The organism is Cellulosimicrobium sp. GQ32, assembly GCF_059758455.1.
This window is the reverse complement of record NZ_JCAXEP010000002.1, coordinates 396,008-510,504: the sequence shown is the minus strand read 5'-3', so window position 1 is coordinate 510,504 and position 114,497 is coordinate 396,008. Positions and strand designations below refer to the sequence as shown.

At 74.1% G+C, this 114,497-nt stretch carries 102 protein-coding genes, 7 tRNA genes and 1 pseudogene (1 of these 110 cut by a window edge); 71 read left to right on the top strand and 39 right to left on the bottom strand.

From position 1 onward, the window contains the following. The first annotated feature begins 229 nt into the window (after positions 1–229). The 14 genes from AC6CH9_RS06065 to AC6CH9_RS06000 all read left to right on the top strand — a co-directional run bounded on the left by AC6CH9_RS06065 (position 230) and on the right by AC6CH9_RS06000 (position 14,995). Complete coding sequence (locus AC6CH9_RS06065) at positions 230–970, top strand: helix-turn-helix transcriptional regulator (protein ID WP_498154092.1); 741 nt, start codon at positions 230–232, stop codon at positions 968–970. Positions 971–1,073: 103 nt separating this feature from the next. Further along, on the top strand, positions 1,074–2,534 hold the full coding sequence (sufB, locus tag AC6CH9_RS06060; protein WP_047234318.1) for a Fe-S cluster assembly protein SufB: 1,461 nt from the start codon (positions 1,074–1,076) through the stop codon (positions 2,532–2,534). Position 2,535: 1 nt separating this feature from the next. After that, the gene (sufD, locus tag AC6CH9_RS06055; protein ID WP_498154091.1) at positions 2,536–3,789 is read left to right on the top strand and encodes a Fe-S cluster assembly protein SufD; all 1,254 of its coding nucleotides are present in this window, start codon (positions 2,536–2,538) and stop codon (positions 3,787–3,789) included. Continuing rightward, entirely contained in the window at positions 3,786–4,130 is a 345-nt protein-coding gene (locus tag AC6CH9_RS06050) for a non-heme iron oxygenase ferredoxin subunit (RefSeq protein ID WP_047234320.1), read from the top strand. Before sufD ends, AC6CH9_RS06050 begins: the two co-directional genes overlap by 4 nt. Positions 4,131–4,197: 67 nt before the next feature. Beyond that, positions 4,198–4,980, top strand: coding sequence for a Fe-S cluster assembly ATPase SufC (gene sufC, locus AC6CH9_RS06045; RefSeq protein ID WP_498154090.1), 783 nt, complete (start codon positions 4,198–4,200; stop codon positions 4,978–4,980). A 29-nt stretch (positions 4,981–5,009) separates the two neighbouring features. Further along, on the top strand, positions 5,010–6,305 hold the full coding sequence (locus AC6CH9_RS06040) for a cysteine desulfurase (RefSeq protein ID WP_498154089.1): 1,296 nt from the start codon (positions 5,010–5,012) through the stop codon (positions 6,303–6,305). Between the two features lie 11 nt (positions 6,306–6,316). Then, complete coding sequence (gene sufU / locus AC6CH9_RS06035; RefSeq protein WP_498154088.1) at positions 6,317–6,853, top strand: Fe-S cluster assembly sulfur transfer protein SufU; 537 nt, start codon at positions 6,317–6,319, stop codon at positions 6,851–6,853. After that, a complete protein-coding gene (locus AC6CH9_RS06030; protein ID WP_498154087.1) occupies positions 6,850–7,203 on the top strand; it encodes a metal-sulfur cluster assembly factor in 354 nt (117 codons plus the stop codon). Before sufU ends, AC6CH9_RS06030 begins: the two co-directional genes overlap by 4 nt. Before the next feature lie 207 nt (positions 7,204–7,410). Further along, complete coding sequence (locus AC6CH9_RS06025) at positions 7,411–8,862, top strand: helix-turn-helix domain-containing protein (RefSeq protein WP_498154086.1); 1,452 nt, start codon at positions 7,411–7,413, stop codon at positions 8,860–8,862. 268 nt (positions 8,863–9,130) lie between these two features. Next, on the top strand, positions 9,131–11,779 hold the full coding sequence (gene nirB / locus AC6CH9_RS06020; protein ID WP_498154085.1) for a nitrite reductase large subunit NirB: 2,649 nt from the start codon (positions 9,131–9,133) through the stop codon (positions 11,777–11,779). Then, positions 11,776–12,168 (top strand): nitrite reductase (NAD(P)H) small subunit, encoded by a 393-nt coding sequence (locus tag AC6CH9_RS06015; RefSeq protein ID WP_498154084.1) that lies wholly within the window; start codon positions 11,776–11,778, stop codon positions 12,166–12,168. The genes nirB and AC6CH9_RS06015 overlap by 4 nt, the downstream gene beginning before the upstream one ends. 157 nt (positions 12,169–12,325) lie before the next feature. Continuing rightward, complete coding sequence (locus AC6CH9_RS06010; protein ID WP_498154083.1) at positions 12,326–13,558, top strand: glycosyltransferase; 1,233 nt, start codon at positions 12,326–12,328, stop codon at positions 13,556–13,558. A 64-nt stretch (positions 13,559–13,622) separates the two neighbouring features. Continuing rightward, on the top strand, positions 13,623–14,219 hold the full coding sequence (locus tag AC6CH9_RS06005; RefSeq protein ID WP_498154082.1) for a lysophospholipid acyltransferase family protein: 597 nt from the start codon (positions 13,623–13,625) through the stop codon (positions 14,217–14,219). 71 nt (positions 14,220–14,290) lie between these two features. Next, entirely contained in the window at positions 14,291–14,995 is a 705-nt protein-coding gene (locus tag AC6CH9_RS06000; protein WP_498154081.1) for a lysoplasmalogenase, read from the top strand. Here AC6CH9_RS06000 and AC6CH9_RS05995 read toward each other — a convergent pair. The 4 genes and pseudogenes from AC6CH9_RS05995 to AC6CH9_RS05980 all read right to left on the bottom strand — a co-directional run bounded on the left by AC6CH9_RS05995 (position 14,886) and on the right by AC6CH9_RS05980 (position 19,804). Beyond that, complete coding sequence (locus AC6CH9_RS05995) at positions 14,886–15,398, bottom strand: DapH/DapD/GlmU-related protein (protein WP_498154080.1); 513 nt, start codon at positions 15,396–15,398, stop codon at positions 14,886–14,888. The genes AC6CH9_RS06000 and AC6CH9_RS05995 overlap by 110 nt on opposite strands. A 341-nt stretch (positions 15,399–15,739) precedes the next feature. Next, positions 15,740–16,576: pseudogene (locus AC6CH9_RS05990) on the bottom strand (alcohol dehydrogenase catalytic domain-containing protein); the annotation flags it as partial. A gap of 166 nt (positions 16,577–16,742) precedes the next feature. Then, complete coding sequence (locus tag AC6CH9_RS05985; RefSeq protein WP_498154079.1) at positions 16,743–17,345, bottom strand: endonuclease V; 603 nt, start codon at positions 17,343–17,345, stop codon at positions 16,743–16,745. Between the two features lie 8 nt (positions 17,346–17,353). Then, positions 17,354–19,804 carry a DNA gyrase/topoisomerase IV subunit A gene (locus AC6CH9_RS05980; RefSeq protein WP_498154078.1) on the bottom strand — a complete coding sequence of 817 codons (2,451 nt, stop codon included), beginning with the start codon at positions 19,802–19,804 and terminating at the stop codon, positions 17,354–17,356. 211 nt (positions 19,805–20,015) lie between these two features. On the opposite strand from AC6CH9_RS05980, the gene AC6CH9_RS05975 reads away from it, so the two are divergent. The 4 genes from AC6CH9_RS05975 (at position 20,016) to AC6CH9_RS05960 (ending at position 25,408) form a co-directional block, all read left to right on the top strand. After that, entirely contained in the window at positions 20,016–22,820 is a 2,805-nt protein-coding gene (locus AC6CH9_RS05975; protein ID WP_498154077.1) for a bifunctional acetate--CoA ligase family protein/GNAT family N-acetyltransferase, read from the top strand. Positions 22,821–22,891: 71 nt separating this feature from the next. Then, positions 22,892–23,485: a DUF5998 family protein gene (locus AC6CH9_RS05970; protein WP_498154076.1), complete on the top strand. Its 594-nt coding sequence runs from the start codon at positions 22,892–22,894 to the stop codon at positions 23,483–23,485. Continuing rightward, positions 23,482–24,678 carry an alkaline phosphatase family protein gene (locus AC6CH9_RS05965; protein ID WP_498154075.1) on the top strand — a complete coding sequence of 399 codons (1,197 nt, stop codon included), beginning with the start codon at positions 23,482–23,484 and terminating at the stop codon, positions 24,676–24,678. Before AC6CH9_RS05970 ends, AC6CH9_RS05965 begins: the two co-directional genes overlap by 4 nt. Positions 24,679–24,766: 88 nt before the next feature. Continuing rightward, positions 24,767–25,408, top strand: a complete 642-nt coding sequence (locus AC6CH9_RS05960) for a thymidine kinase (RefSeq protein ID WP_498154074.1) — start codon at positions 24,767–24,769, stop codon at positions 25,406–25,408. A gap of 52 nt (positions 25,409–25,460) precedes the next feature. Here the strand turns inward: AC6CH9_RS05960 and sepH are convergent, their stop codons facing one another. Beyond that, on the bottom strand, positions 25,461–26,618 hold the full coding sequence (sepH, locus tag AC6CH9_RS05955; protein ID WP_498154073.1) for a septation protein SepH: 1,158 nt from the start codon (positions 26,616–26,618) through the stop codon (positions 25,461–25,463). Between the two features lie 252 nt (positions 26,619–26,870). Here sepH and AC6CH9_RS05950 point away from each other — a divergent pair, with 252 nt between their 5' ends. The 3 genes from AC6CH9_RS05950 (at position 26,871) to AC6CH9_RS05940 (ending at position 29,002) form a co-directional block, all read left to right on the top strand. Further along, on the top strand, positions 26,871–27,524 hold the full coding sequence (locus tag AC6CH9_RS05950) for a trimeric intracellular cation channel family protein (RefSeq protein ID WP_498154072.1): 654 nt from the start codon (positions 26,871–26,873) through the stop codon (positions 27,522–27,524). A gap of 3 nt (positions 27,525–27,527) precedes the next feature. Continuing rightward, positions 27,528–28,379: an inositol monophosphatase family protein gene (locus AC6CH9_RS05945; RefSeq protein ID WP_498154071.1), complete on the top strand. Its 852-nt coding sequence runs from the start codon at positions 27,528–27,530 to the stop codon at positions 28,377–28,379. Between the two features lie 323 nt (positions 28,380–28,702). Continuing rightward, positions 28,703–29,002 (top strand): DUF4193 domain-containing protein, encoded by a 300-nt coding sequence (locus AC6CH9_RS05940; RefSeq protein WP_047234722.1) that lies wholly within the window; start codon positions 28,703–28,705, stop codon positions 29,000–29,002. A gap of 149 nt (positions 29,003–29,151) precedes the next feature. Here AC6CH9_RS05940 and AC6CH9_RS05935 read toward each other — a convergent pair whose 3' ends face one another. Further along, the gene (locus tag AC6CH9_RS05935) at positions 29,152–29,667 is read right to left on the bottom strand and encodes a DUF3093 domain-containing protein (protein ID WP_498154070.1); all 516 of its coding nucleotides are present in this window, start codon (positions 29,665–29,667) and stop codon (positions 29,152–29,154) included. Between the two features lie 76 nt (positions 29,668–29,743). Here AC6CH9_RS05935 and dut point away from each other — a divergent pair, with 76 nt between their 5' ends. The 4 genes from dut to AC6CH9_RS05915 all read left to right on the top strand — a co-directional run bounded on the left by dut (position 29,744) and on the right by AC6CH9_RS05915 (position 32,545). After that, positions 29,744–30,220, top strand: a complete 477-nt coding sequence (gene dut, locus AC6CH9_RS05930) for a dUTP diphosphatase (protein ID WP_498154069.1) — start codon at positions 29,744–29,746, stop codon at positions 30,218–30,220. Between the two features lie 161 nt (positions 30,221–30,381). Next, complete coding sequence (locus AC6CH9_RS05925) at positions 30,382–31,122, top strand: DUF3710 domain-containing protein (RefSeq protein ID WP_498154068.1); 741 nt, start codon at positions 30,382–30,384, stop codon at positions 31,120–31,122. Between the two features lies 1 nt (position 31,123). Then, complete coding sequence (locus AC6CH9_RS05920) at positions 31,124–31,498, top strand: OB-fold nucleic acid binding domain-containing protein (RefSeq protein WP_047234725.1); 375 nt, start codon at positions 31,124–31,126, stop codon at positions 31,496–31,498. Between the two features lie 117 nt (positions 31,499–31,615). Continuing rightward, on the top strand, positions 31,616–32,545 hold the full coding sequence (locus AC6CH9_RS05915; RefSeq protein ID WP_498154067.1) for a DUF3159 domain-containing protein: 930 nt from the start codon (positions 31,616–31,618) through the stop codon (positions 32,543–32,545). Positions 32,546–32,571: 26 nt separating this feature from the next. On the opposite strand, the gene AC6CH9_RS05910 is transcribed toward AC6CH9_RS05915, so the two are convergent. Both AC6CH9_RS05910 and AC6CH9_RS05905 read right to left on the bottom strand, forming a co-directional pair. Continuing rightward, positions 32,572–33,309, bottom strand: coding sequence for a potassium channel family protein (locus AC6CH9_RS05910; protein ID WP_498154066.1), 738 nt, complete (start codon positions 33,307–33,309; stop codon positions 32,572–32,574). Continuing rightward, a complete protein-coding gene (locus AC6CH9_RS05905) occupies positions 33,309–33,962 on the bottom strand; it encodes a potassium channel family protein (RefSeq protein ID WP_498154132.1) in 654 nt (217 codons plus the stop codon). The genes AC6CH9_RS05910 and AC6CH9_RS05905 overlap by 1 nt, the downstream gene beginning before the upstream one ends. Positions 33,963–34,056: 94 nt before the next feature. Here AC6CH9_RS05905 and AC6CH9_RS05900 point away from each other — a divergent pair, with 94 nt between their 5' ends. The 5 genes from AC6CH9_RS05900 to AC6CH9_RS05880 all read left to right on the top strand — a co-directional run bounded on the left by AC6CH9_RS05900 (position 34,057) and on the right by AC6CH9_RS05880 (position 41,572). Beyond that, positions 34,057–36,060, top strand: coding sequence for an APC family permease (locus AC6CH9_RS05900; protein WP_498154065.1), 2,004 nt, complete (start codon positions 34,057–34,059; stop codon positions 36,058–36,060). A 297-nt stretch (positions 36,061–36,357) separates the two neighbouring features. Continuing rightward, on the top strand, positions 36,358–37,566 hold the full coding sequence (locus tag AC6CH9_RS05895) for a class I SAM-dependent RNA methyltransferase (protein WP_498154064.1): 1,209 nt from the start codon (positions 36,358–36,360) through the stop codon (positions 37,564–37,566). A 99-nt stretch (positions 37,567–37,665) separates the two neighbouring features. Further along, positions 37,666–37,896, top strand: coding sequence for a hypothetical protein (locus tag AC6CH9_RS05890; RefSeq protein ID WP_498154063.1), 231 nt, complete (start codon positions 37,666–37,668; stop codon positions 37,894–37,896). A 228-nt stretch (positions 37,897–38,124) separates the two neighbouring features. Further along, a complete protein-coding gene (locus AC6CH9_RS05885) occupies positions 38,125–40,944 on the top strand; it encodes an aconitate hydratase (protein ID WP_498154062.1) in 2,820 nt (939 codons plus the stop codon). Between the two features lie 166 nt (positions 40,945–41,110). Beyond that, complete coding sequence (locus tag AC6CH9_RS05880) at positions 41,111–41,572, top strand: DUF1801 domain-containing protein (protein WP_498154061.1); 462 nt, start codon at positions 41,111–41,113, stop codon at positions 41,570–41,572. A 17-nt stretch (positions 41,573–41,589) separates the two neighbouring features. On the opposite strand, the gene AC6CH9_RS05875 is transcribed toward AC6CH9_RS05880, so the two are convergent. Together AC6CH9_RS05875 and AC6CH9_RS05870 are read right to left on the bottom strand one after the other, a co-directional pair. Next, on the bottom strand, positions 41,590–42,297 hold the full coding sequence (locus tag AC6CH9_RS05875; RefSeq protein WP_498154060.1) for an NUDIX hydrolase: 708 nt from the start codon (positions 42,295–42,297) through the stop codon (positions 41,590–41,592). Beyond that, on the bottom strand, positions 42,294–43,745 hold the full coding sequence (locus tag AC6CH9_RS05870; protein ID WP_498154059.1) for a GuaB1 family IMP dehydrogenase-related protein: 1,452 nt from the start codon (positions 43,743–43,745) through the stop codon (positions 42,294–42,296). Before AC6CH9_RS05870 ends, AC6CH9_RS05875 begins: the two co-directional genes overlap by 4 nt. A gap of 203 nt (positions 43,746–43,948) precedes the next feature. Here AC6CH9_RS05870 and dxs point away from each other — a divergent pair, with 203 nt between their 5' ends. Both dxs and AC6CH9_RS05860 read left to right on the top strand, forming a co-directional pair. Beyond that, the gene (dxs, locus tag AC6CH9_RS05865) at positions 43,949–45,862 is read left to right on the top strand and encodes a 1-deoxy-D-xylulose-5-phosphate synthase (protein ID WP_498154058.1); all 1,914 of its coding nucleotides are present in this window, start codon (positions 43,949–43,951) and stop codon (positions 45,860–45,862) included. Between the two features lie 70 nt (positions 45,863–45,932). Next, positions 45,933–46,595 (top strand): HAD family hydrolase, encoded by a 663-nt coding sequence (locus AC6CH9_RS05860; protein WP_498154057.1) that lies wholly within the window; start codon positions 45,933–45,935, stop codon positions 46,593–46,595. A gap of 43 nt (positions 46,596–46,638) precedes the next feature. Here the strand turns inward: AC6CH9_RS05860 and AC6CH9_RS05855 are convergent, their stop codons facing one another. Continuing rightward, positions 46,639–47,736: a carboxylate-amine ligase gene (locus AC6CH9_RS05855; protein ID WP_498154056.1), complete on the bottom strand. Its 1,098-nt coding sequence runs from the start codon at positions 47,734–47,736 to the stop codon at positions 46,639–46,641. Between the two features lie 379 nt (positions 47,737–48,115). On the opposite strand from AC6CH9_RS05855, the gene pflB reads away from it, so the two are divergent. From pflB to AC6CH9_RS05830, 5 genes are all read left to right on the top strand, one after another. Beyond that, positions 48,116–50,428 carry a formate C-acetyltransferase gene (pflB, locus tag AC6CH9_RS05850; protein ID WP_498154055.1) on the top strand — a complete coding sequence of 771 codons (2,313 nt, stop codon included), beginning with the start codon at positions 48,116–48,118 and terminating at the stop codon, positions 50,426–50,428. A 20-nt stretch (positions 50,429–50,448) separates the two neighbouring features. After that, entirely contained in the window at positions 50,449–51,441 is a 993-nt protein-coding gene (pflA, locus tag AC6CH9_RS05845; protein WP_498154054.1) for a pyruvate formate-lyase-activating protein, read from the top strand. A gap of 132 nt (positions 51,442–51,573) precedes the next feature. After that, positions 51,574–52,203: a GrpB family protein gene (locus AC6CH9_RS05840; RefSeq protein ID WP_498154053.1), complete on the top strand. Its 630-nt coding sequence runs from the start codon at positions 51,574–51,576 to the stop codon at positions 52,201–52,203. Between the two features lie 94 nt (positions 52,204–52,297). After that, entirely contained in the window at positions 52,298–54,538 is a 2,241-nt protein-coding gene (locus AC6CH9_RS05835; RefSeq protein WP_498154052.1) for a DEAD/DEAH box helicase, read from the top strand. A 63-nt stretch (positions 54,539–54,601) separates the two neighbouring features. Next, positions 54,602–55,357: a PIG-L deacetylase family protein gene (locus AC6CH9_RS05830; RefSeq protein WP_498154051.1), complete on the top strand. Its 756-nt coding sequence runs from the start codon at positions 54,602–54,604 to the stop codon at positions 55,355–55,357. 1 nt (position 55,358) lies between these two features. Here AC6CH9_RS05830 and AC6CH9_RS05825 read toward each other — a convergent pair whose 3' ends face one another. The 6 genes from AC6CH9_RS05825 to AC6CH9_RS05800 all read right to left on the bottom strand — a co-directional run bounded on the left by AC6CH9_RS05825 (position 55,359) and on the right by AC6CH9_RS05800 (position 62,638). Beyond that, complete coding sequence (locus AC6CH9_RS05825) at positions 55,359–55,709, bottom strand: hypothetical protein (RefSeq protein WP_498154050.1); 351 nt, start codon at positions 55,707–55,709, stop codon at positions 55,359–55,361. A gap of 326 nt (positions 55,710–56,035) precedes the next feature. Continuing rightward, entirely contained in the window at positions 56,036–58,201 is a 2,166-nt protein-coding gene (locus AC6CH9_RS05820) for a 3-hydroxyacyl-CoA dehydrogenase NAD-binding domain-containing protein (protein WP_498154049.1), read from the bottom strand. 2 nt (positions 58,202–58,203) lie between these two features. Beyond that, positions 58,204–59,487: a thiolase family protein gene (locus AC6CH9_RS05815; RefSeq protein ID WP_498154048.1), complete on the bottom strand. Its 1,284-nt coding sequence runs from the start codon at positions 59,485–59,487 to the stop codon at positions 58,204–58,206. Positions 59,488–59,678: 191 nt separating this feature from the next. Further along, entirely contained in the window at positions 59,679–60,722 is a 1,044-nt protein-coding gene (locus AC6CH9_RS05810) for a lipid II:glycine glycyltransferase FemX (RefSeq protein WP_498154047.1), read from the bottom strand. 21 nt (positions 60,723–60,743) lie between these two features. Then, positions 60,744–62,018 carry an HRDC domain-containing protein gene (locus AC6CH9_RS05805; RefSeq protein WP_498154046.1) on the bottom strand — a complete coding sequence of 425 codons (1,275 nt, stop codon included), beginning with the start codon at positions 62,016–62,018 and terminating at the stop codon, positions 60,744–60,746. Next, positions 62,015–62,638, bottom strand: coding sequence for a DUF3000 domain-containing protein (locus AC6CH9_RS05800; RefSeq protein ID WP_498154045.1), 624 nt, complete (start codon positions 62,636–62,638; stop codon positions 62,015–62,017). The genes AC6CH9_RS05805 and AC6CH9_RS05800 overlap by 4 nt, the downstream gene beginning before the upstream one ends. A 261-nt stretch (positions 62,639–62,899) precedes the next feature. Here AC6CH9_RS05800 and gnd point away from each other — a divergent pair, with 261 nt between their 5' ends. After that, a complete protein-coding gene (gene gnd, locus AC6CH9_RS05795; RefSeq protein WP_498154044.1) occupies positions 62,900–64,336 on the top strand; it encodes an NADP-dependent phosphogluconate dehydrogenase in 1,437 nt (478 codons plus the stop codon). 194 nt (positions 64,337–64,530) lie between these two features. Then, the gene (locus tag AC6CH9_RS05790) at positions 64,531–65,700 is read left to right on the top strand and encodes a DegT/DnrJ/EryC1/StrS family aminotransferase (protein ID WP_498154043.1); all 1,170 of its coding nucleotides are present in this window, start codon (positions 64,531–64,533) and stop codon (positions 65,698–65,700) included. A gap of 85 nt (positions 65,701–65,785) precedes the next feature. On the opposite strand, the gene AC6CH9_RS05785 is transcribed toward AC6CH9_RS05790, so the two are convergent. After that, positions 65,786–67,018, bottom strand: coding sequence for a carboxylate--amine ligase (locus AC6CH9_RS05785; protein ID WP_336726468.1), 1,233 nt, complete (start codon positions 67,016–67,018; stop codon positions 65,786–65,788). A gap of 48 nt (positions 67,019–67,066) precedes the next feature. After that, the gene (locus AC6CH9_RS05780; RefSeq protein ID WP_498154042.1) at positions 67,067–67,753 is read right to left on the bottom strand and encodes an HAD family hydrolase; all 687 of its coding nucleotides are present in this window, start codon (positions 67,751–67,753) and stop codon (positions 67,067–67,069) included. A gap of 83 nt (positions 67,754–67,836) precedes the next feature. Between AC6CH9_RS05780 and cuyB the strand changes: the two genes are divergently transcribed. Further along, positions 67,837–68,577: a cysteate racemase gene (gene cuyB, locus AC6CH9_RS05775; RefSeq protein ID WP_498154041.1), complete on the top strand. Its 741-nt coding sequence runs from the start codon at positions 67,837–67,839 to the stop codon at positions 68,575–68,577. A gap of 31 nt (positions 68,578–68,608) precedes the next feature. Here cuyB and AC6CH9_RS05770 read toward each other — a convergent pair whose 3' ends face one another. Then, positions 68,609–69,094 (bottom strand): hypothetical protein, encoded by a 486-nt coding sequence (locus AC6CH9_RS05770; RefSeq protein WP_336726476.1) that lies wholly within the window; start codon positions 69,092–69,094, stop codon positions 68,609–68,611. Positions 69,095–69,099: 5 nt separating this feature from the next. Then, positions 69,100–69,990 carry a dihydrofolate reductase family protein gene (locus tag AC6CH9_RS05765; protein WP_498154040.1) on the bottom strand — a complete coding sequence of 297 codons (891 nt, stop codon included), beginning with the start codon at positions 69,988–69,990 and terminating at the stop codon, positions 69,100–69,102. A gap of 124 nt (positions 69,991–70,114) precedes the next feature. Here AC6CH9_RS05765 and zapE point away from each other — a divergent pair, with 124 nt between their 5' ends. Beyond that, entirely contained in the window at positions 70,115–71,155 is a 1,041-nt protein-coding gene (zapE, locus tag AC6CH9_RS05760; RefSeq protein WP_498154131.1) for a cell division protein ZapE, read from the top strand. A gap of 24 nt (positions 71,156–71,179) precedes the next feature. Here zapE and AC6CH9_RS05755 read toward each other — a convergent pair whose 3' ends face one another. The 4 genes from AC6CH9_RS05755 to glgX form a co-directional block, all read right to left on the bottom strand. Continuing rightward, positions 71,180–72,124 carry a PPK2 family polyphosphate kinase gene (locus tag AC6CH9_RS05755; protein ID WP_498154039.1) on the bottom strand — a complete coding sequence of 315 codons (945 nt, stop codon included), beginning with the start codon at positions 72,122–72,124 and terminating at the stop codon, positions 71,180–71,182. 14 nt (positions 72,125–72,138) lie between these two features. Continuing rightward, a complete protein-coding gene (gene treZ / locus AC6CH9_RS05750) occupies positions 72,139–73,977 on the bottom strand; it encodes a malto-oligosyltrehalose trehalohydrolase (RefSeq protein WP_498154130.1) in 1,839 nt (612 codons plus the stop codon). A 68-nt stretch (positions 73,978–74,045) separates the two neighbouring features. Beyond that, positions 74,046–76,706 carry a malto-oligosyltrehalose synthase gene (treY, locus tag AC6CH9_RS05745; RefSeq protein ID WP_498154038.1) on the bottom strand — a complete coding sequence of 887 codons (2,661 nt, stop codon included), beginning with the start codon at positions 76,704–76,706 and terminating at the stop codon, positions 74,046–74,048. Continuing rightward, on the bottom strand, positions 76,703–78,892 hold the full coding sequence (gene glgX, locus AC6CH9_RS05740) for a glycogen debranching protein GlgX (protein WP_498154037.1): 2,190 nt from the start codon (positions 78,890–78,892) through the stop codon (positions 76,703–76,705). Before glgX ends, treY begins: the two co-directional genes overlap by 4 nt. A 206-nt stretch (positions 78,893–79,098) precedes the next feature. Here glgX and AC6CH9_RS05735 point away from each other — a divergent pair, with 206 nt between their 5' ends. Next, complete coding sequence (locus tag AC6CH9_RS05735; RefSeq protein ID WP_087471935.1) at positions 79,099–79,314, top strand: hypothetical protein; 216 nt, start codon at positions 79,099–79,101, stop codon at positions 79,312–79,314. A gap of 3 nt (positions 79,315–79,317) precedes the next feature. Here AC6CH9_RS05735 and AC6CH9_RS05730 read toward each other — a convergent pair whose 3' ends face one another. The 9 genes from AC6CH9_RS05730 to AC6CH9_RS05690 all read right to left on the bottom strand — a co-directional run bounded on the left by AC6CH9_RS05730 (position 79,318) and on the right by AC6CH9_RS05690 (position 81,779). Then, on the bottom strand, positions 79,318–79,635 hold the full coding sequence (locus AC6CH9_RS05730; RefSeq protein WP_498154036.1) for a hypothetical protein: 318 nt from the start codon (positions 79,633–79,635) through the stop codon (positions 79,318–79,320). Between the two features lie 85 nt (positions 79,636–79,720). Further along, a complete protein-coding gene (locus tag AC6CH9_RS05725; RefSeq protein WP_498154035.1) occupies positions 79,721–80,044 on the bottom strand; it encodes a DUF2277 domain-containing protein in 324 nt (107 codons plus the stop codon). Between the two features lie 51 nt (positions 80,045–80,095). Beyond that, the gene (locus tag AC6CH9_RS05720) at positions 80,096–80,986 is read right to left on the bottom strand and encodes a hypothetical protein (RefSeq protein ID WP_498154034.1); all 891 of its coding nucleotides are present in this window, start codon (positions 80,984–80,986) and stop codon (positions 80,096–80,098) included. Positions 80,987–81,044: 58 nt separating this feature from the next. Continuing rightward, a tRNA-Val gene (locus AC6CH9_RS05715) sits at positions 81,045–81,119 on the bottom strand. Positions 81,120–81,141: 22 nt separating this feature from the next. Continuing rightward, positions 81,142–81,212 (bottom strand) — tRNA-Cys (locus AC6CH9_RS05710). Positions 81,213–81,268: 56 nt separating this feature from the next. After that, a tRNA-Gly gene (locus AC6CH9_RS05705) sits at positions 81,269–81,341 on the bottom strand. 156 nt (positions 81,342–81,497) lie between these two features. Further along, positions 81,498–81,569, bottom strand: a tRNA-Val gene (locus tag AC6CH9_RS05700). 19 nt (positions 81,570–81,588) lie between these two features. After that, positions 81,589–81,659, bottom strand: a tRNA-Cys gene (locus tag AC6CH9_RS05695). A 47-nt stretch (positions 81,660–81,706) separates the two neighbouring features. Then, positions 81,707–81,779 (bottom strand) — tRNA-Gly (locus AC6CH9_RS05690). Positions 81,780–81,955: 176 nt separating this feature from the next. Between AC6CH9_RS05690 and AC6CH9_RS05685 the strand changes: the two genes are divergently transcribed. The 6 genes from AC6CH9_RS05685 (at position 81,956) to AC6CH9_RS05660 (ending at position 85,239) form a co-directional block, all read left to right on the top strand. After that, on the top strand, positions 81,956–83,059 hold the full coding sequence (locus AC6CH9_RS05685) for a chorismate-binding protein (protein ID WP_498154033.1): 1,104 nt from the start codon (positions 81,956–81,958) through the stop codon (positions 83,057–83,059). Further along, positions 83,056–83,976 carry an aminotransferase class IV gene (locus AC6CH9_RS05680; protein WP_498154032.1) on the top strand — a complete coding sequence of 307 codons (921 nt, stop codon included), beginning with the start codon at positions 83,056–83,058 and terminating at the stop codon, positions 83,974–83,976. The genes AC6CH9_RS05685 and AC6CH9_RS05680 overlap by 4 nt, the downstream gene beginning before the upstream one ends. Before the next feature lie 54 nt (positions 83,977–84,030). After that, positions 84,031–84,102, top strand: a tRNA-Val gene (locus AC6CH9_RS05675). A 24-nt stretch (positions 84,103–84,126) separates the two neighbouring features. Next, positions 84,127–84,534 carry a TrmH family RNA methyltransferase gene (locus tag AC6CH9_RS05670; RefSeq protein WP_498154031.1) on the top strand — a complete coding sequence of 136 codons (408 nt, stop codon included), beginning with the start codon at positions 84,127–84,129 and terminating at the stop codon, positions 84,532–84,534. Positions 84,535–84,622: 88 nt separating this feature from the next. Next, positions 84,623–84,886: a helix-turn-helix domain-containing protein gene (locus AC6CH9_RS05665; RefSeq protein WP_197088828.1), complete on the top strand. Its 264-nt coding sequence runs from the start codon at positions 84,623–84,625 to the stop codon at positions 84,884–84,886. Between the two features lie 167 nt (positions 84,887–85,053). Further along, positions 85,054–85,239 carry a hypothetical protein gene (locus AC6CH9_RS05660; protein WP_498154030.1) on the top strand — a complete coding sequence of 62 codons (186 nt, stop codon included), beginning with the start codon at positions 85,054–85,056 and terminating at the stop codon, positions 85,237–85,239. 47 nt (positions 85,240–85,286) lie between these two features. Here the strand turns inward: AC6CH9_RS05660 and AC6CH9_RS05655 are convergent, their stop codons facing one another. Next, entirely contained in the window at positions 85,287–85,832 is a 546-nt protein-coding gene (locus AC6CH9_RS05655; protein ID WP_498154029.1) for an arsenate reductase/protein-tyrosine-phosphatase family protein, read from the bottom strand. 244 nt (positions 85,833–86,076) lie between these two features. On the opposite strand from AC6CH9_RS05655, the gene AC6CH9_RS05650 reads away from it, so the two are divergent. The 8 genes from AC6CH9_RS05650 to AC6CH9_RS05615 all read left to right on the top strand — a co-directional run bounded on the left by AC6CH9_RS05650 (position 86,077) and on the right by AC6CH9_RS05615 (position 95,656). Further along, on the top strand, positions 86,077–87,837 hold the full coding sequence (locus AC6CH9_RS05650) for a DUF4012 domain-containing protein (RefSeq protein WP_498154028.1): 1,761 nt from the start codon (positions 86,077–86,079) through the stop codon (positions 87,835–87,837). A gap of 91 nt (positions 87,838–87,928) precedes the next feature. Further along, positions 87,929–88,495: a peptidase gene (locus AC6CH9_RS05645; RefSeq protein WP_498154027.1), complete on the top strand. Its 567-nt coding sequence runs from the start codon at positions 87,929–87,931 to the stop codon at positions 88,493–88,495. A gap of 194 nt (positions 88,496–88,689) precedes the next feature. Beyond that, positions 88,690–90,213, top strand: coding sequence for a sugar transferase (locus AC6CH9_RS05640; protein ID WP_498154026.1), 1,524 nt, complete (start codon positions 88,690–88,692; stop codon positions 90,211–90,213). A 12-nt stretch (positions 90,214–90,225) separates the two neighbouring features. After that, positions 90,226–91,482: a lipopolysaccharide biosynthesis protein gene (locus AC6CH9_RS05635; protein ID WP_498154025.1), complete on the top strand. Its 1,257-nt coding sequence runs from the start codon at positions 90,226–90,228 to the stop codon at positions 91,480–91,482. Further along, complete coding sequence (locus tag AC6CH9_RS05630; protein ID WP_498154024.1) at positions 91,479–92,519, top strand: polysaccharide pyruvyl transferase family protein; 1,041 nt, start codon at positions 91,479–91,481, stop codon at positions 92,517–92,519. Before AC6CH9_RS05635 ends, AC6CH9_RS05630 begins: the two co-directional genes overlap by 4 nt. 19 nt (positions 92,520–92,538) lie before the next feature. After that, on the top strand, positions 92,539–93,978 hold the full coding sequence (locus AC6CH9_RS05625; protein WP_498154023.1) for a hypothetical protein: 1,440 nt from the start codon (positions 92,539–92,541) through the stop codon (positions 93,976–93,978). Next, positions 93,975–95,072, top strand: a complete 1,098-nt coding sequence (locus AC6CH9_RS05620) for a glycosyltransferase family 4 protein (RefSeq protein ID WP_498154022.1) — start codon at positions 93,975–93,977, stop codon at positions 95,070–95,072. Before AC6CH9_RS05625 ends, AC6CH9_RS05620 begins: the two co-directional genes overlap by 4 nt. Further along, on the top strand, positions 95,069–95,656 hold the full coding sequence (locus AC6CH9_RS05615) for an acyltransferase (RefSeq protein ID WP_498154021.1): 588 nt from the start codon (positions 95,069–95,071) through the stop codon (positions 95,654–95,656). Before AC6CH9_RS05620 ends, AC6CH9_RS05615 begins: the two co-directional genes overlap by 4 nt. A 17-nt stretch (positions 95,657–95,673) precedes the next feature. Here AC6CH9_RS05615 and AC6CH9_RS05610 read toward each other — a convergent pair whose 3' ends face one another. Next, on the bottom strand, positions 95,674–96,213 hold the full coding sequence (locus tag AC6CH9_RS05610) for an LbetaH domain-containing protein (RefSeq protein WP_498154020.1): 540 nt from the start codon (positions 96,211–96,213) through the stop codon (positions 95,674–95,676). Between the two features lie 84 nt (positions 96,214–96,297). Here AC6CH9_RS05610 and AC6CH9_RS05605 point away from each other — a divergent pair, with 84 nt between their 5' ends. From AC6CH9_RS05605 to AC6CH9_RS05565, 9 genes are all read left to right on the top strand, one after another. Then, positions 96,298–97,623: a glycosyltransferase gene (locus AC6CH9_RS05605; RefSeq protein WP_498154019.1), complete on the top strand. Its 1,326-nt coding sequence runs from the start codon at positions 96,298–96,300 to the stop codon at positions 97,621–97,623. Then, positions 97,620–98,651: a GDP-mannose 4,6-dehydratase gene (gene gmd / locus AC6CH9_RS05600; protein WP_498154018.1), complete on the top strand. Its 1,032-nt coding sequence runs from the start codon at positions 97,620–97,622 to the stop codon at positions 98,649–98,651. The genes AC6CH9_RS05605 and gmd overlap by 4 nt, the downstream gene beginning before the upstream one ends. After that, on the top strand, positions 98,648–99,637 hold the full coding sequence (locus AC6CH9_RS05595; protein ID WP_498154017.1) for a GDP-L-fucose synthase family protein: 990 nt from the start codon (positions 98,648–98,650) through the stop codon (positions 99,635–99,637). The genes gmd and AC6CH9_RS05595 overlap by 4 nt, the downstream gene beginning before the upstream one ends. 112 nt (positions 99,638–99,749) lie before the next feature. Further along, complete coding sequence (locus tag AC6CH9_RS05590) at positions 99,750–101,321, top strand: tyrosine-protein kinase domain-containing protein (RefSeq protein WP_498154016.1); 1,572 nt, start codon at positions 99,750–99,752, stop codon at positions 101,319–101,321. An 82-nt stretch (positions 101,322–101,403) separates the two neighbouring features. After that, a complete protein-coding gene (locus AC6CH9_RS05585) occupies positions 101,404–102,720 on the top strand; it encodes a UDP-glucose dehydrogenase family protein (protein ID WP_498154015.1) in 1,317 nt (438 codons plus the stop codon). Between the two features lie 5 nt (positions 102,721–102,725). Further along, entirely contained in the window at positions 102,726–103,265 is a 540-nt protein-coding gene (locus AC6CH9_RS05580; RefSeq protein ID WP_498154014.1) for a CAP domain-containing protein, read from the top strand. Between the two features lie 123 nt (positions 103,266–103,388). Next, positions 103,389–104,483: an ABC transporter permease gene (locus tag AC6CH9_RS05575; RefSeq protein WP_498154129.1), complete on the top strand. Its 1,095-nt coding sequence runs from the start codon at positions 103,389–103,391 to the stop codon at positions 104,481–104,483. Beyond that, on the top strand, positions 104,480–106,273 hold the full coding sequence (locus AC6CH9_RS05570) for an ATP-binding cassette domain-containing protein (protein WP_498154013.1): 1,794 nt from the start codon (positions 104,480–104,482) through the stop codon (positions 106,271–106,273). Before AC6CH9_RS05575 ends, AC6CH9_RS05570 begins: the two co-directional genes overlap by 4 nt. Beyond that, complete coding sequence (locus tag AC6CH9_RS05565; protein ID WP_498154012.1) at positions 106,270–106,932, top strand: TetR/AcrR family transcriptional regulator; 663 nt, start codon at positions 106,270–106,272, stop codon at positions 106,930–106,932. Before AC6CH9_RS05570 ends, AC6CH9_RS05565 begins: the two co-directional genes overlap by 4 nt. Before the next feature lie 93 nt (positions 106,933–107,025). Here AC6CH9_RS05565 and AC6CH9_RS05560 read toward each other — a convergent pair whose 3' ends face one another. The 3 genes from AC6CH9_RS05560 to AC6CH9_RS05550 are packed head-to-tail and all read right to left on the bottom strand — an operon-like array spanning position 107,026 to position 108,951. Then, positions 107,026–108,114 carry a hypothetical protein gene (locus AC6CH9_RS05560; protein WP_498154011.1) on the bottom strand — a complete coding sequence of 363 codons (1,089 nt, stop codon included), beginning with the start codon at positions 108,112–108,114 and terminating at the stop codon, positions 107,026–107,028. Further along, positions 108,111–108,515 (bottom strand): hypothetical protein, encoded by a 405-nt coding sequence (locus AC6CH9_RS05555; protein ID WP_498154010.1) that lies wholly within the window; start codon positions 108,513–108,515, stop codon positions 108,111–108,113. Before AC6CH9_RS05555 ends, AC6CH9_RS05560 begins: the two co-directional genes overlap by 4 nt. Beyond that, a complete protein-coding gene (locus tag AC6CH9_RS05550; protein ID WP_498154009.1) occupies positions 108,508–108,951 on the bottom strand; it encodes a hypothetical protein in 444 nt (147 codons plus the stop codon). The genes AC6CH9_RS05555 and AC6CH9_RS05550 overlap by 8 nt, the downstream gene beginning before the upstream one ends. 195 nt (positions 108,952–109,146) lie before the next feature. Here AC6CH9_RS05550 and AC6CH9_RS05545 point away from each other — a divergent pair, with 195 nt between their 5' ends. From AC6CH9_RS05545 to AC6CH9_RS05520, 6 genes are all read left to right on the top strand, one after another. Continuing rightward, positions 109,147–109,326, top strand: coding sequence for a hypothetical protein (locus AC6CH9_RS05545; protein ID WP_087471974.1), 180 nt, complete (start codon positions 109,147–109,149; stop codon positions 109,324–109,326). A 131-nt stretch (positions 109,327–109,457) separates the two neighbouring features. Then, the gene (thrS, locus tag AC6CH9_RS05540; RefSeq protein WP_498154008.1) at positions 109,458–111,485 is read left to right on the top strand and encodes a threonine--tRNA ligase; all 2,028 of its coding nucleotides are present in this window, start codon (positions 109,458–109,460) and stop codon (positions 111,483–111,485) included. A gap of 6 nt (positions 111,486–111,491) precedes the next feature. Beyond that, positions 111,492–112,142: an HIT family protein gene (locus AC6CH9_RS05535; RefSeq protein WP_498154007.1), complete on the top strand. Its 651-nt coding sequence runs from the start codon at positions 111,492–111,494 to the stop codon at positions 112,140–112,142. Continuing rightward, positions 112,142–112,804 carry a phosphatidylinositol phosphate synthase gene (gene pgsA / locus AC6CH9_RS05530; RefSeq protein WP_498154006.1) on the top strand — a complete coding sequence of 221 codons (663 nt, stop codon included), beginning with the start codon at positions 112,142–112,144 and terminating at the stop codon, positions 112,802–112,804. The genes AC6CH9_RS05535 and pgsA overlap by 1 nt, the downstream gene beginning before the upstream one ends. Further along, positions 112,804–113,778 carry a phosphatidylinositol mannoside acyltransferase gene (locus tag AC6CH9_RS05525; RefSeq protein ID WP_498154005.1) on the top strand — a complete coding sequence of 325 codons (975 nt, stop codon included), beginning with the start codon at positions 112,804–112,806 and terminating at the stop codon, positions 113,776–113,778. The genes pgsA and AC6CH9_RS05525 overlap by 1 nt, the downstream gene beginning before the upstream one ends. A gap of 2 nt (positions 113,779–113,780) precedes the next feature. After that, positions 113,781–114,497, top strand: the 5' portion of a protein-coding gene (locus tag AC6CH9_RS05520) for a glycosyltransferase family 4 protein (protein ID WP_498154128.1). It continues 489 nt past the right edge of the window; 717 of the gene's 1,206 nt are visible here — the first part of the coding sequence; it begins with the start codon at positions 113,781–113,783; its stop codon lies beyond the right edge, outside the window.

Genomic DNA, 114,497 nt, shown 5'->3' with positions numbered 1-114,497 from the left:
CCGATTCTAGGGGGCGGGCCTGCCGCGCACGGCTCCCGCCCGGCCCGGACCGCACGGGTGTCGCGTACGCCACATCTCGAGGCCCCAGGGGGTGGTCTGAGGGTCGCCTTGCTTGCGTTCGGGCAATTAGGGAACAACCATGTTGTCTATATCGGTTCCAGATCTGTCACCCCGTGTCAGGCCGCGCCATGCGTACGCGCGCCCACGGGACGAACCACGGGAGGTGAGCATGGCCGCAGGATCCGTCCGACCGGGTGCGCTGCGCCCCGCCACCCCCGCAGGCGGGCAGCCGGTCGTGCCTGCCGCCGACGTCGACCGCCGCACGCGCGAGCGCGTGCTCGAGCTCGTCGCGTCTGCCGGTCCCGTGAGCGCCGCCGACCTCGCCGCCACGCTCGGGCTCACCCCTGCGGCCGTCCGCCGCCACCTCGCGCTCCTCGAGGAGGACGACCTCGTCGCCGTGCACGACGCCGGGCACCCCACCGGGATGCGCGGCCGCCCCGCGCGGCGGTACGTGACGACGTCGGCCGGGCAGGGCGAGCTGAGCGGCACCTACGCCGACCTCGCGACGCAGGCGCTGCGGTACCTGCGCGACGTCGCCGGGCCGGGCGCCGTCGAGCGCTTCGCCCAGGACCGGCTCGCCGAGCTCGCCGACCGCTACGCGGGCCGGCTCGACGCGGACGACGTCGAGGGCCGCGCGGCCCAGCTCGCGGCGGCGCTCGCGGACGACGGGTACGCGGCGAGCGTGCGCCCCGTCCCCGGCACGTCCGCGGTGCAGCTGTGCCAGGGCCACTGCCCGGTGCAGCACGTCGCCGAGGAGTTCCCGCAGCTGTGCGAGGCGGAGGCGCAGGTCTTCGCCAAGCTGCTCGGCTCGCACGTGCAGCGCCTCGCGACCCTCGCGACGGGCGCGCACGCCTGCACGACCAACGTCCCCGTCCGGGCGCGCGGCCGCCCGACGTCGGGCGAGACCTGACCCGAGGGGCGCACCTTCGCCCCGAGGCACGCACGACATCCCCCGCAAGGACCTTTGTACCGACTGCCCCCGCCCGCACACGACGGACAGTGGAAGGACGACCATGAGCGCTCCCACCCAGGACGCCACCGGCACGGCCCAGCCGACCGGTGAGAAGCAGACCGACGACGAGATCATCGCCTCGATCGGTGCCTACGGATACGGCTGGCACGACAGCGACGCCGCCGGCGAGGCCGCGCAGCGCGGCCTGTCCGAGGACGTCGTGCGCAACATCTCGGCGCTGAAGAACGAGCCCGAGTGGATGCTCAAGACGCGGCTCAAGGCCTTGCGCCTCTTCGACAAGAAGCCGATGCCGAGCTGGGGCTCCGACCTCACGGGCATCGACTTCGACAACATCAAGTACTTCGTGCGCTCCACGGAGAAGCAGGCCGCCTCGTGGGACGACCTGCCCGAGGACATCAAGGAGACGTACGACAAGCTCGGCATCCCCGAGGCGGAGAAGCAGCGCCTCGTCGCGGGCGTCGCCGCGCAGTACGAGTCCGAGGTGGTCTACCACCAGATCAACGAGGAGCTCGAGCGTCAGGGCGTCATCTTCCTCGACACGGACACCGCGCTGCGCGAGCACCCGGAGCTCTTCCAGGAGTACTTCGGCACCGTCATCCCGTCGGGCGACAACAAGTTCGCCGCGCTCAACTCCGCCGTGTGGTCGGGCGGGTCGTTCGTCTACGTGCCGCCGGGCGTGCACGTCGAGATCCCGCTGCAGGCCTACTTCCGCATCAACACGGAGAACATGGGCCAGTTCGAGCGGACGCTGATCATCGCGGACGAGGGCTCGTACGTGCACTACGTCGAGGGCTGCACCGCGCCGATCTACTCGTCCGACTCGCTGCACTCGGCGGTCGTCGAGATCATCGTCAAGAAGAACGCGCGCGTGCGCTACACGACCATCCAGAACTGGTCGAACAACGTGTACAACCTCGTGACCAAGCGGGCGACCGCGGCCGAGGGCGCGACGATGGAGTGGGTCGACGGCAACATCGGCTCCAAGGTCACCATGAAGTACCCGGCGATCTACCTGCTCGGCGAGCACGCGCGCGGCGAGACGCTCTCGATCGCGTTCGCGGGCGAGGGCCAGCACCAGGACGCCGGGGCGAAGATGGTCCACGCGGCGCCGCACACGTCGTCGTCCATCGTGTCGAAGTCGGTCGCGCGCGGGGGTGGCCGCACGTCGTACCGCGGCCTGGTCCAGGTCCTCGAGGGCGCCTCGCACTCGGCCTCGACCGTGCTGTGCGACGCGCTGCTCGTCGACCAGATCTCCCGGTCCGACACCTACCCGTACGTCGACGTCCGCGAGGACGACGTGTCCATGGGGCACGAGGCGACGGTCTCGCGGGTGAGCGAGGACCAGCTGTTCTACCTCATGTCCCGAGGCATGGAGGAGACCGAGGCGATGGCCATGATCGTGCGTGGGTTCGTCGAGCCCATCGCGCGCGAGCTGCCCATGGAGTACGCGCTCGAGCTCAACCGCCTCATCGAGCTGCAGATGGAAGGGTCCGTCGGCTGATATGACCACCACCACCATTCCCGAAGAGGCCGGTCTGACGACCGACCACTCGCGCGCGCAGGCCGACGGGGCGCACTCCCACGGCGTCGTGCCCCAGGGCTCGCGCGCCGAGCGGCTCACGTCGTTCGACCTCGCCGACATCCCCGTGCCCTCGGGGCGCGAGGAGGAGTGGCGCTTCTCGCCCGTCGCACACCTCGCGCCGCTGTTCGACGACAAGCTCGTCGGGCAGAGCGGCGGCGGCGACGTGCGCGTCACGGTCGTCGAGGCCCCCGAGGTCGAGGTCGCCATCGTCGGTCGCGACGACGAGCGGCTCGGCACCGCCGGCAAGCCGGGCGACCGCACCGCCGTCACCGCGTGGAACGCGTTCGAGCAGGCCACGGTCGTCACGGTGCCCAAGGAGGCCGTCGCGTCCGACGTGACGTCCGTGCGCGTCGAGGGTCACGGCTCGACGCCGACCGCGAGCCACGTGCTCGTGCGCGCCGAGCGCCACTCGGAGGCCGTCGTCGTGCTCGACCACGTGGGGACCGCGACGCTCAACGAGACGGTCGAGATCGTCGTCGAGGACGGCGCGCACCTCACGGTCGTGTCGGTCCAGGACTGGGCCGACGGCGCCGTGCACGCGTCGTCGCACCGCGCCCGCATCGGGCGCGACGCGCGGCTCAAGCACGTGGTCGTGACCCTCGGCGGCGACGTCGTGCGCATCACCCCGGACGCGACGTTCACGGCCGAGGGCGGCGACGTCGAGATGGTCGGCCTCTACTTCGCGGACGCGGACCAGCACCAGGAGCACCGCCTGTTCGTCGACCACGCCGTGCCGCGCTGCAAGTCGCGCGTCACGTACAAGGGCGCCCTCCAGGGCGAGGGCGCGCACGCGGTGTGGGTCGGCGACGTGCTCATCCAGGCCGAGGCCGAGGGCACGGACACCTACGAGCTCAACCGCAACCTCGTCCTCACGGACGGCGCGCGCGCGGACTCCGTGCCGAACCTCGAGATCGAGACGGGCGAGATCGAGGGCGCGGGTCACGCGTCCGCGACCGGCCGGTTCGACGACGAGCAGCTCTTCTACCTCCAGGCCCGCGGCATCCCGGAGGCCGAGGCGCGCCGCCTCGTCGTCCGCGGCTTCTTCGCGGAGCTCATCCAGGAGATCGGCGTCGCGTCGGTCGAGGAGCGACTGCTCGAGGCGATCGAGCGCGAGCTGAGCAAGTCCATGTCGATCATCGACGGGAGCGCCGAGCCCGCCGAGGCGACGGCGTGACCGCACAGCCCGCCTGCACGACGTCCGACCTCGGCCCGGAGGAGGCCCTCCGCGTCGAGCTCCCGGCCGAGGACGGGCGGGTCGTCGAGGTCGCCGTCATCCGTGACGGCGACGGCGACTGGCACGCGATCTCGGACATCTGCTCCCACGGGGCGGTGTCCCTGTCGGACGGCGAGGTCGAGGGCTGCTTCGTCGAGTGCTGGCTGCACGGCTCGCAGTTCGACGTACGGACCGGCATGCCGACCGCGCTGCCCGCGATGCGGCCGGTGCCCGTGTACCCGGTGACGGTCGACGGCGAGCAGGTGCTCGTCGACGTCGACCGCGTCGTCGCTCCCACCTGACCCACATCCTGAACCGGCGCGCCGAGCGCGCCCCACGGCTCACCAGAACCTCTTGGAGAAGAACCAGATGTCCACTCTCGAGATCCGCGACCTGCACGTCAGCGTCGACACCAAGGAAGGGCCGAAGCCGATCCTGCGCGGCGTCGACCTGACGATCGGCAGCGGCGAGGTCCACGCCATCATGGGCCCCAACGGCTCGGGCAAGTCCACGCTCGCCTACTCGATCGCGGGCCACCCCAAGTACCAGGTCACCGGCGGCACCGTGACGCTCGACGGCGAGGACGTCCTCGCGATGAGCGTCGACGAGCGCGCCCGCGCGGGCCTGTTCCTCGCGATGCAGTACCCGGTCGAGGTCCCCGGCGTCTCCGTGTCCAACTTCCTGCGCACCGCGAAGACCGCGATCGACGGCGAGGCCCCCGCGCTGCGCCACTGGGTCAAGGACGTCAAGGGCGCCATGGAGCGCCTGCGCATGGACGACTCCTTCGCCGAGCGCTCGGTCAACGAGGGCTTCTCCGGTGGCGAGAAGAAGCGCCACGAGATCCTCCAGATGGAGCTCCTCAAGCCGAAGTTCGCCGTCCTCGACGAGACCGACTCGGGCCTCGACGTCGACGCGCTGCGCATCGTCTCCGAGGGCGTCAACCGCGTCCACGGCGCGACCGACGCGGGCATCCTGCTCATCACGCACTACACGCGCATCCTGCGCTACATCAAGCCGGACTTCGTCCACGTCTTCGTCGACGGCAAGGTCGCCGAGGAGGGTGGCCCGGAGCTGGCCGACCGCCTGGAGGAGGAGGGCTACGACCGCTACCTCTCCGGCGCCGTCGAGTCCGCCTCGGCCGCCTCGGCCTGAGCGGTCGCACCACCTCTGAGGAGACGACCATGACGACCACCGCGCACAGCTCCCCCCTGACGGCGACCGAGCTCGCCGCAGTGCGGGCGGACTTCCCGCTGCTCGAGCGCACCGTGCGCGGTGGTCGTCCGCTCGTCTACCTCGACTCCGCGGCGACGTCGCAGAAGCCGCAGGTCGTCCTCGACACCGAGGTCGACTTCTACGAGGAGCGCAACGCGGCCGTGCACCGCGGCGCGCACCAGCTCGCCGAGGAGGCGACCGAGGCGTTCGAGGACGCCCGTGCCGACGTCGCGGCGTTCGTCGGGGCGCGCCCGGGCGAGATCGTCTGGACGTCCGGCGCGACGGCCGCGATCAACCTCGTCGCGTACGGGATCTCGAACGCGACGCTCGGCCGCGGGGGTGAGGCGGCCCGCCGCTTCGCGCTCGCGCCGGGCGACGAGATCGTCATCACCGAGGCGGAGCACCACGCGAACATCGTGCCGTGGCAGGAGCTCGCCGCCCGTACAGGCGCGGTCCTGCGCTGGTTCGAGGTGGACGACGACGGGCGCGTGCGCGTCGAGGACGCGCCGACCGTCATCACGGAGCGGACCAAGATCGTCGCGTTCGCGCACGTGTCGAACGTGACGGGCGCGATCACGCCCGTCGAGCCGATCGTGGCCCGGGCGCGCGAGGTCGGGGCACTCACCGTGCTGGACGCGTGCCAGTCCGTGCCGCACCTGCCGGTCGACCTGCCCGCGCTCGGCGTCGACTTCGCCGCGTTCTCGGCGCACAAGATGCTCGGGCCCACGGGCGTGGGCGTGCTCTACGGGCGGCGCGAGCTGCTCGAGGCGCTGCCGCCCGTGACGACCGGCGGGTCGATGATCGAGGTCGTCACGATGACCGAGTCGTCGTACATGGCGCCGCCGCAGCGGTTCGAGGCGGGCACGCAGGCCGTCGCGCAGGTCGTCGGGTTCGGCGCCGCGGCGAAGTACCTGCACGAGCTGGGCATGGACGGCGTCGCGGCGCACGAGCACGAGCTCGCGGCCGAGCTGCTGCGCATCGCGGAGATCCCCGGCGTGCGGATCATCGGCCCGCGCGAGCCGGCTGACCGGCTCGCGGTCGTGTCGTTCGTCGTGGACGGCGTGCACGCGCACGACGTCGGCCAGGTGCTCGACGACGCGGGCATCGCCGTGCGCGTCGGTCACCACTGCGCCCAGCCCCTGCACCGCCGCTTCGGGATCGCCGCGACCGCGCGCGCGTCGGCGTCGGTGTACACCACGCGCGAGGACGTCGACGCGTTCCGGGAAGCACTGGCCGGGGTCCGCGCGTTCTTCTCGGTGGACTGAGAGAGGACCCGATGAGCTCGATCGAGCAGATGTACCAGCAGGTCATCCTCGACCACGCGAAGACCCCGCACGGCCGGGGCCTGGTCGAGGTGGCGGACGGCGCGGCGAGCGGCCAGTCGCACCAGGTGAACCCCACGTGCGGCGACGAGGTGACGCTCCGCGTCGAGCTCGCCGACGGCACCATCGACCGCGTGAGCTGGGAGGGGCAGGGCTGCAGCATCTCGCAGGCGTCCCTGTCCGTGCTCACCGACCTCGTGACGGGGCGCCCCGCCGCGGAGGCCGAGCACCTCGGCGACGTGTTCCGCGAGCTCATGGGCTCGCGGGGCAAGGGCCTCGACGACGCCGCGGAGGACGAGCTCGGTGACGCCACGGTGTTCACGGGCGTCTCGCGCTACCCTGCACGGATCAAGTGCGCCCTGCTCGGCTGGGCCGCGCTGCGCGACTCGCTCGTCACCTCGGGCGCCCTGAACCCGCTGGGCGACGCATCGACCGCACTGGCTTCCGACGCGGCGCTCGCCGCGCGGGGAACGACGGAGGAGAACCGATGACCACCGAGACCGGCGCGCCCGCCGAGGGCGCCACGCCGAGCCCGCCGAACGTCGCGGACGTCGAGGAGGCGATGCGCGACGTCATCGACCCCGAGCTCGGCATCAACGTCGTCGACCTCGGCCTCGTCTACGGCATCCAGATCGACCAGAACAACCACGCCGTCATCGACATGACGCTCACGTCCGCGGCGTGCCCGCTGACCGACGTCATCGAGGACCAGTCCGCGCAGGCCCTGGAGGGCCTCGTCGACGGCTTCCGCGTCAACTGGGTCTGGATGCCGCCGTGGGGCCCGGAGAAGATCACGCCCGACGGCAAGGAACAGCTCCGCGCGCTGGGGTTCAACGTCTGACGACCCGCCCCCTGCCGACCGACGCCGCGTCCCCTCCGGGGCGCGGCGTCGTGCTGTTCGGAGCGGTGCGGCGGGCGTTCACGGCCCGAGGGCGCTCCGTCCGGGGGCGCCGCTGCTCACGATCCGATTGCGATCCTTCCGGTGCGTTGACGAGGAAGGTCCTGAGTGTTGGGATATGTGCGCCCACACCACTTTTCGGAGGATGACGTGACACAGCAGGACCAGACCGGCGCGGGCGGTTCCCCGCGGCAGGTGCGCTATCGCGGCCGGCACCTCCCGATGGTCGCCGTGGTCATCGCGGCGACGATCGCCACCGCGCTGGCGTACAGCGGCATGGTCCTGTTCGGGCTCGAGGTGGCGCACATGTCGCCGCTCGAGGCGTACGGGCTGGCGGGCTTCCTCGAGATCAGCCTCGTCGCCGTGGCGCTCATGGCGCGCAACGCGGCGCTGGAGGGGCGCCCCTACGGCGTCCTCCTCGCGCTGACGTGGGTTCTCTCGGGGACGTCGGGCCTGTTCGCGGCGCTGCACGAGATCGCCGTCCCGACGGCGAGCACCCCGTACATGGTGGTGTTCCGGTTCGTGCCACCGCTGGTGGCCGCGCTCATGTGGCACCTCGCCCTCGTGGGGGAGCGGCACATGGTGACGGGCCACACGCTCGAGGAACGTCGTCGTGAGCTGCGCGTCCACGGCTACGTCTCCGCGCTGGAGCAGTGGCGCGACGCACGGGCCGACAGCGCGGGCTCGCCGGCAGACCTGCGCAAGGTCCGCGCCGCGCACGAGCGGCAGCGATCCGCCCGTGACGCCGCCCTCAAGCTGCTGACGGTCGAGGACTTCGAGCGCCGTATGCAGGTCTGGGTCGACCGCCTGGAGGCCGCGGAGCGCCACGGCAACCGGCTCGACCTCATCGGTGCGAGCTCCGTGAAGCGGGGCACCGCGCGAGGGTCGGCCGACGCCGCGGGGCCGACCGAGGTGACGGCGGTCGTCGTCCCCCGGACCACCACGGCCGCCGCGACGCTCGTCGAGACGCACCGCCAGGAGACCCTCGCGGTGGAGTCGGCGCGCGACGCCGAGGACCGCACGGAGACCCCGACGCCCGTCGAGCGGGCCCGCGAGCTTCCCGCCGCCGAGCAGAGCCAGGAGAGCGCGGCCGCCGTCGCGTCGGCTGAGGCGCCCTCCGTCGAGCGGGACGTCGAGCCGGAGCTGGAGCCCGAGACCGAGCCTGTGCGCGAGGCGAACGACGAGAAGCCGTACGTGCCCGAGACGGCGTTCGAGGCGCTCCCCGATCTCGAGGCGCGGGTGAAGGAGCTGTTCGGGCGTCCGCTCCCCTGGGACCAGCCGGCTCCGGAGGAGGGCAGCGCGGCACCGGTCGTCGAGCCCCCCGCCGTGACGGGCCACACGCGGCGCGTCGAGGTCTTCGACCTCGTGGGCGGCACGAACGGCGCGCAGGCCGCGGCGACCGAGGCGGACGACGCCTCCCTCGGCGAGGACCCGACCGCGGAGCGCGACCGTCGCATCGTCGAGCTCGCCCGCCAGGGCATGAACCAGCGCGAGATCGCCCAGAGGGTCTCGGCGTCGCGCTCCACCGTGAGCCGCGTCGTGCGCCGCTACGAGGACCAGCGGCCCGTGGCGGACGAGGACCGCGAGCTCGCGAACGCCTGACGCACGGGGTCGCGCACGGCCGCCCGGCCACCGTGGCCGACGTCCGACGCGCCCACCTCACGACGTCGCGTCCCTGTCCCGGGGGCGCGACGTCGTGCCGTCCTCACCGCGCTGGAGCGCGCACGTGATGGCCTTCGATGGGGGTACTGGGGACCTTGGTCCCAGACGGCTGATGTGGTCAGACCACCTCCCCTAGGGTCGGGAGCAGGGCACCGGTCGCACCCGGACCGGGGCCTCGACGCAGCCCCGCCTCTCGAAAGTGCTCCCCGTGGCCTCCCTCACTCACTCCCCGTCGGACGCGGTCGCTCACGCCGCCGGTGGTCCCCTGGACGGCGACCGGATCGTCGTCGTCGGTGCCGGCATGACGGCGCACCGCCTGGTCGCGGGCCTGCGCTCGCGCGACCCCGAGGGCGGCTGGTCGCTCACGGTGATCGGCGACGAGCCGCACGAGCCGTACGACCGCGTGCACCTGTCGGAGTGGTTCGACGCGCGCGACGTGCAGGCGCTCACGCTTGACCGCGGCGTGTGGGACGACCCGCGTGTCACCCTCGTCACCGGCGACGCGGTCGCGTCGCTCGACCGCACGGCGAGCGTCGTGACCACGCGGTCGGGCCGCCAGGTGCACTACGACCGCGCGGTGCTCGCGACGGGCTCGTGGGCATGGACCCCGCGCGCGGAGGGCACGGACCTGCCGGGCCTGTTCACCTACCGCACGCTGGACGACGTCGAGCGGCTGGCCGAGTGGGTGCGCCTGCGCGAGCGGACGCTGGGCCGGGCGGTGCGCGGCGTCGTCGTGGGCGGTGGCGTGCTGGGCCTCGAAGCCGCGGCGGCGCTCCAGCGCCTGGGCGCCGAGGCCACGGTCGTCGAGTTCGCCGACCGGCTCATGAGCGTCCAGCTCGACCAGGGCGGCGGCGAGATGCTGCGCCTGCTCATCGAGGATCTCGGGGTGACGGTCCGCACGGGCGCGGGCGCGCACCGGTTCCTGCCCGCAGGCGACGGGTCCGTGGGCTCGGTCGAGCTCACCGACGGGTCCGCGCTGCCGACCGACGTCGTCGTCTTCTCCGTGGGCATCCGCCCGCGCGACCGCGTGGCGCGCGAGGCGGGACTGGCCATCGGCGAGCGCGGCGGCGTCGTCGTCGGCGAGGCGTGCCAGACCTCCGACCCGGGCGTGTGGGCGATCGGCGAGTGCGCGTCGGTCGACGGCGTGTGCGCGGGCCTGGTCGCGCCGGGGAACGACATGGCGGACGTCGTCGTCGACCGCTTCCTCGGTGGCGAGCGCGTGCACCGCCGCGCCGACGACGGTACGAAGCTCAAGGGCGTGGGCGTCGAGGCGGCGTCGTTCGGCGACGTCAACGCGGTGAGCGCGGGCGCGCTCGAGGTCTCGTTCGTCGATCCGATCCACCGCCGCTACCGCAAGCTCGTGCTCTCCGACGACGCGACGACGCTGCTCGGCGGCGTGTTCGTCGGCGACATCGAGCTCTACTCCGCGCTGCGGCCCCTGCTCGGCCGCCCGCTCGGCGCCGATCCCGCCGCCGTCATCGCGCCCGACGGCGAGGGGCTGGCGGACACCGAGCTGCCCGACGAGGCCGTGGTGTGCTCGTGCAACAACGTCGACGCCGGGACGGTCCGCTCGGCGGTGACCGAGCACGGGTGCCGGACGATCGGGCAGGTCAAGGACTGCACGACGGCCGGCACGGTGTGCGGGTCGTGCGTGCCCGCGCTCACCAAGCTGCTCAACACGGAGCTGTCCCGGGCGGGCGTGACGGTCTCGGACGCGCTGTGCGAGCACTTCGCGATGTCCCGAGCGACGCTGTACCGGATCGTCCGCGAGGAAGGGCTGCGCACGTTCTCCGAGGTCGTCGCGGCGCACGGGACGGGCCGCGGCTGCGCCGTCTGCCGCCCGACGGTCGCGTCGATCCTCTCGACGCTGCGCCGCGGCCACGTCCTGGAGGGCGAGCACGCGGCGCTGCAGGACACCAACGACCACGTCATGGCGAACCTCCAGAAGAACGGCACGTACTCGGTGATCCCGCGGATGCCCGGGGGAGAGGTGCGCGCGGACCAGCTCCTGGAGTTCGCGAGGGTCGCGGACGACTTCGGGCTCTACGTGCGCGTGACCGGCGGCCAGCGGCTGGCGATGTTCGGCGCGCGGCTCGACCAGCTCCCGGAGATCTGGCGGCGCCTGACGGCCGTGGGCTTCGAGTCCGGGCACGCGTACGGGAAGTCGCTGCGCACGGTGAAGACGTGCGTCGGGCGCACCTGGTGCCGGTTCGGCGTGCAGGACTCGTCGGCCATGGCGGTCCGGCTCGAGCTGCGATACCGCGGGCTGCGCTCGCCGCACAAGATCAAGTTCGGCGTCTCCGGCTGCGCGCGCGAGTGCGCCGAGGCGCGTGGCAAGGACGTCGGCATCATCGCGACCCACAAGGGCTGGAACCTCTACGTCGGCGGGAACGGCGGCGCGCAGCCCGCGCACGCCCAGCTCCTCGCCGAGGACCTCGACGACGAGACCCTGGTCCGCTACGTCGACCGGTTCCTCATGCTCTACGTCCAGGAGGCCGACCGCCTGCAGCGCACGGCGCCGTGGGTCGCGGAGCGCGCGGGCGGGCTGGACGAGCTGCGGCGCGTCGTCGTCGAGGACTCGCTCGGGATCGCGGACCAGCTCGAGGCCGCGATGGCAGAGCACGTGCGCGACTACGAGGACGAGTGGGGCGCGACGCTCGCCGACCCGGCCAAGCTGCGCAAGTTCACGCCGTTCGTCAACGCGCCCGAGGCGGTCGACGGCGACCTCGCGTTCGTCCCCGAGCGCGGCCAGGTCCGTCCCGCCGACGAGGGCGATACCGTCGCCTACCCCGACCCGCGCGCCGCCCGAGACGTCGCGCTCGTCGCGGCGCGTGCCGAGCTGGAGGACGCCCGATGAGCACGTTCGTCGACATCTGCGCGCTCGACGACCTCGACCCCGAGCGCGGGGCCGGCGCGCTCCTGGGCGACACCCAGATCGCGGTCTTCCGGCTCGCCGACGGCACCGTGCGCGCCGTCCAGCAGCGGGACCCGTACTCGGGCGCCAACGTCATGTCGCGCGGCCTCGTCGGCACGCATCGCGTCACCGGCGACGACGGCGCGGAGCGTGACGTCGACACGGTCACCACCCCCATGCTCAAGCAGGTGTGGGACGTCGACACCGGCGAGGTGCTCGACGCCGGGGGCAAGGACCGCAGGCCGCTGGCGGTCTTCGCGGCGCAGGTGCGCGACGGGCGCGTCCTGGTCGCCGGCACGCCCACGGAGCGCGCACCCGCACCGGCGCGCTGACCGGCAACCCCGCGTGCGGGCACCGCTCCGGCGGCAAGCGCTGGGCGCGACGACACGCCCCCGGCGGTTCCGCGCCCGGTCCGCGGCGGTCGCCTAACCTGGCGCCATCCCGTCAGCAGGCGCGGACCACGCGCCGCGCGTCGCAAGGGAGCCGCGGGTGCGCGTCCTGCTCGTCATCGACCAGTTCGAGGATCCCACCAACGGGACTACCGTCTCCGCGCGTCGCTTCGCCGTCGCCCTGCGCGAGCGCGGCCACGAGGTGCGCGTCGCGTGCTGCCGAGGCGCGGCCCGCGCGGGTGACGCCGACCCTGGGGCATCCACGGACGACGTCGTGCACTACCGGCTCGAACCGCTCGGCGTCCCGGGCTTCGACCGGGTGATCGCGGGCCAGGGCTGGGTCCTCGCCAAGCCCGACGACGACGTGCTGCGCGACGCCCTGGGCTGGGCCGACGTCGCGCACGTCATGTCGCCGTTCTGGCTCGGCTCCCGGGCCAAGCGGCTCGCGGACGAGCTCGGCGTCCCGTCCACCGCCGCGTTCCACGTGCAGCCCGAGAACGTGACGTACAGCCTCGGCGTGGGACGGGTCGGTCCGCTGAACGACCTCGTGTACGCGGTGTTCCGGCTGTTCTACGACCGGTTCGGGCACGTCCACTGCCCCAGCCGGTTCATCGCCGGGGAGCTGCGCGACCACGGCTACCGGGCGGCCCTGCACGTCGTGTCGAACGGCGTCGACCCGGGGTTCGTCCCCCGCACGCTGCCGAAGAGCGCCGACCTGGCCGGACGGTTCGTCATCACCATGACGGGACGGCTGTCGCGCGAGAAGCGGCAGGACGTGCTCCTCGACGCGGTACGGCGATCCCGGCACGCCGACCGCATCCAGGTCGTGCTCGCCGGTCGCGGGCCGCTCTCCGAGCGGTACGCCCAGCAGGGCGCGACGCTGCCGCACCCGCCGCGGATCGGCTTCCTCACCCAGGACGAGCTCTGGGACGTGCTCGCGACGAGCGACCTCTACGTGCACGCCGCCGACGCGGAGATCGAGGCGCTCGGCTGTCTCGAGGCCGTCGCGACCGGCCTCGTCCCGGTGATCTCCGACTCCCGCGCGTCGGCGACCGGACAGTTCGCGCTCGACGAGCGCAGCCTCTTCCGCGCCGGGGACGCCGCAGACCTCGCGCGCGCGATCGACTACTGGATCGAGCACGACGACGAGCGCCTCCGTATGGGTCCGGCCTACGCCGAGGTCGGCCGGGAGCACGCGCTCGACGTGTGCGTCCCGCAGATCGAGGAGATGCTGCGCCAGGCGGTCGTCGAGGGAGGCGGCTCGGCGGACCCCGCGCCGGTCGACCGGGACGACGCCGCGGGCCGGGAGCCGGGGCGCTCGCATGAGCGCTGACAGCGCTCGGCCCGCGACGCCGCGGCTCTGGAGCCGTTTCGACGCGGGGTTCTTCGATGTCGCCATGGCCGTCGTGCGGTGGTACGGGTGCGTCGTCCACGGGTTGCGGGTCACGGGTCGCGAGCACCTCACCGGCGAGCGTGGTGGGGTCGTCACGGTCGCCAACCACGTGCACTACCTGGACGGCCCGTGGGTCGCCGGCCAGTTCCGCGGCCGGCGCGTCGCCGTCGTCTCGCAGCCCTCGAACTTCCACCTGCCCGTGGCGGGTGTCCTGGTCAGCCACCTGCTCGCGGTCCCGCTGCCCCGCGGGCCGGGAGAGCTCTCCGCCTTCGAGGGACGGGTGCGGCGGACCGTCGACGCCGGTCAGGGCGTCCACTTCTTCCCCGAGGGCGAGCTGATCATGTACGACACGACGCTGCGGCCGTTCCGGCGCGGCGCGTTCGTGTACGCCTGCCGGCTCGGGGTGCCGGTCGTGCCGATGGTCTTCACGTACGGCCGACGGCCCTGGTGGCGCCCGCGGCCGCCGATCCGGCTGGCGATCCTGCCCGCCGAGCGTCCCCGCGGCGCCGCTCCGGCCGACGTCGGCGAGCTCCTCGCGCGCTGCCGGACGGCGATGGAGTCGGTCGCCGCAGGGGCTCCCGACGACGCGGTCCGGCGGTGACGACGTCCGGGCCTACAATCGCTCGTCCCGGCAACGACGCCGGCAGCACCACCGAAGGAGTCCCGACACCCATGCTCGCCGCGTGGGGCGCGCTCGCCCTGCTCACCCTCGTCCACCTCGCCGCGCAGCTCGCGGGCGCCTCGACGCTCGCCGACACGTCGCAGTGGTTCCTCATGCCCCTCGTCGCGGTCTGCCTGTGGCTCGCGACGCGACGCGACGGCGACGGACCGGCCCGGCGCTCGCGGCTGGTCCGCCTCACGCTCGTCGCGCTGGGCTTCTCGTGGCTCGGTGACACGGCGCCCGATCTCGCCGACGGGGACGCCGCGTTCCTCGTCATGGTGGGGTTCTTCCTCTGTGCCCAAGTGACGTACGCCGTCGCGTTCTGGCCCTACTGCGCGGGGTCCGTCCTGCGCCGTCCGCTCGCCCTCGCGCCGTACCTGCTCGCGTTCCTCGTCCTCGTCGCGGCATGCGCTCCGGGCGCCGGGTCGCTCCTCGTCCCGGTCGTCGTCTACGGCGCGTGCCTCGTGCTGATGGCCGTGACGGCGACGGGTGTCGACCGCCTCGCGGCGGTCGGCGGCGCGGTGTTCCTCGTGTCCGACGCGCTCATCGCGCTGAACGCGTTCGCGCCCTGGTACGCCCTGCCCGCCCACGGCTTCTGGGTGATGCTCACCTACGTCGTCGGGCAGGTGCTCCTCGTCCTCGGCGTGCTCCGGCGGGAGCATGCCGCAGCGGTGCCTGCGGAGGAGAAGGGCGGCGCCGCGTGGGCGTCGACGTGACGCCCGACGGTCGTCGCTGAGCGGGTCCTCGTGCCTCGAGCGAGCGGACGACGTGCGCGGGCGTGCCGACGACGACGGTGCGTGCGGGGACGTCCCGGGTGACGACGGAGCCGGCCCCGACGACGGCGTCGTCCCCGAAGGTGACGCCCGGGAGGACGGTCACGTTCGCGCCGAGCCACACGTTGCGGCCGAGGACGACGCTCGCGGGGTGCAGGTCGGCGCGTCGGGCGGGGTCGAGGTCGTGGTTGAGCGTCGTGAGGACGGCGTTGTGCCCGATGAGGCAGCCGTCCCCGACGACGATGCCGCCCTGGTCCTGGAACCGGCAGCCGGAGTTGATGAAGACGTCCCGGCCGAGGGCGAGGTTCTTGCCGAAGTCGGCCGTGAAGGGCGGGAAGAGGGTCACGGACTCGTGCACGGGCCGGCCCGTCAGCTCTGCGAGGAGCTCGGCGACGCGTTCCGGCGCGTGGTAGGCACCGTTGAGCTCGCCGACGACCGCCGAACGTCTCGATGCCCGCCTGCTCGGGCGTCACCCGGGCCCGGCGGCTCATGAGGAACTCGCGCACCTCGGAACGGTTGTCCATGGCCTCCACGTCTTTCACGGTACGTCGGGACGACGGCGCGCGGCGCGGGCGGGCGGCACCCCCACGCCGCGCACGCCCGGTCCGAGCGTCCCGCCGGGCAGAACGTGACGATCGTCTTGAGGGACTCGCGGCGGTCCATCGCGGCGTAGCCGTCGGACCCGAAGCCGACCGGCGTGTCGTCGTACTGCGGGACGCCGACCCGGCTGATCACGCCCCCGGCACGCACGACGCCGTAGGACTGCTCGTAGGCGGGCATGTGCCCGACGGCCTCCAGCACGACGTGGCTGCCCAGGCCGCCGGTGAGGTCCAGGACCTGCTGGATCCCCTCTGCGCCGCGCTCGGCGACGACGTCGGTCGCTCCCCACTCACGCCCCAGGTCGGTCCGTGCCGTGTGGCGACCCATGAGGATGATGCGCTCGGCGACCATCTGCCGTGCGGCGAGCACGGCGGACAGCCCGACCGCGCCGTCGCCGATCACGGTGACGGTCGTCCGCGCGGACACGCGCGCCATGTGCGCCGCGTGGTACCCGGTGAGGTACACGTCCGAGAGGGTGAGCAGCGACGGCAGGAGCGGGCTCGCCTCGTCGACGTCCGGCACGGCGACGAGGCTGCCGTCCGCGAGCGGGATGCGCGCGAGCTCGGCCTGCTGGCCGCCCACGTCGCCGGGGTTGCCGTAGAAGCCGCCGTGCGGGCACGCGGTCTGGAAACCGTCGCGGCACACGGCGCACGTGTTGTCCGACCACGCGAACGGCGCGATGACGAGGTCGCCCGGGCGGACGGTCGTGACGGCCGACCCGGTCTCCTCGACGACGCCGAGGAGCTCGTGGCCGATCGGGACGCCCTGGTCGGTGTGCGCCAGGGAGCGGTACGGGTGCAGGTCGGAGCCGCAGACGCACGCGCGCACTGCGCGCACGATCGCGTCGGTCGGCTCGACGAGCGTCGGGTCGGGGCGGGTCTCGACGCGGACGTCGCCCGCGCGGTAGATGACGGTGGCCTTCAAGGAGCTCTCCGTTACCGGTGGGAATCTGGTGCGCTCACCATTCGACACCGGGCTCGCAGCCTCCTGGGAGTCCCGCTCCAACAGGGTTCTGGCAGTACTTGGTTCGCAGGTGGTGACGAGGATCCGCGAGCGGGAGCCTCGGCCGGCGTCTGGACGCCGGACGGGCTCAGCGCGAGGTCGCCGGATCTCCACGGCCGACACGCCCGGCGAGACGCGGCGGGCTGTCGGGGACCGAGCGCGCGATCCGGTCGACGCGCCGCAGCGGGTCAGGGATGCGCCCGTCGCCGGGAAGGTCCGTGACCAGCCGTGCGGCGGAGCCCAGGTCGATCCCTGCCGCCGTGACGTGCAGTGGACGGGCACTCGCGCCCCGCAGGACCTCGGCGGCGTGCGTCGCGGACCGGAACGGCGTCTTGGCGACACCGACGACCGTCGGAACGGTGCCCGACCGCACCACGTGCGCGCCCAGACCCGGTGTCCCGTCCGGGTCGAGCGTCACGTAGCCGTCGATGATCAGCAGGTCGAGCGCGGGTACCTGCGTGAGGACCTCGAGCAGCGGCGGGAGCTCGCGCTCGAAGAACCGTCCGGGCACGTAGGGCTCGACGGTCGGGACCCAGACCGTCCGCTCGTCCAGGACGTCCCGGAAGGTCGGGTCTGCCGCGACCACCACCGCGGCGTTCGCTCCGCCGTCCGGCGGGTAGTGGACGTCCACCGCAGCCGAGAGGCCGAGACCGGCGTAGGGGTTGTCCGATCGTGTCGCTGGGGCGTCCACCGCGGGACTCAGCCCACCGCCGTGATCGGCGACGCGAGCGGCGTGCCCGAGCCGTCGCGGCGCTGGTCGACCTCCGGCAGGTCGACGGCCTGGCCGCCGGAACCGGTCGCACGCGCGGGACCCTGCCCGACCCACGCGAGGATCAGCGCGTCCTCGCCCTTGAGGAACCGCTGCGCCCGGACGCCGCCGGTGCCGCGACCCTTGCCGGGGTAGAGCTCGTACGGCGTGACCTTGCCGGCCCCGGTCTGGGTGCCCGCGAGGGCGTCCGACGACCCGGCGACGGTGACGACGACCCCCAGGTCGCGCACGTCGGCCGGTACGACGCCGAAGAACGCGACACGGTGGCCGACCGCGAGCCGGATCCCGGCCATGCCGCCGGCCGCGCGCCCCTGGGGCCGCACGGCGGACGCGTCGAAGTGCAGGAGCGACGCGTCGGTGCTGACGAACACGACCTCGTCCGCGTCGGTCGCGGGGGCCGCGCCGACGACGGTGTCGCCGTCCTTGAGGCCGATGACCTCCCAGTCGTCGCGGTTGTTCGGCACGTCGCCCGGGATGACGCGCTTGACGACGCCCTGCGCGGTGCCGAGCGCGAGCGGGGGAGCGTCGGCGTCGAGCGACGCGATCGTCACGGCCTCCTCGCCGGGCTCGAGTCCGACGACCTCGCTGAGCGGCACGCCGCCTGACAGGCTCGGCGCGTTGTCGGTCGGCGGCAGCGCGGGCAGGTCGAGCACGGACACGCGGACCATGCGCCCGCGGCTCGTCACGAGGCCGACCTCGCCGCGCGCCGTCGTGCGCACGACGGCGCGCAGCACGTCGTGGGCCGCGCGGGGCCCGGTGCGCGCGGGCTCGGTCTCGTCGCTCGTGCGCGCGAGCAGGCCCGTCGCGGAGAACAGCGCCCAGCAGGGCGTGTCCGCCACCTCGAGCGGCACGGCCGCGGTCGTGGTCGGCGCGGCACCGGCGGACTCCAGGAGGATGGTGCGGCGCGGGGTGCCGTACGTCTTGGCGACGTCCGCCATCTCGCCCGAGACCACGGCCCGGAGCCTCGCGTCGCTGCCGAGGATCTCCTGAAGCTCCTCGATCTCGCGGCGCAGGGTCTCCTGCTCCTTCTCGAGCTCGATGCGGGAGAACTTGGTGAGGCGGCGCAGCTGGAGCTCGAGGATGTACTCCGCCTGCGGCTCGGACAGGTCGAACACCGTCTGGAGGCGCCCGCGTGCCGTCGCGGTGTCGTCCGAGGACCGGATCACCTGGATGACCTCGTCGATGTCGACGATCGCGATGAGGAGGCCGTCCACGAGGTGGAGCCGCTCGGACCGCTTGCGCAACCGGTAGGCCGAGCGTCGGCGGACCACGTCGATCCGGTGGTTCACCCAGACCGTGAGCATCTCGCGCAGGCCGAGCGTGCGCGGCTGACCGTCGACGAGAGCGACGTTGTTCATGCCGAACGAGTCCTCGAGCGGCGTGAACTTGTAGAGCTGCTCCAGCACCGCCTCGGGGTTGAAGCCCGTCTTCACCTCGACGACGATCCGCAGCCCGTGCTCGCGGTCCGTGAGGTCGGTCGCGGCCGTGATGCCCTGGATCTTCTTCGTCTTGACGCCCTCGGCGATCTTCTCGATCACCTTCTCCGGCCCGACGAGGTAGGGAAGCTCGGTGATGACGATGCCCTTGCGGCGCGGCGTGAGGTTCTCGACGCGAGCCGTGGCGCGCGTGCGGAACGTGCCGCGGCCGGTGCGGTAGGCGTCGCGGACGCCGTCGAGCCCGACGATCTTGCCGCCCGTCGGAAGGTCGGGACCGGGGACGAACCGCATGAGCGCGTCGAGGTCGGCGTCCGGGTGCGCGACCAGGTGGCGCGCCGCGGCGACGACCTCGACGAGGTTGTGCGGGGCCATGTTGGTCGCCATGCCGACCGCGATGCCCGACGCGCCGTTGACCAGCAGGTTGGGGATCGCCGCCGGCAGCACGTCGGGCTGCTGGAGCTTGTTGTCGTAGTTCGGCACGAAGTCGACGACGTCCTCGTCGAGACCTGCCGTCATCGCGAGCGACGGGGGAGCGAGGCGCGCCTCGGTGTACCGGGAGGCGGCGGGGCCGTCGTCGAGCGTGCCGAAGTTGCCGTGCCCGTCGACGAGCGGGAGCCGCAGCGAGAAGTCCTGCGCGAGACGCACGAGCGCGTCGTAGATCGCCGCGTCGCCGTGCGGGTGCAGCTTGCCCATGACCTCGCCGACGACGCGCGCCGACTTCACGTGCGCGCGGTCGGGGCGCAGCCCCATGTCGGCCATCATGTAGAGGATGCGGCGCTGCACGGGCTTGAGGCCGTCGCGCGCGTCGGGCAGGGCGCGGGAGTAGATGACGGAGTAGGCGTACTCGAGGAACGACGTCTCCATCTCCGCCTGGACGTCGACGTCGACGATCTTCTCGTTCACCTCGGCCGGGTCGAGCGAGGGGGTCGAGGACTTGCGCGCCATGGGCCTGCGGGCTCCTGCCGTTCGGTGCGCCGCGAGGGCGCGGGATCTGTGCCGACGTGCGCCGGCGGGACGTGCTGCGGTTGCGTGCCGCACGCGAGGGTACGCCAACCGTCCGACACGCCGGTCACGATGCCGTCGAGGACCATTGTCCTCCCCGGTGGGGCCGGGGTGGCGCAGGCGCACCGCGCTCGTGACCGCATAGCCTGAGGGCGTGAGTGACGGCGGCGCAGCCGGGCAGGGCCCGGACCGGTACCCGGTGGAGTGGGAGGCGGACGTCGTCCTGCGCGACGGGACGACGACGCACGTGCGCCCCATCCGCCCCGAGGACGCCGACGCGCTGCAGAGGTTCCACGTGGGCCAGTCCGAGCGCTCGACCTACCTGCGCTTCTTCGCCCCCATGGAGCGGCTCTCGGAGCGCGACCTGGAGCGGTTCACGCGCGTGGACCACGTCGACCGCGTCGCGCTCGTCGCGGTCCGCCCGCGCGACGGTGCGGACGTCGCGACGCAGGACGCGGAGGCGGGGGAGGCCCAGGAGGACATCATCGGCGTCGCGCGCTTCGACCGTACGGGCGCGAGCGAGGCGGAGGTCGCCTTCAACATCGCCGACTCGGCGCAGGGTCGGGGGCTGGGCTCCGTGCTCCTCGAGCACGTCGCCGCGGCGGCGCGCGAGCGCGGCGTGCGACGCTTCACCGCCGAGGTCCTGCCGCAGAACGGCAAGATGCTCGCCGTCTTCCGCGAGGCCGGTTACGACGTGCGCCAGCAGATGGACGACGGGTTCGTCCAGGTGAGCGTCGACCTCGACCCCACCGAGCGGTCGCGGGCCGTCATGGCCGACCGCGAGCACCGCGCGGAGGCGCGGAGCATGCAGGGGCTGCTCGGCGCGACGAGCGTCGTGCTCGTGGGACCGGGAGCGCCGGTCGGCGACGGCGTAGAGCCTGACGGCGCCCCCCTCGACCGCGTCCTCGCGCACCGCGCCCTGGCCGCGCTCGTGCGCAGCCCGGACGTGACCGTCCACGTCGTGGGTGCCGGCGGGGACCTGCCCGACGGCGGGGCGGCGCCCCTCGTGCACACGACCCTCGCCGACGTCCCCGGCCCGGTGGACCTCGCGGTCGTCGCCCTGCCGCCGCCCGACGCGATCGAGACGGTCCGCCAGCTCGCGCGCCTCGAGGTGCGCGGCGTCGTCGTGCTCTCCGCGGGGTTCGCCGAGACCGGACCCGAGGGACTCGCGCTCCAGCGCGAGCTCCTGCGCGTCGCGCACACGGCGGGCCTGCGGGTCGTCGGGCCGGCGAGCTACGGCCTGCTGCGTACGGGCGAGACCCGCGAGCGGCCCGCGCTCGCGGCGACGCTCGCCGAGGACCTGCCGCTGCCCGGCGTCGTGGGGCTGTTCAGCCAGTCGGCGCCCATGGCCGTCACGCTGCTCGCCACGACGGCGCGGCGCGGGCTGGGCGTGTCGTCGTTCCTCTCCGCCGGCCACCGGGCCGACGTGTCGGGCAACGACCTCATGCAGTACTGGCAGGACGACGCCGCGACGCAGGTGGTCTGCCTGTACCTCGAGTCGATCGGCAACCCGCGCAAGTTCTCGCGCATCGCGCGGCGCCTCGCGTCGGTCAAGCCCGTCGTGGTCGTCACGGCCGGGCGCTCCGGGCAGGTCGTGCCGCCGGGCCACGCCGTGCGCTCGACGCGCGCACCGCGGCGCACGCTCGAGGAGATGCTGCGCCAGTCGGGCGTGATCCGGGCCGAGAACACGCACCACATGATCGACATCGCCCAGCTCCTCGCGCACCAGCCGCTCCCGCGCGGGCGCCGCGTCGGCATCCTCGCCAGCTCGGCGTCGCTCGCCGCGCTCGTCGCGGAGGCGTCGTCGTCGGCCGGTCTCGTCGTCGCGCGGTCGGACTTCCTGCCCGAGGACGCGTCGTCGGCCGAGCTGGCCGCCACGGTCGACGCGCTCTACGCGCCCGACGCGTGCGACGTCGTCGTGGTGGTCCAGGTCCCCGTGGTGCACCCCCGCCGCGAGGACCTCTCTCGAGCCGTCGCGCGTGCGGCGGCCCGGACGGGTCGCACGACCGTCGCGAGCATGCTGGGGCTCCACGGCCTCACCGACGAGCTCTCGGCCCCGGCCCCGGACACGCCCGGCGGCGGGGCGCCCGACGCCCTCCTGCGCGTCCCTGCCTACTCGACCCCCGAGGACGCCGTCGCGGCGCTCGGCGCCGTCGTGCGCTACGCCCGCTGGCGCGAGGCGGACCACGGGACGCCGGTGCGCCCCGCGGGCGTCGACGCGGGCCGCGCCCGCGCCCTCGTCGAGGGCGCACTGGCGGGCCGGGACGCCGTCGACCTCGAGCCCGCGACGACCGCCGACCTGCTCGCGTGCTACGGCGTCCGCCTGTGGCCCGCACGCCGGGTCCGCACGGCCGACGAGGCGGTCGAGGCGGCGCGCGAGGTCGGCTGGCCCGTGGCGCTCAAGAGCACGGCGGCCGGGCTCCGCCACCGCGCGGACCTCGGGGGCGTGCGCCTCGACATCGCGGACGAGGCGGAGCTGCGGTCCGACGTCGCGCAGATGCGCGAGGCGCTCGCGGCCGTGCTGCCGGGCGCGGCCGACCAGCCGTTCGAGGTGCAGGCGATGGCCGACGCGGGCGTGGCGTGCGTGGTCCGCTCGACCGAGGACCAGCTCTTCGGCCCCGTCGTGTCGTTCGGTCTCGCGGGAGACGCCGTCGACCTCCTGGGCGACGTCGCGTACGGGGTGCCGCCGCTCACCGACGTCGACGTCGCGGCCATGGTGCGCTCGGTGCGCGCCGCCCCGCGGCTCTTCGGGTACATGGGCACGCACGTCGTGGCCACCGCCGCGCTCGAGGACGTCCTGGCGCGGGTGTCCGTGCTCGCGGACGACCTGCCGGAGGTGCGCAGCCTCGAGCTGTACCCCGTCGTGGTCTCCGAGCACGAGGCCGCGGTCCTCAGCGCGCGCGTGACCCTCGCGGACGCCCAGCGCGCCGACGCGCTGCGGCGCGCCCTGCCCGGCTGAGGGCCGGCCGTCCGTCCACAGGCGGCGGGGGCGGGTGGCCGCGCCCGGTCGCCGGATGGGAGAATGCGCGGGTGCCCTCAGCAACCTCGAACGCCTGGACCGACCTGACGACCCAGCTCCACCGCGCCGGCTACTACCCGGAGCTCGTCGCGGACGTCCTCGACCTCGCGGTCGCGGGGGAGGAGATCGTCTCGCACCTCGTCCTCCCGGAGACGACGTTCGACGCGTCGGAGGTGCGCCGGCACCTCACGGTGCTCGTGCTGACCCCCACGCGGCTCGTCACGGCGCACGTCGACGACCACCCCGCCGACAGCGAGAACCCGTCCGCGTCCGCGGCCGCCACGACCGAGTCGGTGCCGCTGGCCGAGGTCCGGTCCGTCTCGCTCACGCACGTCGTGGCCGAGCCGCACGAGCACCGGGCGGGCGCCGCGCCGCTCGAGGTGACGCTCGCCCTCGGCTGGGGCGCGGTCTCGCGCGTCGACCTCGAGCCCGCGGGCTGCGCGGACCCGAGCTGCGACGCCGACCACGGGCTCACGGGGCAGATCACGCCCGACGACGTCGTGGTCCGCGTGAGCGCCGAGGCGGAGGGCCGTGACGCCGTGCGCGCTGCGGTCGACTTCGCGCGCGCCCTCTCGCGCGCCACCGCGAGGCACAGCGCCCGGTGAGCGGGGCACGCACGGACGAGGCACCTGCCACCCCGGCGCTCCCGGCGGGCTTCCTCGCACCCGACCTCGGGCTCGGCGGCCTCGCTGCGGTGCTCCCGGCGGCCGCGGGCGCGCTCGGCGTCCGGTTCACGACCGCCACGGGGATCGGGAGCGAGGCGGCGCGCGCGGCTCTCGACCTGCCGCGCGCCGAGCGCGTGTGCGTCGTCCTCGTCGACGGCCTGGGGTACGCCAACCTCGCGGAGCGCGCCGGGCACGCGCCGTTCCTGCGCTCGCTCCTGCCCGACGCGCGGGCGCTCACCTCGACCTTCCCCAGCACGACGGCCGCCGCGATCGGCGCGTTCGGCACCGGCACGGCCCCTGGTCGCACCGGCATGCTGGGGTACACGCAGCGCAACCCCGCGACGGGCGGGCTCGCCAACATGGTGTCGTGGGAGGGCGCGCCGGCCCCGGCGGAGCTCCAGCGCGAGACGCCGGTGCTCGAGCGGCTCGCCGCGGCGGACGTCGCCGTGACCTCGACCGGACCGGCGCGGTTCGCCGGGTCCGGCATGACGGTCGCCGCCCTGCGCGGAGGGTCGTACGCGGCGGCGGAGGGCCTCGGGGCGCGCGTCGACGCTGCGGTGCGGGCCCTGTCCCGGCCCGGCCTCGTCTACCTGTACTGGGGCGAGGTGGACAAGGCGGGCCACCACCACGGCAGCACGTCCTGGCAGTGGGGCGACGAGCTCGAGGCGCTCGACCGCGAGCTCGCCCGCCTCGCCCGGTCGGTCCCGCGGGGCACGCTCGTGCTCGTCACCGCGGACCACGGCATGGTCGACGTCGACCCGGCGCTGCGCCGCGACGTGGCCACGGACCCGGGGCTCGCGCGCGGCGTCGCGCTCGTCGGCGGCGAGCCGCGCGCGGTGCACGTCTACACGGAGCCGGGGGAGACGACCGCCGTCGCCGCGCGCTGGCGCGACGTCCTGGGCGACGACGCGCTCGTCCTGGAGCGCGAGGAGGTGCTCGCGCGCGGCCTCCTCGGACCGGACCCCCGACTGGAGGCGGTCGCCGCCGCCGGCGACGTGATCGTCGCGCTGCGCGGGCGGGCGACCGTCGTCGACTCGCGCACCCAGACGCCCGCGTCGCTCGCGCTCGTCGGCGTGCACGGCTCGCTCACCGAGCGGGAGATGCGCGTCCCGCTGCTCGTCGCCGGGACCTGACCGCCCGCGACGCGCGGCGCGAGACCACCCCACGCCGCGACCCCGACCGACCGACCGCGCACCGACCGACCTCGCGAAGGAACGCCCGATGGCCGAGCTCGTCTTCTTCTCCGGGACCATGGACTGCGGCAAGTCCACCCTCGCCCTCCAGCTCGACCACAACCACGCCGCACGCGGCCGACGCGGGCTGATCTTCTCCCGCAACGACCGGGCCGGGACCGACCGGCTCTCGTCCCGGCTCGGGCTCGAGGTGGTGGCACGCGAGGTCCGGGACGACACCGACTTCTGGACGCTCGTCACGGCCGAGCCGGACCCGGTCGACTACCTCGTCTGCGACGAGGCGCAGTTCTACTCGCCGGCGCAGGTGGAGCAGCTCGCACGGCTCGTCGACGAGACGGAGATGGACGTCTTCGCCTTCGGCATCACCGCAGACTTCCGCACCCGGCTCTTCCCCGGCTCGGCCCGGCTCATCGAGCTCGCCGACCGGGTCGAGGTGCTCCAGGTCGAGTCGCTGTGCTGGTGCGGCCGACGCGCGACGCACAACGCCCGCACGGTCGACGGAAGCATGGTCGTCGAGGGCGACCAGGTCGTCGTCGGGGACGTCGGGGCGGGCTCGGGCGAGGTCGGCTACGAGGTGCTGTGCCGCCGCCACCACATGCGCCGCATGACCACGGCCCTCGCGCGCCGCCAGGCGGCGTCCGACGGCCTGCCGCTCGACCTGCCGCACTGACCCGGTGCGCTGACCCTCGTCCCGTCCCGGCGTGCCCGTCGGCGCGCGGAGCCTACTCCGGGCGCGCCCCGAACACGATCTCGTCCCAGCTCGGGACCTTCGCACGCGAGCGGTTCTTCCCCTTGCGCGGCTCGCGCGCCGACTGGGGCCGCGCCGCCGGAGGGGGGTCGTCAGTGTCCGCCGGGGCGCCGCCGCCCGAGCGCTCGTCGCGCGAGGGACGGTCGGCCGCGCCGTCTTCCGGCTCCGGGTCGTCCCGGCCGCCCTCGGACGTCGGCTCCGGCAGGCGCATCGCGTCGAGCGGACGGATCGTCGGGAGGTGGACGACGGTCGCCCCGGCGGACGTGGCCGCGTCGTCCCGAGTGTTCTCCCGAGAGCCGTCCCGAGACTCGTCCTGCGACCTGCCCCGGTCCGGACCGGGGCCGACCTGCGGGCCGAACCCCTCGAACGGTTCTTGTCCGTCGACCTCGACCGGCCCCGCGGGGGCCTTGCGCGGGCGCACCCCCCGGCGCTGGCTCAGGTCGTCGAGGAGCTCGGCCGTACCGTCGTCGGCGGGCGGAGCGGCCGGGGGAGCGGCGCGGAGCCCCCGGCCACGCCCCGTCGCGTCGACGTCGAACACCGCGACGGCCCCGGGCGTCGGGTCGCGCGGCGCGTCCGTCCCCGAGAGCCAGCGAGCCTCGTCGTCGAGCGCCTGGAGCGCGCGCGTCGCCGCGTCGTACTCCCAGCGGGCGGTCCGGCTGCCCGTCCCGACCTCGAACGCCGCCGTCACGACCCACGACGCCCCGGGCCGGCGCGCGGCGCTCCACTCCACGGTGTCGGGCTCGACATCGCGCGCGGCGAGCCGCTGTGCGACGAGGTCCCCGACGGTCGGCGAGTCCTCGTCGTGCCCCTGGCGAGAGGCGCGGACCCGGTCGACGACGTACTCCTGCTCGGCGACCACGGGGCCCGCGAAGCGGCGCACGTTCTCGACGCCGAGGCCCGCGGCCTCGGCGACCGTCTCCACGGACTCCCCGGCACGCAGCCGGGCCTGGATCTCGCGCGGCGCGAGGTTGCGTTCGCCCTCCGCGCGCAGGTGCTCCAGGTGCGGGCGGTCGCGTCGCACGGCCGCCCGCAGCGACTCGGTGATCGGCAGCGTGAACTGCGTGCCGCCCGTCGCGCGCAGGACGAGGTGCTCCCCGTCCTCGTGCAGTCTCACCAGCTCCAGCTCGTCCATGGACCCTCCCGTGTCGCCGCGCCCGGTGGCGCTCGCGGTGCCGCTCCGGGTGCCTGTCCGGTCGCTCGCCCAGCCGCCCGGTGCCGGGCCGCGAGCCAGTCTCCCCGGCTCGGCGGACCGCGACGCCCGCGTCACCGCTCCCTCGAGGGTGCCATCGTCCCACCCGCGAGCCGCGCAGCACGCGCGGTGTGCCGCGGACTCGGCGCGCGCTCGTCCGCGCCCCGGGTGCGGACGGCTGGGATGATGCCGGGTGTGATCCTCGACCTCGTGCCCGGCGACGCCCTCGAGCTCGGCGGCGTGTTCTTCGCGGCGCTCTCGGGCGGGCTCGCCGCCGTGCGCAAGCGGTTCGACCTCGTGGGTGTCCTGGTGCTCGCCTGGGTCGCGGGACTCGGCGGCGGTCTGCTGCGCGACGTCCTCATCGGCGCGATCCCCCCGGTCGGCATCTCCGACTGGCGGCTCGTCGCCGTCGCGGTGCTCGCGGGTGTCGTGACCTTCTTCTGGCACCCGCGCCTCGAGCGGCTCCGGAGGAGCATCATCGTCCTCGACGCGGGCGCGCTCGCCCTCTTCGTGCTCTCCGGCACGATGAAGGGGCTCGACTACGGCGTGGGCCCGCTCGCCGCGATCTTTGCGGGCGTCATCACGGGCGTCGGTGGCGGCATCCTGCGCGACCTGCTGACCAACGAGGCGCCGCTGCTGTTCCAGGACAAGCAGCTCTACGCGATCCCGGCGCTCGCGGGCGCCGCGCTGACGGCCGGGCTCGCGGAGGCCGGTGCGCTCGGCCTGCTGTCGCAGGCGGCGGTCCTCGCGCTCGTGTTCGGCTTCCGCCTGGTCTCCCTGCGCCTCGGCTGGTCCGCGCCCGGCCCGTGGGAGGGTCGCACCGCACGCCGCGGGTCGGGCAGGATGTGAGCCGTGCGCCTCTTCATCGACGACCCCCGACAGCCCGACGACGTGACCGTAGCCGACCTGCGCGACCTCGCGGAGCGTCTCGCCCGCGAGGCGGGCGACCTCGTCCGATCCGGTCGCCCTGACCGCGTCGAGGTGGCCGCCACCAAGTCGACGGCCACGGACGTCGTGACGCGCATGGACGCCGACTCCGAGGCGCTCCTACGCCGCGGCATCGCCGCGGCCCGCCCGGACGACGCGATCCTCGGCGAGGAGGAGGGCGCGTCGTCCGGCACGTCCGGCATCACGTGGGTGATCGACCCTGTCGACGGCACGGTCAACTACCTCTACGGGATCGCCTCGTACGCGGTGTCCGTCGCCGCGGTCGTCGGCCCGCCGGACCCGCTCGAGTGGACGGTCCTCGCCGGCGCGGTGCACTCCGTCGTCGACGGGCGCACCTGGACGGCAGGCCTCGGGGCGGGCGCGACGGTGGACGGACGGCCGGTCCGCGTGAACGCCGAGACGGACCTGGGCCAGTGCCTCGTGGGCACGGGCTTCGGGTACGACGCCGACCGCCGGCGCGCGCAGGCCCGCGTGCTGGTCGACGTGCTGCCCCGGGTCCGGGACATCCGCCGCCTCGGCTCGGCGGCGATCGACCTGTGCCTCGTCGCCTCGGGCGAGCTCGACCTCTACTACGAGCGCGGCCTCAACCCCTGGGACATGGCCGCGGGCGCCCTCGTGGCGCACGAGGCGGGGGCTCGCGTCACGGGCCTGCGGGGCCGCGCCGCGGACCGCGAGATGACCGTCGCGGGTCCGCCCGAGGCCGTCGCGCTGCTCGTCCGGATCCTCGAAGAGGCCGACGCCGACGCGGACTCCTGAGCGCGCCCCGGCGGGCTGGGAGCGTTCCCGCCGGGCCGGGCCGCACGACCCCGTGTTCGCCCGTGACGAACGACACCGGGCGGGCGGGCCGTCACAGGGTGCATCCCTCCCGGAAATGGTGCAGAATCCGGTGGCCCGCCGGGAACAATTCCGGTGCGCCGTGCATTGATCAGCGTGCACGTGCCACGACGACCTCGGGGCACGACACGTCACGGGGTGCCCCCGCGCCCCGCACCTGTGCCGCCCGGCACGACCGGCCATCGCCGGTGGTCCCGGACGGGCACTGTCGCGATCGACGAATACTCCGGAGAGTGACCCCACAGATGGCAACAGACTACGACGCCCCCCGCAAGAGTGAAGAGGAGCTCAGCGAGGACTCGCTCCAGGAGCTCCAGGCTCGTCGCTCCGACAAGAGCTCGGGCGTCGTTGACGAGGACGAGACCGAGGCGGCGGAAGGTTTCGAGCTGCCCGGTGCCGACCTGTCCGGCGAGGAGCTCTCCGTCCGGGTCCTGCCTCGTCAGGCCGACGAGTTCACGTGCTCGAGCTGCTTCCTCGTGCACCACCGCAGCCAGCTCGCGTACGAGAAGAACGGGCAGCAGATCTGCTCGGAGTGCGCCGCCTGACCTGCACGACGCCCGAAGGCCGTCGCCCCTTCCCGGGGCGGCGGCCTTCGTCGTTCGCGGTGCTCGACGCCGAGCCCGACGTCCGCGCCGAGCTCGCCCGGCCGCTCGCCGACCGCACCCGGCGGGCCGTCCTCTCAGGTCGTGCCCCCTCAGGCCGCGTGCGCGGCCCGGATCGCGTCCGCGAGGCGCTGCGGGTGCCGCGTGGAGACGAGCCAGTACGGCGTCGGGTCCTGCGGGTCGTCGAGCACGACGTGCACACCGGTGCGGGCCCAGGCGCGCAGGCACACGTACGCGCGGGCGTCGAGGCGCGGGCCGAGCTGGACGCGCATCGCCTCCGCGTCGAGGGTCGTGACCTGACCGAGCAGGGACACGGGGATGTGCGCCCGCCCGGCCCGGAGCTCGCCCTCCGCCACCGCGACGACCGGCGAGGTCCACCAGAGACCGGCGACGCCCGCCACCGCGGCGAGCGCGCCCACGCCGAGCGCGATGGCGTGGCTCGCGGGCCACAGCGCGATCCCGAGGACCAGGGCGAACCCGAGCGCGGCGGCCCAGCCGCCGACGCCCGGGACGAGTCGCTCGCGGTACGGCGTCGTGCCCCCGGCACCGGGTGCCCCGGCGGATCCCGGGGTCGAGGAGGGCGTGCTGCGGTCGGCGCGGTCCGTCATGGGTCCATCATCCCAGCAGTCGGGTCGACGCCCGACGAGCTCGCTCGGCCCGCCCTCGACCACTAGGCTCTGCCGGGTGCCGAACCACCACCAGCCCGAGACCGGGGACGTCGACGTCCTCCTCACGCTCATCGACGACGTCCCCGTGCCGTCCTACGCCCACCCGGGCGACGCCGGCGCCGACCTCGTGACGACCGTCGACGTCGAGCTGGCGCCGGGGGAGCGCGTCGTCGTCCCGACCGGGGTGTCCATCGCGCTCCCTGACGGCTACGCGGCGTTCGTGCACCCACGCTCCGGCCTCGCTGCGAAGCACGGACTCACGGTCGTCAACGCGCCAGGCACCGTGGACGCCGGCTACCGCGGCGAGATCAAGGTGACGCTGCTCAACACCGACGCCCGCGAGGCCGTCGTCCTGCACCGCGGCGACCGCGTCGCGCAGCTCGTCGTGCAGAAGGTCGAGCGTGCGCGCTTCGTGCAGGCCGAGCGGCTGCCCGGGTCGCACCGCGGCGAGGGCGGCTTCGGGTCGAGCGGCGGGTGGGCTGCGGCGACCTGACCGGTCGCGGACGGGCGGTCGGCGCGGGAGCCGCGTGCCCGTCGTCGCGCAGCGAACGTCGCACCATGATCGTCGCCGCGCGGGCTAGTGTGGAAGCAGTGCGGGGCGAGCGCCCCGTGAGGAGTCCCGGCCGAGGGCCGGGCAGGTGAAGGAGTTCCTCCGTGGGTCTGTTCCGTCGCTCCAGGTCGTCCGAGCCGACCGAGTCGGCCGAGCCGTCGGGCACGACGTCCGCGCCGGTCGACGACGGCGCGCCCGTCGAGGCGGCGAGCGAGGAGAAGCCCGCCCGCGGGCCGTTCGACTCCTCCCAGGTCCCCGAGCGCGGGCCCCGGCTCGACCTCGGTGCCGTGTGGCTGCCCGGCGTGCCCGGCATGGAGCTGCGCATGGAGGTCGACAAGAAGACCCAGCGCATCACCGGCGTCGCGTGCGCCGTCGCCGGCTCCGGGCTCCAGGTGCAGGCGTTCGCCGCGCCCCGCACGGACGGCATCTGGGACGAGATCCGCGGGGAGATCGCCGCGTCGGTGACCAAGCAGGGCGGCACGGTCGACGACCTCCCCGGCCCGTTCGGCCGCGAGCTGCTCGCCCGCATCCCCGCGCAGACGCCGGACGGGCGCCCCGGCGTGCGGCCCGCCCGCTTCGTGGGCGTCGACGGCCCGCGCTGGTTCCTCCGCGGCGTGCTCACCGGCAAGGCGGCGGTCGACCCGGCCGAGGCGCGGCTGCTCGAGTCCGTGTTCGCCAACATCGTCGTCGTGCGCGACCAGAGCCCGCGCCCGCCGCGCGACCTCCTCGCCCTGCACCTGCCGGGCAAGGGCCCGGCTGCCGCGGCGCCGGCGCCCGCCGGCGCGCCCGAGACACCCTCGTTCGACCCGCTGACCCGTGGGCCGGAGATCACGGAGATCCGCTGACATGGCCCCCACGCTGCGGGAAGCCTGGCGCACCGCCCTCGCCTCCCAGGAGGAGCTCGCCGCCGACGAGGAGCGCTCCGAGGCGGCACGGCAGAAGGGCTGCCGCGCCGTGTCCGAGCTGCCCAACCGCCGTCGGGCCAAGATCTCCGGCGTCCTGCGGTCCGTGGTGCTGCGTCCGCGCGAGGGCGTCCCGACGGTCGAGGTCGAGCTGTTCGACGGTTCCGGCGTCGTGGACCTCGTGTGGCTCGGCCGGCGACGCATCGCGGGGATCGAGCCCGGTCGCCGCGCCCTCGTCGAGGGCCTGGTGTGCGACGTCGACGGGCGTCGCACCATCTTCAACCCGCGCTACGAGCTCCTCGCCAAGCCGGGGGAGTGACCTCACGCCCGCCGACGCGCGGCGGTGCCGTACGATCCTGCGGACGTGCAGCGGACGACCCGGGCCACGCGCCCGGACCGTAGCCGACCGACCCCGAGCCACCGAGGACGCCACGACATGACGAGCAGCAGCGACGCGAGCGGCGGCCCCGCGGACGGGCGTCCGGGCCCCGGGCACGTGCCGGACGGTCTCGCGCACGAAGCCGACGTCGCCGAGACGGTCGTCGACGACGTCGCCGCGCCCGAGGACGGTCGCGCCCGCGGGGTCCGCGCGCTCGCCGGGCAGGAGTTCTCCGTGGCCGACGCGATCGGGGGCGTGCGCGGGCTCGTGGAGTCCGTCGCTCCGGGCCTCGTCTTCGTGGTCGTCTACGTCGCCACGACGAACCTCCGATGGGCGCTCGTGACGTCGGTCGCGGCGGCACTCGTCGCGGTCGCCGTGCGGCTGGTTCAGCGCACGCCCGTGACCCAGGCGTTCGGGGGTCTCCTGGGCGTCGGCATCGGCGTGATCTGGGCGTGGCGGTCGGGCGAGGCGCAGGACTACTTCGCGTGGGGCCTGTGGACGAACGCCGCCTACCTCGTCGCGCTCCTCGTCTCGGTCCTGGCCCGCTGGCCGCTCGTCGGCCTCGTGGTCGAGGGCTTCCGCAGCGGATTCGGCGCGGGAGCCGCGACGGGGTCTGCCGGGACGACGGCCGACCCGTCCCCGGACGCGCTCGACGCCTCGGCAGAGCGGCCTGCGGCAGCAGCGACGCCTGCCGGCGCCCCCGTCGACGCGGACGCCGCAGAGCCCGGCGCGTTCACCCGCTGGGCCCGGACCTGGCGGTCCGACCGTGCGCTGATGCGTCGGTACACCGCCGCGACGTGGCTCTGGATCGGGTTGTTCGCCGTCCGCCTCGCGGTGCAGGTCCCGCTCTACCTCGACGGTGACGTCGGCTGGCTGGGCACCGCACGCCTCGTCATGGGCATCCCCCTGTGGGCGCTCGTCCTCTGGCTCACGTGGATCCTGGTGCGGCGACCCCACGCCGCGGCGCCCTCACGGCCGACCGCGTAGGCCCGGCGAGCGCGGGGAGGAGCCCCTCAGAGGACGCCCCCGCCCGCCTCGGGATCCTCGGGCGCCTCGACGGGCTCGTCCGGTGGCGTCGGCTCTGCCTCCGGCTCGCCCGCGAGCAACCGGCCGAGAGCGCCCTCGTCCGCCTCGTCGCCCGTGACGAGCAGGAGCTCGTCCCCGGCTTCGAGCGTGTCGTCCTGACTGGGCGCGATCGGGCGAGCTCCGCGGACGATCGCCGCGAGCACCGTGTCCGCGGGCCAGCCCACCTCGCCGACGCGGTGACCGACGAGCGGGGACGTCGGCGGCAGGGTGACCTCGAGGATGTCCGCGCCGGACTGGTGGAACGTGAAGATGCGGACGAGGTCGCCGACGGCGACCGCCTCCTCGACCATGGCGGTCATGATGCGCGGCGTCGAGACGGCGACGTCCACGCCCCACGACTCGTCGAACATCCACTCGTTCTTCGGGTTGTTCACGCGCGCGACGGTGCGAGGCACCCCGAACTCGGTCTTGGCGAGCAGCGACACGACGAGGTTCACCTTGTCGTCACCCGTCGCGGCGACGATGACGTCGCACTCCTCGACCTTGGCCTCCGCGAGGGTCGAGAGCTCGCACGCGTCGGCGAGCAGCCAGTCCGCCTCCGCCACCTGGGCGACCCGCATGGCTGCCGGCTGCTTGTCGATGAGCATGACCTCGTGGTCGTGGCTGAGGAGCTCGCGAGCGATCGAGCGGCCGACCGAACCTGCTCCTGCGATGACGACGCGCATCACTCGGCCTCGACCTTCGGTGCGTGGGTGAGCTTGCGTTCGACGACGGCGGCCCGCTCGTCGTCCATGAGCACGTGCAGCACGTCGTTCTCCTGGAGGACGGTGCGGTCGGTGACGAGGACCCCGTCGCCGAAGCGGCTGACGAACGCCACGCGCGCGCCCGTGGCGTCCTCGATGGCGCGGACGGTGCGCCCGACCCAGCCGGGGTGGAAGTCGACCTGTGCGAGCCGCACGCGGCCGGACGGGTCACGGTACTCGTCGGTCGCGCCGAACGGGAGCATGCGACGCAGCACCTGGTCCGCGGTCCAGCGCACGGTCGCGACCGTGGGGATGCCGAGGCGCTGGTAGATCTCTGCGCGCTGAGGGTCGTAGATGCGTGCCACGACCTTCTCCACGCCGAACGTCTCCCGCACGACGCGCGCGGAGAGGATGTTCGAGTTGTCGCCGTCGGAGACCGCGGCGAACGCGTACGCCTCCTCGATGCCTGCCTGCACGAGGGTGTCGCGGTCGAAGCCGACCCCGGTCACCTTCTTGCCCGTGAACTCGGCCGGGAGACGCCGGAACGCGTCAGGGTTCTGGTCGACGACGGCGACCGAGTGGCCGCTCGACTCGAGCGACTGGGCGAGCGTCGCCCCGACGCGGCCGCAGCCCATGATGACGAAGTGCACGCACCGAACGCTACCGCTCGCCGGGCCGCCGGGCGCGCACCAGCGCGACCGGGCGCCGTCGGGCATAGCATGAGGCCTCGTGTCGGAGATCGCTGATGCCGCGAAGCGGCTGTTGCTCGGGCGGCCTGTCCGCAGCGAGCACCTGGGGCACACGCTGCTCCCCAAGCGTGTAGCCCTGCCCGTGTTCGCGTCCGACGCCCTGTCGTCGGTCGCGTACGCCCCGGACGAGATCCTCCTGACGCTCGCGCTCGCGGGCCTCAGCGCGACGATGATCTCGCCGTGGGTGGGTCTCGCCGTCGTGGTCGTGCTGCTGACGGTCGTCGCGTCGTACCGCCAGAACGTGCGCGCCTACCCGTCGGGCGGCGGCGACTACGAGGTCGCCACGGTCAACCTCGGCCCGACCGCGGGCGTCGGCGTGGCGTCGGCGCTCATGGTCGACTACGTGCTCACGGTCGCGGTCTCGATCTCCTCGGGGGCGCAGTACGCGGCCAGCGCGATCCCGGCGCTGCGTGACCACGAGGCGGCGTTCGCGATCGGGCTCGTCGTCGTCCTCACGCTCGTCAACCTGCGGGGGGTCAAGGAGTCGGGGACGTTCTTCGCGATCCCCGTCTACCTCTTCATGCTGGCCATCGGCACGACGGCGGTCGTCGGGTTCTTCCAGTACGTCACCGGCAACCTCGGCCCGGCGGAGAGCGCGGAGTTCGAGCTCACGGCGCAGAGCGGGTTCGACCAGGGACTCATCGGCATCGCGGGCGCCTTCCTCGTGGCCCGGGCGTTCGCGTCCGGGTGCGCCGCCCTCACGGGCGTCGAGGCCATCAGCAACGGCGTCCCGGCGTTCCGCAAGCCCAAGTCGCGCAACGCCGCCACGACGCTCGCCCTGCTGGGCGGCATCTCCGCCGTGATGATGATGTCGATCCTCTTCCTCGCGCGCGCGACCGGCGTCCACTACGCCGAGGACCCGCACACGCAGCTCTCGCTGAACGGGGAGCCGCTGCCCGCGGACTACGTGCAGCACCCGGTGATCGGGCAGCTCGCCGAGACCGTGTTCAGCGGAGCACCCGTGCTCTTCTACGTCGTGTCCGCCGTGACGGGGCTCATCCTCGTGCTCGCCGCGAACACGGCGTTCAACGGCTTCCCGGTCCTGGGCTCGATCCTCGCGAAGGACGGCTACCTGCCGCGCCAGCTCCACACGCGCGGCGACCGGCTCGCGTTCTCCAACGGCATCATCACGCTGGCCGTGGCGGCGATCGTGCTCATCTGGGCGTTCGACGCGGAGGTCACGCGCCTCATCCAGCTCTACATCGTCGGCGTGTTCGTGTCGTTCACGTTGTCCCAGCTCGGCATGGTGCGGCACTGGACGCGGGCGCTGCGCACCGAGCACCAGCCCCGCGAGCGGTCGCGCATGCGGCGCTCGCGCGTGGTCAACACGGTGGGTCTGGCGATGACCGGCACGGTGCTCGTCATCGTCCTCATCACGAAGTTCACGCACGGCGCCTGGATCGCGATCCTCGCGATGGCGCTCGTCTTCGTGCTCATGAAGTCGATCCGCAAGCACTACGACAGGGTGCGGGACGAGCTCGCGCTCGGCGACGAGGCCGCGGCGGCACGCGCCCTGCCCAGCCGGGTGCACGCGATCGTCCTCGTCTCCAAGATCCACCGGCCGACGATGCGGGCGCTCGCGTACGCGAGGGCGTCACGCCCGTCCGTCCTGGAAGCGGTCACCGTCGGCGTGGACTCCGAGGACGTCGAGGACCTCATGCGGCAGTGGGAGGCGCTCGACCTGCCCGTCCCGTTGCGGGTCCTGGACTCGCCCTTCCGCGAGATCACGCGCCCGGTGCTGTCGTACGTACGGTCGGTGCGGCGCGAGTCCCCGCGCGACCTCGTCGTCGTCTACATCCCCGAGTACGTCGTGGGCCACTGGTGGGAGCAGCTCCTGCACAACCAGAGCGCGCTGCGCCTCAAGGGCCGTCTGCTCTTCACGCCGGGCGTCGTCGTGGCGTCCGTGCCGTGGCAGCTCTCCTCGACAGAGGGGCAGACCGGGCTCGAGGGCGAGGGGTTCCGCCAGCGCTTCACCGGGTACTGATCCCCCGACGGCGACGGTCGTGACCTGGGCCCGCTCCCGAGAGGAGCGGGCCTTCGTCGTGCGCGGGGCGGCGCCCGGGCGGGTGGGTCGGGCCGTGTCCGGGATACTGGGTGCATGCCGTCCTCCTCGCGTGGTCCCGCCGTGCCCTCCGACCGTCCGTCCGACCCCTTCGCGGACCGCCACGCCGCGCGCGGCGCGGGGCGCCGTACGACCCGCCGTCAGGGTGGTCGCGCGACACGTCGGTCGGCCCGCATCGACCCTCGACCTGAGGTCGAGGTCGAGCTCGAGGTAGGCCCGGTGGCCCACGGCGGCCACTGCGTGGCGCGGTACGACGGGCGTGTCGTCTTCGTCCGCCACGCCCTGCCCGGAGAGCGGGTGCGCGCCCGCGTCACGGAGGGCGGGGAGGCCGCGAAGTTCTGGCGCGCCGACGCCGTCGAGGTCCTCGAGGCGTCGCCGGACCGGGTTCCGTCGGTGTGGCCGGAGGCCGGTCCGGGGGGTGTCGGCGGCGGCGAGCTCGCGCACGTCGCGCTCGACGCGCAGCGCCGCTGGAAGCGGGACGTGCTGGCCGAGCAGCTGCGCCGGCTCGGGAAGGTCGACCTCGACGAGACTGACCTTCAGGTAGAGGTCGAGGGTCTGCCGGGCGACGGCGAGCGCGGCGGGCTCGGCTACCGGACGCGCGTGGACCTCGTCGCCGACGGCACGGGCCGTGCGGGCATGCACCGCTTCCGGTCCCACGACGTCGTCGCGCTCGAGGGCATGCCGCTCGCCACCGAGGACGTCGCGGAGCTCGCGGCGCGCGAGAAGGTCTTCACGCGCACCTGGCGGCCGGGCACGCGGATCGAGCTCGTCGCGCCCGTCGGCTCGGCTCCGGTCCTCCTCGTGGACGGCGAGCCGTGGCGGTCGGGCTCGCCCGACCAGCGCCCCAACGCGCGCCGCAGCGTGACCGAGCGCGTCGTCCTCGGCGACCAGCAGCACGAGTACCGCGTCGCGGCGGGCGGGTTCTGGCAGGTGCACCGCGAGGCGCCGGCCACGCTGACGCGCGCGGTGCTCGACGGCGTGGGGGACGTCGACGGCGCGCGCGTGCTCGACCTCTACTCGGGCGCCGGGCTGTTCACCACGCCCCTGGCTGCTGCCGTCGGGGCGACGGGCTCCGTGGTCGCCGTCGAGGGAGACGAGCGCGCCGTGCGCGACGCGCGCCGCAACGCGCACGGGCTCGACCGGGTCGAGCTGCACCACGGACCTGTCGAGCAGGTGCTCGCCGACGACCCGACCGGCGCAGACGTCGTCGTGCTCGACCCGCCGCGCGTCGGTGCGGGCCGCGCCGTGGTCGAGGCGATCGCGTCCCGGCAGCCCGCCCGGGTCGTGTACGTCGCGTGCGACCCCGCCGCGCTCGCGCGCGACGTCTCCTACCTGGCCGGCCACGGCTACGGGCTCGCGTCCCTGCGCGCGTTCGATCTCTTCCCGCACACGCACCACGTCGAGGCGGTCGCCGTCCTGACGCGCTGAAGCGGCAGGGCGTTCGGCGCTGTGTGAACCCGGGTGCGTCCCGGCGCGTCGCGGGAGGACGATGGGGGAGACGGTCGGACGAGCAGGACGGTGACGGACATGACGAGCACGGGTGCGGCGAGCGGCTCGACGGTGGCCGGTCCGGGCGAGCACCAGGCGTTCCCCGCCTCGGACGACGTGCGCGACGTCGTCGGCGTGGGCGTGCTGCTGCCCAACGGCCGGCTGGCGGGGCGGAGCTTCACCTCGCGCGCGGAGGCGGAGGCCTGGGCGCGGCCCGACGAGGGGGAGCAGGTCGTCGAGCTCAACCTGCTGTGCGACTGCGACCTCTGAGCCGTGAGGCGCGTGCGGCGCAGGCGCGCCCGGCATATATCTTGACGTCAAGATATATGGGGTATGCTGGTCGCGGTGCAGGTCGCAGCGGGTCGTGGACGAGCCGCCGACCACCGCCAGGGCGGTCCTCCGGACCATGCCTGAGCGGCGCGCCGGCCCGGCGTAGGCTGGGCGAAGCCCCCTGAACCATGGCATCCGTGCCACCGTCTCGCCACGAAGGAGCTACGAGTGAGCAGCGTCGACACGTTCGGGTCGAAGGGAACGCTGGAGGTCGGTGAGAACTCGTACGAGATCTTCCGCCTGTCCGCCGTCGAGGGTGTCGAGCGCCTCCCGTACAGCCTGAAGATCCTCGCCGAGAACCTCCTGCGCACGGAGGACGGCGCCAACATCACCGCGGACCACGTCCGTGCGCTCGCGTCCTGGGACCCGGACGCGCAGCCCGACACCGAGATCCAGTTCACGCCCGCGCGCGTGATCATGCAGGACTTCACCGGTGTGCCGTGCGTCGTCGACCTCGCCACCATGCGTGAGGCCGTCGCGGAGCTCGGCGGCGACCCGTCGCGCATCAACCCGCTCGCGCCGGCCGAGATGGTCATCGACCACTCGGTGCAGATCGACGTCGCGGGCCGCTCGGACGCGTTCGAGCGCAACGTCGAGTTCGAGTACCAGCGCAACCACGAGCGCTACCAGTTCCTGCGCTGGGGCCAGACGGCGTTCGACGACTTCAAGGTCGTCCCCCCGGGCACCGGCATCGTGCACCAGGTGAACATCGAGTTCCTGGCGCGCACGATCATGACGCGTGAGGTGGGTGGCACCCTGCGCGCGTACCCCGACACGTGCGTCGGCACCGACTCGCACACGACGATGGTCAACGGCCTCGGCGTGCTGGGCTGGGGCGTCGGCGGCATCGAGGCCGAGGCGGCCATGCTCGGCCAGCCCGTCTCGATGCTCATCCCGCGCGTCGTGGGCTTCAAGCTCAACGGCTCCATCCCTGCGGGCGTGACCGCGACGGACGTCGTGCTCACCATCACGCAGATGCTGCGCCAGCACGGCGTCGTCGGGAAGTTCGTCGAGTTCTACGGCGCGGGCGTGGCCCAGGTGCCGCTCGCGAACCGCGCGACCATCGGCAACATGAGCCCCGAGTTCGGCTCGACGGCAGCGATCTTCCCGATCGACGACGTGACGATCGACTACCTGCGCCTCACGGGCCGCAGCGACGAGCAGCTCGCGCTCGTCGAGGCGTACGCCAAGGAGCAGGGCCTGTGGCTCGACCCGGAGTCCGACAGCTACGTCGAGCCGGTGTTCTCGGAGTACCTCGAGCTCGACCTCTCGACGGTCGTCCCGTCGATCGCCGGGCCGAAGCGCCCGCAGGACCGCATCGAGCTCGGCGAGGCGAAGGAGTCGTTCGCCTCCGCGATCCTCGACTACGTCGACGCCGGCGAGGCCGCGCCGTTCACGGGCCTCGACGAGTCGGTCGAGGAGACCTTCCCCGCGTCCGACCCGATCGCTGCCGGTGCGCACGACAACGAGTCGGACCACCCGGTCGCGCCGGGCCACGCCGACAGCGCGAAGCGCCCGCACAAGGTCGTCCCGGTGACGCTCGAGGACGGCACGTCGACCGAGCTCGACCACGGCCACGTGGTCATCGCGTCGATCACCTCGTGCACCAACACGTCGAACCCGTCGGTCATGCTCGCGGCGGCGCTGCTCGCGAAGAACGCGGTGGACCGTGGCCTCGCGTCCAAGCCGTGGGTCAAGACCTCGATGGCCCCCGGGTCGCAGGTCGTGACGAACTACTACGAGAAGTCGGGCCTCTGGCCGTACCTGGAGAAGCTCGGCTTCCACCTGGTCGGCTACGGCTGCGCGACCTGCATCGGCAACTCGGGCCCCCTGGCGGACGAGATCTCCGCGACGGTGAACGAGCACGACCTGTCGGTCGTCTCGGTGCTGTCCGGGAACCGCAACTTCGAGGGGCGCATCAACCCCGACGTGAAGATGAACTACCTCGCGTCGCCGCCCCTGGTCATCGCCTATGCCCTCGCCGGCACGATGGACTTCGACTTCGACGGGGAGCCCCTGGGTACGGACCCGCACGGCGAGCCCGTCTTCCTCAAGGACATCTGGCCGTCGCCCGAGGACGTCCAGGCGACGATCGACGCGTCGATCGACCGCGACATGTTCACCAAGGACTACGCGGACGTCTTCACCGGCGACGACCGGTGGCGCGCGCTCGAGACGCCCGAGGGCGACACCTTCGCGTGGGACGCGGAGTCGACCTACGTGCGCAAGCCCCCGTACTTCGAGGGCATGGGCATGGAGCCGTCGCCCGTCACCGACATCTCCGGCGCGCGCGTGCTCGCGAAGCTCGGAGACTCGGTGACGACCGACCACATCAGCCCCGCCGGTGCCATCAAGGTGGACTCGCCGGCCGGAAAGTACCTCGCCGAGCACGGCGTCGCGCGTCGCGACTTCAACTCCTACGGCTCGCGTCGTGGGAACCACGAGGTCATGATCCGCGGCACGTTCGCGAACATCCGCCTGCGCAACCAGCTCCTGGAGAACGTCGAGGGTGGCTACACCTTCAACTTCGTCAAGGGCGCGCAGGACACGATCTACGACGCCGCGCAGGACTACGCCGCGCAGGGCACGCCGCTCGTCATCCTGGGCGGCAAGGAGTACGGCTCCGGCTCGTCGCGCGACTGGGCGGCCAAGGGCACGGCGCTCCTGGGCGTCAAGGCGGTCATCACGGAGAGCTTCGAGCGCATCCACCGCTCGAACCTCATCGGCATGGGTGTCCTGCCGCTGCAGTTCCCGGCGGGCGAGAACGCCGGGTCGCTCGGCCTCGACGGCACCGAGACGTTCGACATCGCCGGAATCACGGCGCTGAACGACGGCTCGACGCCCTCGACGGTGAAGGTCACCGCGACCAAGGGCGACGGCACGAGCGTCGAGTTCGACGCGGTCGTGCGCATCGACACCCCGGGCGAGGCGGACTACTACCGCAACGGCGGGATCCTCCAGTACGTGCTGCGCTCCCTGGTGGCGTGAGCCACCGCTAGCGCTGCGGGCCTGCCCGACGGCGCAGACGCACCCCGGCGGGGCGCTCACCTCTCGAGGTGAGCGCCCCGTCGTCGTCGGCGGGCGGTCGTGGTTGCCGAATCTGCGCGGGAGCGCCGACCTCGCACGCCACCGCCGTGCCGCGAGAGACTGGGGCATGGCGAGCGAGAGCACGACCCAGCCCACGGACGCCGACGTCGAGGCATTCCTCGCGGCGGTGGAGCACCCCGTCCGGCGCCGCGACGCGCACCGGCTCGTCGAGCTCCTGTCCCACGTCACGGGGGAGCCGCCGCGCATGTGGGGCTCGTCGATCGTCGGGTTCGGCACGTACCACTACCGCTACGCGAGCGGTCGCGAGGGCGACATGGCCACGGCGGGGTTCTCGCCGCGGAAGGCGGCGACGACCGTCTACCTCATGGACGGCGTCGACGCCCACGCCGCGTTGCTGGAGCGCCTGGGCCCGCACACCGTCGGCAAGGGCTGCGTCTACGTGAAGGACCTCGACGCCGTCGACCTCGGTGTCCTGGAGGAGGTCGTGCGGCGCTCCCACGCGACGCTCACGGGCGACCCCGAGCTCGGACGCCGGCTCTCCGGGCCGTCGGCGGGCGAGCCCTCCTGACCCGACCGCGTCGTCGGTCAGAGCGGAGCGTCCAGCGTACGGGTCCGGTCCCAGGGCTCCGTCCAGCCGAGCCGGTCGAACAGGGCGTCGAGGATCCCGCCCGTGAACCCCCAGACGAGGTGCTCGCGGCCGTCCGCCTCGACGAGGAACCCAGGACTCTTGTGCACGCGGCGGTCGCGCCGGACCGTGACCGTGCGCCGACGCTCGGGGTCGAGCAGGTCGGCGACGGAGACGCGGAAGACGTGCGCGGACTCGGCGGCGTCGACCGCGCGGACCGGCGTGGGGCGCGACCACCACGCGAGGACCGGCGTCACGAGGTGGTTGCTCACCGGCACGGGCAGCTCGCCGAGCGTGCCGAGCACGTCGACGCCGTCGGGCTCGAGGCCCGTCTCCTCCTCGGCCTCGCGCAGCGCGGCGCCGACCGGGCCGTCGTCCTCGGGCTCGAGCCGTCCTCCGGGGAAGGCGACCTGGCCGGGGTGGTGGCCGAGCGTCGCGGCGCGAGCGAGGAGGAGCACGTCGAGGTCGCGCGGCACCGAGGCCGCGGCGTGCTCGGCGGGAATCCGGTCGAGCGCGCCGAACAGCAGGAGCACGGCGGCGCCGCGGGCGTCGTCGCGCAGGGCGCCGACGGCGTGGAGCCACGGCTCGGGCCAGGCGCCGCCGTCGCGCGCGAGGGCGGCGAGCTGCTCGCGCGCGGCCGGGCGCGCGCCCGTCGTGCCGGTGGTCACCAGCTCACCGGGAGCGGGCGGCCCTCCTCGTAGCCCGCGGCGGACTGGATCCCGACGACGGCACGGTCGGCGAACTCCGCGAGGCTGGACGCCCCGGCGTAGGTCGCGGAGCTCCGCAGCCCCGACGTGATCTGGTCGAGGAGGTCCTCGACGCCCGGACGCTGCGGGTCGAGGAACATGCGCCCCGAGCTGATGCCCTCCTCGTAGAGGGCCTTGCGCGCGCGGTCGAACGGCGAGCCGCCCGCGGTGCGCGCGGCCACGGCGCGTGCGGACGCCATGCCGAAGCTCTCCTTGTAGAGCCGGCCGGTGCCGTCGTCGCGCAGGTCGCCGGGGGACTCGTACGTCCCCGCGAACCACGAGCCGATCATCACCTGCGAGGCGCCCGCGGCGAGCGCGAGGGCGACGTCGCGCGGGTGGCGGACGCCGCCGTCGGCCCAGACGTGCTTGCCGAGCTCGCGCGCCGCGGCGGCGCACTCGAGGACGGCGGAGAACTGCGGGCGCCCGACGGCGGTCATCATGCGCGTCGTGCACATCGCGCCCGGGCCGACGCCCACCTTGACGATGTCGGCGCCCGCGGCGACGAGGTCACGCACTCCGTCCGCCGTGACGACGTTGCCCGCGACGACGGGGACGTCCGGACCGACCGAGCGCACGGCGTCGAGCGCCTGGAGCATCTTGGCCTGGTGCCCGTGCGCCGTGTCGACGACGAGCACGTCGACGCCGGCCGCCAGGAGCTCCTTGGCCTTGCCGGCGACGTCGCCGTTGATCCCGACGGCGGCGCCGACGCGCAGGCGGCCCGCTGCGTCGAGCGCGGGCGGGTAGACGGACGAGCGCAGCGCGCCCTTGCGCGTGAGGACGCCGACGAGCGCACCGTCGCGCGTCACGGGCGCCACCTTGAGGCGCGCGGTGTGGAGCTGGTCGTATGCGGCTTCCAGCCCCGCGCGGCCTCCGTCGAGGACGGAGGCGTCGAGGACCAGGGGATCGGTGGTCATCACCTGGTGGACCTGGGTGAAGCGGTCGACGTCGGCGCAGTCGGCCTCCGTGACCACGCCGACCGGGCGCCCGCCGTCCACGACGACCGCGGCGCCGTGCGCGCGCTTGCCGATGAGGGTCAGGGCCGTGTGGACGGTGTCGTGCGGGCCGACGACCACGGGGGTCTCGATGACGGGGTCCTTGGACTTGACGTCGGCGACCACGTCGGCGACGACGTCGGTCGGTACGTCCTGCGGGATGATCGCGACGCCGCCACGGCGCGAGACCGTCTCCGCCATGCGACGGCCCGCCACGGCGGTCATGTTCGCGACGACGACCGGGATCGTGGTCCCCGTCCCGTCGGCGGAGGAGAGGTCGACGTCGAAGCGCGAGGTGACCTCGGAGCGCGACGGGACGAGGAACACGTCGCCGTACGTGAGGTCGGTCGCGGGGGACTGGCCGGGCAGGAAGCGCATGCACCCATCCTACGAGGTCGGGACTCGCCGTTGTCCGCAGTGCGGAAGTGAGATTCCACCATTGCGCGGTCCGTGCGTCGGGCGCCGGAGTGTGGGTCAATGGCGTGAAGGTCCCGTCGCCCCGCGCACCGCTGCGCAGGTCACCCGCCCGGACGGCCTAGAGTTGTCGGGCTGGTCGCACGGGAACGGAACGGAGCATCTGCATGAGCCTGCTTGGCACGATCACCTCGCCCGAGGACGTGCAACGGCTGACCCTCGAGCAGACGCAGGAGCTCGCCGGCGAGATCCGTGCGTTCCTCGTCGACTCCGTCTCCCGCACCGGGGGACACCTCGGCCCGAACCTCGGGGTCGTCGAGCTCACGATCGCCATGCACCGCGTCTTCTCGTCACCGACGGACACGTTCGTGTTCGACACGGGGCACCAGTCCTACGTGCACAAGCTCCTCACCGGACGCCAGGACTTCTCGGCGCTGCGCAAGCAGGGCGGCCTGTCCGGCTACCCGTCGCGTGCCGAGTCCGACCACGACGTCGTCGAGAACTCGCACGCGTCGACCGCGCTCTCGTGGGGCGACGGCATCGCGAAGGCGAACGTCGTGCGGGGTCTCACCGACCGGCACGTCGTGGCGGTCATCGGCGACGGCGCCCTCACCGGCGGCATGGCCTGGGAGGCGCTGAACAACATCGCCGAGGGCCAGGACCGGCGCCTCGTGGTCGTCGTCAACGACAACGGCCGCTCCTACTCGCCGACCATCGGCGGGCTCGCGCACCACCTGTCGACGCTGCGCACCACGCACGGCTACGAGAACTTCCTCCAGTGGGGCAAGCGCACGCTCAACCGGTCCGGCGCGCCGGGTCGGTTCGCCTACGAGTGGCTGCACGGCCTGAAGAAGGGCCTCAAGGACGTCGTCGCCCCGCAGGGGATGTTCGAGGACCTCGGCATCAAGTACGTCGGCCCCGTCGACGGCCACGACGTCGAGGCCATGGAGCACGCGCTGCGCCGGGCCAAGGCGTACGGGGCGCCCGTGATCGTGCACGCGATCACCGAGAAGGGGCGCGGGTACACGCCCGCCGAGCAGGACGTCGCCGACCGCTTCCACGCCGTCGGGAAGATCCATCCCGAGACCGGCCTCCCCGTCGCGCCGTCCCGTTTCGGCTGGACGAGCGTCTTCGCGGACGAGATCGTGCAGATCGGACGCCGCCGGTCCGACGTGGTCGCGATCACCGCGGCCATGCTCGAGCCGGTCGGCCTCAAGCCGTTCGCCCAGGCGTTCCCGGAGCGCACGTTCGACGTCGGGATCGCCGAGCAGCACGCGGCCACCTCCGCGGCGGGCATGGCGTTCGCGGGGCTGCACCCCGTCGTCGCCGTGTACGCGACGTTCCTCAACCGCGCGTTCGACCAGGTCCTCATGGACGTGGCGCTGCACAAGGCCGGCGTGACGTTCGTCCTCGACCGCGCGGGCATCACGGGCGACGACGGCGCGAGCCACAACGGCATGTGGGACATGGCGATGCTGCGCGTCGTGCCCGGTCTGCGGCTCGCCGCGCCGCGCGACGAGGAGACGCTGCGGACGGCGCTGCGCGAGGCCGTGGACGTGGACGACGCCCCCACGGTCGTGCGCTACCCCAAGGGGGCGCTCGGGGACCCGCTGCCCGCCGTCGACACGGTGGACGGCGTGGACCTGCTCGCGGTGCCGGGCGAGGCGCCGGCGACCGCTCCGCAGGCCTCCGGCCCCCGCGCTCGGGTCCTGCTCGTCGGCCCCGGATCCATGGCGCGGGTCGTGCTCGACGCGGCGGAGTCGCTCACGGCCCACGGGGTCGACGTCACCGTCGCGTCCCCGACCTGGGTCCTGCCGATGCCGAGCGCGCTCGTCAAGCTCGCCGGCGAGCACGACCTCGTCGTGAGCGTCGAGGACGGCGTCGCCGACGGCGGCGTGGGCGCCCTCCTCGCCCAGCGCTCGCTCGAGGGCGGCGTCCGCACGCCGGTGCACGCGCTCGGGCTGCCCGCCCAGTTCTTGGACCACGCGACCCGGGACCAGGTCGCGTCGGCCAACCGGCTCACGTCGGCCGACGTCGCGCGCGACGTCCTGGACGCGCTCGCCGCGCTCACGCGCGGCTGAGCCGTCGGCGTCGGGGCGCCCGCCGCGGACGTCCGGGCGGCGCCCGGGTCGTCCGCGCTAGGGTCCGGGCGTGATCTGGCTCCTGGACCTCGACAACACGCTCGTCGGCCGCGACGACGCGTTCGCCGCCTGGGCGGCCGACGCCGTCGCGCGCGCCGGACGCGCCGCCTCCGACCTCGCCGCGATCGTCGCCGCCGACCAGGGAGGCTTCGCGGTCAAGACCGACGTGGCGCGCGTGATCGTCGACCGCCTCGGCTGGGACGAGGACCTGCTCGCCGCGGTCGACCGCTTCCGCGCCGGGATCCTCGACCACGTCCGCGCGTACGACGGCGTGCTCGCCCTGCTCGACGCGCTGCGCGCCGACGGCGACGCGGTCGTCGTGGTGACGAACGGGACGTCCGCGCAGCAGCGCGGCAAGCTGGCCCGCTGCGGGATCGAGGCGCACGTCGACGCCGTCGTCGTGTCGGGCGAGGAGGGCGTGGACAAGCCGGACCCGCGGCTCCTGGAGGTCGCGCTCGAACGGGTCGGCGCGGCCGACGCCGACCGTGCGCAGGTCTGGATGGTCGGGGACGCGGCGCACGCCGACGTCGCCGCCGGCCGGGCCGCCGGCACGCGCACCGGCTGGGTCTCCCACGGGCGCGCGTGGACGGGCGGGCCGCTGCCCGACGTCCTGGGGGCGACGGTGCACGACGTCGTCGCCTGCGCCCGGGAGGCGGCGCTCACCGCGCCGTAGTGCGCGCCGGCGCACGGCCGCCGGCTCACCGCCGGGCCGGGCGTCAGGAGTGCGTGACCTCGACGGCCTGCTCGACGACCGCACGCAGGTCGCCGCCGGACGCGGCGTGCCACGCGCGCTGGCGCTGGGCACCGTTCCCGCCCGCCCAGAGGCGCCCGAGGAGCTCCGTCACGGCGTCGAGGTCGCCCGCGTCGACGAGCGCGTCCCGCACGTGCGCGACGAGCAGCCCGACGACGTCGTGCGCCGGAGCGGGGCGCCACGTGAGCGGGGAGACCAGGTCCTCCTCGAGGCCCGAACGCCCGGCGCGCCACGACGCGGTCCGCAGGATCTCGGGGCGCAGCTCCGGAGGCGCGACGCCGTCCGCGGCCTCGCGCGCCGCCGTCTCGACGAGGCCGCGGCTGAGGGCTGCCAGGAGCGTCGCCGTGTCGGGGTCGAGGCACACGTCGGCGACGCGGATCTCGACCGTCGGGTAGCGCGAGGACAGCCGCGCGTCGAAGTAGACCATGTTCTCGTCGAGGATCGTGCCGGTCGCGACGAGCCCGTCGACGGCCGCCCGGTATGCCTCGGGCGTGCCGAACGCCCGGGTCGGGCCCGAGGTGGGCCAGCGGGACCAGACCTGGGACCGGAAGCTCGCGTACCCGCTGTCCTGGCCCTGCCAGAACGGGGAGTTGGTGCTCAGCGCGAGGAGCGTGGAGAGCCACGGCCCGATGCGGTCGAGGACGGCGACGCCCTCGGTGTCGTCCGCGACGGCGACGTGCACGTGGCACCCGCTCGTGAGCTGCTCGCGCGCCGTGAGGCCGAACGCGGCGCGCGCCTCGAGGTAGCGCAGGCGGGACACCGTCGTGCCCTCGAACGGGAGGGGAGACGTCGAGAGCGCGGCGACCCGGGCGCCGACGCGGTCCGCGGCCTCCTGGGCGCGGCGACGGCCCTCGCGGATCTCCGTCGCGAGGTCGTCGAGCTCGCGACGCGGGTGCGTCGCGGTCTCGAGCTGCTCCTCCATGAACTCCGACTCGAGCGAGCCGGTCCCGCCGCCCTTGTCGTCGGTGCCGGACGCCTCGAGGGCCTCCGCGGCCCGGGCTACCGGATGCCCGTCGTCGCCGACGAGCAGGAACTCTTCCTCGACCCCTACGGTGCGCTTCACCCGGGCAGTCTCACACGGAAGCCGGGAGCACGTCGGGCGAGGGTGTGACGCGCGTCCGTGTCGTACGTCACGGGCGCGTGCTGCCGCGGTCGTCGCGGGGTTCCCAGCCCTTGTGAAGGTCATCACAAGGGCTGGTCGCGAGGGGATGTCGATGGGGCGGGAACCGCGAGATATCAACGATCTTGCGGGGTCCCGCCCGGCTCGGGACCTAGGTCCCCGGACACCCCGAAACTCCTCCGCGGGGAGCGTCGTGAACCTAGCCTGGAGGTGGCGAAGGAGCCCGTCGGAACCTCGGTCGAGGGCCTCCACCCGAGGCCTCGCGAGACCGGCGGGTCCGGCCGGCGCGCGGACCCGCGCGTCAGGCACGAGGGAGGTCCAGATGACCAGCGTTTCCGAGGCACCCGGCACGACGAGCGGCGGCCGTGCGGTGGAGAGCAGCGTCGACCCGCAGCACGACACCGCGCACGTCCCCGCGTGGGAGGGCTTCACCGACGGCCCGTGGCGCGACACGGTCGACGTGCGCGACTTCATCCAGCGCAACTACCGCCCGTACACGGGCGACGCGTCGTTCCTCGCCGGCCCCACGGAGCGCACGACGGGCATCTGGAGCACGCTGTCCGCCATGTTCCCGGAGGAGCGGGAGATGGGGATCTACGACGTCGACACCCACACGCCCGCCGGCATCACGGCGCACGCGCCGGGCTACATCGACAAGGCGCACGAGGTGATCGTCGGTCTCCAGACCGACGCCCCGCTCAAGCGCGCGATCATGCCGAACGGCGGCTGGCGCATGGTCGAGGGCGCGCTCCAGACCTACGGCTACGAGGTCGACGAGACCCTGCGCAAGGTCTTCACCGAGTACCGCAAGACGCACAACCAGGGCGTGTTCGACGTCTACCCGCCGAACGTGCGCGCAGCCCGCAGCTCGCACATCATCACGGGCCTGCCCGACGCCTACGGCCGCGGCCGGATCATCGGCGACTACCGCCGCGTCGCGCTCTACGGCGTGGACGCGCTGATCGCCGCGAAGAAGCTCGACAAGCTCGGGCTCGACACGCAGCCCTTCAGCGAGAAGGTCGTGCGCGAGCGCGAGGAGCACGCGGAGCAGATCCGCGCGCTGGGCGAGCTCAAGGAGATGGCCGCCTCGTACGGCTACGACATCTCCGGGCCCGCGACGTCGGCCCGCGAGGCCGTGCAGTGGCTCTACTTCGCCTACCTCGCCGCGGTGAAGGAGCAGAACGGCGCCGCGATGTCGCTCGGCCGCACGTCGACGTTCCTCGACGTGTTCATCGACCGTGACCTCGAGGCCGGCCGCATCACGGAGTCCGAGGCGCAGGAGATCATCGACGACTTCGTCATCAAGCTGCGCATCGTGCGGTTCCTGCGCACGCCCGAGTACGACGCCCTGTTCTCCGGCGACCCGACATGGGTCACCGAGACGATCGGCGGCATGGGCGAGGACGGGCGCCCGCTCGTCACGAAGAACTCGTTCCGGTTCCTCCAGACGCTCTACAACCTCGGCCCGGCACCCGAGCCGAACATGACGGTCTTCTGGAGCCCGGAGCTGCCGCAGGGCTTCAAGGACTACTGCGCGCAGGTCTCGATCGACACCTCGGCCGTGCAGTACGAGTCGGACGAGCTCATCCGCCAGCACTGGGGCGACGACGCGGCGATCGCGTGCTGCGTGTCCCCGATGCGGGTCGGCAAGCAGATGCAGTTCTTCGGCGCTCGCGTGAACCTCGCCAAGACGCTGCTCTACGCGATCAACGGCGGCCGCGACGAGATCTCCGGCAAGCAGGTCTCGCCCGTGGCGGCGCCCGTCGAGGGCGACGTGCTCGACTTCGACGACGTCATGGCGAAGTTCGACGCGACGATGGACTGGCTCGCCGAGACCTACGTCGAGGCGCTCAACTGCATCCACTGGTCGCACGACAAGTACGCGTACGAGCGCATCGAGATGGCGCTGCACGACAAGGACGTGCTGCGGACCATGGCGTGCGGCATCGCGGGCCTGTCCGTCGCGGCGGACTCGCTGTCGGCGATCAAGCACGCGAAGGTCTCCGTCGTCCGCGACGAGCGCGGGATCGTCGTCGACTACGTGACGGAGGGCGAGTACCCGACCTTCGGCAACGACGACGACCGGGCCGACGCGATCGCCGTCGACCTCGTCGAGCGGTTCATGGCGAAGGTGCGCACGCACCCGACCTACCGCGACGCGGTGCCGACGCAGTCGGTGCTGACCATCACGTCGAACGTCGTGTACGGCAAGGCGACGGGCAACACGCCCGACGGTCGTCGCGCCGGCGAGCCGTTCGCCCCCGGCGCCAACCCCATGAACGGGCGCGACACGCACGGCATGCTCGCGTCGGCGTTGTCGGTGGCCAAGCTGCCGTACGACGAGGCGCAGGACGGCATCTCGCTGACCAACACGGTCGTGCCGAGCGGCCTCGGGCGCACCAAGGAGGAGCAGGTCACCAACCTCGCCGGCCTCCTGGACGCCTACATCGGGTCCGAGGGGTACCACATGAACGTCAACGTGCTGAACCGCGAGACGCTCCTGGACGCCATGGACCACCCGGAGAACTACCCGCAGCTGACGATCCGCGTGTCCGGTTACGCGGTGAACTTCGTCCGCCTCACGCGCGAGCAGCAGCTGGACGTGCTCTCGCGCACCTTCCACGGCGCGCTCTGACGAACGCTGAGGAGCCGACCATGACCGTCATCCTTCCCGGCCCCGCCGTCCGCACGTCGCGCGGGTGCGGCGTCGCCGGGGGCACCCTGCCCGACGACGCCACGCGCCTCGACGTGCCGGGCGCCCCGACCTCGGCGGCCGAGCCCGCGGCGTCGGGCACGCCTGTGGGCCACGCCCGCCGGGCGGGCGCGGGCCTGGACGGGCTGACGGTCGTGGACGTGGACCGGGTCGACAAGCTCGCGGCGATGCGCGCGGGCGAGCTCGGCTCGGTCCACTCCTGGGAGCTCGTCACCGCCGTGGACGGGCCGGGGACCCGGCTCACCGTGTTCCTCAACGGGTGCCCGTTGCGGTGCCTGTACTGCCACAACCCCGACACGTTCGCGATGAAGGACGGTCGGCCGGTCACGGCAGACGAGCTCCTGGGGCGGGTCAAGCGCTACCTGCCCGTCTTCCGGGCCACCCACGGCGGGCTCACGCTCTCCGGCGGCGAGGTGCTCATGCAGCCCGCGTTCGCGGCGCGCGTCCTGCGCGGTGCGAAGGCGATGGGCGTGCACACCGCGCTCGACACGTCGGGATTCCTCGGCGCGAACGCGACCGACGCGATGCTCGACGACACCGACCTCGTGCTGCTCGACGTGAAGTCCGGCGACCCGGAGACCTACAAGAGGGTCACGAGCCGCGACCTCGAGCCGACCCTGCGGTTCGGGCGGCGGATCGCCGAGCGCGGGCTCACCGGCCACGCGCCCGAGGTGTGGGTGCGCTTCGTGCTCGTCCCGGGCCTCACCGACGACCCGGACAACGTCGAGAAGGTCGCCGCGTACACGGCGTCGCTCAACGCGATCCGGCCCGGCACGGTGACGCGCGTCGAGGTGCTGCCCTTCCACCAGATGGGCCGCGACAAGTGGGACGCGCTCGGGCGCACGTACGAGCTCGACGACACGCCCGCCCCCTCGGCCGAGCTCACCGAGCGCGTGCGCGACCAGTTCCGCGCCCACGGTTTGACGACGTACTGACCCGACCTGCCGACGAGCGCCCGCTCGCCGAGACATGAGAAGTGGCCCCGGACCGCGAAGATCCCGGGGCCACTTCTCACGTCTCGGCGGGTTCGCGCCCCCCGGGGCGGGGTCGGGTCGTAGGGTGCGCGGGTGCCTGCAGCGACCGTCGACGCCCACGACCCCCGATGGACCGACTGCGGGAGGCGGTGGACCGAGCGCGTCGCCGACGCGTTCGCCGACCTCGCGAGCCCGAACGGCGCGGGCCGGGTCGTCGTCGAGCACGTCGGGTCGACGGCCGTCCCCGGGCTCGCGGCGAAGCCGATCATCGACCTCCAGGTGCGCGTCGCGCCGCTGCCCTCCGAGGCGGAGCTCGACGCCGCGCTCGGGCCGCTCGGGTTCTCGATCGAGCGCGGCGCGCGCCCCGACTCGCCCGGCGTGTACCGGGACGTACCGCGGCCGGGCGCCGACCCCGCCCCGGAGCTCTACGCCAAGCGCCTGCTCACCCGCCCCGGTGGCGAGGGCGATCTGCCCGTCATCCTGCACGTCCGACGCCTCGACTCGCCGTTCGCCGCGTACGTCGTCGCGTTCCGTGACTGGCTGCGTGCCGTCCCCGCCGAGGCCGCGGCGTACGAGGCGACGAAGCGCAGCCTCGCCGCGCGCCACGCGGACGCCGACGACTACGACGACTACACGCGCGACAAGACGGCGTTCCTCGACGCGGCGCAGGGCCGGATGGAGCGCTGGCTCGCCGCGCGCGCCGACGCGGAGGCCCTCCCGTGAGCGGCCCGGTTCTTTGCGGCCTCGTCTCGCTCTCGCGCCACGGCGTGCTCGTCGACGACGTCGACCATGCCGCCAGCGTCGTCGTCCTGCTGGGATGACGGCTCCTGACGCGCGGCCCGACGTCGCCACCGCACGGGCGGTCGTCGCGGAGGCGGACGCCCTCGCCGCGCTGCTCGCGGGGCTCTCCGCCGCGCCGGGGACGGCTCGTGACCAGGTGCGCGCGGCGTTCGGCGACAGTCGCGAGGAGAAGGTCCTCGCGCGCCTCGACACCGTGGACGTCGCGTCGTTGCGCGACGTCACGCGCGAGCGGCTGCGGCTCGGGGCGCTCGCGGGCGCGGGCGTGCGGACGGTCGGCGAGGTCGCGCGGCTCGGGCGCGACGGGCTGGAGAAGCTCGCCGAGATCGGCCCGCAGACGGCGACGCACCTGCTCGCCGCAGCGGAGCAGGTCGCGCGCGCGGTGCGCGAGAGCCTGCGCTTCCGCATCGACCTGACGCCGACGGACCCGGTCGCCACGGCGCTCGTCCAGGCGTTGCACACGCTCGACCAGGCGGACGCCGCCGTCGCTCGGTACGGCGACCAGGTGCGCGCCGCGCTCGCCGAGCACGAGCGCGTGCGCGCCGACGCGCTCGTCGCCGTGAGCGGGCCGCGCCGGCTGATCGCGTGGGGCGAGCGGCGCCGTCGGGCGTTCGCGGCAGTGGCGACGCTCGCCGGGGTCGCGAAGCGGGCACAGGAGACGGGGCTGGCCGAGGAGGCCGGTCGTGTCGTCGCGCTGCTCACCGAGCCCGCACGCCCCTACGACGCCTGGGAGGACTTCCGCCGCCGGTCCGCGGCCTACTACGCGCTGCTCGACGGCGTCGCCCCCACCGGGCGCGACGTCGCCGCCGCGGCGGGCCACCTGCCCGCCGAGCTCGTGGACCGCGTGCGGACGCAGGCGCTCGACGAGTCTCTCCTGCGGGTCTCGCTGCGCGGGTACCAGGCGTTCGGGGCGCGCTTCGCGCTCGCCCAGCGGCGGGTCGTCCTGGGCGACGAGATGGGCCTGGGCAAGACGGTGCAGGCCGTCGCCGTGGTCGCGCACCTGGTCGCCGGCGGTGCGACCCACGCGCTCGTCGTGTGCCCGGCGAGCGTGCTGGAGAACTGGGTGCGCGAGCTGCGCGCGCACGCGGACCTCCCGGTGCACGCCGTCCACGGCGAGGACCGCGACGACGCGGCGGAGGCGTGGCGTGCGTCCGGCGGCGTCGCCGTCGTGACCTTCGCGGGCCTGCGCCGCGCCGGGACCGAGCCGTTCGCGACGGCTGACCTCGCCGTGCTGGTCGTGGACGAGGCGCACTACGTGAAGAACCCGCTCGCGAAGCGCTCGGTCGCCGTCGCGGCGCTCGCGCGAGCGACCGAGCACGTGCTCCTCCTCACCGGCACGCCCATGGAGAACCGGGTCGAGGAGTTCCGCACCCTGCTCGGCTACCTCCGGCCCGAGCTCGCCGGACGTCTCGACGCCGCGCACGGCGCGGCCGGGCCCGACGCGTTCCGGCGCGCCGTCGCGCCCGCCTACCTGCGGCGCAACGCCGACGACGTGCTCGAGGAGCTGCCCGAGCTCGTGCAGGTCGACGAGTGGGAGTGGCTCGGGGCCGTCGACGGCGCCGCGTACCGGGAGGCCGTGGCGGCGGGGTCGTTCATGGCGATGCGCCGCGCGGCGTTCGCCGTCGACCATCCGGAGGACTCGGCGAAGCTGCGTCGGCTCGTCGAGATCGCGCGCGAGGCGGCCGACAACGGGCGCAAGGTCGTGGTGTTCTCGTACTTCCGGGACGTCGTCGACGTCGTCGTGCGCGCGCTCGGCGGCCTCGCCCTCGCCCCGCTGACCGGTTCGGTCCCGGCGCGCACGCGCCAGACCATCGTCGACGACTTCACGGCGGCCGAGACGCCGCGCGTGCTCGTGAGCCAGATCGACGTCGGGGGAGTGGGCCTCAACCTCCAGGCCGCGTCCGTGGTGATCCTGTGCGAACCCCAGACCAAGCCCACGACGGAGGCGCAGGCGGTCGCCCGTGCCCATCGCATGGGGCAGGTCGAGACCGTCCAGGTGCACCGCCTGCTCACGGTCGACAGCGTCGACGAGCACCTCGTGCGCCTGCTCGGGACGAAGGCCCGGCTGTTCGACGCGTACGCGCGCCGCAGCGCGCTCGCCGAGGAGGTCGCGGGCGCGGTCGACGTGTCCGAGGCGTCGCTCGCGCGCGCCGTGGTCGACGCCGAGCAGGCCCGGTTGTTCGTCGACCCGACGGTCACGTCCGTCGAGGATGCGCCCGTCGTCGACGCCGTCGTGGAGGACGGACCGGTCGATCGCTGACACGGCGGCGCCCTGGCACGCGGTCGGCGCGCCCGCAGGCGCGGCGCGGCATAGCGTGGCGTCATGACCGCGACGGACGCATTTCCCCCGCTCACCCCGCTGCCCGAGGACTGGTCCACGGCGCTCGCCGTCGTCGCCCATCCCGACGACATGGAGTTCGGCGCCGCCGCGGCGGTCGCGCGGTGGACGGGCCAGGGCAAGCGGGTCGTGTACTGCATGGTGACGAGCGGCGAGGCCGGCATCGACGGCATGGACCCGGACGAGGCGCGACGTGTGCGGGAGGCGGAGGAGATCGAGTCCGGGCGGATCGTCGGCGTCGAGGAGGTCGAGTTCCTCGGGCTGCCGGACGGCGTGCTCGAGTACGGGCTGCCGCTGCGGCGGGCGATCGCGGCGGCGATCCGGCGCCACCGGCCCGACGTCGTGATCACCGGGAACTACCGCGAGACGTTCCCGGGCGGGATGCTCAACCAGGCCGACCACGTCGCGACCGGGCGGGCCGTCGTGGACGCCGTGCGCGACGCGGGGAACCGGTGGGTGTTCCGCGAGCAGGTCGAGACGGACGGGGTCGAGCCCTGGGGTGGCGTGCGCCAGGTCTGGGTCGCGGCCTCGCCCGACGCCCGGCACGGCGTGGACGTCAGCGCGACCTTCGACGCGGGCGTCGCGTCCCTGCGCGCGCACGCCGCCTACCTCGACGGCCTCGGCTGGGCGGACTTCGACCCGGCGGCGTTCCTCGCGTCGATGAGCGCGCCCACCGGCGAGCGCATGGGCGTCACGCACGCGGTCGCGTTCGAGGTGCTGCGCATGGGCTGGGAGGACTGAGTCAGGCGGGGTCGGGCTGGTCCTCGATCTCCACGACCTTGAGCTCGGGCGCGAACCCGTAGAGCCTGCCGTCCTGCGCGCCGACCCACCACGTCCCGCACATCGCGGTGGCGCCCTGCTCCGTGCCCTCCTCCCACCACGACGCCCTGAGCGTCGCCGTCGTGCGGTAGTCGGCGGCGGTCAGGCCGCCGCGCTCGGGTCGAGGCTCCAGGGGGTGCTGCGCCGAGACGGGTGTGCAGCTCGCGGGCAGCGCGCCGAGGTCGGCCGTCATCGTGAGGATCCGCTCGTCGCCCGTCGTGCGGACCACCTCGCGCACGTCGGTGGCGGAGTCGGGGACCCAGTCGGGGAGCACGGCATCGGCCTTGCCGGCCTTCCCGGTCGCGAACTCGTAGGTCTTGGTGTGACCCGCGCGGTTCTCGGCGGCCGCCTCGCCGATGCTCCCGCACGCGGACAGGAGGAGCGCGGCGCCGGCGGGCGCCGAGCATCCGGCGCTCGGTCGTGCCGCGCGGGGTCGTGGTCAGGGGGAGGTCGGTCGCGGGCAGGGTGGGGGTGCGGTTCGTCATGCCCCGACGCTACGGAGCGCGCGACGGCGACGGATCGGGCCGCGAGCGGAACCTCCGCGCGGTCGTCGTACGACCATGGGAGGGCGCTCGCGGCCCGGCGTCCGACCGCGGTCGGTCAGACGCGCGACCCCGCGGGGACGTTCGCGACGCCGTCGGGCAGGAAGCGCCGGCCCAGGACCCTCTCGCTGTACCCCGTGCGGTCGAGGTACGGCGTGATCCCGCCGAGGTGGAAGCCCCACCCGGCGCCGAGGATCATGCACAGGTCGATCTGCGACGGGCTCGCGACCACGCCCTCGTCGAGCATGAGCCCGATCTCCTGCGTGAGCGCGGTGAGCACGGAGTCGAGGACGCCGGCCTCGTCCAGCGCTCCCGGGCCGCCCGCCTCACCCGTGCCGAACACGGCTTGGATCGCCGGGTCGACGGGCTTGGGCAGGCCCTTCGGGGCGTCGAGGACGACGGGGATCTGCTCGTCGACGATGCGCTGGAGACCGGGGGACTCGGGGAACCGCTCGCCCAGGTCCTCGCGCAGCGACGTGAGGACGTGCAGGCCGACGGCCGGGCCGACGAGGTCGAACAGCGCGAACGGCGGCATCGGCAGCCCGAGCGGCGCGACCGCGCGGTCCGCGACCTCGACCGACGTGCCGTTCTCGACCGCCTCGACGATCTTGCCCATGAGCAGGATGAGCAGGCGGTTGACGACGAAGCCGGGGCGGTCGGCGACGAGCACCGCCGTCTTGCGGAGCTTCTTCGTCATGGCGAACGCCGTGGCGAGCGCGGCGTCGTCGGTCTTCGCCGCCTGGATGATCTCCACGAGCGGCATCTGGGCGACCGGGTTGAAGAAGTGCATCCCGACGACGCGCTCGGGGTGCTGGAGGTCGGCCGCCATCTCCGTGATCGAGAGCGCGGACGTGTTGGTCAGCAGCACGGCCTCGGGCGAGAGGACGCCCTCGAGCTCGGCGAAGACCTTCTTCTTGAGCCCCAGGATCTCCGTGACCGCCTCGATGACGACGTCGCAGCCCGCGAAGTCGCCGAGCTCGGTCGTGCCGTGCACGGAGCCGACGATGCGCGCGCCGGTGTCCGCGGACATGCGGCCCGAGCCGACGAGCTTCTCGACCGTCGCGCGCACGTAGCCGAGGCCCTTGTCGACGCGCTCCTGGTCGAGGTCCCGCATGACGACCGGCACCTGGAGGCGCTGGGCGAACAGCAGCGCGATCTGCGCGGCCATGAGCCCCGCGCCCACGATCCCGACACGGGTGACGGGGCGGGCGAGCTTCGCGTCGGGCGCGCCCTGGGGCCGCTTGCCCTTCGAGACGAGCTGGAACGCGTAGACGCTCGCGCGCATCTCGTCGCTCATGATGAGGTCCGCGAGGGCCTCGTCCTCGGCGGCGAACGCCTCCTCGCGCGACGCGGTGCGCGCGGCCGCGACGAGGTCGAGCGCGCGGTACGGGGCGGGGCGCGAGCCGGCGACGACCGCGTCGAGCCGCTGGCGCGTGCCGGCGACGACGGCGTCCCACACGGGCTGCGGGTCGAGCTGGCGCCGCTCGACGACGATCTCCCCGCGCAGCACGGCCTCGGCCCAGCGCAGCGAGGACTCGAGGAAGTCGGGCGCCTCGAAGAGCGCGTCGACGAGCCCGATCTCGTACGCCTCCTGGGCCTTGAACGGCTTGTTCGCGGCCGGGCGGGCGAGGATGACGTCCATCGCCTTCTCGACCCCCAGCAGGCGCGGCACGAGGTAGGCGCCGCCCCAGCCGGGGACCAGGCCCAGGCCGACCTCGGGCAGCGCGAGCGCACCGGCGTCGGACGCGACGGTCCGGTACGTGCAGTTCAGCGCGACCTCCAGGCCGCCGCCGAGCGCGACGCCGTTGACGAACGCGAACGTCGGCACGCCCATGTCCTGGAGGAGCGAGTACGCGGCGTGCCCGGCCCGCCCGAGGGCGAGCGCGTCGTCGCGCACCTGGACGGCCGCGGCCTGCGTGAGGTCCGCGCCCGCGGCGAGGAAGTACGGCTTGCCCGTGATCGCGACGGCGACGATCTCGCCGTCCGCGGCCCGGCGCCGCAGTGTCTCGAGGGCCGCGTGCAGCTCCGCGAGGCCCTCGGGGCCGAGCGTCGTCGGCTTGGTGTGGTCGAGCCCGTTGTCGAGCGTGAGCAGGGCGAGCGTGCCCGTCCCGCCGGGGAGCGCGACGTCGCGCACGAGCGAGTGCGTGACGCGCTCGCCGCGGGGGGCGTCCTGCGTCGCGTCCTGCGAGGCCGCGGGGGTCTGGGTGTCGGTGGGTGCGCTCATCGTCAGTTCTCCGCGGTCTCGAGGGTGTGGCCGGAGTAGTCGGCGTGGTGCGGGTTCTCCCAGATCACGGTGCCGCCCATGCCGAGCCCGACGCACATGGTGGTCAGGCCGTAGCGCACCTCGGGGTGCTGCTCGAACTGGCGCGCGAGCTGCGTCATGAGGCGCACGCCCGACGACGCGAGCGGGTGACCCATGGCGATGGCGCCGCCGTACTGGTTGACGCGCTCGTCGTCGTCCGCGATGCCGAAGTGGTCGAGGAACGCGAGCACCTGGACCGCGAACGCCTCGTTGATCTCGAACAGGCCGATGTCGTCGATCGTCAGGCCCGCGGACGCGAGCGCGCGCTCGGTCGCGGGGACCGGCCCGATGCCCATGACCTCGGGGTCGACGCCCGCGTACGCGTAGGCGACGAGGCGCATGCGCGCCGGCAGGCCGAGCTCGTCGGCGACGTCGCCCGCGGCGAGCAGGCACGCCGTCGCGCCGTCGGTCAGCGGCGAGGCGTTGCCCGCGGTGACCTTGCCGCCGGGGCGGAACGGGGTCTTGAGGTCGCGGATCGAGTCGACCGTGGTGCCGGGGCGGGGCAGCTCGTCGGCCGTGGCCAGGCCCCACCCGAGCTCGGTCGACCGGGTCGCGACCGGCACGAGGTCGGGGGAGATGTCGCCGTTCGCGAGGGCCTTCGCGTACTTGGCCTGGCTCGCGACGGCGTACGCGTCGGCGCGCTCCTTGGTGAGGTGCGGGTACCGGTCGTGCAGGTTCTCGGCCGTCGCGCCCATGACGAGCGCGGAGGAGTCGACGAGGCGCTCGGCGACGAACCGCGGGTTCGGGTCCGACCCCTCGCCCATGGGGTGGTGGCCCATGTGCTCGACGCCGCCCGCGACGACGACGTCCTGCGCGCCCACGGCGACGTTCGCCGCCGTCGTCGTGACGGCGGTCATCGCGCCCGCGCACATCCGGTCGATCGCGAAGCCGGGCACCGACTTGGGCAGCCCCGCGAGCACGGCGACGCTGCGGCCGAGGGTGAGGCCCTGGTCACCGGTCTGCGTGGTCGCGGCGAGCGCGAGCTCGTCGATGCGCTCGGCGGGCAGCTCGGGGCGGCGGCGCAGGAGCTCGCGGACCGTCTTCACGGCGAGGTCGTCCGCGCGGGTCTCGGCGTAGATCCCGTCGGGGCGCGCCTTGCCGAACGGGCTGCGGACGCCCTCGACGAAGACGACGTCGCGCACGGGGCGGCGGCGCGCGGCCTGGGTGGGTGCCGAGGTGGGAGAGGGGGCCTCGTTGGCCACGGTCATGGCATCTCCATCCGATGCAGATGGTCGGGACGGCGGTGTCCGGGAGCGGCACCGCTCGGGGGTCGTACGTGCGATACACGCTACCGCGGGTATCGGGAAAGCACGAGACCGATGCTACGACATGAAGAGACCCGGTATCGCATCGCGCGATACCGGGTCTCTTCGGCGTTCGGGGTGCTCGGGAGCCCGCGTCAGCGGCTCCCGCGGAGCTTGCGCACGACCTTCTTCGCGGTCGGCAGGCCCTTGTTCCACGCGGAGTACCACATCGAGAACGGCACGTCGACGCTGTGCACGAGCTCGTCGTCGTGCTGGGCGAAGCTGCGCTTGAACTCGCTGATCCCGTCGTTGAGCAGCCCGTTCATGTCGTACCGGACCAGCCCCGCCTGCTGCGCGAGCGTGATCGCGTGCCACTTCACCGGCGCGTTCGCGCGCAGCTTGCGCCCCGCGTCGTTGATGCCGCCGTAGAGCTCGAACGACGTCGTCGCCGACGACACGCACCACACGAACGACACCGGCGCGCCCTCGGAGAACGCCGCGACGAGCACCGAGTGCTCGCCGAGCTCGCGGTGGATCGCGAGGTAGTACTCGTCGTCGTGCAGCGCGAAGCCCGCGCGCTCGGCGGTCTCGTGGTAGACGTCGAGGACCTGGCGGACCTCGGCCTCGTCCGTCACGCGGCGCACCTCGAGGCCCGTGCGGGCGGCCTTGCGGATGTCGTACCGCGTCGACTTGCCCATGGCCTTCGTCAGCTCGTCCTCGGACTTCGTCAGGTCGAGGATCAGCGTCACCGGGTAGAGGATCGGGTTCGCCGCGGGGCGGGCGTCGGGCAGCGCGAGGTGCGTCCCGACCGGCCAGTCGGGCTCGATCGTGACGCCCACGCCGCCCACCGTCGTCTTGCACCACGCGACGACCGCACGGGTCACGGCGTCGCGCGTCGCGTCGTCGCCCACGCCCGGGCCGGCGCCCCAGCCGTCTCCGGTCGGCGCGATCACGGGCCCGCGGGGCACGTGGCACAGCGCCTTGAACTGCGCCGGGAGCGACCGCACGAGGACCTGCGCCAGGCCGCGGACGCGGCCGTCGCCGTCCACCGCCTCCACGCGGTGCGGGGTCCACGCTCCCGTGGCCTTGACCTCGCCCCAGCCCCAGAGCTGGAGGGGGTGGCCGCCGAGCTCGTTCACCCGGGCGTCCCAGGAGGCGCGGTCGGTGACTGTCCGGATCGTCAGGTTCGCGTCGTGCACGCGGACGACCCTACCCGCTCGCTACGCCCTGCCGATGCTCGCGAACGCCTCCGCGAGGGGTTCGGCGACGAGCGCCACCTGCCAGTCGCGCGCGCCGCGCCCGTGCAGGAACGCGGCGATCCCTGCCGCGTCGAGCGGGTCCGGCGGCGTCCAGCACAGGCGACGCAGCGCGTCGGGCTGGAGCACGTTCTCCACAGGGACCGTGAACCGCTCCGAGATCCCCTGGACGACGCCGCGCGCCGCCTCCAGGCGGGCCGCGGCGCCGGGGTCGCGGTCGGCCCACGCGCGCGGCGGCGGCGGGGCGTCGGTACGCGGTCCCCGCGTCGTGGGGAGGGCGCTCGCTGGCAGCGCGAGCGCGGCGTCGATCGCGCGCTGCCAGTACGCTGCCCGGCGGCGCGTGCCCTTGCCCGCGAACGGGGGGAGCTCGACGAGCTGGCCGGCCGTTCGGGGCAGCGCCTCCGCCGCGGCGACGATCGCGCGGTCGGGCAGCACCCGGCCCGGGGCGATGTCGCGCGCGCGGGCGGTCGCGTCCCGGGCCTCCCACAGGCTCCGCACGACCGCCAGGCGGCGCGGGTCGCGCAGCGTGTGCGTGCCGGACGTGCGCCGCCACGGCTCGGGACGAGGTGCGGGCGGTCCGGCGGTGCGCACCGCCTCGAACTCCTGCGCCGCCCAGCCGGCCTTGCCCGCCTCCTCGAGCCGCTCGCCGAGGGCACGGCGCAGCGGGACGAGCACCTCGACGTCGAGCGCGGCGTACCGCAGCCAGTCGTCCGGGAGCGGGCGGGTCGACCAGTCGACCGCCGAGTGCTCCTTCGCGAGGCCCAGGCCGAGCACGTCCGCCACCACGGCGGCGAGGCCGACGCGCTCCATCCCCAGCAGGCGGGCCGCGAGCTCGGTGTCGAACACGCTCGCGGGGACCACGCCGTGCTCGGCGAGGCCCGGCAGGTCCTGCGACGCGGCGTGCAGCACCCACTCGGCGTCGCCGACCGCTTCCCGCAGCGGCGACAGGTCGGGCACCGCGACCGGGTCGACGAGCGCCGTCCCCGCGCCCTCGCGGCGCACCTGGACGAGGTAGGTGCGCTGACCGTAGCGATAGCCCGACGCGCGCTCCGCGTCGGCCGCGACCGGGCCGCTCGCGGCGGCGAACGCGTCGACGACGCGGGCGAAGGCCGCCTGCGTGTCGACGACGCGGCCGAGCCCGTCGGACGGCTCGGTGAGCGGCGTGACGACCGTCTGGTGCGTGCCGGTCGCGGGGGTCGGGTCGAGCGGTGGGGGTGCGGGTGCTGCGGTCGAGCTCATGGGTTCACGGTATTGCGTCGGGCAGGGGGTCGAGCACCGAGGGGCGTCACGCCGTCGGGCAGGGGAGGCAGCCCGGCGGCCGTGCACAACAGCTGCGCCCACGCCGCGAGATGGTCACCGAGGTCCGCCGCACCGGCGCTCCCCGCGGGCACCGGGGTCCACGACGCGCGCATCTCCAGCTCCACGTCGTTGTGCTTGCCGGCGAGCGCGCCGAAGCTCTGCGACAGGACGCGCGTCACCGTGCCGCCCTCCGCGCGCACGGCGGCGCCGGTGTCGTGGAGGGCGTCCTCGAGCCACGTCCACGCGACCTCGGCGAGCATCTCCTCCGACGCCATCTCCGGCTCGAGCGTGGCGCGCACCATCGTCACCACGCGGAAGGTGCCCTGCCACGCCTCCTGGCCGTCAGGGTCGTGGAGCACGATGAACCGGCCCGACGCGAGGTCGGGGTCCTCGGAGCGTGCGGCCTCCACCTCGCCCGTCAGAGCGACCGACCACGGCGCGATCCGGCGGGGGGCGGGGACCTCGCGCAGCGTCACCTCGGGTCGCAGCCGCCGCGCGCCGAGGGCGTCGAGGACGGCACGGAACTCCGGGGGAGCGTCGGTCCCGTGAGCGGTGATCACCCTCGGCACACTACGAGCCGACCGGACGAACCGGACGCGCGCCGCGCGGGTGTCATCGAATCGTGATCCCGACTTCGTCAAGAACGCTTCCGGTGACCGGATCGTGGCCGCTCGGGAGCGGTGCGGCGCACGAGGACTAGGCTGGCCGGGTATCCATCACCGGTGCACCCGGCCGCGCTCCCGCCCGGCCCGGTCCGGTTCCGCGCCCTCCCCGCGCGGCCGTCGTGCGCCGGGACCGACCCTCGAGGAGCAGGGAAGCAGATGTCAGCACGCGCACAGATCGGTGTGACCGGACTCGCCGTCATGGGTCGCAACCTGGCCCGGAACTTCGCCCGGCACGGCTACACGGTCGCGGTGCACAACCGCTCGTATGCCAAGACCGAGTCCCTGATCGCCGAGGCGGGCACCGAGGGCGACTTCGTCCCGTCCGAGTCGATGGCCGACTTCGTCGCGTCGCTCGAGCGCCCGCGCAAGGTCGTCATCATGGTCAAGGCCGGCGCGGCGACCGACGCCGTCATCGACGAGCTCGTGCCGCTGCTGGAGGAGGGCGACATCGTCGTCGACGCCGGCAACGCGCACTTCCCGGACACGATCCGCCGGGAGAAGGCGCTCGCGGCCCAGGGCCTGCACTTCGTGGGCACCGGTGTCTCGGGCGGCGAGGAGGGCGCGCTCAACGGCCCGTCGATCATGCCCGGCGGTACCCGCGAGTCCTACCAGAGCCTCGGCCCGATCCTCGAGGACATCTCGGCGAAGGTCGACGGCGTGCCGTGCTGCACCTACGTCGGGCCCGACGGCGCCGGCCACTTCGTCAAGATGGTGCACAACGGCATCGAGTACGCCGACATGCAGCTCATCGCCGAGGCGTACGACCTGCTCAAGCAGGGGCTCGGCGCGTCCGCGCAGGAGATCGGCGAGATCTTCGCGCAGTGGAACACGGGGGACCTCGAGTCGTTCCTCATCGAGATCACCGCCGACGTGCTCCAGCACGTGGACGCGGAGACCGGCAAGGCGTTCGTCGACGTCGTGCTCGACCAGGCGGAGCAGAAGGGCACCGGCCGCTGGACGGTGCAGAACGGCCTCGACCTCGGCGTGCCGATCACGGGCATCGCCGAGGCGACGTTCGCCCGCGCGCTGTCGGGGTCCGTCCCGCAGCGCGAAGCCGGCCGCGCGGCGCTGCCCGCCGACGCTGCGGCGTGGGACGTGCAGGACCGCGACGCGTTCGTCGAGGACGTGCGCCTCGCGCTCTACGCGTCCAAGGTCGTCGCGTACTCGCAGGGCTTCGACCAGATCGCGGCGGCGTCCGCCGAGTACGGCTGGGACATCGACCGCGGGGCCATGGCGCGCATCTGGCGTGGCGGGTGCATCATCCGCGCGCGGTTCCTCAACCGCATCACCGAGGCGTACGAGCGTGACGCGCAGCTCCCGCTGCTCCTCGCCGACGAGTACTTCACCGGCGCGGTGGGCAACGGCCTCGCCGCGTGGCGTCGCGTCGTCGCGCAGGCTGCCCTCAACGGCGTCCCGACGCCCGCGTTCTCGTCGTCGCTCGCCTACTACGACGGCGTCCGGGCCGAGCGTCTGCCGGCGGCCCTCATCCAGGCCCAGCGCGACTTCTTCGGCGCGCACACCTACCGCCGCGTCGACAAGGCGGGCACGTTCCACACCGAGTGGTCGGGCGACCGGACCGAGTCCGACGCCTGACGGCTCACCACCGCACGCCCCGACGGCGGTCGTCGCGCTCCGGCGCGGCGGCCGCCGTCGGCGCGTGCGGCCTAGGCTCGACCCGGCACGACGGCGCGCGTGAGGCCCGGGCCGTACGCGCCTCCGACGTGGCAGGCTAGTCCCGGCCGGCCGCCGCGTCGGCCCCACCCTGACGCCGGACGACACGGAGAACGATGAGCCGCCACCCGCAGGACGCGACCGCGACGAGGATGCTCGCCGACCGGACGGGCACCGACCCGGCCGACTGGTTCCTCGTCTTCAAGGCCCGCTACGGGATGGAGGTCGTGTTCCGCGCGCTCGCCGCGGCGCGCGGGGCGGGCGAGGTGGTCACCCAGGTGTTCACGTGCTCGACGGCGGTCGATCCCGTCCTCGTCGCCGGGCTGCGGCCCGTCTACGCCGAGGTCTCCCCGGCGACGGTCGCCATCGACCCCGACCGGCTCGCCGTCGGGCCGGCCACGCGCGCCGTCGTGCTCCAGAACACGTTCGGCATCGTCGACGACGCGACCGCGCTCCGGCTGCGCGCCGCGGCGCGCTCCGTCGGCGCGCTGCTCGTCGAGGACAGCGCGCACTGCGTGACGCGCCTCGCGCGCGACGCCGACGGGTCGCCCGTCGCGGACGTGTCGTTCCACTCGTTCGGTGTCGAGAAGATGCTCCCCACGCGGTTCGGGGGCGCCGTCTGGGTGAACCCCGCGCTCGAGCCCGCGCTGCGCGCCGCGGTCGTCTCCGCGCTCGACGCGCTGCCGGTCGTGGGCGCGCGGCTCGACCTCGCCGCGCGCAGCTTCCGCACGCAGGTCCGCGTGCTCAACCGGCTCCCGGGCGGGGCGGCGGGGAAGGTGCGCGGCGCGCTCACCGCCGTCGGCGCGTACGAGCCGGCGATCGCCCCCGTCGAGAACCGGGGCGGGCTCGCGCACCCGCCGCAGCGGCCGTCGTCGTGGGTCACCGGCCGGATGGTCGACGCGCTGCGGTCGAGCGGCGACGTCGAGGCGCGCCGCGCGGACACCGTCGCGGAGTACGTGCGCGGGCTGTCCGACGTCGTCGAGGTGCCGGCGGGCATCGGCGAGCGCGCGCCGCTGGTCCGGTTCCCCTTCTTCGCGCCCGACGCGCCGACCGCCGACCGGCTCGTGCGGGAGCTCACGGCCGCCGGGTTCTACGTCGGCAAGTGGTACCGGCCCGCGCTGTTCCCCGGCCCGGACGACCCGACGGTCTACGGGTACACGCCCGGCGACCCCGCGCTCGCGACGACCGAGGACCTCGTGGCGCGCGTCGTCAACCTGCCGACCACGGTCGGGGTCGCGACGGCGCGCCGGATCGTCGAGGCAGTGCGGTCCGCGCTGAGCTCCTGACCCCGGACGGCCGAGCAGGCGGTCCTGGTGCGTCCGTGACACGGGACCGACCGAGACCGCCTGCTCGGCGCGGCGCCTCCCGGGGTCACGCAGACGGACGCGAGCGCGCGAACTTCACGTAGTCGAGCGTGTGGCGCAGGTCGACGCGCCACACGTCGACCCGACGGCGCAGGCTCCTGTCCGGTGCGTAACGCAACGTGTGCCAGACGCCGTGCTTGCGGGCCTTCTTCACCCGGTGGCGCAGCGACACCGGCACGAGGGCCCGGACGACCGGGTAGGGCACGTTGACCCACAGCCGCGCCTCCGACGTGACCTGCTCGGGCAGCTCGCGCCCGTGCACCAGGTCCTCGACGTAGCAGCGCGCGAGGTTGCCGCCCGCGGCCATCGTGTAGAAGCTCGCGGCACCCTGGCGCAGGTTGACCTCGAGGATCTTGCTCGTGCCGGTGCGGCGGTCGTACATGACGTCGAGGTTCGCGGCGCCCACGTAGCCGAGGCTGTCGAGCAGGTGCCGGATCGACTCGGTGAGCTTGTCGTCCTTCATCGTCACGACGGCGTTGTAGTTGCCCACGAGCTTCGGGTCGTACTCGCCGAGCACGATCTGGGCGGCGGACAGGAACCGCAGCCGGCCGTGCCGGTCGGAGTACGTGTTGACCACGCGCATGACCGACTCGTCGCCCGCGAGGTACTCCTGCACGATGAGGTCGTCCGTGTAGCCCGCGGCGTAGATGCGGCGCGCGACGTCGCGCAGCTCCGCCGCGTCCTGGACGAGGTAGACCTTCTTCTTGCCCTCGAACTGGAGGCGCGGGTAGGTGTCCGTGTCCGACGGCTTGAGGATGAGCGGGTAGGGGAACGGCAGGTCCTCCCCGAAGCCCGGGGCGTCGACGTGCGCAGCCGTGGCGATCACCGTCTCCGGGTGCGGCACGCCCAGCTCGGCGCACGTGCGGTAGAAGTCGGTCTTGTTCATGAGCCGCGCCGCCAGCTCCTGGCCGACGAGCGGGATGAGGTAGAGGTCCTCGAGCTCGGCGCGGTGCGCGATCACGACGTTCGTGTAGAACTCGATGTTCGCGATGAGCAGGCGCTTGCGGCCCGGGAACTCCTGGGCCAGCTCGCGCAGGACCGCGACGATGCGCTCCGGGTCGTCGAAGTCGCGGTAGGTGCGCACGTCGACGATGCGGGAGTCCGCCGTCTCCCGCAGGGGGAATCGGCCCAGGGCCAGCGTGCGGACGCCGTACGCCTCGTGCAACGATCTCGCGATGTTGTAGGTGTTGAGGTTGGTCCCCAGGACGATGGGGAGGAACTCGGCGTTGCCGTACGTCATCGCGAAGAGTCGTCCGTTTCTCTGTGTGGTCGGCGGGCGTCCGCCATCCTACGGGCCGGGTACGGCCGGGCCCGGGCCGGGGCCCTCGCCCACGACACCCACACCCGTGGGGTCCTGACCGGCGCGGACGACGACGCCGTGCCCGGCGAGCACGCGCACGAGCTCGTCGTGGCCGCGCGAGACGTCCCAGTGCACCCCGACCATGCCGGCGACGCGCGCACCCTCGACGTTGCGCACGGTGTCGTCGACGAAGAGCACCTCGCCCGGGTCCGCGCCGATCCGCGCCGCAGCCTCGCGGAAGAACCGCGGGTCCGGCTTGGCGAGCCCGAGCTCGCACGAGTACCAGCTCGTGTCGAACTCGGCGTCGTAACCGAGGGTCCGGCGCATGAACGGCACGCGCCGGCTCTCCTGGTTGGTGCCCAGGTGCACGCCGTAGCCGCTCGCGCGCAGCGCCCGCACGAGGTCGAACGACGTGTCCACGACCTCGAGCGCGTCGAACCAGATCGCGCGGTACACGTCCTCCGCCGGCTCCGTCACGCCGTACCGCTCCAGTCCGGCGGCGAGCACGGGGAGGTAGTCGCCGTCGCCCACGAGCATGGGCAGCTCCTCGCTCCAGGTCTCGAGCAGGAACTCCCGGGTCCGGTCACCGAGGTAGCGCTCGACCGCCGCGTACCAGCCGTCGGGGATGTGCTGGAGCACGCCGTCGGCGTCGAACAGGACGTGGCGCAGTGTCATGGCCGTCACCCTAGCGGCGGGGTCGTCGGGCCGGGACCGGTGGCCGTGGCGATGGGCGGGGCGGGCCGCCGTAGGATCCACGGGTGACGTCGCGACCGGACCAGGACCACGCCCAGCCCCTCGTCGGAGTGCTCGGAGGTGTCGGGCCGCTCGCCACGGCGTACTTCCTCCAGCTCCTCGTCGAGCTCACGGAGGCCGAGCGTGACCAGGACCACGTGGACGCCGTCGTGCTCAACCACGCGACGATCCCGGACCGCACGGCGTTCATCCTCGGGCGCTCGGACGCCGACCCCGGCCCGGTGCTGGCGCTCGACGCGGGACGGCTCGAGCGCTTCGGGGCGGACTTCCTCGTCATGCCGTGCAACACGGCCCACTACTTCACCCAGCAGGTGCTCGACGCGATCAGCGTCCCGTTCGTGTCCATCATCGACACGACGGTCGACGCCGCCCGGACGCGCGTCGCCGACCTGCGCGCGGTGGGCCTGCTCGCGACGGCGGGCACCGCGGCGTCGGGCGTCTACCAGGACGCCTTCGCGCGCCACGGCGTCGACGCGCTCGTCCCGGACGACGCCGACCAGGCGCTCGTGTCGCAGATCATCTACGAGCAGGTCAAGGCCGGACGGCCCGTCGACATCGAGACGTTCCGCGCCGTCGCGGGTCGGCTCGTCGAGCGCGGTGCCCAGGTGATCGTGCTGGGCTGCACGGAGCTGTCGGTGGTCGCGGTCGACCACGACCTGCTCGCCGACCCGCTCTACCTCGATTCGACCGACCAGCTCGCCCGCGCGACCATCCGCCGCGCGGGGCACCGCGTCCGCGGGGAGTGACCAGGCCGCAGGTGCGGCGCGAGGGGCCGGGTCAGCCGAGCTCGCTCGTGCCCGAGTACAGGTGCAGCACCGGGACGTGGAGCTCCTCGCGCGCGCGGGACGCCCAGTCGGTGTGGAACGTGTCCTCGACCGCGTGCGGGTACGTCACGACGACGATCTCGCGCGCACCCCCGGCCGCCACGGCCGTGCGCAGCGCCGGCAGAGGGTCGTCGTCGACCACGACCCCGTCCGCCTCGCGACCCGCCGCGCGCAGCTCGGCCACGCTGCGCTCGAGCTGCTCGCTCGCCTCCGCCTTGGCCGTCGCGGGCGAGGGCTCGCGCCCCAGGACCTCGTCCCACGCCTCCTTGAGCTCGCCCACGCTCAGGTGGTCGATGATCCCGGAGATCACGTTGCGCTCCGTGTCCGCGGGCACGAGGACCCGGTAGGCGAGCTGCTCGTCCTCGTGCAGCGACAGGATGTGCTGCACGTCGGCCGGGTTCAGCGTGTCTTCGGTCAGGACGAGGATCGTGTCGGTCACGCGGGTCAGCCTATCGGCAGGAGCCAGCGCGCGGCGGTCGTACCGGCGGGGGAGCCCGGCCGGTCCTCGGGGCTGTGCAGCAGGTGGGCGAGGCGCGCGCCCCGGGGCGGGAGCGCCGTCGTGCCGGACGGCGCCGTCCCGGCCACGATGCGGCCGGGACCGCGTCCGACGACGGTCGGGGTCGTGGTGACGCACAGCTCGTCGACGAGGTCCGCCGCGAGCAGGTCGCCCAGGAGGGTCGGCCCGCCCTCGGTGAGCACGCGGGCCAGGCCGCGGTCGGCGAGCGCGGCGAGCCCCGCGGCCAGGTCCACGCCGACGCCCGGCTCGGGCTCGTCCTGCACGCCCGCGGCGTCCTGCCCGACGACGAGCACCCGGTCCGCGGGCACGTCGCCTCTCGCCGTGGCGGCCCCGGCAGGCCCGGTGAGCACGTACGGCGGCCGGTCACCGTGCGCGAGCGGCTCGGGCACACGACCCGTCCGGGTCACGATCGCGAGCTCGAGCGGGGCGTCGTGCAGGTGCCGCAGGCCGCGCGGCCGGTCGAGCGCGGTGTAGCCCTCGGCACGGGCGGTCCCCGCGCCGACGAGCACGACGTCGGCGAGCGCGCGCAGGACCCGGAAGACCCGCCAGTCGGCGTCGTCGTTGATGGACCCCGAGCGGTGGTCCGGGCCCCACGCCGCGCCGTCGGCGCTCGCGACCATGTTGGCGCGCACCACGTGGGCGGCGCGCGACGGCGGCCCGTACGCGTAGAGGACCGCGAGACGTTCCTCCCGCGGGTCGGGAAGCAGGTGCTCCGCGGCGGGCAGGAGCACGTCGAGCGGGGGAAGGTCCGTGCGTCCCGCGGGCGGCTCGGTGGGCGCCGCAGCGGGCTCGTCGGAGGGTGCCGTGGTGGAGGTCACAGCGGCCAGGCTAGCCGCAGGCGTAGGCTGGATCCTCGTGACTGCGCCCGTCGCCGGTGGCGCCTCGGCCCCGGCAGCCCTCCCCGGCACCGCCCGCGCGTCGGCCTCCGACGCGGCTCCCGCCGTGCCCGGACGCGCGCGCGCCCTTGCGGACGTCCGCCCGTCCGTCCCGCCCGCACGGCTCCTGGCCGACCTCCTGCCGCCGCGGCACTTCGCCGACGCCCGCTTCTCGACCTACCGCGCGAACCCCGCGTACCCGAGCCAGGCGCGCACCGTCGCGCGGCTCGAGGAGGTCGCGGCCGCCGTCGTGAAGCCCGCGCGCAAGGGACTCTTCGGCGGCCGCAAGCAGACCGCGCCCGCGGTGTACATGGACGGCGGGTTCGGCGTCGGCAAGACCCACCTCCTCACGTCCCTCGCGCACGCCGTGGGCCTCGACGTGAGCGCCTACGGCACGTTCGTCGAGTACACGAACCTCGTGGGCGCGCTCGGCTTCCAGGCGACCGTGGACGCGCTCGCCACGAAGAAGCTCGTGTGCATCGACGAGTTCGAGCTCGACGACCCGGGCGACACCGTGCTCATGTCCCGGCTCCTGCGCGAGCTCGCCGACCGCGGCGTCGCGCTCGCGGCGACGTCGAACACGCTGCCCGAGGCGCTCGGCGAGGGCCGCTTCGCGGCCGAGGACTTCCTGCGCGAGATCCAGGCGCTCGCGGCCCGGTTCGAGGTGCTGCGCGTCGACGGCGAGGACTACCGCCACCGCGCGGTCGTCACCGACTCCGCCCCGCTCCCCGAGGACGCCGTGCGGGCCGCCGTCGCAGGCCGGCCCGGGGCCACGCTGGACGGGTTCGACGACCTGCTCGGGCACCTCTCCCAGGTGCACCCGAGCCGCTACCGCGCACTGCTCGACGGCGTCGAGGTCGTCGCGCTCACCGGCGTGCACACCGTGACCGAGCAGTCGGCCGCGCTGCGCCTCGTCGTCCTCGTCGACCGCCTCTACGACCGCGACGTGCCGGTGCTGCTCGCCGGGTCGGGCGACTACGCGGGCGAGCGGAGCCTGTTCACGGAGGAGATGCTGCGCGGCGGGTACCGCAAGAAGTACTACCGCGCGCTCTCCCGCCTCGGTGCGCTGGCCGAGGACGGTCGCGCGGTCGCGCGCGCGTCCGCCTGACGCGAGCGCGCACGGTCCCGCGGCTCACGTCGCGGCGAGGCGCTTCTTCTCGACCTCGATGTCGAAGTCGGCCGGGGGCCAGCCGAGGTCGAGGCGACGCAGCGCGTCGAGCAGCAGCTCGCTCACCGCGAGACGCGCGAACCACTTGCGGTCGGCGGGGACCACGTGCCAGGGCGCGGCCTCCGTGCTCGTCCGGTCGAGGACGGCCTGGTACGCCTCCTGGTACGCGGGCCACTTCTGGCGCGAGTCGACGTCGTTCGGGTTGTACTTCCAGAACTTGTCCGGTCGCTCGAGGCGCTCCATGAGCCGCGCGCGCTGCTCCTCGTAGGAGACGAGCAGCGCGACCTTGACGATCGTGGTCCCGGACGCGACGACCTTCTCCTCGAACCGGTTGATCTCGTCGTACCGCGCCTCCCAGACGTCGGGGGCCACGAGGCCGTCGACGCGCGCGACCAGCACGTCCTCGTAGTGGGAACGGTCGAAGACGCCGATGTACCCGGGCTCGGGCAGGGCGCGGCGGATGCGCCAGAGGTAGTGGTGCTTGCGCTCCTCGGGCGTCGGGACGCCGAACGAGCGGTGCGCGACGCCCTGCGGGTCGACGAGGCCGACGACGTGCCGCACGATGCCGCCCTTGCCCGCGGTGTCCATGCCCTGGAGCACGAGCAGCACGGAGCGCGAGCCGCCCGACCGGCCCTCGGCGAACAGGCGCTCCTGGAGCTCGGAGAGCTCGTCCGCGTGCCGCGCGACGAGGGCCTGTCCGGCGGCCTTGTCGCCCGCGAAGCCCGGGGTCGAGCCACGGTCGAACGCTGCCAGGTCGAACCCGGCGCGCACGCGCAGCGACTCGGTCGGGGCGACCTCCCAGTCGGTGTCGAGCGCCGCCGACGCCGAGCCCGACCCTGCGCCGGCACCGGAGCCGGACGTCGAGCCCTTGCCGTGCTTCTTCTTCGACTTCTTCTTCGTCGTCGACATGGGCGTGAGCGTAGTCACACCCAGGCCAGGACGGCGACCGAACGCGCGGGGAGGTCGACGCCGCGCCGGTGCACGCTCGTCGCGGGGTCCCACGCGGCGAGCACGCGCGGCGTACCGCCGAGCGCGAGCCGGAGCCGCCGGGGCTCCTCGCCGAGGTTGACCGCGACCGCGACGGTCCGCCGGTCCACGACGAACGCGGGACCGCCGTGCGGGGCGGACGCCGCGGACGGCTCCTCGCCGGACGCGTCGTCCTCCACGCCGTCGGGCCCGTGCACCCGCACGACCGAGAGGTCGCCCGAGCGGACGTCCGGGCGCGACCGCAGCGCCACCAGCGCCCGGTACCAGGCGAGCAACCGCGCGTGCTCGCCCCGGTCGCGCTCGTCCCAGTCGAGGACGCTGGCGTCGCGGGTCTCCCGCGCCTGCGGGTCGGGGACGGGTGCGCCGTCGGCCCACCCGTGGTCGGCGAACTCGGCGGCACGGCCGCGCCGGACCGCCTCGGCGAGCTCCGGCTCGGCGTGGTCGGTGAAGAACTGCCACGGCGTGGACGCGCCCCACTCCTCGCCCATGAAGAGCAGCGGCGTGAACGGGGAGACGAGCACGAGCGCCGCGGCCGTGGCGAGCCCCCCGCCGTCGAGCGTGGCCGACGTCCGGTCCCCGAACGCGCGGTTGCCGACCTGGTCGTGGTTCTGCGCGCTCACGACGAACGCGTGCCCGTCGGCCCCCGCGGGTACCGGGTGGCCCCACGTGCGGCCGCGGAAGGTGGAGAACGTGCCGTCGTGCACGAACACGCCCGTGAGGGCCTTGCGCAGCACCGCGACCGAGCCGAAGTCGACGTAGTAGCCCTGCCGCTCGCCGGTGAGGAGCGCGTGCACGGCGTGGTGGACGTCGTCGGCCCACTGGGCGCGCATGCCCCGCCCGCCCTGCTCGACGCCCGTGACCGTGGCCGGGTCGTTCTCGTCCGACTCCGCCACGAGGGTGAGCGGCCGCCCGAGCTCCTGCTCGACCCGGTCGACGCGTCGCGCGAGCTCGGCCAGCAGGTGCGTGGGGGAGTCGTCGACGAGCGCGTGCACGGCGTCGAGGCGCAGCGCGTCGACGTGGAACTCGACGAACCATCGCTCGGCGTTGTCGATCACCCACTCGCGCACCTCGCGGCTGCCCGGGCGGTCGAGGTTCACCGCCGAGCCCCAGGGAGTCTCGTGCGCGTCCGTGAAGTACGGGCCGAACTCCGGCAGGTAGTTCCCCGACGGACCGAGGTGGTTGTAGACGACGTCCAGCACGACCGCGAGCCCGCGCGCGTGCGCGGCGTCCACGAACCGCTGGAGCGCGCGGGGACCGCCGTACGGCTCGTGCACCGCGTACGGGTGCACGCCGTCGTAGCCCCAGCCACGCTCGCCGCCGAACGCCGCGACCGGCAGGAGCTCGACCGCGCCGACGCCCAGGTCGACCAGGTGGTCGAGCCGGTCGATCGCGGCGTCGAGCGTGCCCTGCGGCGTGAACGTCCCCACGTGCAGCTCGTAGAGGACCTCGCCCCGTACGTCCCGGCCCTCCCACGCGTCGTCGGTCCACGCGAACGCCGCGTCGAACGTGCGGCTCGGACCGTGCACGCCGTAGGGCTGCCACGGGCTGCGGGGGTCTGGCCGGCCCGGTCCGCCGTCGACGGCGAAGCCGTAGTCCGTGCCCCACGGCAGCTCGTGGTCGTAGCCCCACCAGCCGGGCACGTGCGCGCCCACGAGGCGCAGCGGTCGTCGCTCGGCGCCGTCGAACGTGCCCGAGCCGGGCTCGGGCAGGAGCAGCTCGACGCCGCGCGCCGTCGGCGCCCAGACGAGGGGTCGTGGCCCGGGCACGGAGAGCATGGGGGTCGCGCGGGGCGGGGGGACGCGGGGTGCGGGGGCGCCGGACGTCGGGGTTCTCGGATCGGTCGTCACGGCGCGTCCTCGGCGGGCTCCCGCGTCTCGCCCGGGCTCGCGACGGCGGCGCTCCCGGCGTCGCCCCGGTCGACGAGCAGCGCGACCGGCAGGTCGGCGAGCAGGTCTGCCACGCGCACCGTGCCGGACGGGTGCTCGCGCCCGGTGAGCACGTCGACCCACGCCCCCGTGCCCTCGGGCAGCGCGACGACGTGGTCGCGCCACCCGCCGAGCCGGTCGACCGTGCCGGCGAGGCGCGTCGCGACGGTCACCACGCGCGCGACGGGCGCGGCGTCCGCGTCGGCGCCCGTGCGCGGGCCGCGCGGCGTCGTGCGCGCGAACGCGAGCGCGCACGGCGTCGACGACGCGACGGGGGCGTACCCGGCGCCCTCGCCCACGAACGCGTCGGCGAGGGCTCGGCGCAGCCGCAGCGCGCGCGCCGTGACGAGCAGCTTCTCGTCCGCGAGCGTGCGCGCGGGCGCCCCGCCGTCGAGCCGCGCCAGCCGCTCCGTCAGCGCCTCGACGTCGACCGGGCGGCGGTTGTCCGGGTCCACGAGGGTCGGCGCGTAGGACTCCGCCCCCTGGTACACGTCCGCGACGCCGGGCGCCGTGAGCCGGACGAGCGTGATCCCGAGGCTCGCGGCGCGCAGCTCCTCGCGGTGCTCCCGGGACCACCGGGCGAAGGCGCCTGTCACGGCCGGGTCGGCGAGCGCGCGCCGCGCGAGGTCCGCGACGGCCTCCTCGTAGGCGTCGTCCGGGCTCGTCCAGGACGTCGCGACCTTGGCCTCGCGGAGCGCCTTGCGCAGGTAGTCGACGAGGCGGTCGGGCGCGATCGCCGCGACGGCCGTGCCGGCGGTCGTGACGACGCCCGGGTCGGCCCCGGCGCCCGCGTCGGGCAGCCACGTCCCCGCGACCGTCTGCCACAGCAGGTTCTCCGCGAGCCCGTCCACGAGCACCCCGCGGTAGGGCGCGGTCGCCGCGCGGACCTCGTCGACGAGGCGTGACCAGCCCGCCGCGTCCTCGGAGAGCACCCCGAGCGCGGCGCGCGTGTCCTCGCCGCGCTTGGTGTCGTGCGTGGAGCCCGCCGTGAGGGCGTGCGGGGTGAGCGCGGCGAACCGCTGCGCGAACGCGTGCCAGTCGTGCACGCCGAGGCTGAACCGGTCCGGCTCGCCCCCCACCTCGCACAGGCTCACGAGCTCCGGCCAGCGGTAGAACGCGGTGTCCTCCACGCCCTTCGCCGTCACGGCCCCGCACACCTGCTGGAAGCGCACCACGAGCTCGTCGCGCCGCGCCTCCCGGCGCCGTCCCGCGCTCCCCACCTCCCGGCCCAGGACGAGGTCGACCACGACGGCGAGCGTCTCCGCGCGCTCCGGGTCGAGCCGTGCCCGCGCACGCTCGGCCGCCTCCTCGACCGCCCGGACCGCCTCGTGCCGCGGCGGCGTGCCCGGGACGACGTACGCCCGGTACCGGTCGAACGCGACGAGCAGCTCGCGCAGGCACTGGTGCAGGCCGCGCCACGTGTGGTCGCGCAGCCGCGGGTCGTCGTGGCAGACGGCGGCCGCCAGGTCGGTCAGCCGGTGCACCTCCGCGTACAACGGCCCTGCGACGACCTCGCGCTTCGCCTCCTCGACGAGGGCGCCCAGGCCGCCCGGCGCCGCGCCCGTGAGGCGCGTCATCACCGCGTCGAGGCCCGACCGGCCGCCCGGGTCGACGAAGAGCTGCTGGAGCCGCCACGCGACGTCGTACCCCGTGGTCCCGACCGTCGCCCAGTCCGGGGGCACCTGCTCCTCGCCCGCGAGGATCTTCTCCACGACGACCCAGGCGCCGTCCGTGCGGTCGGCGAGGCGCTGGAGGTACTGCGCCGGGTCCGCGAGGCCGTCCGGGTGGTCGATGCGCAGGCCGTCGACCGTGCCGTCCGTGACGAGGCCGAGCACGAGCTCGTGCGTCGCGTCGAACACCTCCTCGTCCTCGACCCGGACGGCGACGAGCGAACCGACGTCGAAGAAGCGCCGGTAGTTGAGCTCCTCGTCGCCGACGCGCCAGTACGCGAGGCGGTAGTGCTGGCGCTCCACCAGCTCGGTGAGCGGCAGGTCCTCCGTGCCCGCCCGCACCGGGAAGACGTGGTCGTAGTACCGCAGCACGCGCCGGGACCCCGGCCACCCGGGAACCTGGACCTCGTCGAGCACGATCTCGCCCGCCGCGAGAGCGTCGCCCAGTCGCGCGCCGAGGACCGGCATGAGCACCGCGCCCTCGCCCGCCGACCAGTCGACGTCGAACCACCGGGCGTAGGGCGAGTCGGCGCCGTCCTCCAGCACCGACCACAGCGCGCGGTTGTGCCAGGCGGGCGTCGGCACGGCCATGTGGTTCGGCACGACGTCCAGCACCAGGCCCATCCCGGCCGCGCGGGCGCTCTCGGCCAGGCGCTCCAGGCCCTCGCGGCCGCCGAGCTCGTCGCTGACGCGCGTGTGGTCGACCACGTCGTACCCGTGGGTCGAGCCGGGCGCGGCCTGGAGCACGGGAGAGAGGTAGAGGTGCGTGACCCCGAGCGACGCGAGGTAGGGCACCTGGCGCACGGCGTCGTCGAACGTCAGGTCGGGGCCGAGCTGCAGCCGGTACGTCGAGACCGGGACGCGGGGCGGCGCGCCGGTCGCGGCTGCGTCGCGTGCGGGGACCGTCATCGCAGCGGCGGGCGGGTCAGGACGATGACGCTGCGTCCCGTCACGGAGACCGTGTCGCCCGGGCGCAGGGAGTCGCCGACGTCGACCGTGCCGTCGGTGTCCAGCACGACGTCCCAGCCCTCCCCGTACGCCGCGGGCGGCACGGTGAACTCGAGGGCGTCCGAGTGGGCGTTGAGGAGCAGCAGGAACGAGTCGTCGACGATCGGCTCACCGCGCCGGTCCTGCTCGGGGATCGCGTCGCCGTTGAGGAACACCATGACGGTGCGCGCGTACGCGTGGTCCCAGTCCTGCTGGTCCATGCGCGACCCGGTGATGTCGAGCCACTCGATGTCGGGCAGCTCGTCGTCGGTCGTCCCGGCGCCGCCGCGGCCCAGGAAGAAGCGCCGCCGGTGCAGCACGGGGTGGTCGCGGCGCAGCCACACGACGCGGCGGGCGAAGTCGAGGAGCGCGGCCCGCTCGTCGTCGAGGCCCTCCTCGCCGCCCCAGTCCATCCACGTGATCTCGTTGTCCTGGCAGTACCCGTTGTTGTTGCCGCCCTGCGTGCGCGCGATCTCGTCGCCGTGCGCGAGCATCGGCACACCCTGGGAGAGCAGCAGCGTGGCGAGGAAGTTGCGGCGCTGGCGCGCGCGGAGCGCCCGCACCTCGGGGTCGTCCGTCGGCCCCTCGACCCCGCAGTTCCACGACCGGTTGTGGCTCTCGCCGTCGTTGTTGCCCTCGCCGTTGGCCTCGTTGTGCTTCTCGTCGTAGGAGACGAGGTCGTTCAGCGTGAAGCCGTCGTGCGCCGTGACGAAGTTGATCGACGCGATGGGCTTGCGGCCGCTGTGCTCGTAGAGGTCGGACGAGCCCGTGAGCCGGCTGGCGAGCTCGGGCAGCGTCGAGGGCTCGCCGCGCCAGAAGTCGCGCACGGTGTCCCGGTACTGCCCGTTCCACTCGGTCCACAGCGGCGGGAAGCCGCCCACCTGGTAGCCGCCGTCGCCGAGGTCCCACGGCTCGGCGATGAGCTTCACCTGGGAGATCACCGGGTCCTGCTGCACGATGTCGAAGAACGCCGAGAGGCGGTCGACCTCGTGGAACTGCCGCGCCAGGGTCGCCGCGAGGTCGAAGCGGAACCCGTCGACGTGCATCTCGGTCACCCAGTAGCGCAGCGAGTCCATGATGAGCTGGAGCACGTGCGGCGAGCGCATGAGGAGCGAGTTGCCCGTGCCGGTCGTGTCGAAGTAGTGCGCCTCGTCGCCGTCGACCAGCCGGTAGTACGCCTTGTTGTCGATGCCGCGGAAGCTCAGGGTCGGACCGAGGTGGTTGCCCTCGGCGGTGTGGTTGTAGACGACGTCGAGGATGACCTCGATGCCCGCCTCGTGCAGCGCCTTGACCATGGTCTTGAACTCCATGACCTGCTGCCCCCGCGTGCCGTACGCCGCGTAGCCGTTGTGGGGCGCGAAGAACCCGATGGTGTTGTAGCCCCAGTAGTTCGACAGCCCCTTCTCGACGAGCGTGGGGTCGTTGACGAACTGGTGCACCGGCATGAGCTCGACCGCCGTGACGCCGAGCGTCACGAGGTGCTCGATCACGGCGGGGTGCGCCATGCCCGCGTACGTGCCGCGCAGCTCGTCCGGCACGTCCGGGTGGAGCATCGTCATGCCCTTGACGTGCGCCTCGTAGATCACGCTGTCGTGGTAGTCCCGGTTCGGCGGGCGGTCGTGCCCCCAGTCGAAGTAGGGGTTGATGACGACCGAGACCATCGTGTGCCCGGCCGAGTCGTCGTCGTTGAGCGGGGGAGCGGGCGCGTCCTCGGCGTCCTCGTCCTCAGGGGTCTCGTCCGCCGGCGTCGCGTCGCCGCCGTCGGCGAAGCGGTAGGAGAACAGGGACTCGTCGCCGTCCACCCGGCCCTCGATCGCCTTCGCGTACGGGTCCAGGAGCAGCTTGGCCGGGTTGCAGCGGTGGCCGTTCGCCGGGTCGTACGGGCCGTGCACGCGGTAGCCGTAGCGGGTGCCGGGGCCCTTCCCAGGGAGGTAGACGTGCCAGACGTGCGCGTCCACCTCCTCGAGGTCGACGCGCGTCTCGGTGCCGTCGTCGCCGAGGAGGCAGAGCTCGACGCGCTCCGCGACCTCGGAGAACAGGGCGAAGTTCGTCCCTGTCCCGTCGTAGGTGGCGCCCAACGGGTAGGGGTGGCCTGGCCAGGTCTGCATGCCCCTGAGGATTCCACGCACCCCGGGTCTCTGTCGTCGCAGGAGGCGCCTGATCCCGAGTGACGGGGGACACGCAGACGAAATAGTGTGCCAAGCGCGGAGGATGTCCGGCGCACGTCACGTACCCGTCCCACCACGGGGGCCCTGACCGCGCCGCGCCGCGGACGGTCGTGCATGGCGGCGTCGGACCTGGTAGACCCGTGCCTATGAGCACCCACGCAGACCACCGCGACGATCTCAACGAGTCCGACGTCGCCTCCGCACGACTGTCCCCCCGCCGCGAGGAGGAGGGGGAGGCCGTCGGTGACGTGCTGACCGGTGGGGACGCGACCAAGGCACCGCAGTCGCTCTCGGAGAACGAGCGCCGGCCGATCGACGGCGCGTCGTCGGGCACGTCCTGGGACGACCCCGACGAGCTCTGAGCATCAGTCCACGCGCGGCAGCCGGTCGGCGTCGACCGGGATGAGGCGGGGCATCCCCGCCGGCGCGACCGCGCTGAGAGCGAGGTAGCGCGCCTCCGCGCGATGGAGGCGGATGTGCTCGTCGACGGTCCAGTCCGGGCCGTTCGTCAGCGACATGCCGCACGAGCAGTCGATCGTCACCCGACCCGCCCGGTCCTCACGGACCTGCCCGGTGGTCACGTGCGCCGAACGAGCGTCCGCCTTCGCGCGACGCATGCTCGCGCTGACGGGTTCGGGGCGCGTGGCCTCGGGCGGCGGGGTCGGGGCGGGTGCGACGCTCACAGAGTCCGAGCCTAGACGGAGTCGCGCGGGCAGGTGCACGCAGCGCACGTCTGCGACCGACGGGACCGCGGGTCCGTCGGCCGTCTCAGTGGGTGTGGGCGATCCCCAGGGCGTGCGCCCGCTCGTGCTCGAGCTCGGCGGCCTCGCGCGCGGCGATGCGGGCCCGGACCTCCTCGCGCCGGAGCGGGGGGACGGTCGTCGGCGGGTTGCGGCGCTCCGGCAGCTCGCCGAGGAGCCGCGCGACGATGGCCGTGACCTCGTCGACCGCCCGCTCGAACGGCTCCTGCGTCGCGGCGCTCGTGCGCTGGATCCCCGTCACCTTCCGGACGAACTGGCGAGCGGCCGCCTCGATCTCCTCGTCCGTGGCGGGGGGCTCGAGGCCGCGCAGGGTCGTGATGTTCCGGCACATGCCCTCGACGCTACGTGCGGGCGCGGAGCACCACAAGGGCGTCCCGCCTCGTCAGGCGAAGCGCGCCGAGAGGGCAAGGGTCTCGCCGACGTCGACGCGGACGTCCGCGAGGCGGACGCCCGGCGGGAGGTCGGACACGAGGTCGACCTGGCGACCCTCGACCTTGGCGAGCTCGCCGCGCGCCGCGACGAGCAGCGCCGCGACGACGGGGTTGCGGCTCGACAGCTCGAGGTCCCGGACGGTCAGCACCATCTGCGCGTCGACCACGGCGGTCGCCGTCGCGCGGACGCTCGCGGAGAGGATGCCCTTGCGGACCCGGGCGAACCCGCGGAGCGTGACGCTGCGGGGTCCCGCCGACTCGAGCTCGACGTCGAGCGACGCGAGGGTGAGGCCGAGGTTCTGGAGCTCCGTGGCCACGAGCCGCCGGGCGGTCGCGACGATCGCGTCGCGCGGCGCCGCGACCCGGACGTGGCCGGTCAGGGGCGCGGCGTCGTCCGGCTCGACGCCCTCGACCCCGAGGCCGCCGGCGGTGTCCTCGACCCAGCGGAAGCGCAGACCTGCGGCCTCGGCGACGACGTCCACCGGCACGTCCTCGACGACGAGCGGGTGGGCGTCGACGCGCAGCCGGCGCAGAACGGCGTCCTCGCGCGAGCGCACGTCCTCGACGTCGGAGGTCGTGGGGCCGGACGAGGTCGCGTCCGTCGGCGTGCCCCGGGGCGCGCCGCCGACGCGCACGTGCACCCCGGTCAGGTCGACGTCGAGCCGCGCGACGTCGGCGCCGTCGAGGTCGGCGTCGATCCGGGCACGCTCGGCGCCCTGGACGGTCGGTCCGAGCGCGTCGAGCAGGACGGGGCGCAGCCGGGCGAGGAGCTCGGCGGCGGTCGTGGGGCGCGGGGCGGTGCCGAGCGGCAGCACGTCGTGGGCGGGGCGCAGGTCGGGCATGGGCCGAGAGTAGTGGACGACGAAGGCCGCCCCGCGGAACGCGGGACGGCCTTCGTGCTGGTGGGCGATACTGGGATCGAACCAGTGACCTCTTCCGTGTCAGGGAAGCGCGCTACCGCTGCGCCAATCGCCCGGGTGATGCTGCACTGCCTGCGAGGTGGAGATGGGATTCGAACCCACGTATACGGCTTTGCAGGCCGCTGCCTCGCCTCTCGGCCACTCCACCTTGAGACGCGTCCTCTCTCACGCTCCCGCAGGAACAGGCCAGAGAGTGGGCCTCCGAGCGGATGACGGGACTCGAACCCGCGACCCTCACCTTGGCAAGGTGATGCTCTACCAACTGAGCCACATCCGCGCGGCCGGTCCGTCGGGCTCCTGAGAGCCTTGGTGATCCGGCGCGAAGCACATACTAGCCGACTTCCCGCCCGGACCGTGCATCCGGTCCAGGTGATGATCGGCACGCGAGAGGCCGCTCCGGACGGTGCCGGGGCGGCCTCTCGCGTCGTGCTCGTGGGCGATACTGGGATCGAACCAGTGACCTCTTCCGTGTCAGGGAAGCGCGCTACCGCTGCGCCAATCGCCCCAAAGGTGGTGCTGCTGCGAGGTGGAGATGGGATTCGAACCCACGTATACGGCTTTGCAGGCCGCTGCCTCGCCTCTCGGCCACTCCACCGCGACCTGCTCTCCGCCGCCGCGAGAGCGACAGAGAGTGGGCCTCCGAGCGGATGACGGGACTCGAACCCGCGACCCTCACCTTGGCAAGGTGATGCTCTACCAACTGAGCCACATCCGCGCGGCCGGACCGTGGAAGGTCTTGAGGAATCGCTTCCTGTTGCCCTCCGGCGTTCCGGCGCGTCCCAGACATTAGTCCACGTTCGCGCTCGGAGTCCAACCGGCGCCGTCCCGTGCACGCCCTGCGGGTCCCGGGCCGCTGCCGGGCGGTGCGCACGGGGTCGGTAGCGTGGTCCCGTGCCAGGACCTGGGAGAACGTCGTCGAGGCCGGGGCTCGCGCGCTTCGCCGGCCGCGCCGCCACCGGCGTGGTCGAGGTCGTCGACCTGTGGCGTGAGCCGGAGCGGCTCGCCGGCGAGGGCCCGTGGTTCGTCGTGGCGGACTTCGACGCCCCTGCTCACGGTGGCCGGGCGCGCGCCTGGCGGTTCACGGAGCGCGTCGACCCGGCCGAGCTCGCGCGCGAGGAGGGCGGCGGAGACACGTGGCGCGGCCCCGCGCCGTCCGACTGGACGAGCTCGATGGAGCGGGCTCGTTACGAGGCCGCGGTCGCGCGCGTGCGCGAGGAGGTCCGCGAGGGCCAGGTCTACCAGGCCAACGTCTGCCGGGTGCTGTCCGCCCCGCTCGTCGCCGCGGACGGGGGCGAGCCGGACGCCGTGGCCCTCAGGCGCCGTCTGGCCCGGGGGAACCCGGCGCCCTACGCGGGCGTCCTGCACGTCCCGGCGAGCTCCGGCGTCGACCCGGTGTGGGTCGTGACCGCGTCCCCCGAGCTCTACCTCCGCGTCGCGGGCGGGACGGTGACGTCCGGCCCCATCAAGGGCACCGCGCCGACCCCGGACGGGCTCACTGCCAAGGACCGCGCCGAGAACGTCATGATCACCGACCTCGTGCGCAACGACCTCCAGCGCGTGTGCGACCCGGGGACGGTCGAGGTCACCGACCTGCTCGTGGTCGAGCCGCACCCCGGCCTCGTCCACCTCGTGAGCACGGTCGCAGGCCGCCTGCGCCCCGGGCTGCGCGGCGCGGGAGCGCTGTGGCCGGCGCTGCTCGACGCGACGTTCCCGCCCGCGTCCGTGTCCGGCGCCCCGAAGTCGTCCGCGCTGCGGATCATCGACGCGCTCGAGCCCGTGCCGCGCGGCCCGTACTGCGGCGCGATCGGGTGGGTCGACGGAGACGAGGCGGTGCTCGCCGTCGGGATCCGGACGTTCTGGTGGTCCGACGGCGTGCTCCGGTTCGGCACCGGCGCCGGGATCACGTGGGGGAGCGACCCCGCGCGCGAGTGGGAGGAGACCGAGCTCAAGGCGCGGCGACTCGTCGGCCTCGCCTCCGGCACACTGGAGCCATGAGCACTCCTGCGGCCACGACGCCGACGTCCGACCGACCGTCCGAGAACCTCGTGATCTGGGCGGACGGGCGACTGGTCCGTCCGGGCGAGGAGGCCCTGAGCGCCGTGGACCACGGCCTGACGGTCGGGGACGGCGTGTTCGAGACGTGCGCGGTGTTCGACGGGCAGGCGTTCGCGCTCACCCGGCACCTGCGCCGGCTCGCGCGGTCCGCCGCCGGCCTCGGGCTCGACGCGCCGGACGAGCAGCGCGTGCTCGACGGCGTCACGGCCGTGCTCGCGGAGGCGGACGACAGGGCACGGGCGGGGGCGGGCGGCGTCGGGCGGCTGCGCATCACCGTGACCGCCGGTGTGGGTCCGCTCGGGTCCGGTCGGACACCGGGCGCGCAGACGGTCGTCGTCGCCGCGGGACCCGCGACCATCAGCCCCGCCGGGCGAGCCGTGCGCTCACCCTGGACGCGCAACGAGCGTTCGGCCGTCGCCGGGCTCAAGACGACGTCGTACGCCGAGAACGTCGTCGCGCTCGCCGACGCCGTCGCGAAGGGTGGCGACGAGGCGCTCCTGGCGAACACGGCGGGCGGCCTGTGCGAGGGCACGGGGGCGAACGTCTTCGTCGAGCGCGGGGGCGAGCTCGTCACCCCGCCGCTGACGTCGGGCTGCCTCGCCGGCATCACGCGCGAGCTGCTGCTCGAGTGGGCCGCGGAGGAGGGACTGCCGGTGCGCGAGGCCCGGCCCGGAGAGCTGCCGTTCGCGGTGCTCGACGAGGTGACCGCGGGGGACGCCGCCCTGCTCCTCACCGGTTCGGTCCGCAACGTCCAGCCCGTGACCTGGCTCGACGGTGTCGACGTGGCGGCCGGAGACCTGTCGCTCGCCGCGCGCGAGCTGTTCGAGCGGCGCCGTCGCGAGCGCCTGGACCCCTGATCGCGGCCGGTTTTTCGATCCGGTCCGTTTCAGGCTAGTATCGACCTCGCACTCGGGCGATTGGCGCAGTGGTAGCGCGCTTCGTTCACACCGAAGAGGTCACTGGTTCGAACCCAGTATCGCCCACCGAGATCGAGGCCCGGAACCGTCATGGTTCCGGGCCTTCGTCGTGTCCGGACCGAGCGGGAGCGCGGCCCGTCGTGCGCGTGGAGCAGGCGGAAGCCGCGCGAGCGGCGCCGCGCCCGTCGCTCGTCCCGCCACCGTTGCTGGGGACACCTGACCGTCGCACCGTCGAAGGAGGCGTGGCTCGACGCCGAGCGTGCCGCCGGGAGGCGTCTCGTCGCCGTCGAGCTCGCGGAGGGCGCGACGCCGTTGCCACGGATCGCGCCCGCACGCGTGCCGACGGTGCTGCTCGGGCACGAGCGCCACGGTGTGCCCGACGACGTCCTGGCGGGCGTCGACGAGTGCGTCGAGATCTTGATGGCGGGCGGGGGCGCGAGCCTCGACGTCGCCGTCGTGGGCAGCCTCGTGCTGTACCGGCCGACGGGCCTGGCGTGAGGTCGACCGGCCCGGCCCCGGCGTGCCCCTCACGGTCCGCACCCGCCGTCCGATGCGAGCGGTCGGCATCGCTCCTAGGGTTCCGAGCATGTCGAGCAGGGGGTCGTACGTCCTCGCGTCCGTGTCACGCACGGTGCGCACCGTCGAGCTGGTCGCCGCGTCGGGAGCGATGCGCCTGGCCGATCTGGCGTCGTGTCTCGGCGTGAGCCGCCCCGGGGCGTTCCGGATCGCGCAGACCCTGGTGGCGCACCGGTGGCTCGTGCAGGGTGCGGACCGCCGCTACCGGATCGGGCCTGCCGCACGAGCGGTCGCCGACGAGTCGCAGCGTCCGGGGGGCACGCCCGGCGGTTGAGAGCGGTGTCGTCTCGCCATGTGAGCGATGCCATCGACGGGACCGGGTGAATGTTCGCGACAAATCGTCCGCGCTTTCGGGGCAAAGTTCCGGTAATTGGCGGAAACGGGCACATCTGGACAGATGTCCAGTCTGCGAGCGCTCGGAGTGCCGTGCACGCTGCTCGCATGTTCTGGGTGACGGTCGGCTGGGTGCTGGTCGTCCTCGGTGCAGCGATCGCGGTGTTCCCTGCCGAGCGTGCGCGTCGGCGTGGTGCGACGGGTGCCGAGGGCCTCGCCATCGGGTGCGGCGGAGGACTCGCGCTCTGGGGTGCGGTCGTGGTGGTCGTCGTCTCGGTGCTCCAGCGACCGTGACGGCAGCCGGTCCTCCTCCTTGTGCAGGGGGCAGGGAGGCGGACCGGTCACCGCCGCAGGGCGGCGACGAGCCGCGCCGCCTCTGCCTCGATGCGGTCGAGCACCCGGCGGTAGACATCCTCCGGCCGCCCGTAAGGATCCTCGACGTCCGGCGCGTCGTGCTCCAGGTCGACGCTCGCGCGGGCGCGCGGCGCGCCCAGGACGACCTCGGCGAGCCGCGCGGCGTCCTCGGACCGGGCCGCGCCGGGTCCCAGCCGTTCCGCGATCACCGCGAGCTCGGTGAGGAGGAACGACCGCCGGAGCGCCGAGGGCGCGAGCTCGAGGACCGCGGCACGGTGGCGTCGCGTCATCGTGAGCACGACGTCCGCCGACCTCACCAGGCTCTCGGTGAGCGGGCGGGCGACGAAACCCGACGGGTCGAGACCGCGGTCCGACAGGAGGCCGGCCATGCTGGGCGCGACGGGAGCGCCGACCACGGCGCCCGTCCCGGCGCTCGTCACGACCACGGAGTCGTCCAGCGCGGAACCGAGCACGAGCTGTGCCGCAGGCGAGCGGCAGATGTTCCCGGTGCAGACGACGAGGACGGAGAGCACGCTTCAGACCTCCTTGCGACCGTGGGTCTGGGTAATGTAGCGCGAGCGGCGGCCCGCACCGGAGCCGTCGCACCGGGGGCGAGTCGCGGGGGGCGGCATGGTGCACGACGGATGGGGTCCACTCTGGTCAGGGGGAGCGACGCTGGTCGCGCCGCCCGAACGAACGGGGCCCGGCCACGAGGGTCCCGGGGCGCGGATGCCGCGCCGACGAGGGGCGTCGCGACGGCTGCGTAGACGCCTCGCCGTGGCCACCGGCGTCGTGCTCGTCGTGGTGCTGGCATGGTCCGCCTGGCTGGTCACGGACGTCCTGCGGGCGCGCGCCGCGCTGGAGGACGTGGCCTCGACCCTTCCCGAGCTCCAGGAGCAGGTACGGACGGGTCAGGACGCCGGGGCAGCGATCGAGGAGGTCCGGCTCGCCGCGGGGGTCGCGGCGTCCGCGACGCACGGGCCGCAGTGGACGGTGGCCCACGCGCTGCCCTTCGTCGGCGACGACGCACGAGCCCTCGGCGAGGTCACGGGCGCGGTGGAGCGGGTCGCCGAGGACGCGCTGCCGCGCCTCGCCGACGCGGTTGCCGTCGCGTCGCCGACGGCCCTCGCACCGTCAGGAGGAGCGGTCGACCTGGAGCCGCTCAGCCGCGCGCGCGACGACGTCGTCGCGGCCGACCGGGCCGTGACGGCGTCGTTCGAGACGGTCGCGGCGATCGACACGTCGGCGCTGGTCGGACCCCTGGCCTCCGCGGTGGACGACCTGCGCGAGCAGCTCGGCGGCGTCGCGTCCCAGACGGCCACGGCGGCGCGTGCGGTCCAGCTCGTCCCGCCGATGCTCGGTGCCGAGGGCGCGCGCGACTATCTCGTGCTGGTCCAGAACAACGCCGAGCCGCGTGCGACGGGCGGGATCGCCGGGTCGGTGCTCCACCTGCGGGCCGACTCGGGAGCGGTCGAGCTCCTCGACGTCCGCCCGGGCAGCGCGCTCGGTCCGTTCCCCGAGAGCGTGGTCGACCTGAGCGGCCCCGAGGCCGCGCTGTTCGGCGACGACCTCGGCAGGTACATGCTCAACGTCACGTCGACCCCCGACTTCCCGCGCGCCGCGCGGGTGGCGCGCGAGGCCTGGCTGCGAGAGACCGGCCAGGAGGTCGACGGGGTCGTCGCGGTCGACCCCGTCGCCCTCGCGAGCGTGCTCGGCGCGACCGGGCCGGTCGAGGTCGCGACCCCGGACGACGGGACGCTCCGGCTCACGGCGGACGACGCGGCGGGGTACCTGCTCAACGGCGTCTACATCGACCACGCGGACCCCGCGGAGCAGGACGCCGTGCTGGCACTCGTCGCCCGGCAGGTGCTCGACAGTCTGACCGCGGGGTCGGCCGACGCGGCGCCCCTCGTCGCCGCGCTCGCCGGGTCGGCGCAGGACGGTCGTGTGCTCGTGTGGTCCGCGCGGGCCGCGGAGCAGGACCTCCTCGCCGGCACGGTCCTCTCCGGCGAGCTCGTGGGCCGTCGCTCCGGACCGGCGGGCGGACCGTCGTCGCCCGTCGTCGGCGTCTACCTCAACGCGACGACCGCGTCCAAGAGCGGCTACTACCTCGACTCGAGCGTGGCCCTCGGTGACGCGACCTGCCGGCCCGACGGCTCCCAGGCCTTCACCCTGCGGGTCACGCTCACCTCCACGCTCACGGAGGCCGAGGCGGCACGGCTGCCGGAGTACGTGCTCGGTGCCGGAGGGGACGGCACGATCCGGACCAACCTGCTCGTCTACGCCCCGGAGGGCGGCGGGATCCGTGGCGCGTCCCCGGGGGACGCGGGGCGCGGGCTCTTCGCCCAGGTGCACGACGGGCTCGTCGTCGGAGCGCGGTCGGTGGCGGTCGCCCCGGGGGAGTCGGTGACGTACGAGTACGAGGTCGTGAGCGGCAAGAACCAGCGCGCAAGTGTTTCCGTGAGGAAAACTCCTGGTGTCAGGGACGAGAAGACCCCCCTCCCGGCTATCGGGTGCGGCGCAGGTGTGTTCTCCTGAGGGAGCACGGCGGGGGCACGTGCGAGGGACGGGCTCGACGACGCCGTCCGCACCGCCCCCGCACGAGTCGACGAACGCAGGGGGCCTTGACATGAAGCTTCGACGCGCAGCGACCACGCTGCTCCTCGCCGCGGCGCTCGCCGCGGCACCGGCCGTCGCGACCGCCTACGAGGCGGACGAGTACGAGGTGGGTGTCTCCACGACCACGCCCGTGATCGGCGAGACGTTCACCGTGACGGTCGGCGGCCCGGCGGGCAACCCGACGATCACGCTGACGATCTCGTCGCCCGACGTCCCCGACGGCGCCATCTCGATCGCCGGGACCAAGGCGCTGACCAAGAACACCACCGACGGCTTCGCGTCGTTCTCGGTGACGCTCTCCGAGCCGGGCACGTACTCGCTCGTCGCGACCGACGCGAACGGCACGGTGCTCTCCAGCCAGCAGATCGTCGCCGTCCCCGCCTCCGACGGGTCCGGCGGCACCGGCTCGGGGGGCGACTCGGCCGACGGCGCCGGTGACGCGACCTCGGGCGGGCTCGCCGAGACCGGGTCCGACGACGTGATGCTGCTCGGCGGTGCGGCGCTGCTCGTCGCGGGCGGCGCGGCGGTCGTCCTGGTCGCGCGCAGCCGGCGCCGGTCCGCGGGGACCAAGGGCTGAGGTCTTCCCGCCCTCGGGCGGGACCTTCTTGCCCAGCGGTCGCCACGCGACCGACCGTCGCCGCGACGATGACGTCCCGGTCCGCGACGGTGAGACCCGGCAGGCCGTCCGGCGACGGCGGCGCGCGCATGCCCCACGGGCGGCCGCGTCGTCGCCCACGGGCGACCTCCACCACGGACGTCGCAGGGGGCACCATGACGTTGGAGAAGGATCAGGACATCGACGCCGTCGACGTCGGCGGCACGGGACGGCAGGTCGCCACGCCGTCCTTCGACACCGGGCAGCTCGTCCGGATCGCGCTCGGCGCCTACCGGCGCCCGGGCTGGAAGACACGGCTCGCGCGGCGCGTCGCCGCCGTCGACGCGCTGGCCGTCGGTGCCGCCGTCGCGACGGCGTACCTCGTCCGGTTCGACGGGATCGACGGGACCGTGCTGGACCTCCAGTACGGCGCCATCTCGGTCGCGCTGCTCACGGTCTGGTGGTGCGCGCTGCGGGCGGCGTTCTCGCGCGACAGCCGCAGCCTGGGATCGGGTGCGCCGGAGTACGCGCGCGTGGTCAACACGACGGTCGCCGTGTTCGGCGTGGTCGCGATCGCCGCCTACCTCGTCCGGTACGACCTGGCCCGGGGGTACGTCGCCATCGCGCTGCCTGTCGGCCTGGTCCTCCTCCTGCTGGGGCGGTGGGCGGTCCGCCGCCGACTGGTCCACCTGCGTCGGCGCGGCCGTTGCCGGTCCCGGACGCTCGTCGTCGGCGGGCGCGACGGAGCCGCCCATCTCGTGGAGAGGCTGCGCGAGGCGGCGGACAGCGGCTACCAGGTCGTGGGTGCGTGCGTCCCGGGGGGTGCCGTCGAGCCGCACGAGACGGTGGCGGGCGTCCCGGTCGTCGGCGAGGTGGGGGACACCGCCCGCCTCGTCGAGCCGCTGCGGGCCGACACCGTGATGGTCACCGGGTCCGACCTCGTGACGCCCCGGACCGTCAAGCGGCTCGCGTGGGACCTCGAGCCCTGGGGGGCGGACCTCGTCCTCGCGCCGGCGCTGACCGACGTCGCGGGTCCGCGCATCCGGACCAGGCCCGTCGCCGGGCTGCCGCTCCTGCACGTCGAGGCGCCCGGGTACTCGGGCCCGCAGCACGTGCTCAAGCGCGCGTTCGACGTGGTCGGCGCGCTCGGGCTGCTCGCGCTCTTCTCGGTCCCGCTCCTCGTGACGGCGCTCGCAGTGCGCCTGACGAGCCGTGGTCCGGTCCTGTTCGCCCAGGAGCGGGTGGGGCTGCGCGGCGAGCCGTTCACGGTCCTCAAGTTCCGCTCGATGGTCGTCGACGCGGAGTCCCGGCTCGAGGACGTCCTCGGCGCGGGCAACGTGGGCGTGTTCTACAAGCCCAAGCAGGATCCCCGGGTCACCCGGGTGGGTGCGTTCATCCGCCGCTACTCGATCGACGAGCTCCCGCAGCTTCTCAACGTGCTCGGGGGTTCCATGAGCCTCGTCGGGCCGCGCCCGCAGGTCGCGCTCGAGGTCGACCAGTACGACGACGAGATCGGCCGGCGGCTGCTCGTCAAGCCCGGTCTGACGGGACTGTGGCAGGTCTCCGGCCGCAACAACCTCACGCTCGAGGAGAGCGTGCGGCTCGACCTCTACTACGTCGAGAACTGGACCATGACCGGGGACCTCCTCATCCTCCTGCGGACGCTCCGAGCGGTGGTGGGGCGTGACGGCGCGTACTGATCGTGGGGCGCCGTGATCGGCGCGTTCGCCTGGCTCACCGCCGGCCGGCTCGCGGCCGCGGCGCTGCAGGCGGTGACGTTCGGTGCGCTCGCCGTGCTCGTCGGGCCGAGCGAGCTGGGCGTCGTGGGGTCGGTCGTCGCCACGCTCACGGTCCTGCAGGCGGTCTGGGACCTCGGCCTCTCGACCTACCTCGTGCGGACGCGCGCCGAGGCCCCGGACGACGGGCGCGTGCGGTCGGCGGTCGTGCTCAACCGGCTGACGACGGGGCCGCTGCTCGCCTCGGCCGCGCTCGCGGGCTGGCTCGTCCTGGTCGTCCTCGGTGGTGGCAGCCTGGCCCCGGTCCTCCCGCTCGCCGTGTGGGCCGCCGCCGAGCGCAACGCCGAGACCGTCGCGGGCATCGCGATCGCCGACGGACGGGCGCCCCTCGCGACAGCCAACCTCGTGGTCCGCCGAGCGGTGGCCGCAGCGGGGTTCGCCGCGCTCTGCGCCGGAGGCATCGAGCCCGTCCTCGCGTACGGGTCGGCGATGGCGACGGGCTCGCTGCTCTCCGTCGTCTGGCTCAACGCGGCGAACCGCCGCCGGCTCCCGGGGGGCCGCCGGGCGCCGCTCGCCCAGGTGGTCCGCGAGGCGAGGCCCTTCTGGGTGAACACCGTCGCGGTGCAGGCGCGGAACCTGGACGTCCCGATCGTCGCCCTGACCGGCGGCACGACGGCCGGGGGCCTGTACTCGCTGGCGAGCCGGATGACCGTCCCGCTGCGGCTCGTCCCCACCTCGCTCGCCGTCGCGCTGCTCCCGCACGCGACGCGCGCGTCCGACACCGCCGCGCGTCGGCGCGTGCTGTCGCACCTCGCCTGGCTCGTGTCCGGCGTGGCCGCCGTCTACGTGCTGCTCGCGGCGTACGTCCCGGCGCTCGTCGAGGCGCTCCCCGTCCTGCACGAGTACCGCCCCGCCGTCCTCCCGGTGCAGATCATGCTCCTCGCGCTGCCGTTCGGCGCTGTCGCCTCGGTCTGCACGTCGCTCCTCCAGGCGTACGGCGACGCCGGGTTCGTCTCGCGTGCGGCGGTGACGATGTCGGCGGTCGCGCTCGTGGGGGCCGGGGTCGGGGCGCTGGTCGCGGGTGCGGCAGGGGCGGCCCTGGCCTACGGGGTGGCGCTCCTCCTCCAGGCGGCCCTGCTGGCCCGGAGGCTGATCGGGCACCACCGCGCGACACCGACCGTGCGCGCGACGCCGGTGAGCACCACCGAGCGGGCCGAGGAGGCGCGGCCATGACCGTCGTGGGCTTCTGCTCGATCCTGGCCCAGGAGGACAACCTGGGGGACGTCGTCATCCGGCAGGAGATGCTGCGCGTCCTGCGGGAGTGCTGCGACGAGGTCGTGGTGTTCGCGGGACGGGCGGGCCGGTCCTACCGGGCCTCGTACGACCTGGACGGGACGACCGTGGTCACGCGACCGTGGGGCTTCCAGGCGCGGCTCCTGCGGACCGTCGTGGGCCGCGAGCGCCCGCTCCTCGTCTTCGCGCCCGGGCCGGCACGTCTGGACGGGCGCCCCCGTGCGCTGCTCAAGAGCCTCGCCAACCTCGCCAACGTCGTGCTCGTACGCCTCGGTCGGGGCGAGTCGCTGACGCTCGGCCGTGCGGTGCGCGGCGACAGCCGGGCCGGTCGGTTCGTCGAGTCGGCCAGCGTCCGCCTGCAGTCCCTGTACGTGGCGCGCGACGAGGTGACCCGAGAGCTCCTGGGGCCGCGCGTCCGGGTCGGGCCGGACCTCGCCCTCGCGAGCGACGACGGCGCGTCGTCGTCGGGAGAGCGGAAGGACGCGATGGTGCTCTCGTTCCGCGGTGACCGGCCGGTCGACGAGGCGCTGGTCCGGGACGCGCTGGAGGCGGCGCGGCGCACCGGGACCCGCCCGGTGCTGGTGACCCAGGTCCGCCGTGACGGCGAGCAGCACGCCCGCCTCGCCCAGGTCCACGGGATCGACCACGTCGCGTGGGTCGGCGACCATCGTGAGCAGCTCGCCCGGGTGACCCGGGCGATGCTCTCGGCCCGGGTGGTGGTGAGCGACCGGCTCCACGCGCTGCTGCTCGGGGCCCGCAACGGGGCCGTCGTCGTGCCCGTGAGCACGCCGGCGAGCGACAAGCTGCCGACGACCCTCGCCGTGCTCCCCACGACGGAGCCGCCCGGCGGCGTCGGTGCGCACCTGGCACCGCTGGGCGACCCGGTCGCGGTCGACCGCCGGGCCGCCCGGGCGGCGGTCGACGAGGTGCGGGCGCTCGTCGTCGCGCGCGCCGAGGGACTGAAGGGTGGCTCCTGAGATGTCGCCGACCGTTCCTGTGCTGACCACCGTCCTCGGGGCGGTGCTCCTGCTCGCGCTCGGGGGGACTCGGCGCGGGGTGCTCGTCGGCCCGCTCGGCCTGTCGGTGTTCATGCTCGTCGCGATCTACGGGTTGCGCCCGTTGCTCATGATCGACCGTGCGGCCTACGACTTCTACGGTCTGCGGGTCACCGACGGGTTCCAGCAGGCGACGTGGGTGGGGCTGGTCGCCGTGGTCTCCCTCTTCGTGGGGTACGCGGCGCGCGCCGCGCGGCGCGCGCCGACGCCGGCGCGCGGGGTGGTCTCGCGCGACGACGACGGACGGGCCGGGGCGGCGGACGCCCTCGCACGCGTGCCGCTCTGGGGTGCCGCCGCGTTCTGCGTGGCGACGGTCCTGCTCTGGTTCGCGGCGATCGCCGCCTACGGTGGCGGCGCGGGCTTCCTGTCGCTCATGTTCTCGGGGCGGTCGGCCGCGGTCGACGCGCGGCTCGAGGGCATGCCGGCGATCGTCATGGCGCTGCCGGTCGTGGGCGCGCTGGCGCTCGCGGCGGTGCGCGTCGTGCGCGACCGGCGCGTGCGCCCCACGACCGGCGAGCACCTGCTCTACTGGGCTGCGGTGGCGTTCGCCGTCGTGCCGACCACCGCGCTCGGCACCCGGCGCTTCCTGCTCCCGGTGGTCCTCCTGGCCGTCGTCGCGGCGTCCGCGAGGGCGTGGGAGCGCCGGGTCCGGCCGAGTCACGTCGCCCTGGCGGTCGTCGGTCTCCTCGCGCTCGCGATCGTCCCGTTCGTGCGCAGCGCCGGTTCGCGCTCGGAGGGGGCGTCGTTGGGGACGGCGATGCAGGAGTTCTACGAGGTCGAGGGCACCCGGGGGGTCGCGGAGAGCTTCCTGCTGTCCTACGACACGGAGATGTTCTCCTACGTCGCGTACGCGGCGCCGCGCCTGGGCGGAGACCTGCCGGTCGGGTGGGGACGCGGGACCGTGCTGGAGCTGGTGCTCGCACCGCTGCCGGCAGGCGTCCTCAGCACGGAGACCTGGAGCAACGTGCGGCTGCGCGCCATGTTCGGCGGCTCGTGCGCCGAGTACCTGTGCCCCGTGCCGAGCCTGCCGGGCGCCCTCTACCTCGACTTCGCCTTCGCGGGGGTCGTGCTGGGCATGCTCGTCTTCGGGTGGTTCGTCCACGCGAGCCAGGCGGCCCTGCCCTCGGCGCGGGGCGCGAGGCTCGTCCTGACCCTCGGCTTCATCTCCTTCGTCCCGAACGTCGTCCGCGGCAACCCGGCCGCGCAGCTCGCCATCCTGGCGCAGGTCGTGGTCGTCACGATCGTCGGCCTCTGGTTGCTGCGGCTCCTCCTGGGCCCGGGACCGCCCCGGTCCCGCCACGCAGACCCGCCCGACGCGGGTGAGGCGGCCCCGCCGCCCCCGCCCCGAGTACCCGACCACCTGACGAAGGGTGTGCCATGAGAGAGAGCGCAGGCTTCTACCTCGCCGTGATGCCGCGCTACCGGCGCGCGTGCACGGAGATCGTCCGGGAGAGGTATCCCGGCGACCTCTCCGTGTGGGTGAGCGAGGCGCACCAGGACCCGAGCGTGCGGACCGACACGGGCGTCGGGTGGTACGAGCGGGTGCGCATGGTCCGGTTGCGCCGCCCCGCGGTCTTCCTCCAGGTGGGGCACTGGCGCGACGCGTGGCGCCAGGGCACGACCGTCATCGACCTGAACCCGCGCAGCCTGACCGCGTGGCTGCTGCTCGGTCTGCGGCGCGCGACGGGGCGACGGGTGCTGGTGTGGGGCCACGTGCACCCCCGGGCGGGGCAGGACGCGCGGACCGCGCCGGTGCGCCGCCTCATGCGCCGCCTCGCGCACGGCACGATCTCCTACACGGTCGCCGACGCCGCCGACGCGCGGGCCGAGCTGCCCGGCTCGCCGGTCTGGGTCGCGACGAACGCGCTCTACCCTCGCGACGCGATCCGGGTGTCCTCGGACGCGGGCGGTGTCCGGGACGAGCTCGTGTACGTCGGCCGGTTCGTCCGGGCCAAGAAGGTCGACCTGCTCGTGCGAGCGTTCGCCGCCGCGCACCGTCGGCGCGCCGGGATGCGACTCACCCTCGTCGGCGACGGCGAGCAGAAGCCCGAGCTGGAGCGGCTCGTCCGCGCCGAGGGGCTGGACGACGTGGTGACGTTCGCGGGATGGGTCGACGAGGTCGAGGAGCTCCGGGCGGTGTACGCGCGCGCCTTCGCGGCCGTCTCCCCGGGCTTCGCCGGTCTGTCCCTCACGCAGGCCGCGGGCTTCGGCGTGCCGACCCTCGTGTCGCGCGACGAGCCGCACTCGCCGGAGATCGAGCTGGCCGACCACGGTGCGGTCCGGTGGTTCCCGACCGACTCCGTGGAGGGCCTCGCGCACGCTGCGCTCGCCGCGTGGGACGAGCGGGAGCAGGTCCCCGACCGCGAGCTGTCCGCATGGGTCCGCGAGGCATACTCCGCGGAGTCGATGGCCCAGGGCCTGGTCGACGCGCTCGGTGCGAGCGTCGCACGGACGCAGGAGGTGGGGGTCGCGTGACGAGCGACACGACGCCGGTGTACGGCACCCGCACCCAGCTGTCCCCGCTCCTCGTGCGGCCGGTCCGCGCCGTCATGCGCCGCCTCGCGGTGCGGCAGCACGTGACCTACGGCCGGGGCCTGAGGCTCGGCCGGTTCGCGGTGGTCAGCGCGCCCCACCGGCTCGTCATCGGGGACGACGTGTCCATCGGCCCGTGGTCGATCGTCGAGGTCGACGGCGAGATCGGCGACTTCACGCTCATCGGCCAGGCGGTCCAGGTCGTCGGTCGCGACGATCACGCGTTCGACGAGGTGGGGACCCCGGTCTCCGAGTCGACGTGGTCCGGGGACCGGCCCGCGACGCCGCGCGACGCGGTGCGCATCGGGCGCGACGTGTGGGTCGGAGGGGGGTCGGTCGTGCTCAGCGGGGTCTCGATCGGGGAGGGCAGCATCGTGGGCGCGGGCTCGGTCGTCACCGAGGACGTCCCGCCGTACTCGATCGCCGTGGGCTCGCCCGCGCGGGTCGTGCGTCGACGCTTCGACGCCGCGGACGCGGCCCGGCACAGCAGGGCGCTCGACGAGCGAGCCCGGAGGAGGCAGCGATGACCCAGTGGGTCGACCGGTCAGAACCTGCGGCGCTCGGTGAGCGCCCGGCCCTCCCAGACGCGGCCGTCCGGCACCTGGCCGCGCACGACGGAGGCGGGGGCGACGAGCGCGGAGCGGCCGATGTCCGTACCGCCGAGCACGACGCAGCGCGCCGTCACCCAGGAGCCGTCACGGATCCGCACGGGGGCGGTGACGAGCCCCATGTCCGTGCGGTGCCGGTGGCTGCCCGTCGTGACGAAGGTGTCCTGGGAGACGACCACGTCGCGACCGACGTCCACGAGGTCCTGGTTGTGGAACCAGACGCCCTCCCCGATCCACGAGCCGTCGCCGACGCGCAGCTTCCACGGGAAGCGGACGCGGGTACGGGGTCGGATGATCACGCCCTCCCCGATGCGGGCGCCGAAGGCACGCAGCGCCGCGACGCGCAGGCGCGAGCTGATCTGCCAGGGGTTCGTCACGAGCAGCAGCTCGACGACGCCCCACAGGTACACGACGGCGGCGGGTCGGTCCCACGCCTGCCTCTCGCCCGGCGCCCGCCGCAGCGGGACGACGGGCACGTCGTGGTCGTTCCGGTCGGTCGTCAACACAGCCCCCGGGGTCGAGACGATCGGTCTGTCGCTGCCGACCCTACGGTGCCGAGGATGCGCGTGCTCGTGATCGGCGCGAACTACGCGCCTGAGCCGTCGGGCAACGCCCCGTACACGTCCGCCCTCGCGCGGCGGCTCGCGGAGCGCGGGCACGACGTCCGGGTCATCACCACCCACCCGCACTATCCGGAGTGGCGCGTGCGCGCCGGCTACGGCGCCTGGTCCTCCCGCGAGGTCGTCGACGGGGTACCGGTCCGGCGCCTGCGGCACTACGTGCCGCGCGTGCCGACACCCGGTCGCAGGCTGGCCGCCGAGACGTCGTTCGGGGTCCGCTCGGCCGCGGTGCGCTGGCCGGCGAGCGACGTCGTCCTGCTCGTCTCGCCGTCGCTCTTCGCGGCCGCCGCCGCCCTGGCCCGCGCACGGCTCTCGCGCGTCGTGGGACGCGAGCGCCGGGTCGTGCTCTGGACGCAGGACCTGTACTCCCTCGGGGTCGAGGAGACCGGGACCGCGACCGGTGCCGTCGCGCGGGTCGTCCAGGCCGTGGAGCGCGCGGTGACGCGCGGGTCCGACGCGGTCGTCGCGATCCACGACCGGTTCGCCGCACACCTCGTGCGCGTCCTGGGCGTGCCGGCGGAGCGCGTCACGACCGTTCGCAACTGGACCCACCTGCCGGAGCGCGCGCCCGTCGACCGCGCCGCTGCACGGCGCGCGCTGGGCTGGCGCGACGACGAGGTCGTCGTGCTCCACGCGGGCAACCAGGGCGCGAAGCAGGGGCTCGAGAACGTCGTCGAGGCCGGGCGGCTGGTCGACCGGCGCGGGCTGCGGGTCCGGTTCGTGCTGCTGGGCGACGGCAGCCGTCGCCGCGAGCTCGAGGCGGCGGCGGGCGGGGTCAGGTCGGTCCAGTTCGTCGACCCGCTGCCCGACGAGGGCTTCGTCGCGGCGATGGCGGCGGCCGACGTCCTCCTGGTCAACGAGCTGGCCGGGCTGTCGCAGATGTCCGTGCCGAGCAAGCTGACCTCCTACTTCGACGCCGGGCGGCCGGTGCTCGCCGCGACCGCCGCCGGGTCGACGACGGCCGAGGAGCTCGCGGCCGCCGGTGCGGGCCTGCGCGTCGAGCCGGAGGACCCGGGAGCGCTCGTCGACGCGGTCGTGCGGCTCGCGGACGACCCGGCCGGCGCGGACCGGCTCGGGGCGGCCGGGCGGCGGTACCGCCGCTCCGTCCTCTCCGAGGACGCGGCGGTGGCGCGCTTCGAGCGATGGCTGTCGCGATGGCGTGCGGGAGGGCCGGGGGACGAACCGCCCCGGCCCGTGCGGGACGACGAGGAGAGGGTGCTCACCGGTCCGGGTGGGCTCGCGGAGAGCAAGGGGGAGAAGGTATGACGAAGAAGGCACTGATCTCGGGGATCACGGGGCAGGACGGCTCGTACCTCGCGGAGCTCCTGCTCCGCAAGGGGTACGAGGTGCACGGGCTGATCCGCCGCGCCTCGACGTTCAACACGGCGCGGATCGACCACCTCTACCAGGACCCGCACGAGGAGGACGCGCGGCTGTTCCTGCACTACGCCGACCTCTCCGACGGCGCGCGCCTCGTGTCGCTCATCGCGCAGATCTGCCCGGACGAGGTGTACAACCTCGCGGCGCAGTCGCACGTCCGGGTCTCGTTCGACGAGCCCGAGCACACGGCGGACACCACCGGGACGGGGGCGATCCGCCTGCTCGAGGCGGTGCGTCTGGCGGGCGTGGAGACGCGCTACTACCAGGCGTCGTCGTCCGAGCTCTACGGCGCGACGCCGCCGCCGCAGAACGAGACGACGCCGTTCTACCCGCGGTCGCCCTACGCGGCCGCCAAGCTCTACGCGTACTGGATCACGAAGAACTATCGCGAGGCCTACGACATGTTCGCGGTCAACGGGATCCTCTTCAACCACGAGAGCCCGCGCCGCGGCGAGACGTTCGTGACCCGCAAGATCACGCGCGCCGTGGCGGCCATCCAGGCCGGTCGTCAGGAGCACCTGTACCTGGGCAACCTCGATGCGGTCCGCGACTGGGGGTACGCGGCCGAGTACGTCGAGGGCATGTGGCGCATGCTGCAGGCCGAGCAGCCGGACGACTACGTCCTCGCCACGGGGATCGGGCTGTCGGTGCGCGACTTCCTCCAGGAGGCGTTCGCCCACGCGGGGCTCGACTGGGAGCGGCACGTGCGGTTCGACGAGCGCTACCTGCGTCCGACGGAGGTCGACGCCCTCATCGGCGACCCCAGCAGGGCGCACGCCGACCTGGGGTGGAAGCCGACCGTCGACGGGCGCGAGCTCGCGCGCATCATGGTCGACGCGGACGTCGAGGCACTGGGCCACGCCGGGTCGCCGTGGATCGACAGGGTCGCTCTCGCGACGTGGGACGCGGCGTGACGACGCCCGACGAGCGCGACCTCGTCCGCCACGAACCGGCACCGCTCGACCGGGACGCCGTCTTCTACGTCGCCGGCCACCGCGGCCTGGTCGGTTCGGCGATCTGGCGCCGGCTGGAACGCGCGGGGTTCTCCCGGCTCGTGGGACGGACCTCCGCGGAGCTCGACCTCACCGACCGCGACGCGGTGCACGACTTCTTCCGTGCGCACCGCCCGCGCTACGTCGTCCTCGCGGCGGCGAAGGTCGGCGGGATCATGGCGAACGCGGCGTACCCCGTCGACTTCCTCAGCGAGAACGTCCGCATCCAGGCGAACGTCCTCGACGCGGCGCGGACGACCGAGGTCGAGCGGCTGCTGTTCCTGGGCTCGTCGTGTATCTACCCGCGGCTCGCGCCGCAGCCCATCGTCGAGGACGCGCTGCTGACGGGGCCCCTCGAGCCGACCAACGACGCCTACGCCATCGCGAAGATCACCGGCATCCTGCACGTCCAGGCGGTCCGCCGCCAGGACGGGCTGCCGTGGATCTCGGCCATGCCGACGAACCTCTACGGCCCCGGTGACAACTTCTCGCCGACCGGCTCGCACGTGCTGCCCGCGCTGATCCGGCGCTACGACGAGGCCGTACGGACCGGTGCCCGGGAGGTGACGAACTGGGGGACGGGGTCGCCACGGCGAGAGTTCCTGCACAGCGACGACATGGCGGACGCGTGCCTGCACCTCCTGGAGCACTACGACGGCCCCGTCCAGGTCAACGTCGGTACCGGGCAGGACGTCACCGTCCGCGAGCTCGCCGAGACGGTCGCCGACGTCGTCGGGTACGACGGCGCGACGCACTGGGACACGTCGAGGCCGGACGGCACGCCGCAGAAGCTGCTCGACGTGTCCAGGCTGCGCGCGAGCGGCTGGGAGGCGAGCACCGGTCTGCGCGAGGGGATCGAGCGCACCGTGGTGTGGTACCGCGAGCAGGCCGGAAGGGTCCGCGCGTGACCCCGGTGCGGGCGGAGACGCCGCCCAGGCTCGCGACGTGCGGTGCCCTGTGCGAGATTGAGGCGGTCGTGGGTGGACGCTCAGGGGGAGCGGCCCGGTGAGGGGGACGACGATGGAGCTCAGGGACTACCTCGTCCTGCTGCGCAAGAGGTGGGTCACGATCGTGGTCGCCGGTGCGCTCGGGCTGGCGATAGCGGGTGCGTACTCGCTCCTGACCACGCCGACGTACTCCGCGCGGTCCCAGGTGTACGTGTCGGTGCAGGGCTCCGACTCCACCACGGACCTGCTCCAGGGGTCGAACTTCACCGTGCGCCAGGTCAAGTCGTACATCGAGCTCGTGACGAGCCCGCGGGTCCTGGACCCGGTGGTCGAGGAGCTGGGCCTCGCGGACGACGCCGGCTCGCTCGCGCAGCGCGTCCGCGCCGACTCCCCGCTCGACACGGCGCTCATCAACGTCACCGCGACGGACGAGTCCCCGCAGCTCGCGGCCGAGATCGCCAACGCGACGGCCCGGTCTCTCGCGTCGGTCGTGGGTGAGCTCGAGACCCCGACCGGGGGCGGGGACTCGCCGGTGCAGATCAGCACCGTCCGGGCGGCGACCGTGCCGACCTCCGCCGCGTCGCCGAACGTCCGGCTCAACCTGGCGCTGGGGCTGGTCGTCGGCCTCGTGCTCGGCGTTGCGGTGGCGGTCGTGCGCGAGCTCCTGGACACGCGCGTCCGGTCGACGGCCGACGTCGAGGACGTGACGGACGCGCCCGTGCTCGGGGTCATCGGGTACGAGGAGGACGCCCCGCAGCACCCGCTCATCGTGCAGGAGTCGCCGAAGGCGATCCGGGCCGAGTCGTTCCGCCGGCTACGCACCAACCTGCAGTTCCTCGAGCTCGGACCTGCCGCCCGCACGTACGTCATGACGTCGGCCCTGCCGGGCGAGGGCAAGACGACGACGAGCATCAACCTGGCGATCACCCTCGCGGACGCGGGCCAGCGCGTGGTCCTCGTCGACGCGGACCTCCGCCGACCCTCCGTCGCGCGGTACATGGGGATCGAGGGATCGGTCGGGCTCACCACGGTCCTCATCGGCAAGGTCGAGCTCGAGGACGCCGTGCAGCCGTGGGGCAACGGCAACCTCGACGTGATCGCCGCGGGGCAGGTGCCGCCGAACCCGAGCGAGCTGCTCGGCGCCGCCCCGATGGCCGACCTGCTCGACCGGCTCCGGACGGAGTACGACGCGATCGTGATCGACACCCCTCCGCTGCTCCCGGTCACCGATGCGGCGGTCCTCGCGAGGGCCGTGGGGGGCGCCATCCTCGTCGTCGGGGCGGGGACCGTGCACCGCAACCAGCTCGAGACCGCCCTCTCGGCGCTCGGCACGGTCGGCGTGCGGATGCTCGGGGTGGTCGTGAACCGGGTACCCGTGAAGGGTCCGGGCGCGCACGAGTACGGGTACTACGAGTACGTGGCGGAGACCGGCCCGCCCACCCGGTCGGGGCGTCCCGCCGACCGCAAGGGGCGGGCGCACCAGCACGCGCGTCGGCCCGCGCCCGCGCCGGGAGGTGGCGGGACGCCGGGGAGCGAGGGCGCTCCGCCCCCGCCGCCTCCGGTCGCGGACCGGGGGTTCCCGGCCGCGGTGCCGTCCGGGCCCGTCCGGTCGTTCGACGACGTCGTGGTACCGCGCAAGAAGTAGGACAGCGGTCGGTTCGTGCCCGCAGCTGTCGGCCACGACCGCGCCGACAGGGTGACGGCCGACGTTCGAGCAGGGGGAGCACATGAGGATCTCGGTGATCGGTTGCGGCTACCTGGGGGCGGTGCACGCGGCGTGCATGGCGACGCTGGGCCACGAGGTGGTCGGGGTGGACGTCGACGCACGGAAGGTCGGCGCGCTGCGCGACGGGCGGGCGCCGTTCTACGAGCCAGGGCTCGACGGGCTGCTCGCGGAGGCGAGCGCCTCCGGACGGCTCACCTTCACGACCGACCCCGCCGCGGCGGCCGACGCCGAGGTCCACTTCGTGTGCGTGGGGACGCCCCAGCGCGCCGACTCGTACGCCGCCGACCTGTCGGCCGTCGACGCCGCCTTCCAGACCCTCGTGCCGCACCTCGCGACGGACGCGGTCGTCGTCGGCAAGTCGACCGTCCCCGTGGGCACGGCCGCGCGGCTCGCGGACGAGCTCGCCGCCGTCCACCCCACCGCGACGCTCGTCTGGAACCCCGAGTTCCTGCGCGAGGGGTTCGCCGTCCAGGACACGTTGCGGCCGGACCGGCTCGTCTACGGCGTGCCCGACGACGCGGCGGGCGCTCGTGCCGTCGACGTGCTCGACGCGGTCTACGCCGCAGCCCTCGGCGACGGCACGCCGCGGCTCGTGGTCGACCGGGCGACGGCCGAGCTCGTCAAGGTCGCGGCGAACTCCTTCCTCGCGACGAAGATCTCGTTCATCAACGCGATGGCAGAGCTGTGCGAGGTCGCCGGGGGAGACGTGACGCTCCTGGCCGATGCGATCGGCCTCGACGAGCGCATCGGTCGGCGCTTCCTCAACGCCGGGCTCGGGTTCGGCGGCGGGTGCCTGCCGAAGGACATCCGCGCGTTCATGGCACGGGCCGAGGAGCTGCACGCCGACCCCGCCGTGAGCTTCCTGCGGGAGGTCGACTCGATCAACCTGCGCCGGCGCGAGCGCATGGTCGACCTCACGGTCGGCGTCCTCGACGGCCGCCCGCTGGCGGGGGCGCGGATCGCGGTGCTGGGCGCGGCCTTCAAGCCGGACAGCGACGACGTCCGCGACTCGCCGGCGCTCGACGTCGCGGAGCGCCTGCACCACCGGAGCGCGCGCGTCGTCGTCACCGACCCGCGAGCGCTCGCCAACGCGCGCGCCAAGGCCCCGGCCCTGGGCTTCGCCGAGACGGTCGAGGAGGCGGTGGACGGTGTGGACGCCGTGCTGGTCCTCACCGAGTGGCAGGAGTACCGGGAGCTGGACCCGGGCAAGCTGTACGGACTCGTGGCGGCGGCGCGCGTCGTCGACGGCCGGAACGCGCTCGACGCGACCGCGTGGCGCGACGCGGGCTGGACGTATCGCGCGCTCGGCCGGCGGTGAACGGCGTGCCGGCGGCGCGCGTCGGTTCCGGGCGCCGCGCCGGTGCGCGCAGGCTCGGGGTGCTGGTGATCACGCTCGCGAGCCTGTTCGTCGGGGCGTGCGCGCCGAGCCACGACGGTGGGCACGGGGCTCCGAGCGCCGCCGACCTCCCGCCGACACAGCAGCGGGAGCCCACGGAGTACGCCGCCCGGCTGCTGGCAGCGACGCAGGAGGAACGCGACGAGGCGGGGGTTCCCCGGCTGGAGGAGAGCGGCTGCGCGACCGAGGCGGCGCTCTCGCGTGCCACGGCGCTCGTGGGAGCCCCGCTCGAGCACGCACCGCTCGACGACGTCGTCATGGCGTGCCGGCCGGCCGGCGGCACGGCGGCCGAGAACCTCAGCCGTGCCGATGCCGAGCCGGAGGCCGTCGTCGACGCGTGGATGGCGTCCCACGGACACCGTGCGAACCTCCTCGACCACGCGCTGACGTCCGTGGGGGTCGCGTGCGTCGCGGACGCCTCGGAGGGCGCCGGAGGCCTCGTCTGCGCGCAGGTGTTCCTCGGCTGACGACGGTCTCCGCCCCGGCACCCTTGACCCGTCGCGACGGCCGACCTAACGTCTCTTTCAACGGGTGTTGAATTCATCCTGCGCGACGACGCGCGGGGAGTCGGGGAGGTCGCCGTGCGTGCGATGGTCGTCAAGGAGTTCCGCGAGCTGCGCCGGGACCGGCGCACCGTCGCGATGCTCGTCGGGATGCCGCTGCTGCTGCTCGTCGTGTTCGGGTTCGCGGCGAACTTCACGGTCGAGACGCTGACCGTCACCGCCGTCGGGCCGGGCGCCGAGCAGGCGGTGGACGCGATCGAGGCCAACCCTGCTGCCGCGGACGCGCTCGACGTCGTGAACGTGGACCCCGCGGGCACGGACGCCGACGCCCGCGCGGCGCTGCGCGACGACCGGAGCGACGTCGCGGTCGTCGCGCCGGCGCCCGGGCAGGACCGGCCGACGGTCTACATCGACGGGTCCAACCTGTTCGCGGCGCAGTCGGCGAAGGTGCTCGTCGCCTCGCTCGGGGACGCCGTGGACTCGGAGATCCTCTTCAACCCGGACCTCGACACCTCGTGGGTGATGGTGCCGGCGCTGATCGGCCTCATCCTCACGTTCATCGGCACGATCATCACGTCCATCGGGCTCGTCAAGGAGCGCGAGGCGGGCACGTTCGAGCAGCTCGCGGTGATGCCGCTGGGCCCCGCCGCGGTGATCCTCGGGAAGATCACGCCCTACTTCCTGCTCGCGTGCCTCGACATGGTCGCCGTGACGCTGCTCGGCATGTGGATCTTCGACGTGCCGTTCGCGGGACCGGTGGGTCCGTTCGTGGTGGGCGCCGCGCTGTTCCTCTTCGTGGTGCTCGGCATCGGCGCGCTCATCTCGACCGTGTCGCAGACCACCGGGCAGGCGGTGCAGGTCGCGCTCATGACGATGCTCCCGCAGGTGCTGCTCTCGGGCATGATCTTCCCGCTCGACGCCATGGCGGCCGGGGTGCGCTGGATCGGGTACCTCCTGCCCCTGACGTGGTTCACCGAGGTCTCGCAGGGCGTGATGGTCCGCGGCGCGTCGTGGTCCGCGCTGTGGCTGCCGCTCGTCGTGCTCGCGGCGATGGCCGTGGTCGTGTTCGGGCTGGCCGTCCTGCGGCTCTCGCGCGAGCTCTCGCCCGCGCGGGAGCGCCGCCGGCACCGCCCCGCCGCGCCCGAGGCCGTGACGCCCGCGACGAGCGGAGCGGTCCGGTGACCTGGGGGGTGCGCGGTCTCGACGTCGTCTTCGGCACCGGGCACGGGCACGTGGTGCGCGCCCTGGCGGGCGTGGACCTCGACCTCCCGCAGGGGCAGGTCACCTCCGTCGTGGGCGGCGACGGAGCGGGAAAGACCACGCTCGTGCGCGCGCTGCTCGGGCAGGTACCGGTCGCCGGGGGCTGCGTGGACGCCCCGACCCGCGACCGGGTCGGCTACCAGCCGTCGTCGAGCGGCGTCTGGCCGGCGCTGACCGTCGCGGAGAACGTCCAGCTCGTCGGCGACGCGTACCGCATGCCGACCCCGCGCCGGGAACGGCGCGCGGACGAGCTGCTCGAGCGGGCAGGCCTCGCCGAGGCGCGCGACCGCCTCGGGTCGCAGCTCTCCGGAGGGATGCGGCAGAAGCTCGGCGTGTGCCTCGCCATGCTGCACGATCCCGACGTCCTGCTCCTCGACGAGCCGAGCACCGGGGTGGACCCCGTGAGCCGCGTCGAGCTGTGGCGGCTCGTCGCCGAGTCGGCGGCGTCCGGCGCGGCGGTCCTCGTCACGACGACGTACCTCGACGAGGCCGAGCGGGCCGCCGACGTCGTCGTGCTCGACGCGGGCACGGTCCTCGCCGCGGGGACGCCCGACGACGTGCGCGCCGCCGCGCCTGGGCGGATCACCGTCACCTCCGTCCCGCCCGCGGGCGGGGACGGGCGGACATGGCGCCGCGGCCCGACGTTCCACACCTGGTGGCCCGACGGCGCGCCGACGTCCTCCGCGGGCACCGCGGACGTCGACCTGGAGGACGCCGTCGTGGCCCTCACGCTCGGTCGCGGCGCGCACGGCACCGACGACGCCGACGACGACCCTGCGAGCCCGGCGACACCCCGCACGGAACGTCCGGCGGGAGGCGGGCCCGCGCCGGACGCGCCCCTCGTGCGGGTCGAGGGTGCCGAGCGGAGGTTCGGGGACGTCGTGGCCGTCGACGACGTCTCGCTCGTCGTGCGCCCCGGCGAGGTGGTGGGCCTGCTCGGCGCGAACGGCGCGGGCAAGACGACGCTCCTGCGCATGATCCTCGGCCTCGACCGGCTCGACGGCGGGCGCGTCGAGGTCCTCGGCGCACCGCCGTGCCGTGCGGGCCGCCGGTCGGTCGGCTACGTCCCGCAGGGCCTCGGGCTCTCCGGCGAGCTGAGCGTCGAGGAGAACGTCGAGTTCGTGGCGGCGGTGTACGGGGTGCGGGACGTGCCCGCGCTCCCACCGGCGCTCGCGGCCGTCCGCCGTCGGCCCGTCGCGGAGATCGGGCTGGGACGGCGGCGCCAGCTCGCGTTCCACTGCGCCCTGCTGCACGCGCCGCGTCTCCTCGTCCTCGACGAGCCGACGTCCGGCGTCGACCCGCTCGCGCGGGCGCGCGCGTGGGGCGCGATCCACGCGCAGGCCGACGCGGGCGTCGGGGTCCTGGTGACGACGCACTACCTCCAGGAGGCCGAGCAGTGCGACCGCCTGCACGTCCTGTCGCGTGGGCGCTCGGTCGCGTCGGGAACGGTCGCCGACGTCGTGGGCGGCCGCGAGGCGGTCGTCGTGCGGTCCCGGGACTGGCAGGCGGCGTTCGCGGCGCTCGACGCCGCAGGCCTGCCCGTGATGCTCGACGGCCGCGCGGCGCGCGTGGCGGGGACGCCGCCCGCGACCGTCGGGGACGCGCTCGCCGCGGCGGGCGTCGCGGCGAGGTGCGACGTCGTGCCTGCGACGCTCGAGGAGACCATGGTGCTCGTGGACCGCGGGTCGGCGAGCCCGGCGGGTGCGGCGTGAGCGGGCGGCGAGGGCGACGCCCGGGCCGCTCGGACACGCGCTCCGACATCCTGTCCGCCGCGCGGGACGCGTTCGCGGAGCACGGCTACGACCGCGCGACGGTCCGCGACATCGCCGCCCGGGCGGGCGTCGACGCCGCGATGGTCCACCACTGGTTCGGGACGAAGGAGGGGCTCTTCCAGGCTGCGGTCGAGGTGCCCTTCGACCCGCAGGAGCTCCTGCTCGACGGCGTGTCCGACGACGTGGCGCGCCTGGGCGAGCACGTCGTCCGCACGCTCTTGCGCGCCTGGGACTCGCCGCGCGGTCGGGTCGCGCTCGCGCTCCTGCGCTCGGCGACGAGCTCCGAGCGCGCCGCGCGGATGCTGCGCGAGTTCGTGCTGGCCCGGGTCGTGCGACCCACGGTGGCGCGGAGCGAGCCGGACCCGCACCGGGCCGCGTGGCGAGGCGCGCTCATGGCGAGCCAGCTCGCCGGGCTCGTCGTCGCGCGGTACGTGCTCCGGGTCGAGCCGCTCGCGGGGGCTCCCGCGGAGACCGTGGTCGGGGCGGTCGGTCCGACGATCCAGGGCTACCTCACCGGCACGCTGCCGGTAGCCGTGACCGAGGACGCGCGCAGCGCCGGAAACGTTGAGATTTCAACTGAGAGGCATGTTGCGCCGTAGGTCGTCTGTCTGTAGGTTGAGCCCCGCCGGCCGAGGCTCGGCGCGGGGCCAAGCGCGCAGGGGGAGCTTGGCGTCGAGCCACGGCGGCCGGTCTCAGACGCCCGCGAGGACGCGGGTCGTCCCCTCCCGGTTCGTCCGGTCGCGCAGCGCGCGCCCCAGCCGACGCAGCGCGTCGTCGTCCGCGAGGAGGGCGGACCAGTCGTCAGGATCGAGACTCGGCGCGTCGCCCCGGGTCTTGCGGATCGCGGCGACCTGGAGCTGGTAGGCGAGGATCACCTCCCGCGGGCTCCCCGGGACGGCGATCCGCACGTGGTCCACGTCGTCGCGGCGCGAGTGGAGGGCGAGCGTGGTGAGGCCGTCGAAGATCTCGATGGTCCGGTGGTACTCGTCCACGGCGGCGCTCGACCCGCGCAGACCGCCGTCGCCCACGACCGCCCGGAGGAACGTGTGGAGGTGCCCGAGGTCGCGGCGGCGCTCGCGCGCGAAGGCGGCGGACGACGCGAGCTGGCCCACGATGCCGACGGTGAGCAGGACCGCCGCGACGAGCACGAGGTACCGGGTCCGCAGGCCGAGGACCAGGTACGGCTCGGTGCTGCCCGGCTCGTGCTGCACCATCGCGACGAAGCTCACGACGGCCCACGCGACCGCGACGACGGCGCCCGCCCCGGCCACGTCCATGCCCCAGCGCAGCCGGAGCGGCCGTCGCGAGCGGGTGCGCAGGCAGGAGACGGCGAAGGTCGCGGTCGCCGTCACGAACGTCCCGTAGTAGAGCGCCCAGTAGCCCCACATGAGAGGACGGTCGTGGACCTGCGCGTCGAGGTCGTGGGTCGTCCAGGGGCCGCTCGCCGCGGCGAGCACCACCATGGCGGCCCCGACGCCCGTGGCCGCGAGCGCCACGTGCCGGGTGCGTGGTGCCCGGCCGGTGGTGGCGCTGTACGCCCACACGCCGACGAAGAGGCAGCCGGTGACGAGCGCGACGTGCTTGGCGACCTCGTGGGTCCCGGCGGGGGCGTGCTCCTTGAGGAGGTCCGCCACCACCGGCACGCGCAGCGCGTTCGCGATCGCGACGAAGCCCAGGCCGAGGGGGAGGGCCGCGTCGGCGCGCGTGCGGGCGCGCACGCCGGTCCACACGGTCGCGATGGCGAAGAGCACCACGACGAGCAGGCCGAGGGCGTGGGTCACCGGTAGAGCTCCAGGGACGTGAGCCGGGTCGCCGAGCTGCCGTGGGACGCGATCGAGATCATGAGCTCGCTCGCGAGACGCTCGACGCGCAGCTCGTCGGGGTCCTCGTACCCGTCGCGGCACGCCCCGACGCGGGGCGCGCCCGCCGTGGCGGCCGCATCCAGGACGTGGACGAGCTCGTGCGCGACGACGTGGTCGCGGTGCGGCCCGGCCAGGGTCTGGCGGGCGTCGACGAGGACGAGGTCGCGCTCGGGGAAGGCGAGCCAGAGCCCGGTCACGCCGGGGCCGAGGTCGCCCTCGACGACCTCAAGGGGCCGGCCGCGCACCGCCGCGACCAGGCGGCACGCCTCCTCGATGCTGCGGGCGCGGTCCAGGCCCGCGGAGCGCAGCAGGTCATCCACGGTCGTCGTCCGGGACGGGCGGGGTGACGGGAGGGAGGTGCTCCAGGCGCCGTACTCGGTCGACGATCTCGATGATCGCCCGGACGTTCTCGGGCGACAGGCCCTGGGCGCGCAGCGCGAACTGCTCGACGCCCTCGTCGGCGAGCGCCGCGCGGAGCCGGTCGTCGGGGTCCTCCTCCGGATCGACGAGGCTGCCCGTGCTCACGTGGAAGAACGCGGCGATGCCTTCGACGACGCGCAGGCTGGGCGAGGAGCGGTGGCCGCCCCGCAGCGCGCTGAGGTAGGCCTCGTTGATCGAGTAGCCGCGTTCGGTCATCCACTGGGCGGCCTCGCGGTTGGTCACGGGCCGCCCGCTGCGCCCGCGTGCGAAGAGCTCGTTGAGCCGACGGCGGAAGACCCGCGCCGTCCGCTCGCCGGGTGCCACGTCGTCGTCCATGGCGACGATTGTGACAGGCCGCGGCACGTGGCGGCACGGCGCGGTGCGGGCACGCGACGGCGCGGCGCGGCGCGGCGCCCGGCGGCGCGGCTCGCGTCGCGGGGTGCCTCGGCCGCGGGTAGCGTTCCGGGCGGGCGCGGGAACGGTCCGGCGCCCGGCGCGGGACGCGCGCAGACCATCCTCGAGGGAGCCGACATGAGCGAGCAGACACCGAAGGGCCAGGGGGGACTCGACGACCTCCTCGGCAAGGCGAAGGAGTTCCTCACCGACGACCGCATCGACGACGTCGCGGAGAAGATCAAGTCCGTCGCCCCCGACTCGGTCGACCAGCACGTCGACACCCTGGCCGAGAAGGCCAAGGAGGCCAACGACTGACCTCCGGGTCGGTACGATCGAGGGGCGCCGTCCACGACGGCGCCCTTCGTGCTGTCGGGCAGGGCCCGCCGGCCGCAGGACTCGACCGGGCGCGCGCCGCGCGCCTCCCGCCAGCAGATCGGAGCACGGACGTGTCTGACGTCGTCTCGTCACCCCTCACCATCACCCTCGACGCCGAGGAGACCACGGTGACGACGGGCACGACGGGCACGGACCTGTTCGCCGCCCGTCGCGACGTCGTCGTGATCCGCGTCAACGGCGTCCTCAAGGACCTCGACACGCCGGTCGCCGACGGCGACGTGGTCGAGGGTGTGACCATCGACTCGCCCGACGGCCTCGCGGTGCTGCGGCACTCGGCCGCGCACGTGCTCGCCCAGGCCGTCCAGCAGGTCAACCCCGACGCGAAGCTCGGCATCGGCCCGCCCATCACGGACGGCTTCTACTACGACTTCGACGTCGAGACGCCGTTCACGCCCGAGGACCTCAAGGCTCTCGACAAGGCGATGTCCCGGATCGTCCGGGAGGGCCAGACCTTCCGTCGCCGGGTCGTGACCGAGGACGAGGCGCGCGCCGAGCTGGCCCACGAGCCGTACAAGCTCGAGCTCATCGGGCTCAAGGGCGGCGCGGCCGACGACACCGAGGGTGCGAGCGTCGAGGTCGGCGGCGGCGAGCTGACGATCTACGACAACGTGCGCGGTGCCGGGCGCGAGAGCGAGACGGTGGTCTGGAAGGACCTGTGCCGCGGCCCGCACCTGCCGAGCACGCGCCTGATCGGCAACGGCTACCAGCTCATGCGCTCGGCGGCAGCCTACTGGCGCGGCAGCGAGAAGAACCCGCAGCTCCAGCGCATCTACGGCACGGCGTGGCCGACCAAGGACGAGCTCAAGGCCTACCTCGACCGCCTCGCGGAGGCCGAGCGCCGCGACCACCGCCGCCTCGGCACCGAGCTCGACCTGTTCTCCTTCCCGGAGGAGATCGGCTCGGGTCTGCCGGTGTTCCACCCCAACGGCGCGACGATCCGCATGGAGATGGAGGAGTACTCGCGCAAGCGGCACGTGGAGGCGGGCTACTCGTTCGTCAGCACGCCGCACATCACCAAGGCGAACCTCTTCCAGACGTCGCGCCACCTCGACTGGTACGCGGACGGCATGTACCCGCCCATGCACCTGGACGAGGAGCTCGACGACGAGGGCAACGTCAAGCGCGCCGGCCAGGACTACTACCTCAAGCCGATGAACTGCCCGATGCACAACCTCGTGTTCAACTCCCGGGGCCGCTCGTACCGGGAGCTGCCGCTGCGGCTGTTCGAGTTCGGCACGGTGTACCGGTACGAGAAGTCGGGCGTCGTGCACGGCCTGACCCGCGCGCGCGGCTTCACGCAGGACGACGCGCACATCTACTGCACGCGCGAGCAGATGAAGGACGAGCTGTCCTCGACCCTCACGTTCGTCCTCGACCTCCTGCGCGACTACGGTCTCGAGGACTTCTACCTCGAGCTGTCGACGCGCGACCCGGAGAAGTCGGTCGGGGACGACGCCACGTGGGAGGAGGCGACCGAGATCCTGCGCCAGGTCGCGACGGAGTCCGGCCTCGAGCTCGTCGCCGACCCGGGTGGCGCGGCGTTCTACGGCCCCAAGATCTCGGTCCAGGCGAAGGACGCGATCGGCCGCACGTGGCAGCTCTCGACGATCCAGCTCGACTTCTTCGAGCCGGAGCTGTTCGAGCTCGAGTACACGGCGTCCGACGGCACGCGCCAGCGTCCGGTGATGATCCACCGCGCGCTGTTCGGCTCGATCGAGCGGTTCTTCGGGATCCTCGTCGAGCACTACGCGGGCGCGTTCCCGGCGTGGCTCGCGCCCGTCCAGGTCGTCGCCGTCCCGGTCGCCGAGCCGTTCAACGACTACGTGGCCGACGTCGTCGCGCAGCTCAAGGCCCAGGGGATCCGCGCCGAGGTCGACTACTCCGACGACCGGTTCGGCAAGAAGATCCGCAACGCGAGCACGCGCAAGGTGCCGTTCGTCCTCATCGCGGGCGGCGAGGACGCCGAGGCGGGCGCCGTGTCGTTCCGGTACCGCGACGGCCGCCAGGACAACGGCGTGCCCGTCGCGGAGGCGGTCGAGCGCATCGTCACCGCCGTCCGCGACCGCGTCCAGGTCTGACGGCGCGTGAGCGACGAGCGCACGGGGTCGCCCGACGCGGCCGACGCGGCCGCGCCGGGCGGCGTCCCCGACCCTGCCGACGAGGCGACCGTCGAGCTCCCGGACACCCATCCGCGGTTCGACGACGGCCTCGACCGGCTCTGGACCCCGCACCGCATGGTGTACATCGGCGGGCAGGACAAGCCCGTCGACGACTCGCGCGGTCAGTGCCCGTTCTGCCGCATCCCGGACCGGTCGGACGAGGACGGGCTGATCGTCGCGCGCGGCGAGTCCGCGTACGTCGTGCTCAACCTCTACCCGTACAACCCGGGCCACCTCATGGTCGTGCCCTACCGCCACGTGTCCGACTACACGGACCTCACCGAGGCGGAGACGGTCGAGGTCGCGCACCTCACGCAGACCGCGATGCGGGTCGTGCGTGCCGTGTCGGCGCCCGACGGGTTCAACCTCGGCATGAACCAGGGCGCGGTCGCCGGGGCCGGCATCGCCGCCCACCTGCACCAGCACGTCGTGCCGCGCTGGTCGGGCGACGCGAACTTCCTGCCGATCGTCGCGCAGACCAAGGCCGTGCCCGAGCTGCTCGCGGACACGCGGGCGCGGCTCGCCGCGGCGTGGCCGACCGCCCGACCCGACGTCCCCGCGGAGGGAACCGCCTGATGTTCGGACGCCTGCGCGCGCTCACGACCCGCCTGTTCACCCCGCTCGCCGCGCTGCTGCTCCGCCTCGGCGTGAGCCCGGACGCGGTGACGGTCGCCGGCACCGTCGGCGTCGTCGTCGGCGCCCTGTGGCTCTTCCCGACGGGCCACCTGTTCGCCGGGGTCATGGTCGTCATGGTCTGCGCCTTCGCCGACGTGCTCGACGGCGTCATGGCGCGCCGCGCGGGCCGGTCGGGGCCCTGGGGCGCGTTCCTCGACTCGACGCTCGACCGGCTCGCCGACGCCGCCGTGTTCGTGGGCCTCACGCTGTGGTTCGTGCGGGCCGACGACCCGCGGCTGACGCCCGACCTCGCCGCCTGGGGGACCGGCGTCGCGCTCGCGTGCCTCGCGCTCGGCGCCGTCGTGCCATACGCACGTGCCCGTGCCGAGAGCGTCGGCATGACGGCGCAGGTCGGGATCGCCGAGCGCGCCGACCGGCTCGTCGCCGCGCTCGTCGCCGCCGGGATCGTGGGGCTGGGCGTGCCGCCCGTCGTGCTCGTCGTCGTCCTGGGGCTGCTCGCCCTCGCGAGCGCCGTCACGGTCGTGCAGCGCGTGGCCACCGTGCGCCGCCAGGCGCTCGCGCTCGTGACCACGCGCCCCGAGGAGAAGGAGGACGGTCGCTGATGGCCCTCGACGCCGGCAAGGCGTTCACGTTCGCCTGGCGCAACGCGCGCAAGGTCCCTGAACCGATCCTGCGCGGCCTGTTCAGCGCGATCGCCGACGTGACCTGGCTCCTGCACGGCGGGGGGGTGCGCCAGCTCGAGCGCAACCTCGCCCGGGTGCGCCCGGAGCTCTCGCCACGCGCCCTGCGTCGGCTCTCGCGCGCCGGGATGCGGTCGTACATGCGCTACTACCGCGAGGCGTTCACCCTGCCCGCCTGGACCCCGGAGCGGGTCCGGGCCCGGGTGCGGGTCGTGGGTCTCGACAACCTCGCGACGCACCTCGGCGGCGACCGGAGCCCGGTGCTCGCGCTGTCCCACCAGGGCAACTGGGACCTGGCGGGCGCGTACGCGACCCCGAACATCGCGCCCGTGCTCACCGTCGCGGAGCGGCTGAAGCCCGACGAGCTGTTCCAGGAGTTCCTCGCGTTCCGGAACTCGATCGGGCTGGAGATCCTTGCGCTCGGTGACGGCGACGTCTTCCGCGACCTCGTCCGCGGGGCGAGCAGGCCGGGCAAGATCATCCCGCTGCTCGCCGACCGCGACCTCACCCACCGCGGCGTGGAGGTCGACCTGTTCGGCCACCGCGCGCGTGTCGCCGCCGGCCCAGCGGCCCTCGCGGTGAGCACCGGGACGCCGCTGGTCCCGGCCGGGATCTACTACGAGCGGCTGCGGGGCGCACGACGCCGCGCGGCGGGCTCGCCGTGGGGCCTCGTCATCCGCTTCTTCCCCCGCGTGGAGATCGCGCGGGACGTCCCGCGCTCGGAGCAGGTCGCGCTCGCGACCCAGGGCTGGGTGGACGCGCTGAGCGTCGCCATCCGCGAGCACCCCGAGGACTGGCACATGCTCCAGAAGGTGTTCGTCGACGACCTCGACCCCGCGCGCTACGCCCGGACCCGGGCCGCCGCGGGCGAGCCGGACGCGGAGCGTGCCGCATGAGCCTGCGCGTGGGCATCGTGTGCCCCTACTCGTTCGACGCCCCCGGCGGGGTCCAGTTCCACGTCCGTGACCTCGCGGAGGCGCTCATGGCCCAGGGCCACGAGGTCTCCGTCCTCGCCCCCGCCGACGACGACACGCCCGTGCCGGACTACCTGACGCCCGCCGGTGGCGCGGTCCCGGTCCGGTACAACGGGTCGGTCGCGCGCGTGACGTTCGGTCCGCGCACCGCGGGCCGGGTCCGACGCTGGCTCGAGGCGGGCCGGTTCGACGTGCTCCACATCCACGAGCCCGTGAACCCGTCGCTGAGCATGGTCGCGCTGTGGATCGCCCAGGGCCCGATCGTCGGGACGTTCCACACCTCGATCGTGCGCTCGCGCGCGCTCCAGGTCGCGTACCCGCTCGTCCGGCAGAGCCTGGAGAAGATCGACGCCCGCATCGCCGTGTCGGAGGACGCGCGGCGCACGCTCGTGGACCACCTCGGCGGGGACGCCGTCGTCATCCCCAACGGCGTGTACGTCGACACGTTCGAGTCCGCGCCCGCGAACCCCGCGTGGCGGGGGACGCCCGACGCACCGACCATCGGGTTCCTCGGCCGCCTCGACGAGCCGCGCAAGGGCCTGCCCGTGCTCGCCGCGGCGATCCCGGCGATCCTCGAGAAGGTCCCCGGCGCACGCTTCCTCGTCGCGGGCCGCGGCGACGACGGCCGCGAGGCCGCGATC

Bases quoted from the DNA above. Each gene is read 5' to 3' on its own strand.
- AC6CH9_RS05605 (WP_498154019.1), top strand. From the start codon at position 96,298: ATGCGCGTGCTCGTGATCGGCGCGAACTACGCGCCTGAGCCGTCGGGC.
- AC6CH9_RS05830 (WP_498154051.1), top strand. From the start codon at position 54,602: ATGACCGCGACGGACGCATTTCCCCCGCTCACCCCGCTGCCCGAGGAC.
- AC6CH9_RS05815 (WP_498154048.1), bottom strand. From the start codon at position 59,487: ATGACCGTGGCCAACGAGGCCCCCTCTCCCACCTCGGCACCCACCCAG.
- AC6CH9_RS05680 (WP_498154032.1), top strand. From the start codon at position 83,056: ATGAGCACTCCTGCGGCCACGACGCCGACGTCCGACCGACCGTCCGAG.
- AC6CH9_RS05805 (WP_498154046.1), bottom strand. From the start codon at position 62,018: ATGAGCTCGACCGCAGCACCCGCACCCCCACCGCTCGACCCGACCCCC.
- AC6CH9_RS05940 (WP_047234722.1), top strand. From the start codon at position 28,703: ATGGCAACAGACTACGACGCCCCCCGCAAGAGTGAAGAGGAGCTCAGC.
- AC6CH9_RS05645 (WP_498154027.1), top strand. From the start codon at position 87,929: ATGAAGCTTCGACGCGCAGCGACCACGCTGCTCCTCGCCGCGGCGCTC.
- AC6CH9_RS05735 (WP_087471935.1), top strand. From the start codon at position 79,099: ATGAGCACCCACGCAGACCACCGCGACGATCTCAACGAGTCCGACGTC.
- sufD (WP_498154091.1), top strand. From the start codon at position 2,536: ATGACCACCACCACCATTCCCGAAGAGGCCGGTCTGACGACCGACCAC.
- AC6CH9_RS05870 (WP_498154059.1), bottom strand. From the start codon at position 43,745: ATGCGCTTCCTGCCCGGCCAGTCCCCCGCGACCGACCTCACGTACGGC.
- AC6CH9_RS05575 (WP_498154129.1), top strand. From the start codon at position 103,389: ATGGTCGTCAAGGAGTTCCGCGAGCTGCGCCGGGACCGGCGCACCGTC.
- AC6CH9_RS05545 (WP_087471974.1), top strand. From the start codon at position 109,147: ATGAGCGAGCAGACACCGAAGGGCCAGGGGGGACTCGACGACCTCCTC.
- AC6CH9_RS05670 (WP_498154031.1), top strand. From the start codon at position 84,127: ATGGTTCCGGGCCTTCGTCGTGTCCGGACCGAGCGGGAGCGCGGCCCG.
- AC6CH9_RS05660 (WP_498154030.1), top strand. From the start codon at position 85,054: ATGTTCTGGGTGACGGTCGGCTGGGTGCTGGTCGTCCTCGGTGCAGCG.
- AC6CH9_RS05720 (WP_498154034.1), bottom strand. From the start codon at position 80,986: ATGCCCGACCTGCGCCCCGCCCACGACGTGCTGCCGCTCGGCACCGCC.
- AC6CH9_RS05620 (WP_498154022.1), top strand. From the start codon at position 93,975: ATGAGAGAGAGCGCAGGCTTCTACCTCGCCGTGATGCCGCGCTACCGG.
- AC6CH9_RS05725 (WP_498154035.1), bottom strand. From the start codon at position 80,044: ATGTGCCGGAACATCACGACCCTGCGCGGCCTCGAGCCCCCCGCCACG.
- pflA (WP_498154054.1), top strand. From the start codon at position 50,449: ATGACCGTCATCCTTCCCGGCCCCGCCGTCCGCACGTCGCGCGGGTGC.
- AC6CH9_RS05590 (WP_498154016.1), top strand. From the start codon at position 99,750: ATGGAGCTCAGGGACTACCTCGTCCTGCTGCGCAAGAGGTGGGTCACG.
- AC6CH9_RS05630 (WP_498154024.1), top strand. From the start codon at position 91,479: ATGACCGTCGTGGGCTTCTGCTCGATCCTGGCCCAGGAGGACAACCTG.
- treY (WP_498154038.1), bottom strand. From the start codon at position 76,706: ATGACGGTCCCCGCACGCGACGCAGCCGCGACCGGCGCGCCGCCCCGC.
- AC6CH9_RS06000 (WP_498154081.1), top strand. From the start codon at position 14,291: ATGCTCGCCGCGTGGGGCGCGCTCGCCCTGCTCACCCTCGTCCACCTC.
- AC6CH9_RS05905 (WP_498154132.1), bottom strand. From the start codon at position 33,962: ATGGGCTGCGGCCGCGTCGGGGCGACGCTCGCCCAGTCGCTCGAGTCG.
- AC6CH9_RS05880 (WP_498154061.1), top strand. From the start codon at position 41,111: ATGGCGAGCGAGAGCACGACCCAGCCCACGGACGCCGACGTCGAGGCA.
- gmd (WP_498154018.1), top strand. From the start codon at position 97,620: ATGACGAAGAAGGCACTGATCTCGGGGATCACGGGGCAGGACGGCTCG.
- pflB (WP_498154055.1), top strand. From the start codon at position 48,116: ATGACCAGCGTTTCCGAGGCACCCGGCACGACGAGCGGCGGCCGTGCG.
- sufB (WP_047234318.1), top strand. From the start codon at position 1,074: ATGAGCGCTCCCACCCAGGACGCCACCGGCACGGCCCAGCCGACCGGT.
- pgsA (WP_498154006.1), top strand. From the start codon at position 112,142: ATGTTCGGACGCCTGCGCGCGCTCACGACCCGCCTGTTCACCCCGCTC.
- AC6CH9_RS05920 (WP_047234725.1), top strand. From the start codon at position 31,124: ATGGCCCCCACGCTGCGGGAAGCCTGGCGCACCGCCCTCGCCTCCCAG.
- treZ (WP_498154130.1), bottom strand. From the start codon at position 73,977: ATGCTCTCCGTGCCCGGGCCACGACCCCTCGTCTGGGCGCCGACGGCG.
- sufU (WP_498154088.1), top strand. From the start codon at position 6,317: ATGAGCTCGATCGAGCAGATGTACCAGCAGGTCATCCTCGACCACGCG.
- AC6CH9_RS05820 (WP_498154049.1), bottom strand. From the start codon at position 58,201: ATGAGCGCACCCACCGACACCCAGACCCCCGCGGCCTCGCAGGACGCG.
- AC6CH9_RS06030 (WP_498154087.1), top strand. From the start codon at position 6,850: ATGACCACCGAGACCGGCGCGCCCGCCGAGGGCGCCACGCCGAGCCCG.
- AC6CH9_RS06015 (WP_498154084.1), top strand. From the start codon at position 11,776: ATGAGCACGTTCGTCGACATCTGCGCGCTCGACGACCTCGACCCCGAG.
- AC6CH9_RS05640 (WP_498154026.1), top strand. From the start codon at position 88,690: ATGACGTTGGAGAAGGATCAGGACATCGACGCCGTCGACGTCGGCGGC.
- AC6CH9_RS05915 (WP_498154067.1), top strand. From the start codon at position 31,616: ATGACGAGCAGCAGCGACGCGAGCGGCGGCCCCGCGGACGGGCGTCCG.
- AC6CH9_RS05790 (WP_498154043.1), top strand. From the start codon at position 64,531: ATGAGCCGCCACCCGCAGGACGCGACCGCGACGAGGATGCTCGCCGAC.
- AC6CH9_RS05550 (WP_498154009.1), bottom strand. From the start codon at position 108,951: ATGGACGACGACGTGGCACCCGGCGAGCGGACGGCGCGGGTCTTCCGC.
- AC6CH9_RS05785 (WP_336726468.1), bottom strand. From the start codon at position 67,018: ATGACGTACGGCAACGCCGAGTTCCTCCCCATCGTCCTGGGGACCAAC.
- AC6CH9_RS05665 (WP_197088828.1), top strand. From the start codon at position 84,623: ATGTCGAGCAGGGGGTCGTACGTCCTCGCGTCCGTGTCACGCACGGTG.
- AC6CH9_RS05935 (WP_498154070.1), bottom strand. From the start codon at position 29,667: ATGACGGACCGCGCCGACCGCAGCACGCCCTCCTCGACCCCGGGATCC.
- AC6CH9_RS05890 (WP_498154063.1), top strand. From the start codon at position 37,666: ATGACGAGCACGGGTGCGGCGAGCGGCTCGACGGTGGCCGGTCCGGGC.
- AC6CH9_RS05960 (WP_498154074.1), top strand. From the start codon at position 24,767: ATGGCCGAGCTCGTCTTCTTCTCCGGGACCATGGACTGCGGCAAGTCC.
- AC6CH9_RS05835 (WP_498154052.1), top strand. From the start codon at position 52,298: ATGACGGCTCCTGACGCGCGGCCCGACGTCGCCACCGCACGGGCGGTC.
- AC6CH9_RS05525 (WP_498154005.1), top strand. From the start codon at position 112,804: ATGGCCCTCGACGCCGGCAAGGCGTTCACGTTCGCCTGGCGCAACGCG.
- dxs (WP_498154058.1), top strand. From the start codon at position 43,949: ATGAGCCTGCTTGGCACGATCACCTCGCCCGAGGACGTGCAACGGCTG.
- gnd (WP_498154044.1), top strand. From the start codon at position 62,900: ATGTCAGCACGCGCACAGATCGGTGTGACCGGACTCGCCGTCATGGGT.
- AC6CH9_RS06040 (WP_498154089.1), top strand. From the start codon at position 5,010: ATGACGACCACCGCGCACAGCTCCCCCCTGACGGCGACCGAGCTCGCC.
- AC6CH9_RS05910 (WP_498154066.1), bottom strand. From the start codon at position 33,309: ATGCGCGTCGTCATCGCAGGAGCAGGTTCGGTCGGCCGCTCGATCGCT.
- sufC (WP_498154090.1), top strand. From the start codon at position 4,198: ATGTCCACTCTCGAGATCCGCGACCTGCACGTCAGCGTCGACACCAAG.
- AC6CH9_RS06005 (WP_498154082.1), top strand. From the start codon at position 13,623: ATGGCCGTCGTGCGGTGGTACGGGTGCGTCGTCCACGGGTTGCGGGTC.
- AC6CH9_RS05755 (WP_498154039.1), bottom strand. From the start codon at position 72,124: ATGTCGACGACGAAGAAGAAGTCGAAGAAGAAGCACGGCAAGGGCTCG.
- AC6CH9_RS05585 (WP_498154015.1), top strand. From the start codon at position 101,404: ATGAGGATCTCGGTGATCGGTTGCGGCTACCTGGGGGCGGTGCACGCG.
- AC6CH9_RS05980 (WP_498154078.1), bottom strand. From the start codon at position 19,804: ATGGCGCGCAAGTCCTCGACCCCCTCGCTCGACCCGGCCGAGGTGAAC.
- AC6CH9_RS06065 (WP_498154092.1), top strand. From the start codon at position 230: ATGGCCGCAGGATCCGTCCGACCGGGTGCGCTGCGCCCCGCCACCCCC.
- AC6CH9_RS05780 (WP_498154042.1), bottom strand. From the start codon at position 67,753: ATGACACTGCGCCACGTCCTGTTCGACGCCGACGGCGTGCTCCAGCAC.
- sepH (WP_498154073.1), bottom strand. From the start codon at position 26,618: ATGGACGAGCTGGAGCTGGTGAGACTGCACGAGGACGGGGAGCACCTC.
- glgX (WP_498154037.1), bottom strand. From the start codon at position 78,892: ATGCAGACCTGGCCAGGCCACCCCTACCCGTTGGGCGCCACCTACGAC.